112 protein-coding genes and 3 pseudogenes (2 of these 115 running past the window's edge) are annotated in these 112652 nt (G+C 55.3%); 53 read left to right on the top strand and 62 right to left on the bottom strand.

The genetic code is table 11. The annotated features are described in order from the left end of the window. From nhaB to K2184_RS01140, 3 genes are all read left to right on the top strand, one after another. Positions 1-748: the 3' portion of a sodium/proton antiporter NhaB gene (nhaB, locus tag K2184_RS01150; protein ID WP_049094619.1), read on the top strand. The gene continues 806 nt to the left of window position 1, outside the view; only the last 748 of its 1554 coding nucleotides appear in the window; its start codon lies beyond the left edge, outside the window; its stop codon occupies positions 746-748. Positions 749-878: 130 nt separating this feature from the next. Then, entirely contained in the window at positions 879-1409 is a 531-nt protein-coding gene (dsbB, locus tag K2184_RS01145) for a disulfide bond formation protein DsbB (protein ID WP_004103253.1), read from the top strand. Between the two features lie 116 nt (positions 1410-1525). After that, positions 1526-1870 carry a DUF1971 domain-containing protein gene (locus K2184_RS01140; RefSeq protein WP_163524896.1) on the top strand — a complete coding sequence of 115 codons (345 nt, stop codon included), beginning with the start codon at positions 1526-1528 and terminating at the stop codon, positions 1868-1870. A gap of 9 nt (positions 1871-1879) precedes the next feature. Here K2184_RS01140 and K2184_RS01135 read toward each other — a convergent pair whose 3' ends face one another. The 3 genes from K2184_RS01135 to K2184_RS01125 form a co-directional block, all read right to left on the bottom strand. Further along, positions 1880-2326 carry a YcgN family cysteine cluster protein gene (locus tag K2184_RS01135; protein ID WP_004103257.1) on the bottom strand — a complete coding sequence of 149 codons (447 nt, stop codon included), beginning with the start codon at positions 2324-2326 and terminating at the stop codon, positions 1880-1882. A 94-nt stretch (positions 2327-2420) separates the two neighbouring features. Further along, the gene (locus K2184_RS01130; protein WP_004113717.1) at positions 2421-3080 is read right to left on the bottom strand and encodes a fumarylacetoacetate hydrolase family protein; all 660 of its coding nucleotides are present in this window, start codon (positions 3078-3080) and stop codon (positions 2421-2423) included. 17 nt (positions 3081-3097) lie between these two features. Further along, on the bottom strand, positions 3098-3379 hold the full coding sequence (locus K2184_RS01125; protein ID WP_004103262.1) for a YcgL domain-containing protein: 282 nt from the start codon (positions 3377-3379) through the stop codon (positions 3098-3100). A gap of 126 nt (positions 3380-3505) precedes the next feature. On the opposite strand from K2184_RS01125, the gene minC reads away from it, so the two are divergent. The 3 genes from minC to minE are packed head-to-tail and all read left to right on the top strand — an operon-like array spanning position 3506 to position 5313. After that, positions 3506-4204, top strand: a complete 699-nt coding sequence (gene minC / locus K2184_RS01120; RefSeq protein ID WP_004103264.1) for a septum site-determining protein MinC — start codon at positions 3506-3508, stop codon at positions 4202-4204. A gap of 23 nt (positions 4205-4227) precedes the next feature. After that, positions 4228-5040, top strand: coding sequence for a septum site-determining protein MinD (gene minD / locus K2184_RS01115; protein ID WP_004103267.1), 813 nt, complete (start codon positions 4228-4230; stop codon positions 5038-5040). 3 nt (positions 5041-5043) lie between these two features. Beyond that, complete coding sequence (minE, locus tag K2184_RS01110; RefSeq protein ID WP_004103270.1) at positions 5044-5313, top strand: cell division topological specificity factor MinE; 270 nt, start codon at positions 5044-5046, stop codon at positions 5311-5313. Between the two features lie 64 nt (positions 5314-5377). On the opposite strand, the gene rnd is transcribed toward minE, so the two are convergent. The 5 genes from rnd to K2184_RS01085 form a co-directional block, all read right to left on the bottom strand. Further along, positions 5378-6493: a ribonuclease D gene (gene rnd, locus K2184_RS01105; protein WP_162098340.1), complete on the bottom strand. Its 1116-nt coding sequence runs from the start codon at positions 6491-6493 to the stop codon at positions 5378-5380. Between the two features lie 81 nt (positions 6494-6574). Beyond that, positions 6575-8260, bottom strand: a complete 1686-nt coding sequence (gene fadD / locus K2184_RS01100) for a long-chain-fatty-acid--CoA ligase FadD (RefSeq protein ID WP_085955773.1) — start codon at positions 8258-8260, stop codon at positions 6575-6577. A gap of 208 nt (positions 8261-8468) precedes the next feature. Continuing rightward, positions 8469-9053, bottom strand: a complete 585-nt coding sequence (locus K2184_RS01095) for a Slp family lipoprotein (RefSeq protein WP_004103275.1) — start codon at positions 9051-9053, stop codon at positions 8469-8471. Positions 9054-9096: 43 nt separating this feature from the next. Beyond that, complete coding sequence (tsaB, locus tag K2184_RS01090; protein ID WP_004103277.1) at positions 9097-9792, bottom strand: tRNA (adenosine(37)-N6)-threonylcarbamoyltransferase complex dimerization subunit type 1 TsaB; 696 nt, start codon at positions 9790-9792, stop codon at positions 9097-9099. Between the two features lie 67 nt (positions 9793-9859). Further along, positions 9860-11770, bottom strand: a complete 1911-nt coding sequence (locus K2184_RS01085; protein ID WP_016808280.1) for an ATP-dependent DNA helicase — start codon at positions 11768-11770, stop codon at positions 9860-9862. A 132-nt stretch (positions 11771-11902) separates the two neighbouring features. On the opposite strand from K2184_RS01085, the gene K2184_RS01080 reads away from it, so the two are divergent. Then, positions 11903-12247: a RidA family protein gene (locus K2184_RS01080; protein WP_004113724.1), complete on the top strand. Its 345-nt coding sequence runs from the start codon at positions 11903-11905 to the stop codon at positions 12245-12247. Positions 12248-12417: 170 nt separating this feature from the next. Here K2184_RS01080 and K2184_RS01075 read toward each other — a convergent pair whose 3' ends face one another. The 5 genes from K2184_RS01075 to K2184_RS01055 are packed head-to-tail and all read right to left on the bottom strand — an operon-like array spanning position 12418 to position 17761. Further along, on the bottom strand, positions 12418-13557 hold the full coding sequence (locus tag K2184_RS01075; protein ID WP_163524894.1) for an alginate lyase family protein: 1140 nt from the start codon (positions 13555-13557) through the stop codon (positions 12418-12420). Positions 13558-13564: 7 nt separating this feature from the next. Beyond that, positions 13565-14659: an ABC transporter ATP-binding protein gene (locus K2184_RS01070; protein ID WP_004113726.1), complete on the bottom strand. Its 1095-nt coding sequence runs from the start codon at positions 14657-14659 to the stop codon at positions 13565-13567. Positions 14660-14669: 10 nt separating this feature from the next. Beyond that, positions 14670-15509 carry a carbohydrate ABC transporter permease gene (locus K2184_RS01065; RefSeq protein WP_004103286.1) on the bottom strand — a complete coding sequence of 280 codons (840 nt, stop codon included), beginning with the start codon at positions 15507-15509 and terminating at the stop codon, positions 14670-14672. 9 nt (positions 15510-15518) lie between these two features. Further along, entirely contained in the window at positions 15519-16460 is a 942-nt protein-coding gene (locus K2184_RS01060; RefSeq protein WP_004103287.1) for a carbohydrate ABC transporter permease, read from the bottom strand. An 11-nt stretch (positions 16461-16471) separates the two neighbouring features. Further along, the gene (locus K2184_RS01055; RefSeq protein WP_163524852.1) at positions 16472-17761 is read right to left on the bottom strand and encodes an ABC transporter substrate-binding protein; all 1290 of its coding nucleotides are present in this window, start codon (positions 17759-17761) and stop codon (positions 16472-16474) included. 526 nt (positions 17762-18287) lie between these two features. Between K2184_RS01055 and K2184_RS01050 the strand changes: the two genes are divergently transcribed. Continuing rightward, positions 18288-19526, top strand: a complete 1239-nt coding sequence (locus K2184_RS01050; protein ID WP_004103289.1) for an alginate lyase family protein — start codon at positions 18288-18290, stop codon at positions 19524-19526. Then, the gene (locus K2184_RS01045; RefSeq protein WP_004103290.1) at positions 19526-21538 is read left to right on the top strand and encodes a heparinase II/III domain-containing protein; all 2013 of its coding nucleotides are present in this window, start codon (positions 19526-19528) and stop codon (positions 21536-21538) included. The genes K2184_RS01050 and K2184_RS01045 overlap by 1 nt, the downstream gene beginning before the upstream one ends. Before the next feature lie 17 nt (positions 21539-21555). On the opposite strand, the gene K2184_RS01040 is transcribed toward K2184_RS01045, so the two are convergent. After that, a complete protein-coding gene (locus K2184_RS01040) occupies positions 21556-21735 on the bottom strand; it encodes a YoaH family protein (protein ID WP_004103292.1) in 180 nt (59 codons plus the stop codon). Positions 21736-21825: 90 nt separating this feature from the next. Between K2184_RS01040 and pabB the strand changes: the two genes are divergently transcribed. The 4 genes from pabB (at position 21826) to K2184_RS01020 (ending at position 27042) form a co-directional block, all read left to right on the top strand. Continuing rightward, entirely contained in the window at positions 21826-23181 is a 1356-nt protein-coding gene (gene pabB, locus K2184_RS01035; RefSeq protein ID WP_163524850.1) for an aminodeoxychorismate synthase component 1, read from the top strand. Between the two features lie 3 nt (positions 23182-23184). Beyond that, positions 23185-23763 carry a CoA pyrophosphatase gene (locus K2184_RS01030; protein WP_004103295.1) on the top strand — a complete coding sequence of 193 codons (579 nt, stop codon included), beginning with the start codon at positions 23185-23187 and terminating at the stop codon, positions 23761-23763. Between the two features lie 223 nt (positions 23764-23986). Then, positions 23987-25351: an L-serine ammonia-lyase gene (gene sdaA / locus K2184_RS01025; RefSeq protein WP_004103297.1), complete on the top strand. Its 1365-nt coding sequence runs from the start codon at positions 23987-23989 to the stop codon at positions 25349-25351. 128 nt (positions 25352-25479) lie between these two features. Next, complete coding sequence (locus K2184_RS01020; RefSeq protein ID WP_004113734.1) at positions 25480-27042, top strand: EAL domain-containing protein; 1563 nt, start codon at positions 25480-25482, stop codon at positions 27040-27042. Positions 27043-27080: 38 nt separating this feature from the next. On the opposite strand, the gene yoaE is transcribed toward K2184_RS01020, so the two are convergent. After that, the gene (gene yoaE, locus K2184_RS01015) at positions 27081-28640 is read right to left on the bottom strand and encodes a CNNM family cation transport protein YoaE (RefSeq protein ID WP_017145648.1); all 1560 of its coding nucleotides are present in this window, start codon (positions 28638-28640) and stop codon (positions 27081-27083) included. A gap of 446 nt (positions 28641-29086) precedes the next feature. Here yoaE and manX point away from each other — a divergent pair, with 446 nt between their 5' ends. From manX to mntP, 5 genes are all read left to right on the top strand, one after another. Continuing rightward, complete coding sequence (gene manX, locus K2184_RS01010) at positions 29087-30055, top strand: PTS mannose transporter subunit IIAB (RefSeq protein ID WP_004103303.1); 969 nt, start codon at positions 29087-29089, stop codon at positions 30053-30055. 60 nt (positions 30056-30115) lie between these two features. After that, complete coding sequence (gene manY, locus K2184_RS01005; RefSeq protein ID WP_004103305.1) at positions 30116-30916, top strand: PTS mannose transporter subunit IIC; 801 nt, start codon at positions 30116-30118, stop codon at positions 30914-30916. A gap of 12 nt (positions 30917-30928) precedes the next feature. Then, a complete protein-coding gene (locus K2184_RS01000; protein WP_004103307.1) occupies positions 30929-31780 on the top strand; it encodes a PTS mannose transporter subunit IID in 852 nt (283 codons plus the stop codon). A gap of 53 nt (positions 31781-31833) precedes the next feature. After that, positions 31834-32292: a DUF986 family protein gene (locus K2184_RS00995; protein WP_016808290.1), complete on the top strand. Its 459-nt coding sequence runs from the start codon at positions 31834-31836 to the stop codon at positions 32290-32292. Positions 32293-32716: 424 nt separating this feature from the next. Further along, complete coding sequence (gene mntP / locus K2184_RS00990) at positions 32717-33283, top strand: manganese efflux pump MntP (RefSeq protein WP_024274395.1); 567 nt, start codon at positions 32717-32719, stop codon at positions 33281-33283. Here mntP and rlmA read toward each other — a convergent pair. The 6 genes and pseudogenes from rlmA to mgrB form a co-directional block, all read right to left on the bottom strand. Next, the gene (gene rlmA, locus K2184_RS00985; RefSeq protein ID WP_004103310.1) at positions 33280-34080 is read right to left on the bottom strand and encodes a 23S rRNA (guanine(745)-N(1))-methyltransferase; all 801 of its coding nucleotides are present in this window, start codon (positions 34078-34080) and stop codon (positions 33280-33282) included. The two genes, mntP and rlmA, sit on opposite strands and share 4 nt — an antisense overlap. A 60-nt stretch (positions 34081-34140) precedes the next feature. After that, complete coding sequence (gene ftsI / locus K2184_RS00980) at positions 34141-35886, bottom strand: peptidoglycan glycosyltransferase FtsI (RefSeq protein ID WP_163524846.1); 1746 nt, start codon at positions 35884-35886, stop codon at positions 34141-34143. Positions 35887-36076: 190 nt separating this feature from the next. Then, complete coding sequence (cspE, locus tag K2184_RS00975) at positions 36077-36286, bottom strand: transcription antiterminator/RNA stability regulator CspE (RefSeq protein ID WP_001062678.1); 210 nt, start codon at positions 36284-36286, stop codon at positions 36077-36079. A 12-nt stretch (positions 36287-36298) separates the two neighbouring features. After that, a pseudogene (locus K2184_RS00970) lies at positions 36299-36443 on the bottom strand (DUF2627 domain-containing protein). Positions 36444-37055: 612 nt separating this feature from the next. Then, entirely contained in the window at positions 37056-37346 is a 291-nt protein-coding gene (locus K2184_RS00965; RefSeq protein WP_004103312.1) for a YebO family protein, read from the bottom strand. Positions 37347-37420: 74 nt separating this feature from the next. Then, entirely contained in the window at positions 37421-37564 is a 144-nt protein-coding gene (gene mgrB, locus K2184_RS00960) for a PhoP/PhoQ regulator MgrB (protein WP_041146201.1), read from the bottom strand. 159 nt (positions 37565-37723) lie between these two features. Between mgrB and K2184_RS00955 the strand changes: the two genes are divergently transcribed. Next, on the top strand, positions 37724-37963 hold the full coding sequence (locus K2184_RS00955; protein ID WP_004103313.1) for a YobH family protein: 240 nt from the start codon (positions 37724-37726) through the stop codon (positions 37961-37963). 45 nt (positions 37964-38008) lie between these two features. On the opposite strand, the gene kdgR is transcribed toward K2184_RS00955, so the two are convergent. Continuing rightward, the gene (kdgR, locus tag K2184_RS00950; protein ID WP_004103314.1) at positions 38009-38800 is read right to left on the bottom strand and encodes a DNA-binding transcriptional regulator KdgR; all 792 of its coding nucleotides are present in this window, start codon (positions 38798-38800) and stop codon (positions 38009-38011) included. 177 nt (positions 38801-38977) lie between these two features. Here kdgR and K2184_RS00945 point away from each other — a divergent pair, with 177 nt between their 5' ends. Further along, on the top strand, positions 38978-40351 hold the full coding sequence (locus K2184_RS00945; RefSeq protein ID WP_004103315.1) for an MFS transporter: 1374 nt from the start codon (positions 38978-38980) through the stop codon (positions 40349-40351). A 72-nt stretch (positions 40352-40423) separates the two neighbouring features. Here K2184_RS00945 and htpX read toward each other — a convergent pair whose 3' ends face one another. The 4 genes and pseudogenes from htpX to K2184_RS00925 all read right to left on the bottom strand — a co-directional run bounded on the left by htpX (position 40424) and on the right by K2184_RS00925 (position 44889). Next, entirely contained in the window at positions 40424-41305 is an 882-nt protein-coding gene (gene htpX / locus K2184_RS00940; protein WP_004103316.1) for a protease HtpX, read from the bottom strand. Between the two features lie 237 nt (positions 41306-41542). Next, the gene (gene prc / locus K2184_RS00935; RefSeq protein WP_004113745.1) at positions 41543-43591 is read right to left on the bottom strand and encodes a carboxy terminal-processing peptidase; all 2049 of its coding nucleotides are present in this window, start codon (positions 43589-43591) and stop codon (positions 41543-41545) included. A 19-nt stretch (positions 43592-43610) separates the two neighbouring features. Further along, the gene (gene proQ, locus K2184_RS00930) at positions 43611-44294 is read right to left on the bottom strand and encodes an RNA chaperone ProQ (protein WP_004103320.1); all 684 of its coding nucleotides are present in this window, start codon (positions 44292-44294) and stop codon (positions 43611-43613) included. Between the two features lie 81 nt (positions 44295-44375). Next, positions 44376-44889: pseudogene (locus K2184_RS00925) on the bottom strand (GAF domain-containing protein). Positions 44890-45021: 132 nt separating this feature from the next. On the opposite strand from K2184_RS00925, the gene yebS reads away from it, so the two are divergent. The 5 genes from yebS to K2184_RS00900 all read left to right on the top strand — a co-directional run bounded on the left by yebS (position 45022) and on the right by K2184_RS00900 (position 51064). Beyond that, positions 45022-46305: a membrane integrity lipid transport subunit YebS gene (gene yebS / locus K2184_RS00920; RefSeq protein WP_163524844.1), complete on the top strand. Its 1284-nt coding sequence runs from the start codon at positions 45022-45024 to the stop codon at positions 46303-46305. After that, a complete protein-coding gene (locus tag K2184_RS00915; protein ID WP_016808295.1) occupies positions 46274-48907 on the top strand; it encodes a PqiB family protein in 2634 nt (877 codons plus the stop codon). The genes yebS and K2184_RS00915 overlap by 32 nt, the downstream gene beginning before the upstream one ends. Positions 48908-48985: 78 nt before the next feature. Continuing rightward, entirely contained in the window at positions 48986-50419 is a 1434-nt protein-coding gene (gene rsmF, locus K2184_RS00910) for a 16S rRNA (cytosine(1407)-C(5))-methyltransferase RsmF (RefSeq protein ID WP_049128349.1), read from the top strand. Between the two features lie 115 nt (positions 50420-50534). Beyond that, complete coding sequence (locus K2184_RS00905) at positions 50535-50774, top strand: YebV family protein (RefSeq protein ID WP_004103329.1); 240 nt, start codon at positions 50535-50537, stop codon at positions 50772-50774. A 98-nt stretch (positions 50775-50872) separates the two neighbouring features. Continuing rightward, a complete protein-coding gene (locus tag K2184_RS00900) occupies positions 50873-51064 on the top strand; it encodes a YebW family protein (protein ID WP_004103330.1) in 192 nt (63 codons plus the stop codon). Here the strand turns inward: K2184_RS00900 and pphA are convergent. Then, positions 51061-51714, bottom strand: coding sequence for a protein-serine/threonine phosphatase (gene pphA / locus K2184_RS00895; protein WP_105890446.1), 654 nt, complete (start codon positions 51712-51714; stop codon positions 51061-51063). The genes K2184_RS00900 and pphA overlap by 4 nt on opposite strands. 165 nt (positions 51715-51879) lie before the next feature. Here pphA and K2184_RS00890 point away from each other — a divergent pair, with 165 nt between their 5' ends. The 7 genes from K2184_RS00890 (at position 51880) to K2184_RS00860 (ending at position 58839) form a co-directional block, all read left to right on the top strand. Next, positions 51880-52824, top strand: a complete 945-nt coding sequence (locus K2184_RS00890; protein ID WP_064344536.1) for a VirK/YbjX family protein — start codon at positions 51880-51882, stop codon at positions 52822-52824. A 111-nt stretch (positions 52825-52935) separates the two neighbouring features. Then, complete coding sequence (locus tag K2184_RS00885) at positions 52936-53079, top strand: Ecr family regulatory small membrane protein (protein ID WP_142447463.1); 144 nt, start codon at positions 52936-52938, stop codon at positions 53077-53079. Positions 53080-53657: 578 nt separating this feature from the next. Next, the gene (locus K2184_RS00880) at positions 53658-54209 is read left to right on the top strand and encodes a Csu type fimbrial protein (RefSeq protein ID WP_004103335.1); all 552 of its coding nucleotides are present in this window, start codon (positions 53658-53660) and stop codon (positions 54207-54209) included. Between the two features lie 22 nt (positions 54210-54231). Next, positions 54232-54750: a Csu type fimbrial protein gene (locus K2184_RS00875; RefSeq protein ID WP_032692328.1), complete on the top strand. Its 519-nt coding sequence runs from the start codon at positions 54232-54234 to the stop codon at positions 54748-54750. A 17-nt stretch (positions 54751-54767) separates the two neighbouring features. Continuing rightward, positions 54768-55532, top strand: coding sequence for a fimbrial biogenesis chaperone (locus K2184_RS00870; protein WP_004113760.1), 765 nt, complete (start codon positions 54768-54770; stop codon positions 55530-55532). A gap of 2 nt (positions 55533-55534) precedes the next feature. Then, positions 55535-57868 (top strand): fimbria/pilus outer membrane usher protein, encoded by a 2334-nt coding sequence (locus tag K2184_RS00865; protein ID WP_047720986.1) that lies wholly within the window; start codon positions 55535-55537, stop codon positions 57866-57868. Positions 57869-57879: 11 nt separating this feature from the next. Continuing rightward, on the top strand, positions 57880-58839 hold the full coding sequence (locus K2184_RS00860; protein WP_163524839.1) for a Csu type fimbrial protein: 960 nt from the start codon (positions 57880-57882) through the stop codon (positions 58837-58839). Between the two features lie 385 nt (positions 58840-59224). Here the strand turns inward: K2184_RS00860 and K2184_RS00855 are convergent, their stop codons facing one another. From K2184_RS00855 to yobA, 3 genes are read right to left on the bottom strand one after another with little or no spacing between them, the layout of a single operon-like run. After that, positions 59225-59563, bottom strand: a complete 339-nt coding sequence (locus K2184_RS00855; protein ID WP_439237686.1) for a YebY family protein — start codon at positions 59561-59563, stop codon at positions 59225-59227. A gap of 16 nt (positions 59564-59579) precedes the next feature. After that, a complete protein-coding gene (gene copD, locus K2184_RS00850; RefSeq protein ID WP_004103346.1) occupies positions 59580-60449 on the bottom strand; it encodes a copper homeostasis membrane protein CopD in 870 nt (289 codons plus the stop codon). A 4-nt stretch (positions 60450-60453) separates the two neighbouring features. Next, entirely contained in the window at positions 60454-60828 is a 375-nt protein-coding gene (gene yobA / locus K2184_RS00845; protein ID WP_024274401.1) for a CopC domain-containing protein YobA, read from the bottom strand. A 135-nt stretch (positions 60829-60963) separates the two neighbouring features. Here yobA and K2184_RS00840 point away from each other — a divergent pair, with 135 nt between their 5' ends. Then, positions 60964-61194, top strand: a complete 231-nt coding sequence (locus tag K2184_RS00840; RefSeq protein WP_004103351.1) for a DNA polymerase III subunit theta — start codon at positions 60964-60966, stop codon at positions 61192-61194. A 78-nt stretch (positions 61195-61272) separates the two neighbouring features. Then, complete coding sequence (gene exoX, locus K2184_RS00835) at positions 61273-61932, top strand: exodeoxyribonuclease X (protein ID WP_004103360.1); 660 nt, start codon at positions 61273-61275, stop codon at positions 61930-61932. Positions 61933-61938: 6 nt separating this feature from the next. Here exoX and ptrB read toward each other — a convergent pair whose 3' ends face one another. The 3 genes from ptrB to K2184_RS00820 form a co-directional block, all read right to left on the bottom strand. Further along, a complete protein-coding gene (gene ptrB / locus K2184_RS00830) occupies positions 61939-63999 on the bottom strand; it encodes an oligopeptidase B (protein WP_016808307.1) in 2061 nt (686 codons plus the stop codon). Positions 64000-64131: 132 nt separating this feature from the next. Continuing rightward, a complete protein-coding gene (locus tag K2184_RS00825; RefSeq protein ID WP_004103363.1) occupies positions 64132-64812 on the bottom strand; it encodes a tellurite resistance TerB family protein in 681 nt (226 codons plus the stop codon). 148 nt (positions 64813-64960) lie between these two features. Further along, positions 64961-65323, bottom strand: a complete 363-nt coding sequence (locus K2184_RS00820) for a YebG family protein (protein WP_004103364.1) — start codon at positions 65321-65323, stop codon at positions 64961-64963. Between the two features lie 135 nt (positions 65324-65458). Here K2184_RS00820 and purT point away from each other — a divergent pair, with 135 nt between their 5' ends. Continuing rightward, on the top strand, positions 65459-66637 hold the full coding sequence (gene purT, locus K2184_RS00815; protein ID WP_004103366.1) for a formate-dependent phosphoribosylglycinamide formyltransferase: 1179 nt from the start codon (positions 65459-65461) through the stop codon (positions 66635-66637). A 53-nt stretch (positions 66638-66690) separates the two neighbouring features. Here the strand turns inward: purT and K2184_RS00810 are convergent, their stop codons facing one another. The 3 genes from K2184_RS00810 to zwf form a co-directional block, all read right to left on the bottom strand. Next, on the bottom strand, positions 66691-67332 hold the full coding sequence (locus K2184_RS00810) for a bifunctional 4-hydroxy-2-oxoglutarate aldolase/2-dehydro-3-deoxy-phosphogluconate aldolase (RefSeq protein WP_004103368.1): 642 nt from the start codon (positions 67330-67332) through the stop codon (positions 66691-66693). Positions 67333-67369: 37 nt separating this feature from the next. Next, positions 67370-69181 carry a phosphogluconate dehydratase gene (edd, locus tag K2184_RS00805; protein ID WP_004103369.1) on the bottom strand — a complete coding sequence of 604 codons (1812 nt, stop codon included), beginning with the start codon at positions 69179-69181 and terminating at the stop codon, positions 67370-67372. 220 nt (positions 69182-69401) lie between these two features. Next, complete coding sequence (gene zwf / locus K2184_RS00800; protein ID WP_004103371.1) at positions 69402-70877, bottom strand: glucose-6-phosphate dehydrogenase; 1476 nt, start codon at positions 70875-70877, stop codon at positions 69402-69404. A 361-nt stretch (positions 70878-71238) separates the two neighbouring features. On the opposite strand from zwf, the gene K2184_RS00795 reads away from it, so the two are divergent. Beyond that, complete coding sequence (locus tag K2184_RS00795) at positions 71239-72108, top strand: MurR/RpiR family transcriptional regulator (protein ID WP_004103378.1); 870 nt, start codon at positions 71239-71241, stop codon at positions 72106-72108. 125 nt (positions 72109-72233) lie between these two features. Beyond that, positions 72234-73676 carry a pyruvate kinase gene (pyk, locus tag K2184_RS00790; protein WP_004103379.1) on the top strand — a complete coding sequence of 481 codons (1443 nt, stop codon included), beginning with the start codon at positions 72234-72236 and terminating at the stop codon, positions 73674-73676. A 71-nt stretch (positions 73677-73747) separates the two neighbouring features. On the opposite strand, the gene lpxM is transcribed toward pyk, so the two are convergent. The 3 genes from lpxM to znuA all read right to left on the bottom strand — a co-directional run bounded on the left by lpxM (position 73748) and on the right by znuA (position 77122). After that, entirely contained in the window at positions 73748-74722 is a 975-nt protein-coding gene (lpxM, locus tag K2184_RS00785) for a lauroyl-Kdo(2)-lipid IV(A) myristoyltransferase (RefSeq protein ID WP_004103380.1), read from the bottom strand. A gap of 117 nt (positions 74723-74839) precedes the next feature. Continuing rightward, entirely contained in the window at positions 74840-76162 is a 1323-nt protein-coding gene (gene mepM / locus K2184_RS00780) for a murein DD-endopeptidase MepM (RefSeq protein WP_004103381.1), read from the bottom strand. A 15-nt stretch (positions 76163-76177) separates the two neighbouring features. Next, positions 76178-77122, bottom strand: a complete 945-nt coding sequence (gene znuA, locus K2184_RS00775; protein ID WP_016808309.1) for a zinc ABC transporter substrate-binding protein ZnuA — start codon at positions 77120-77122, stop codon at positions 76178-76180. Between the two features lie 78 nt (positions 77123-77200). On the opposite strand from znuA, the gene znuC reads away from it, so the two are divergent. Beyond that, the gene (gene znuC, locus K2184_RS00770; RefSeq protein ID WP_004103383.1) at positions 77201-77953 is read left to right on the top strand and encodes a zinc ABC transporter ATP-binding protein ZnuC; all 753 of its coding nucleotides are present in this window, start codon (positions 77201-77203) and stop codon (positions 77951-77953) included. Continuing rightward, positions 77953-78738: a zinc ABC transporter permease subunit ZnuB gene (gene znuB, locus K2184_RS00765; protein ID WP_004103384.1), complete on the top strand. Its 786-nt coding sequence runs from the start codon at positions 77953-77955 to the stop codon at positions 78736-78738. The genes znuC and znuB overlap by 1 nt, the downstream gene beginning before the upstream one ends. Before the next feature lie 207 nt (positions 78739-78945). Here znuB and ruvB read toward each other — a convergent pair whose 3' ends face one another. The 7 genes from ruvB to aspS form a co-directional block, all read right to left on the bottom strand. Further along, positions 78946-79956: a Holliday junction branch migration DNA helicase RuvB gene (gene ruvB / locus K2184_RS00760; protein ID WP_004103386.1), complete on the bottom strand. Its 1011-nt coding sequence runs from the start codon at positions 79954-79956 to the stop codon at positions 78946-78948. 8 nt (positions 79957-79964) lie between these two features. Further along, positions 79965-80576: a Holliday junction branch migration protein RuvA gene (gene ruvA, locus K2184_RS00755; protein WP_004103390.1), complete on the bottom strand. Its 612-nt coding sequence runs from the start codon at positions 80574-80576 to the stop codon at positions 79965-79967. Positions 80577-80699: 123 nt separating this feature from the next. Further along, complete coding sequence (locus K2184_RS00750) at positions 80700-81362, bottom strand: hypothetical protein (protein ID WP_004103392.1); 663 nt, start codon at positions 81360-81362, stop codon at positions 80700-80702. A 113-nt stretch (positions 81363-81475) separates the two neighbouring features. Further along, entirely contained in the window at positions 81476-81997 is a 522-nt protein-coding gene (ruvC, locus tag K2184_RS00745) for a crossover junction endodeoxyribonuclease RuvC (protein ID WP_004113791.1), read from the bottom strand. 154 nt (positions 81998-82151) lie between these two features. After that, positions 82152-82892 (bottom strand): YebC/PmpR family DNA-binding transcriptional regulator, encoded by a 741-nt coding sequence (locus K2184_RS00740; protein WP_004103396.1) that lies wholly within the window; start codon positions 82890-82892, stop codon positions 82152-82154. Positions 82893-83041: 149 nt separating this feature from the next. Beyond that, positions 83042-83485 carry a dihydroneopterin triphosphate diphosphatase gene (gene nudB, locus K2184_RS00735; RefSeq protein WP_004103398.1) on the bottom strand — a complete coding sequence of 148 codons (444 nt, stop codon included), beginning with the start codon at positions 83483-83485 and terminating at the stop codon, positions 83042-83044. Position 83486: 1 nt separating this feature from the next. Next, a complete protein-coding gene (gene aspS, locus K2184_RS00730; RefSeq protein ID WP_004113793.1) occupies positions 83487-85274 on the bottom strand; it encodes an aspartate--tRNA ligase in 1788 nt (595 codons plus the stop codon). A gap of 269 nt (positions 85275-85543) precedes the next feature. On the opposite strand from aspS, the gene K2184_RS00725 reads away from it, so the two are divergent. Genes K2184_RS00725 through cmoB form a run of 5 tightly spaced genes read left to right on the top strand, consistent with a single transcriptional unit; the run spans position 85544 to position 89176 of the window. Further along, a complete protein-coding gene (locus K2184_RS00725) occupies positions 85544-86110 on the top strand; it encodes a hydrolase (RefSeq protein WP_004103401.1) in 567 nt (188 codons plus the stop codon). Next, on the top strand, positions 86107-86925 hold the full coding sequence (locus K2184_RS00720) for a DUF72 domain-containing protein (protein ID WP_064371976.1): 819 nt from the start codon (positions 86107-86109) through the stop codon (positions 86923-86925). Before K2184_RS00725 ends, K2184_RS00720 begins: the two co-directional genes overlap by 4 nt. A gap of 53 nt (positions 86926-86978) precedes the next feature. Further along, positions 86979-87374: an MAPEG family protein gene (locus K2184_RS00715; protein ID WP_004103403.1), complete on the top strand. Its 396-nt coding sequence runs from the start codon at positions 86979-86981 to the stop codon at positions 87372-87374. Between the two features lie 39 nt (positions 87375-87413). Further along, entirely contained in the window at positions 87414-88157 is a 744-nt protein-coding gene (gene cmoA, locus K2184_RS00710; protein WP_004103405.1) for a carboxy-S-adenosyl-L-methionine synthase CmoA, read from the top strand. Then, on the top strand, positions 88154-89176 hold the full coding sequence (cmoB, locus tag K2184_RS00705; protein ID WP_163524837.1) for a tRNA 5-methoxyuridine(34)/uridine 5-oxyacetic acid(34) synthase CmoB: 1023 nt from the start codon (positions 88154-88156) through the stop codon (positions 89174-89176). The genes cmoA and cmoB overlap by 4 nt, the downstream gene beginning before the upstream one ends. 298 nt (positions 89177-89474) lie before the next feature. Here the strand turns inward: cmoB and cutC are convergent, their stop codons facing one another. After that, positions 89475-90218, bottom strand: a complete 744-nt coding sequence (gene cutC / locus K2184_RS00700; RefSeq protein WP_023321229.1) for a copper homeostasis protein CutC — start codon at positions 90216-90218, stop codon at positions 89475-89477. A 76-nt stretch (positions 90219-90294) separates the two neighbouring features. Then, positions 90295-90864 (bottom strand): VOC family protein, encoded by a 570-nt coding sequence (locus K2184_RS00695; RefSeq protein ID WP_023321230.1) that lies wholly within the window; start codon positions 90862-90864, stop codon positions 90295-90297. 229 nt (positions 90865-91093) lie between these two features. On the opposite strand from K2184_RS00695, the gene argS reads away from it, so the two are divergent. After that, on the top strand, positions 91094-92827 hold the full coding sequence (argS, locus tag K2184_RS00690) for an arginine--tRNA ligase (protein ID WP_024274406.1): 1734 nt from the start codon (positions 91094-91096) through the stop codon (positions 92825-92827). Positions 92828-92903: 76 nt separating this feature from the next. Here the strand turns inward: argS and bglB are convergent, their stop codons facing one another. Together bglB and K2184_RS00680 are read right to left on the bottom strand one after the other, a co-directional pair. Further along, the gene (gene bglB / locus K2184_RS00685) at positions 92904-94043 is read right to left on the bottom strand and encodes a beta-galactosidase BglB (protein ID WP_016808314.1); all 1140 of its coding nucleotides are present in this window, start codon (positions 94041-94043) and stop codon (positions 92904-92906) included. 4 nt (positions 94044-94047) lie between these two features. Next, complete coding sequence (locus K2184_RS00680) at positions 94048-95631, bottom strand: MFS transporter (protein ID WP_004103413.1); 1584 nt, start codon at positions 95629-95631, stop codon at positions 94048-94050. Positions 95632-95707: 76 nt separating this feature from the next. Here K2184_RS00680 and K2184_RS00675 point away from each other — a divergent pair, with 76 nt between their 5' ends. Continuing rightward, positions 95708-95893, top strand: a complete 186-nt coding sequence (locus tag K2184_RS00675; RefSeq protein WP_156529725.1) for a hypothetical protein — start codon at positions 95708-95710, stop codon at positions 95891-95893. A 103-nt stretch (positions 95894-95996) separates the two neighbouring features. Continuing rightward, on the top strand, positions 95997-96425 hold the full coding sequence (uspC, locus tag K2184_RS00670; protein ID WP_004103417.1) for a universal stress protein UspC: 429 nt from the start codon (positions 95997-95999) through the stop codon (positions 96423-96425). Positions 96426-96453: 28 nt separating this feature from the next. Here the strand turns inward: uspC and otsA are convergent, their stop codons facing one another. From otsA to K2184_RS00640, 6 genes are all read right to left on the bottom strand, one after another. Beyond that, positions 96454-97878 (bottom strand): alpha,alpha-trehalose-phosphate synthase, encoded by a 1425-nt coding sequence (otsA, locus tag K2184_RS00665; protein WP_004103421.1) that lies wholly within the window; start codon positions 97876-97878, stop codon positions 96454-96456. Further along, the gene (otsB, locus tag K2184_RS00660; RefSeq protein ID WP_016808315.1) at positions 97853-98656 is read right to left on the bottom strand and encodes a trehalose-phosphatase; all 804 of its coding nucleotides are present in this window, start codon (positions 98654-98656) and stop codon (positions 97853-97855) included. Before otsB ends, otsA begins: the two co-directional genes overlap by 26 nt. A gap of 158 nt (positions 98657-98814) precedes the next feature. After that, complete coding sequence (gene araH, locus K2184_RS00655; RefSeq protein ID WP_004103425.1) at positions 98815-99795, bottom strand: L-arabinose ABC transporter permease AraH; 981 nt, start codon at positions 99793-99795, stop codon at positions 98815-98817. A 14-nt stretch (positions 99796-99809) separates the two neighbouring features. Further along, positions 99810-101324 carry an L-arabinose ABC transporter ATP-binding protein AraG gene (gene araG / locus K2184_RS00650; RefSeq protein WP_004103427.1) on the bottom strand — a complete coding sequence of 505 codons (1515 nt, stop codon included), beginning with the start codon at positions 101322-101324 and terminating at the stop codon, positions 99810-99812. A 61-nt stretch (positions 101325-101385) separates the two neighbouring features. Next, entirely contained in the window at positions 101386-102366 is a 981-nt protein-coding gene (locus K2184_RS00645) for an arabinose ABC transporter substrate-binding protein (RefSeq protein ID WP_004113815.1), read from the bottom strand. Positions 102367-102654: 288 nt separating this feature from the next. Further along, entirely contained in the window at positions 102655-103212 is a 558-nt protein-coding gene (locus K2184_RS00640; RefSeq protein WP_126489286.1) for a DJ-1/PfpI family protein, read from the bottom strand. 548 nt (positions 103213-103760) lie between these two features. Here K2184_RS00640 and K2184_RS00635 point away from each other — a divergent pair. Then, the gene (locus K2184_RS00635) at positions 103761-104303 is read left to right on the top strand and encodes a non-heme ferritin-like protein (protein ID WP_023321233.1); all 543 of its coding nucleotides are present in this window, start codon (positions 103761-103763) and stop codon (positions 104301-104303) included. Between the two features lie 283 nt (positions 104304-104586). Next, a complete protein-coding gene (locus K2184_RS00630) occupies positions 104587-106098 on the top strand; it encodes an MFS transporter (protein WP_024274409.1) in 1512 nt (503 codons plus the stop codon). A 46-nt stretch (positions 106099-106144) separates the two neighbouring features. Here the strand turns inward: K2184_RS00630 and K2184_RS00625 are convergent, their stop codons facing one another. After that, positions 106145-106396: a DUF2766 family protein gene (locus K2184_RS00625; RefSeq protein ID WP_004103438.1), complete on the bottom strand. Its 252-nt coding sequence runs from the start codon at positions 106394-106396 to the stop codon at positions 106145-106147. 79 nt (positions 106397-106475) lie between these two features. Then, positions 106476-106559: a stress response protein AzuC gene (gene azuC / locus K2184_RS00620; RefSeq protein ID WP_014229869.1), complete on the bottom strand. Its 84-nt coding sequence runs from the start codon at positions 106557-106559 to the stop codon at positions 106476-106478. Between the two features lie 208 nt (positions 106560-106767). On the opposite strand from azuC, the gene K2184_RS00615 reads away from it, so the two are divergent. After that, complete coding sequence (locus K2184_RS00615) at positions 106768-108189, top strand: MFS transporter (RefSeq protein WP_017145628.1); 1422 nt, start codon at positions 106768-106770, stop codon at positions 108187-108189. Between the two features lie 49 nt (positions 108190-108238). Here the strand turns inward: K2184_RS00615 and K2184_RS00610 are convergent, their stop codons facing one another. Beyond that, a complete protein-coding gene (locus tag K2184_RS00610; protein WP_004103442.1) occupies positions 108239-108877 on the bottom strand; it encodes an RpiB/LacA/LacB family sugar-phosphate isomerase in 639 nt (212 codons plus the stop codon). Between the two features lie 281 nt (positions 108878-109158). Here K2184_RS00610 and K2184_RS00605 point away from each other — a divergent pair. Both K2184_RS00605 and ftnA read left to right on the top strand, forming a co-directional pair. Next, positions 109159-109234 (top strand): annotated as a pseudogene (locus tag K2184_RS00605) (hypothetical protein); the annotation flags it as partial. A gap of 62 nt (positions 109235-109296) precedes the next feature. Beyond that, positions 109297-109794, top strand: a complete 498-nt coding sequence (gene ftnA, locus K2184_RS00600; RefSeq protein ID WP_163524835.1) for a non-heme ferritin — start codon at positions 109297-109299, stop codon at positions 109792-109794. 37 nt (positions 109795-109831) lie between these two features. Here the strand turns inward: ftnA and K2184_RS00595 are convergent, their stop codons facing one another. After that, complete coding sequence (locus K2184_RS00595; RefSeq protein ID WP_163524832.1) at positions 109832-110071, bottom strand: YecH family metal-binding protein; 240 nt, start codon at positions 110069-110071, stop codon at positions 109832-109834. A gap of 195 nt (positions 110072-110266) precedes the next feature. Here K2184_RS00595 and tyrP point away from each other — a divergent pair, with 195 nt between their 5' ends. Continuing rightward, a complete protein-coding gene (tyrP, locus tag K2184_RS00590) occupies positions 110267-111478 on the top strand; it encodes a tyrosine transporter TyrP (RefSeq protein WP_004103448.1) in 1212 nt (403 codons plus the stop codon). A gap of 26 nt (positions 111479-111504) precedes the next feature. Here tyrP and K2184_RS00585 read toward each other — a convergent pair whose 3' ends face one another. After that, a complete protein-coding gene (locus tag K2184_RS00585) occupies positions 111505-112173 on the bottom strand; it encodes a YecA/YgfB family protein (RefSeq protein ID WP_017145626.1) in 669 nt (222 codons plus the stop codon). Positions 112174-112239: 66 nt separating this feature from the next. Continuing rightward, on the bottom strand, positions 112240-112652 hold the end of the coding sequence (locus K2184_RS00580) for a dihydrodipicolinate synthase family protein (RefSeq protein ID WP_163524830.1). The gene runs 475 nt beyond the window's last position; only the last 413 of its 888 coding nucleotides appear in the window; the start codon falls outside the window, past its right edge; it ends in the stop codon at positions 112240-112242.

Below are 112652 nucleotides of genomic sequence, written 5' to 3'. Positions count from 1 at the left end.
CGAACCGCTGCCGCCAACCGTGCGCAAAGTGCTACAGGATTTTGACGATCGCAGCCGCCAGAGCCGCAGTCGTCAGGATCGCCTGCGTCTTATCGCTCAGGGACTTATCGGCATCTGGCTGATTATCGCCCTTGCGATGCATCTTGCGGAAGTCGGCCTGATCGGCCTGTCGGTGATTGTGCTGGCGACAACGTTCTCCGGCATCACCGATGAACACGCTATCGGCAAAGCCTTCACCGAAGCCCTGCCGTTTACCGCCCTACTGACGGTCTTCTTTGCCGTGGTGGCGGTTATTATTGACCAGCACCTTTTTGCCCCGGTGATCGAGTTCGTTCTTCAGGCATCGCCGCACGCCCAGCTATCGTTGTTTTATCTGTTTAACGGTCTGCTGTCGTCGATTTCTGATAACGTCTTCGTCGGAACCGTCTATATCAACGAGGTTAAGTCCGCGCTGGAGCAGGGTACCATCAGTTTGCCGCAGTTCGAGCTGCTGGCGGTGGCGATCAATACCGGCACCAACCTGCCATCGGTCGCTACGCCGAACGGCCAGGCTGCTTTTTTGTTCCTGCTGACTTCCGCGCTGGCCCCGCTGATTCGCCTCTCCTATGGCCGGATGGTGTGGATGGCGCTGCCCTATACTCTCGTCCTGACCCTCGTCGGCCTGGCCTGCGTCGAGTTTACCCTGATGCCGGCCACCCAGTGGATGCTGGAGCACGGTTGGCTGGTGACGCCACAACTGCTGAAATAAAATCATCCATGCCCGGCTCAAAACGCCGGGCATTCCATATTCGTTTACGTAATATTTTCAGACTAGCTGCTGGCGTCGCTACGGTTTTCGTTTACACTGCCATGATTTAGCATGTTCCAGGGAAATGATTATGTTGCGATATTTAAACCAGTGCTCAAGGGGACGCGGTGCCTGGCTCCTGATGGCGCTAACCGCGTTTATTCTTGAATTGGTGGCGTTATGGTTCCAGCACGTGATGCTGCTGCAGCCGTGCGTACTGTGTATTTACGAGCGCTGCGCGCTATTTGGCGTGATGGGCGCCGGTATCGTCGGCGCCATTGCGCCAAAAACCCCTCTGCGCTACGTCGCGATTGTGATTTGGCTCTACAGCGCCCTGCGCGGGCTGCAGCTGTCATGGGAACACACCATGATTCAGCTTCACCCTTCCCCCTTCCAGACCTGCGATTTCGCCGCTCGTTTCCCAACGTGGCTGCCGCTGGATAAATGGCTGCCTCAGGTGTTTGTCGCTACCGGCGACTGCTCCGTACGCCAGTGGGAATTCCTGACGCTGGAAATGCCGCAGTGGCTGGTCGGCATCTTCGCAGCCTATCTGGTGGTCGGTGTACTGGTGCTTATCGCTCAGCCGTTTAAACCTAAAAAGCGCGATCTGTTTGGTCGCTAAGACCGATTGCTCATAAAGCGCTCCTCCGGGAGCGTTTTTTTTGCCTGCGCGTTGACGTTGCCGCCATAAAGTTGCATATTAAATACATCTTATAAATGTTAACTAAGGAGCACATGATGTCTCATTTGCGTATTCCCGCTAGCTGGAAGGTAAAACGCTCCACCCCATTCTTTACCAAACAGAACGTACCCGCCGCTTTGCTGACGCACCACAACACCGCAGCGGGTGTTTTCGGCCAGCTTTGCGTAATAGAAGGGACGGTAACCTACTATGGTTTCGCCGATGAACAGGCGACAGAGCCTGAGGCAAAAGTCGTTATCAATGCTGGCCAGTTCGCAACCAGCCCGCCGCAGTACTGGCACCGCATTGAGCTAAGCGACGACGCGCAGTTCAATATTAACTTTTGGGTTGCAGATGACGCCGACGGTGAAAGCGGGCTATTCCACGCGAAGAAAGGCTAACTGCGCGCCTTACTGCGCCCAGTCTGGTTTATTTAAAATATGATCCTGCCAGTCAACCACGGTGGATTCTTTCACCGCAATATGGCGAACGGAGATGCGTTCGCCATGCATCGCCGCCTTCGAACCGGTTAACAGCGGATGCCAGTGCGGCAGCGGCTGGCCTTCCGCCAGCAGACGATAGGCGCAGGTCGGCGGCAGCCATTCAAACGTAGGCAGATTGTCGCGAGTTAACTTGATGCAATCCGGCTCATACTCGAAGCGGCGCTCATAGTTACGGCACTGGCAGGTTTTGATATTGAGCTGACGGCAGGCGACGTTGGTAAAGTAGATTTCGTCGGTATCTTCATCCATCAGCTTATGCAGGCAGCACTGACCGCAGCCATCGCAAAGTGATTCCCACTCCGCATCGCTCATTTCATCCAGTGTTTTTTGTTGCCAGAAAGGTTGTTCGCTCATTGGGATGTCCGTCATTGCAGTTCAGGGTGCACCTTATAACCACTCTGGCACGCCGATGCAAGTTTTGCCGCCCGGAGAAGGCGGCAAGCGGACGTTACAGCACGCGGGTAGTCAGCGAAAAGCCGTTAAAACCGACTTCCAGCTCGTCTCCGCTGCTCAGCGGCCCTACGCCTTCCGGCGTACCGGTCAGCACCACATCCCCGGCTTTCAGGGTAAAAAAGCGCGACATATAGGCGATGAGCGGCACAATCTTATGGATCATGTCGGCGGTCGAACCCTGCTGGCGCACTTCGCCGTTCACCTTCAGACTCAGCGGAGTACTCTGCGCGTCGCCGTGAAACTCGGCGGCGGGAATAAAGCCTGAAACAGGACAGGAGTTATCAAAGCCTTTGGCCTTCTCCCACGGCTGACCGGCCTTTTTCAGTTTTCCCTGCAGATCGCGCAGGGTAAGGTCCAGCGCCACGCCATAGCCGGCAATGGCTTTCAGCACATGATCTTCCGTCGCCTGGCGCAGCGTACCGCCGATCAGTACCGCCAGCTCAACTTCATGGTGCACCGACCCCAGCCCCTCAGGCAGCACCAACGGCTGGCGGATGTCGCATAGCGCCGTCTCAGGTTTAATAAACAGCACCGGCTCTTCCGGCGTCGCACTGCCCATCTCTTTGATGTGTTTTGCATAGTTGCTGCCAACGCAAACCACTTTGCTTACCGGATAATCCAGTAGCGCACCCTGCCAGTTATGATGTTGGTACATTATATTCCCTCTGTGGGTTAATCAGATTTATTCCCCTGTTCCGCCAGGTGTTTCTTGAGTAAATTTTCAGACGGAGGAGGCAGCTGAAGGTAATAGCCCTGATCGGTGAGCGCCTGTTTCACTTTCTCCAAATCGGCGTGAATGAGTTTTTTTCGTCCATCGAGCGGTAGAATCATTGCCAGTTTGGGCGTACCGAAGCTATACATTAATTCGTCAGGAACGCGGGAGAAATCGTCCTTTTTTTCGACATATAAATAGGTTTGCTCGCGTTTAGTACTTCGATAGATCACACAAAACATAGTTTTACTCGGAATTAGACCTGTGGTCACTTGCCTCAATATATGAGTGACTATAACATGCCTTTTAGTCTTCGGAATATCACCGCACTTCAGCGAGTGATAAACAGCAAATTGAGTAAGGCCAGGATGTCAAATACGCCAATCGAACTTAAGGGCAGTAGCTTCACCTTATCTGTGGTTCATTTGCACGATGCAAATCCCGAGGTTATTCGTCAGGCGTTAGAAGACAAAATCGCCCAGGCTCCCGCCTTTTTACGGCACGCTCCCGTGGTGGTGAATATCAGCAGCATTGAAGATGACGTCGACTGGCGCCCTCTGCATGAGGCGATCGCGGCTACCGGCCTGCGTATTATGGGCGTAAGCGGATGTAAACTTCCCCGGCTGAAAACGGAAATTGACCGCGCCGGGATCCCTTTATTAACCGAAGGGAAAGAAAAAGTGACTCGCCAGGCCGCGCCTGAACCCGTTGCCCCACCTCCAGCTGTTAATCAGATCACAAAAACGCGTTTGATTGATCAGCCGGTACGTTCCGGTCAGCGTATTTATGCGCCACACTGTGATCTAATTGTTACAAACCATGTGAGTGCCGGAGCTGAACTTATCGCCGATGGTAACATCCATGTATATGGCATGATGCGGGGACGCGCGCTTGCTGGCGCAGGCGGCGACAGAGACGCCCAAATATTTTGTACCAACCTCTCGGCGGAACTGGTTTCCATCGCGGGGGAATACTGGCTGAGTGATAACATTCCGGCCGAATTTTATGGCAAAGCGGCCCGTCTACGTTTAGACGACAGCGCTTTGACGATTCAATCGTTGAATTAATCCCTTTTTAACAAGGAATTTCTATGGCACGCATTATTGTTGTGACTTCGGGTAAAGGAGGCGTTGGCAAGACCACCTCCAGCGCGGCCATCGCTACTGGTTTGGCCCAGAAGGGAAAGAAAACGGTCGTTATCGACTTCGACATCGGCCTGCGTAACCTTGACCTGATCATGGGCTGTGAACGCCGGGTCGTTTATGATTTCGTCAACGTCATCCAGGGCGATGCCACGTTGAACCAGGCGCTTATCAAAGATAAGCGTACGGAGAATCTCTATATTCTCCCGGCCTCCCAGACGCGTGACAAAGACGCCCTGACCCGCGAAGGCGTAGACAAAGTTCTCGAAGAACTGAAAAAAATGGATTTTGATTTTATCGTCTGTGACTCCCCTGCAGGCATCGAAACCGGTGCGCTGATGGCGCTGTATTTTGCTGATGAAGCCATCATCACCACCAACCCGGAAGTCTCCTCCGTTCGCGACTCCGACCGTATCCTTGGTATCCTGGCCTCCAAATCCCGTCGTGCGGAAAGGGGCGAAGATCCAATTAAAGAGCACCTGCTGCTGACGCGCTATAACCCAGGCCGCGTAAACAAGGGTGACATGCTGAGCATGGAAGACGTGCTGGAAATTCTGCGCATCAATCTGGTGGGCGTGATTCCGGAAGATCAGTCCGTGCTGCGCGCGTCAAACCAGGGCGAGCCAGTGATTCTGGATGACGCCTCGGACGCGGGTAAAGCCTATGCCGATACGGTTGAACGTCTGCTCGGAGAAGAACGCCCTTTCCGCTTCGTAGAAGAAGAGAAGAAAGGTTTCCTCAAACGCCTGTTCGGAGGATAAATTATGGCATTACTCGACTTTTTTCTCTCGCGGAAAAAGAACACGGCCAATATTGCGAAAGAGCGCCTGCAAATTATCGTCGCGGAGCGCCGTCGCGGCGACGCTGAACCGCACTATCTTCCGCAGTTGCGTAAAGACATTCTTGAGGTGATTTGCAAATACGTGCAAATCGACCCGGAGATGGTCAGCGTACAGCTGGAGCAGAGAGACGGTGATATTTCGATTCTGGAGCTGAACGTGACCCTGCCGGAAACTGAAGAGTCGAAGCCCTGAGCCTGAGGTATAAAAAAACCGGCAACGCTGTGCGCAGCCGGTTTTTTCACTATGCCGATCGGCGCTAGCGCGGGTAGTCGCTTAATAGCGCATTCAGGCGATCGGCCATCAATTCACCGCGCCAGCCGGAAACCAGTTCAGGCTGCCCGTTGCCGTTTTTTAGCCCCCAGTGCCAGTTCAGCAGCTGATTAATCTGTCTTCTTGAAGCCAGCAGCTCCGCGCTCACGCCCTTCTCGGCGCTTACGGTCTGAACTAACGCTTTGATATCCTTAAACAGCTTGCGGTAACCGGGCATGTCGATCAGATTTTGCAGCGGCTCTGGCAGCGCCTCTTCCGGCAGCGCCTGCGCCTTCTCGACGAGGGCGATCAGCGTCTTACCGTGGAAACGAATCTCGCTGCCCGAGAGTCCGAGGCTGTCAAGTTCCCCCAGGCTGGTGGGCATATAGCGCGCCACGTTCCATAAATGCTCTTCACGGATAACAAAGTTGACCGCCAGGTCGCGTTCGCGCGCTTTACGCAGCCGCCACTCCGCCAACAGCTGCAGGCAGCCCAGCTGACGAGTACGCAGCTGCCAGGCATTGCCAATGTCGCGCCACGCCTCGGCAGGATCCTGAATCTCCTGACGACGCTGCTGCATCAGCTGGCATTCATCCAGGGCAGCGGAAAGCCAGCCCGCGCTGTCGGTTTCAGCCATCAGCTTTCCGGCAATCGGCAGCAGGTACCAGACGTCGGCAGCGGCATAAACGCACTGGCGTTCGGTCAGCGGGCGCGCCAGCCAGTCGGTACGAGATTCGCTCTTGTCCAGCGCCACGCCGGTATACTCTTCTACCATCGACGCAAAGCCCCAGGACATCGGACGACCGCAAAAAGCGGCAAGAATTTGCGTGTCGATCAGCGGCTGAGGCATCAAATGAAAGGCATTAAGAAATACTTCCAGATCTTCACTGCCAGCGTGCAAAAATTTGGTCACATCTTTATTCAGCAGCAGTTCACGCATCGGTTCCCAGTCGGTGATAACCAGAGGGTCAATCAGCGAGACCTGGTTGCCGTCGAACAGCTGGAGCAGACCGAGCTGCGGGTAGTAGGTACGAGTACGGACAAATTCCGTATCCAGCGCGATGGCAGAAACCGCGCTTGCCGCTTCACAGACGGCGCGAAGGCCATCGTTGGTGGTGATCATCTGATAGTTCAAATCATACTCTCTTAACTTGCGCCCATAAAAAACGCCGGCTTAGCCGGCGTCTGGCGATTCACTCTTAGCTCAGGCTTTATTGTCTACTTTAGCACGGGCTTCGTCACGCAGTTCTCGACGTAAAATTTTTCCGACGTTGGATTTCGGCAGCTCATCGCGAAACTCAACCAACTTCGGAACCTTGTAGCCGGTCAGCTGGCGACGGCAGAAAGCGATCAGCATCTCTTCCGTCAGCGTCGGCTCTTTCTTCACCACGAAAATTTTCACCGCCTCACCGCTGCTTCCGGACGGTACGCCAACCGCAGCAACCTCCTGAACCCCGGAATGTTGCATTACCACATCCTCGATTTCATTCGGATAGACGTTGAAGCCCGAGACAAGGATCATATCTTTTTTGCGATCGACGATACGCAGGAAGCCCTCGTCATCCATCACCGCGATATCGCCGGTATGCAGCCAGCCGTCCTTAATGATTTCAGCGGTAGCATCAGGGCGCTGCCAGTAGCCCAGCATCACCTGCGGCCCTTTCACGCACAGCTCCCCCGGCTCTCCCGGCGCAACTTCATTATCGTCATCATCCACCAGCTTCGCTTCGGTGGACGGCACTGGCAGGCCAATACTGCCGCTGTGATAGTCGATATCGTGCGGATTGACGCTCACCAACGGCGCGCACTCCGTCAGGCCATAGCCTTCCAGAAGATACTGCCCGGTCAGCTTAACCCAGCGCTCCGCAACGACCTGCTGTACCGGCATTCCGCCGCCGGCGGAGAGATGCAGTGAAGAGAAGTCGAGCTGCTGAAACTCTTTGTTGTTAAGCAGCGCGTTAAACAGGGTATTGACTCCGGTCATCGCGGTGAAGGGATATTTCGCCAGCTCTTTGACCAGGCCTGGGATGTCGCGCGGGTTGGTGATCAGCAGGTTTTGCCCGCCCAGTTCAATGAACAACAGGCAGTTCATGGTCAGCGCAAAGATGTGATACAACGGTAGCGCGGTAACAACCAGCTCTTTGCCGCGATGCAACAGCGGCCCGTAGGTACCGTTCACCTGCTCAAGGTTCGCCAGCATATTGCGATGGGTCAGCATTGCCCCTTTCGCCACGCCGGTTGTGCCGCCGGTATATTGAAGAAAAGCGAGATCCTGAGAGACGATTTCCGGCTTAATGTACTGCATGCGGTAACCGTGCTGCAGCGCGCTGCGAAACGAGATGGCGTCCGGCAGATGGTATTTTGGCACCAGCCGTTTAATGTACTTCACCACAAAGTTAACCAGCGTCCCTTTCGCCGTGGAAAGCTGATCGCCCATGCGGGTTAAAATCACGTGCTTGACCTGGGTTTTATCAACCACCTTTTCCAGGGTATGCGCAAAGTTGGAAACGATCACAATGGCGGCGGCGCCGCTGTCGTTAAGCTGATGTTCCAGTTCGCGCGGGGTATAAAGCGGATTGACGTTCACGACAATCATGCCAGCGCGCAGGATACCAAACAGCGCCACCGGATACTGCAGCAGATTAGGCATCATCAGCGCGACACGGTCGCCTTTTTGCAGGCCTAACCCTTCCTGAAGATAAGCGGCGAACGCGCGGCTGCGCTCCTCCAGCTTGCGGTAGGTCATCACCTCGCCCATGTTAATAAAGGCCGGCTGGTCGGCATAGCGGCGGACGGCGTGTTCAAACAGTTCAACCAGGGATTGATAGCGGTCAGGGTTTATCTCCGCAGGAACGTCTGCGGGATAACGGTTTAGCCAAACCTTTTTCACTGCATCACCTCTGAAATAGTTATTCGTCGTCATCACAGCCCCTGATCAACAAACATTTTGTTAACATTATATTAACTCAGCGTACCAGTTTATTAATTAGGCGTTTTACAGGTTGCGAAGCGCGTCACTATTTATTTTTCTTATTTGACTGAAAACGAAGAAACAGCGGACCAGCCGCTGTTTCTTTGAACTTACAAAAACTACAAAATCATTCAGTTACAACGTTTCTGACTTCGGCAGGACCGGGATTATACCAGCCCCAGCCGCCGTATCCGTAGCCCCACGGGCGCGGGCCGAACATCCACGGGTCCATCATCGGCTGCGGCGGCATGACCACCTGCTGGACAACGTTCCAGCGCTTGTAGCCTGTAGCGTTCATCAGCATGAATTTATACGGCGTATTGCCGACTTTACCGTCGACGACGCCGACGATCGGGCCAACCACGGTGACCAGCTGCCCGCGAAAATCCACCGGGTCGATAAAACCGTTTACGTCGGCAAAGATACGACCTCGCGACGGCTCGCCCAGCTCCGGACGCGCGGCGCCGTCAAGCTGAACGGTGGCAATTTCCAGGCGGGTTTTACCCTGCTGATTCTGCACGCTGACGACCTTCCCGCCAAAGCGCGCTTCCTGACCGACATACAGCTGCGGCGCGTTCATCACGCGAACTAAATCCTGCTGCGGCGTCGGGGTGGTGCCCTTAATGGCATCCGGTACCGAAGCGCACCCGCTCAGCGCAGCAACCACTGCTGCCGCGACTAACCAACGCACTACCGTTTTTTGACCCGCCATGACGCGACTCCTTCCTTCTTCTCAGACATATAGTTACTGAGATTCACTCGCGGCCAGGAAGTTTCTTCCACGCCACTTCATTGCGTAAATAAACTGGTTCAGCGTGTTCAACGGCCACGGTTTTTCCCACCGTAAACAGATGGCAAGCCAGCGGCAGCATATCCTGCGCGTCAGGAAGCTCAATTTCGCCGTCGGCAAGCGTTAAGCCGCAGCCGGTAGCCATATCCGGCCACGCCTGCCAGCCGGTGCCGACGGTAGCCCACTCGCCCTCCAGCTGCTGCAGACGCTCGCGAACCGCTTCCGGCTTCAGCACCGCTTCACTCTCTTCGCCGTGCCAGACGCCCTGTTCATCGCGCTGATATTCCGCCCAGTAAACTTCGCCCATTCTGGCGTCGATGGCGGCCAGCACGCGGGTGGCGCCGGTTTTTCGCCATGCGCCCTGCGCCATGGTTGCCAGCGTGGACACGCCGATCATCGGCAGCTCGGCCCCCAGCGCCAGGCCCTGTGCAATTCCGATACCAATGCGCACGCCGGTGAAGCTGCCCGGCCCACGGCCAAAGGCCAGCGCGTCAAGCTCGGTTAATAGCGTGCCGCTTTCATTGAGGACATCCTGCACCAGAGGCAGGATACGTTGGGTATGTTCGCGGGGGCAGATTTCAAAATGAGCACTGAGGGTGCCATCATTCCACAGCGCCGCGGAGCAGGCCTCCGTGGCGGTATCGATAGCTAAAATTCGCATGGGTTGTCGCGCTCTCGCTCTAGCAGATTGACAAAATGGCGCGCAGCTTACCACATTTTGCGCCGGATTACCTCGCCGACGGTACCGCAAGAAAACGCACCGCCCGACGGATATCGCGCGTGCGCGGCGCAGGCGGAAGGCTCGCGAGGAAGACCGCGCCGTAGGGGCGCATAACCAAACGGTTGTCGCAGATAACCAGGACCCCGCGATCGTCGATGTCGCGAATCAGACGCCCCACGCCCTGTTTGAGGGTGATGACGGCGTCCGGTAGCTGGACCTCATCAAAAGGATCGCCGCCGCGCAGGCGACAATCCTCCATCCGCGCTTTCAGCAGCGGATCGTCCGGCGAGGTGAACGGCAGCTTGTCGATAATCACCAGAGAAAGCGCATCGCCGCGCACGTCCACCCCTTCCCAGAAGCTGCTGGTCGCCACCAGCAGCGCATTTCCGGCGCTGACGAATTGCTGTAAAAGCTGGCCTTTGCTGGTTTCTCCCTGCAGGAGAACCGGCAGCGTCATGGTGGCGCGAAACTGTTCCGCCAGGTCGCGCATCATGGCGTGCGAAGTGCAGAGCATAAAGCAGCGCCCGTCGTTGGCTTCAATCAGCGGTTTGAGCATCGCCGCCAGATGTCGCGCGGCGCCGGGCTGGTTCGGTAACGGCAAATTGCGCGGCACGCACAGCAGCGCCTGATGGGCATAATCGAAGGGGCTGGGGAGCAGCAGCGTTTGCGCGTCGCCTATGCCCAGACGATCGGTAAAGTGGTGCAAATCGTCATTGACCGATAGCGTCGCCGAGGTGAAGATCCAGCTCCCGGACTTTTGCGCCATCACCTCTTTAAACTTATCCGCCACCGTCAGCGGGGTCAGCGCCAGGGTGAAGTTGCGGGAAGTACACTCATACCAGTAGCTAAAGCCGGGCTGATTGGTCTCTTTTAACCGCTTCAGGCGGCCTCGGTATACGGTGGCCCGCTCAAAAGCGGCATCGAGCAGCGCCGAGCGGCCCAGCGACAGCTTTGCCACGTCGTAACAGAGTTCGAGCGCATCATCAAGCAGCAGCAGCGCGCGCTGAATATTGTTATCCGCCAGCAGCTCGCGCAGGTTGCCGCGATAGCCGGGCTCCCCCAGCTGCAGACGAAAATCCTGCGTGCTCTGGGCCAGGCGGTCGGCGCACTTCTGCAGCTGCTGGGTGTCTTTTAGTTCAGTGCGATAAGCAATAGTGATATCTTTCGCCAGGTCCATCAGCTGGCGGCTGGAGAGCGACTGGCCGAAGTACTGGCTGGCAATATCCGGCAGCTGATGCGCTTCATCGAAGATCATCACTTCCGCTTCCGGAATCAGTTCGGCAAAGCCGCTCTCTTTGACCACCATATCGGCGAGGAACAGATGATGATTGACGACGACCACGTCAGCATCCATCGCCTTTTTCCGCGCTTTCACCACAAAACAGTCTTTATATAAGGGGCAGTCGCTGCCGAGGCAGTTATCGTTGGTACTGGTGACCAGCGGCCAGGCCTGGGAATCTTCGGCCACGCTAACGCAGGTGCTGATATCGCCATCGACGGTCTGGTTAGACCACGAGCGCAGCAGAATGACATCGCTGAGGGTTTGCACCGGCAGGTCGCCACCGGCGAGCGCCTGCTGTTCCAGACGCTCCAGGCACAGGTAGTTCGAACGCCCTTTCAGCAGGGCCAGTTTACCGGTGAAGTTCAGCGCTTTAGCGACAGTGGGTAAATCCCGACTGTAGAGCTGATCCTGTAACGCTTTCGAGCCGGTGGAAATAATGACTTTCTTGTTGGCGCGTAGCGCAGGCGCCAGGTAGGCGTAGGTTTTCCCGGTCCCGGTGCCCGCCTCCACCACCAGCGGGCGAGTTTCTTCAATTGCACTGGCGACGGCGAAAGCCATCTGGCGCTGCGGCTCGCGCGGCTTAAATCCGGCAATCGCGCTGGCCAGCTGGCCATCTGCTGCAAAATCGTCGATCACATTACCCCCTGGTTATTTGGACAGTGATTATGTCAGGGTGGAGGGGTTTTCGCCAGTGCAGGTAGTGACGCAGGTGAAACATTATGGCAGTCTTGCCGCAGCTTAATGAACCGGAACAGAGAGGAAATAAACATGACCATTACGCGTATTGATGCCGAAGCCCGCTGGTCTGATGTGGTGATTCATAACCAGACGCTGTACTACACCGGCGTACCGTCCAACCTCGATGCCGATGCCTGCGCGCAAACCGCTGATACTCTGGCGCAGATCGATGCGGTGCTGGAGAAACAGGGCAGCAGCAAATCACGTATTCTTGATGCGACTATTTTCCTCGCCGACGGTGCAGACTTTGCGGCGATGAATCAGGCCTGGGATGCATGGGTCGTCGCCGGTCATGCGCCGGTACGCTGTACCGTACAGGCGAAACTGATGAATCCGAAGTATAAAGTCGAGATTAAAATCATCGCCGCAGTGTAAGACAGCCGAGGCCCCGTAGCCCGGGCAAGCGTAGCGCCGCCCGGGAAGAAGCCGCGCCAAAGCCGCTCTCCGGCGCATTCCCCGGATAGCGGCGTAAACGCCTTATCGGGCTACATATCAGCCAGGCCGACCAGGCACAGCGCCGTCGGGAGGCAAGAAGCATTGTTCTATCAACCCGGACACCACATCAGTTGCTCCTTTAACTGTAAGGTCTCCTGGGGCACACACTTCAGCGCATCACGATAGCTGGCAGACTGCTTTGCATAACCCCGCACTGACTGCAGCAGTACGCGCAGCGCGCTATCCCACACGATCCCCTGCAGATCGCTGTACGGCCAGAGCTCCGGCTCGCGAATAAACGGCACCAGATAGTCGATGCCCTGCTTCACCCCTCGCCCGTCGCAGATGGTGTTCCAGCGATCGAACTCAACGTGTTCGGCGTAGCGGTTGAGCAGCAGATGCGCCTCCAGGTTAAATAGCGAATAGTGGAACGGGATGGTGCGTTCCAGCTCCATCGTTTGTCGGCCATCCTGGTCAATCTGCGCCGCCATACGCTGGGTAATTCCCTGCTCAATGATCCGCGCCGCCAGCCCTTTATCGCCATAGAATAACGCGTTAACCGTCCGCTGGGCGTCGTACCAGGTGCCGTGGTTATTGTGCCAGACGTACTCTGAGTGGCCGATTTCGCTGTAGTACATCCAGTGGTTAAAGTCGCGGAACCACTGGTGCAGGCCGATAATATCATCGGTATCAAGCACGCTCGCCGTGTTGATCAGGCCGATGGTATCCACCACCATCCACATTAAGCGAGTATCGATAAGCCCGGTGCCGCGACCGGATACAATCCCCGGGATCGCCTGGCCGTAGTTCAGATGCGGATTCATCCGCGTGTCGGCATCCAGGAACCAGCAGCGTATTTGCGTAGCCGCGGCCTGCGCATACTGCCGCTGGCCGGTAAAGTACCATGCCAGCCCCAGGGTCAGGCACCGTTCGCACATGCGGATAATGCGCGAGGTGTCCGTATCGTTGTTTTCACATTGCGGATTGATATGCCCGTCGCGACGAATATAGGGCAGCCCGTTGGGCCGCCGCGGATTCGGCCACCAGTAGGTGCCCAGACTGTAGTAATCGTGCGCGTCGCCGCTGGCCGGGCGCAGCTTTTTATGCACCACGCTTTCCGGCGCCTCTCGACGCAGGATGTCGGCCTCCGACACCAGCTTGCTTAACGCCAGCTGCAGCGGCGAGAACGGCTGCTTTAAGCCCGCCCGGGCGTTTTCCAGGCAGGTTTCGTCAAGGGTGTACAGCTTCATCGCCACCTTAGTTTTCCTCCCGGCACGCTATGCGCTGGCCGCTTTGTCCATCGAACAGGTGCACGCCGGAGAGCTTCGGCTGCAGCCAGATCTTATCGCCCTCTTTTACAGCCAGACGCTGTTTGAACACCGAGGTAAACGCTCCGCCGCCGGTATCGCAGAAGAGCTGCATATCCGAGCCGGTATTCTCCACCGCCGTCACCTTCGCCGCCAGCGCATCGTCGCGCGCTTCGTGGACGACGTTGACCTGCTCAGGGCGAATGGCGTACACCACCTGCTGACCGTCGGCCACCTGAAGGCCAGCGGGCAAAGCCAGCAGCGAGCCATCTTTCAGACGCAGGCTGGTGGCGCTGCCGTTCAAAACCACGACGCCCGACAGCTGGTTAATCTCCGGCGAACCGATAAAACCAGCGACGAACAGATTCGCCGGCCGGTCGTACAACTCCAGCGGCGTCCCCGCCTGCTCAATGCGCCCATCGCGCAGCACCACGATCATCTGCCCCATGGTCATGGCTTCAATCTGATCGTGGGTGACGTACACCGAGGTGGTTTTCAGCCGGCGATGCAGCTCGCGAATTTCGCCGCGCACCTGGGTTCGCAGCTTGGCGTCGAGGTTGGAGAGCGGTTCGTCAAACAAAAACACCTGCGGCTTACGCACGATCGCCCGCCCCATCGCCACCCGCTGGCGCTGGCCGCCCGAGAGATCCTTCGGCAAGCGCTCCAGTAGCGGTTCGAGCCCCAGCAGCGCAGCGGCTTCATTAACCTTCTGATTAATCTCCGCTTTCGGCAGGCGCGCCATCTTCAGGGCAAAACCCATATTTTCACGCACCGTCATCTGCGGGTAGAGCGCATAGCTCTGAAACACCATCGCAATATCGCGCAGCTTCGGTTCTACCTCGGTAACGTTGCGCTCGTTAATATGCACCTCGCCGCCAGAGATCTCCTCCAGGCCGGCGATCATGCGCAGCAGGGTTGATTTCCCACAGCCGCTGGGGCCAACGAGAACGCAGAATTCACCGTCCGGGATAGTCAGCGACACGTCTTTAATGACGTGCGCATCACCATACGATTTACGCACGCTATTCAGTACAACAGATCCCATTGGTCACTCCTTATCCTTTGACTGCGCCGGACATAATCCCGCGGTTGAAATGTTTTTGCAGACCCAGATAGACGATGATGCTGGGCAGCATCGCCAGCAGCGTAATAGCGATAAAAATGTTCGGCGTGATGCTCTCATCGGTACGCAGCGTGCCGAGGATCACCGGAATAGTATTCAGGCTGTCCTGGTTAACCACAATCAGCGGCAGCAGGTACTGGTCCCAAATCATAATGAAGCCGAACGTCACTACCGTACCGAGCGCCGGTTTCACCAGCGGCAGAATCACATGGAAGAAAATCTGCCATTCGTTGGCGCCGTCTATCCGCGCCGCCTCTTCCAGCTCTTTCGGTATCGCCGACATAAATTCGGTCAGGACAAAGATGGAGAAAGCCCAGCCAACCACCGGCAAAATCATCCCGAGGTAGCTGTTGTAGAGCGAGGCATCGATCAGCGGCAGTCGCCAGTTAATAATCATGTACAGCGGAATGGCGATGACCTCTTCCGGCAGCATCATGGTGGACAAAATCACCAGGCTCACCAGCGCCACGCCGCGAAACTTTTTCCGCGCCAGGGCATACGCCGCCAGCGCGCTGACCGACACCTGTAGAACGGTGCCGAAGAACACCACCAGGATAGAGTTCAGCAGGTACTGCCAGACGCCGATATCCATCCACGCAAAGATGAAGTTTTCCAGCGAGAACTGATTCGGCCAGGCCAGCAGCTCGCCCGGCTTCACCGGCGCACCGCTGAAGGCCGTGGCCACGATGCCCCAGAACGGCCCGACGAAGACAATCAGCAGCAGCGCGTAAATGCACCAGCGCCCTGCTGTATCCCAACGTTTACTTAACATCGCGGCTCCTTAGTAACGTGCGATACGTTTTTTCAGCGTCAGATGACAGAGGGTTAATACAACCGTGAAGGTGAACAGCAGAAACGACACCGCCGAGGCGTAGCCATAATCAAACTGCTCAAAACCCAGTTTGTAGATGTGGGTCATCACCATTTCCGTGGCGTTAGACGGCCCTCCGCCGGTGGTGGCGTACACCTCGGCAAACACGCGGAAGCCGCGGATAAAGGAGAGCATCAGCACCACCGAGAGCGCCGGGATCATGCCGGGCAGCGTGACGTAGCGCAGACGATTCCACCAGCTGGCGCCGTCGACGTTCGCCGCATCGTATAAATCGCGGCTGATCCCCGCCAGACCGGCAATAAAAATCACCATGTTGTAGGGCACCGCTTTCCAGATATGCAGCAGCATGATGACCCCCAGCGCCTGATCGGAGCTGGCAAGGAAGCCCTGATCGGCGACGCCAAACCAGCTGAGGATGTGGTTAACCACTCCATTGGGCGTCGGGTTGAACAAAATGCGCCACATTTCAGCGACGATTGCCGCACTGGTGACCGCGGGTAAAAAGATGGCGGTTCGAATAAAGCGCAGATGGCGCGCCGGGCCTTCCAGCAGCATGGCGAGGAAGAAGGCCAGGATAGCCGCGGCGAACATCGTTACCACCACGTACAGCAAAGTGTTCACCACCGCCGCATGCAGCTCTGCGTCGGCAAAAGCGCGGGTGAAGTTATCGAGTCCTACCCACTCGTTCGGCTGATTAAAATTGACCTTGTAAAAGCTCATCACCAGACCCTGAATCATCGGGATAAACTTAAACCAGCTGAAAATAATCAGCGCAGGCGCCAAAAATAGCCACGGGATCAGCGCCCGCTTACGCTTTGCGCTCAGCCATCCGGTTGAGTCAGGCGAAGCGGCCTGCTTTATCGGCGAGGACTTCGTCTCATGCAGCGTCATCACTTGTGTCCTCAGTTAGCCAGCACGTTTTGTTTTTTCAGCTCAGCGTTCACCTTGCCGTCGATAGTTTTCAGCTCAGCGGCGATATCGCTGCTGCAGTCGGCAAAAATTCGGTTAAAACCGTCGGCAGCCACCTGGCGCACCGGCGTCCAGTTAGGAATTTGCGGCACGTAGCGTCCCTGCTCGTTATAGAGCCGGGCGAAGGTTTCCCAGCGCGCATCCTGATAAACGTCCTTAACGTCGACGTTCTTATTCACCGGCAGGCGCACCACCGGTATATGCTGGCTGCCTTTACCCATGCCGATCTCCTGGCCTTCCGGCGAGATCATGAATTCGATAAATTTACGCGCCGCCTCTTTCTGTTTACTGCTCTTCATCATAAAGACCGTGGTGCCCTCCGCGAGAGTCGCTTCACCTTTTGGCCCCACCACCGGAACCACTTCAAAATTGTCTTTACCGGGATCTTTATCGAACAGCGCGATATGGTACGGGCCGCTAAAGAACATGCCGCTTTGCCCTGAGCGGAAGGATGGAATAACGTCGGCGGTGGTGGCGTTAATCGCCCCCGGCTGGGTGACTTTTTCGCACATCATGGTGCGCATAAAGGTCATCGCCTGAGCCACTTCCGGCGTATTGAGCGAGGCGCTGAACTTTCCGCTCTCTTCTTTAACGAAATCACCGCCCGCCTGCCAGATAAAGCTGCTCATAAACCAGCTGGCGTAGCCGCGTGTCGTGGAGGCGGGAACGATAAAGCCGTAGGTATCATTTCTGCCGTTGCCGTCGGGATCCTGGGTAGTGAAGGCTTTCGCCAGGGTCTGGATATCATCCCAGCTCTTAGGCTGCGGCAGCCCCAGTTTTTCACGCCAGTCTTTGCGTACGAACAGCGCGAAGGTTTGCGCTGAAGTCGGTACGCCGTAGTATTTGCCGTCGATATAGCGGGTACTTTTCCAGGCCGTCGGGAATAGCTGGTCGCCGCCGGCGATCGCTTGCGGGTCAATTTCTTCGGCAATACCCAGCTGGATAAACTGCCCCAGCGAAGCCGCATCGTTAAAAATCAGATCGGGTAAGGCGTTGCCCGCCGTGGCGCGCGCCAGCCGCTGTTCAAAGTCGGTAGTGGCGTTGAAATACGCGATTTTGATACCGGTTGATTCTTCAAATTTTTCCGCTTCTTGTTTGTAGATATTTTTCGAGTCGTTGCTGGCGCGGATCCAAACGTTGAGGGTGGTAGCCGCATAGCTTTGGCTAAGGCCGAGCCCGAGTGCGGTGAGAAGTAATAGTGAACGTAATTTATTGGCAGACATGATGGCATATCCTTTATTGTAGGGCACAAAGGTAATTAAATTCTTAATTAATACACAGCAAGGTATTTGAATATCGCTAAGACGTTAATAAAGCAGACGTAAGAAATATTTCCCTTCATTAGATAGAAATGTATTTCCCAATACAACCACACAAAAAAGAAATCGCGTTTCAAAAATCAAAAAATAGAAGCAGATCACATCAAGAAGTGACAAAAAAGGTGACACAAATAAAATATAGAATAATATCAATAAATTATAAATTTACTGATTTTGTTAAAACATTCAAAAAATCTGGAAAAAGGCGAAATTGTGTGACGGAGGCAGCATTAAAAACGCCATTATTTATCCATGACAATAAGTTTGATGGATATCACAAAAAAAATCACTTTGTCTTTTACACTGCACGCCATCGAATATTCAAATAGTTCGCCTTTAATTAAACCGCCTGTTTTATGCGTCATTAAAATACGCGACAGGTATAATTCTGTTGTTATCTTTTCTCATATTATGCAGAAGGGTTATCACTATGATCTCAATACCTCGCCGAGGTTTGTTAGGCATTGCGCTGTTTTGTTCCGGCCTTAGCGCCTCCTCATATGCCGCTGAGCCGTACACGCTCGACGGAAAGGATTTAACCTTTAGCCGCCAGCAGATTGCCGCGAAAGATCCGCTATTCGTGCAGGCGCAAGCGGCTTTGCAAAAAAAAGCCGATCTGGCGCTCAAGCATCCGCTGTTCTCGGTGATGGATAAAACCCTGGTCGCCGCCAGCGGCGATAAGCACGACTACTATAGTTTCCCTCCCTACTGGTGGCCGAACCCTGATACGAAAGACGGACTGCCCTATATTCGTAAGGATGGGCAAACCAACCCGGATGCCAATAGCGATGCCACCGATAAAAACCGCCTGGTGAAGATGAGTAACGACGTATCAACCCTTGCGCTGGCATGGTACTTCACCCAGGACAATCGCTACGCGCAGAAGGCGGCGGCCCAGTTGAAGAGCTGGTTTATCGATCCACAAACGCGCATGAATCCCAACCTGCAATATGCCCAGGCCATTCCCGGCATTAATACCGGACGCGGTATCGGCATTATTGATAGCCGCGCGCTGGTAGAGGTGGTGGATGCTATCGCCCTGCTGCAATCCTCAGAGGCGCTGAACGAAAACGACGTTAGCGCATTAAAGCAGTGGTTTGGCGAGTATTACCAGTGGATGACCACCAGCCAGAACGGTTTCGAAGAAGATAACTGGCACAACAACCACGGCAGCTATTTTGATATGCAGGCCGCGACCTTCGCCCTGTTTAGCGGTAAAACTGACGAGGCGAAACAGCGCCTGTACATTACCCAGCTACGACGCATTGCCGGGCAATTCGACATTGAAGGCCGCCAGATGGGCGAGCTGGAGCGCACGCGTCCGTGGCACTACAGCAATTTCAACCTTGAAGCCTATAACCGACTGGGTCGTCTGGGCGAGAAGGCGGGCGTCGATATCTGGAACTTCACCCTCGACGACCATAGCCTGCGCAAAGGCTATCAATACATCGCCGGGTTTATTAACAGCGATACGCCATGGCCCTGGAAAGACCTTGATAAGATGGACGACAAGAAAGCGCTGCGCAATATGGCCACCGCCGCGCATGCCTGGCCGGAAGATCCCCTGTTCCGCGCCAAAGCGCAATGGTTAAGAGCGAAATATCCCGACGATATCACCACGCTCATTGTTCCGCTTTCCCCATCGTCAGAGGTCAGGGATAACCGCTAATGAAACAATTTTCTGGACTCTGGCCCGACATTGCCAGACGTGCAGCCGGCGATAGCGGTCTGCTTGAACGGCTGGTGCAGGAAGCGCAACCGCAGCTTGACGCGACGGCGCTCATTCCACAAACGGGGATCGCCAGCTGGAACCTCTACTATTTTTGCCCCCATCACGGCGTGCGGCTGACGTGGCGGGCGGATATGCCTCATCGCCACGCCTGCCCGGTTGATGGCGAAATTTTCAGCGGTGAGCCGTGGGACGGCGCATGGTGGCGAGAAATGAACGGTCGTAACGCCAGCGCCTGTCAGCAGCTTGGTCTGATATGGCGGCTGACCGGCGAAACGGCGTATCGCGATAAAGTTCGCACGCTGCTGATGGGTTACGCTGACGTCTATCCCGGCTATCAAATTCACGGTGATATTCCCAACAACGGACCGGGGAAGATGAACGCCCAGACGCTGTGTGAAGCCAACTGTATTCTGGAGATGGCGCTGGGTTATGACTTTATTCGCGACGGCTTAACCTCCGCCGAAGAGCGGCATATTCGCGACAACCTGCTGCGCTGCGCGGCAACGTTTCTACGCGAGCACCGCACTGCGCAGATTCATAATCACGAAGTCAAAATTAGCGCGGCGCTTGGCGTTCTCGGTTTCGTTCTCGAAGATGAGAGCCTGCTGGAATTCGCCGTTAACCAGCCTTACGGCCTGCGCTGGCAGCTGGAAAAGGGCCTGCTGGCGGAGGGGCTATGGTTTGAAGGTTCGATTCACTACCACTACTACGCGCTGCAGGGCTTTTTTGCCTTTGAAAAACTGGCGCGCGGCACTCGCTGGAGCCTGCTGGATGGCCCCTGGTATCAGCCGATGCTGAAGTTCCCGCTGTCGCTGCTGCTGCCGGACGGAACCTTCCCTCGCCTCAACGACTGCCTCGCCGGACAAGAAAAGCTGCGACACCGGGATCTGTACGAATTCGCCTGGTTTATCTGGCGTGACCCGCTCTACGCCGCCGTGCTGCAGTTTATTGAAACGGAACCTGATGTCCGCGAGACCTTGCTGTGGCGCAACCAGCCGCTGCCTGAAACGACGCAGGAGCTCATTCCTCAGCAATCGCTGTTTGCGCCAGGCGCGGGGCTCACTCTCTGGCGGCGCCCGCAGCAGGCGCTGCTGATAAAGCACAGTCCCTGGGGCGGCGAACACGATCATTACGACAGGCTGGGGCTGATGCTCTGGCATCACGACGGCTGGCTGCTCCCGGATATGGGCACAACCGGCTACGGCGCGAAAATGCACTACGACTACTACAAAAACAGCGCCACCCATAATACGCTTTCCGTCAATCAGACCAACCAGCCTCCGGCCAATCCGCAGGTATCAGGCTGGCATATGGATAGCGACGCTCTGTGGCTGGACAGCGAGGTTGACTGGGGCAAGCCGCCGCCGGAGCTAGACAGTCATAGCCGCGTCGAGTGGGACGCGACGGCCTGGCGAGATGTGCGCTTTCGCCGTCGCCTGCTATGGCTTGAAGAGGTGCTGATCGATCTCTCTACCGTAGAGAACCCACATCGCCAGCAGCTCGACTGGACTTTGCACCTGGCGGCGCAGGCGCTGGATCAGAGCGGCACGCCGCAGCCCTTTTCGCTCAGCGGACCGCTGCGGCATATGGCCAATGCAACCATGGCGCCGCTGAACGGCTGCCAGCCGCGCCACTTTGCGCGCGACGGCGATACCGTTGCGCTCTGGCTTTCCGGTGATGGTGAACTCTGGCAGGGAGTGGCGCCCGATAACCCGGCGACTCACGATCTCAGCTATCTGGTCATACGCAGTCACCTGCCGCAGGCGCGTTTTGTCTGCCTGTGGGATTTTGCCAACAGCGCACCGCTGACGGAAGTGCAAGTGAATCATACGCCAGTCGGGACGCAAATTACCTTCTGGCGCGGCGAGCGCGTGACGCACGTGACGCTTTACGACGCCCCCGGGAAACGACCCGATGCGATCTTTCCGTTCGCGGAAAGCGGCACCTGATCTCAACTGGAGGGAGTTTACTCGTCTTCATCCTCAAAGCGCGCCACAATCCGATCGCCGGTATGGGAGGCGCGCAGTTCATCGGCCACTAAAGCAATAGCCTGGCCGCTGCTCATGCCCTGGGACATCAGCTCCTGAATTCTTTCCACTGCTTTTTGCTGTTGCTCGTGGCTCAGCGAAGGTAAACCTGCAAACATGACTGACTCCTGCTACATTGTGGGGCGTAATTATTTCACGCCGTCCTCTTGTATACCAGCGGGCGGTAACGATCAGGATTGAAGAAGACGATGTTGTCCCCCGCTATGATTTCCCTGCCCTGGCGTCCGGATGCCGCTGAATACTATTTTAGCTCCTTAAGTTCCCGGCCCTGGGCGATGCTGCTGCATTCCGGCTTTGCCGAACATCCGCATAATCGTTTTGATATTGTTGTCGCCCAGCCGCGAGCCACGCTGGTAACGCGTGGTCAAACGACCATCATCAACGAGGGGGAAACCGTCATCACCTCTGACGCCGATCCGCTCACGCTCGTGCATCAGCAGCTGGCGCGCTTCAACCTGCATCCGCAGCCTCATCCGCATCTGCCGTTTCTCGGCGGCGCGCTGGGGCTGTTCGGCTACGATCTGGGCCGCCGCTTTGAATCTCTGCCGTCACGAGCGGATGCGGATATCGCGCTGCCGGATATGGCGGTGGGGATCTACGACTGGGCATTGATCGTCGATCACCAGCGTCGGGAGGTGTCGTTATTCAGCTATGACGATCCGCAGGCGCGCCTGGCGTGGCTGGAAGCACAGGCAGAGCCTGTCGCCGAAACCTTTACCCTGACCTCAGCGTGGCGCTCAAATATGAGCCGCGAAGAGTATGGCGAGAAGTTTCGCCAGATCCAGGCCTGGCTGCACAGCGGCGACTGCTATCAGGTCAACCTGGCGCAGCGGTTTACGGCAAGCTATCGTGGGGATGAGTGGCAGGCCTTCCGTCAGCTTAACCGCGCCAATCGCGCGCCGTTCAGCGCCTTTATTCGCCTGGATGAAGGGGCAGTATTAAGCCTGTCGCCCGAGCGCTTTATTCAGCTCCGGCAAGGCGAAATTCAAACCAGGCCGATTAAGGGGACGCTACCCCGGCTGACCGACCCTGAGCAGGACGCGCTGCAGGCGCAAAAGCTGGCGAACTCGCCAAAAGACCGCGCCGAAAACCTGATGATCGTCGATTTAATGCGCAACGATATTGGCCGGGTTGCCGCTCCCGGTAGCGTCCGGGTGCCCGAACTGTTTGTGGTGGAGCCCTTCCCTGCCGTGCATCACCTGGTGAGCACCGTGACCGCCAGATTGCCTACCCATCTGCACGCCGCCGACCTGCTGCGCGCGGCCTTTCCCGGCGGCTCAATTACCGGCGCGCCGAAGGTCAGAGCGATGGAGATCATTGATGAGCTGGAGCCGCAGCGGCGCAATGCGTGGTGCGGCAGCATCGGATATCTCAGCTTCTGCGGCAATATGGATACCAGCATTACCATCCGTACGCTGACGGCCTGGCAGGGGCAGCTTTACTGCTCCGCCGGAGGCGGGATTGTCGCCGATAGCGATGAAGCAGCGGAATATCAGGAAACTTTTGATAAAGTTAATCGTATCCTGCAGCAACTGGAGAGCTAGCACATGGCGGACAGCGCCCTCGAACTTGACGATTTCCTTTCGCGTTTTCAGCTTCTGCGCCCGCAGCCCACGCGCAGCGCGCTTAACCAGCGTCAGGCTGCGGTACTGGTCCCGATTGTACGTCGCCCGCAGCCTGGGCTGCTGCTAACCCAGCGTTCGCCGCTGATGCGCAAGCACGCGGGTCAGGTCGCTTTTCCCGGCGGCGCGGTAGATAACAGCGATGCGACGCTGATCGCCGCCGCGCTGCGCGAGGCGCAGGAAGAGGTCGCGATCCCGCCAGAGTCGGTTGAGGTCATCGGCGTTCTGCCGCCGGTGGATAGCGTCACCGGCTTTCAGGTCACCCCGGTGGTAGGGATTATTCCACCTGACCTGCACTATCATGCCAGCCAGGATGAAGTCGCTGCGGTCTTCGAAATGCCGCTGGCCGAAGCGCTGCGGCTGGGACGCTATCACCCGCTGGATATCCATCGCCGCGGCAATTCGCATCGCGTCTGGCTATCCTGGTACCAGCATTATTTTGTCTGGGGAATGACCGCCGGTATTATTCGCGAGCTGGCGCTGCAGATAGGCGCTCGTCCTTAGCGCTACCCGCCATACTTCAGGTTGCGTGTAAGCTAGCTTTTCTGCAACTCGAATTCTCCAGGGTATATACTTAATAGCGCGGGTTCACAGCATTAGTAAATCCGCGGTTATCCATTAGTTTAATTCATGTGAATACATAAGCTGATGACCCGGTTCCCTCTTACACTATGCGCAGTGATTACATCGTTGTCGCACTCGCGACAACCCTGTCAGGAGTGTTAGCGTGATTAGTATATTCGACATGTTCAAGGTGGGGATCGGCCCCTCATCTTCCCACACTGTAGGGCCGATGAAGGCCGGTAAACAGTTCGTCGATGACCTGGTCGAAAAGGGATTGCTTAATACAGTGACGCGCGTGGCGGTTGACGTCTACGGCTCACTGTCATTAACCGGCAAAGGCCACCATACGGATATCGCTATTATTATGGGACTGGCGGGCAATCAGCCCGATACGGTCGATATTGACGCGATACCGGCATTTATTCGCGACGTTGAAACGCGCGGACGCCTGCTGCTGGCGCAGGGGCAGCATGAGGTCGATTTCCCGCAGAATGACGGCATGCGTTTTCGTAGCGACAACCTGCCGCTGCATGAAAACGGGATGACCATTCATGCCTGGGCTGGCGAGAAAGAAATCTACAGCAAAACCTATTACTCCATCGGCGGCGGTTTTATCGTCGATGAAGAGCATTTCGGCAAAGAGAGCGCCAGCGAACTTTCCGTACCCTATCCGTTCAAATCCGCCCAGGAGATGCTGGGCTACTGCAAAGAGACCGGCATGTCGCTGTCCGGCATGGTGATGCAGAACGAGCTGGCTCTGCACAGCAAAAAAGAGATTGAAGACTATTTTGCTAATATCTGGCAGACCATGCGCGCCTGCATCGACCGCGGCATGAACACCGAAGGCGTACTGCCTGGCCCGCTGCGCGTGCCTCGTCGCGCCTCGGCGCTGCGGCGGATGCTGGTTGCCAGCGATAAACTCTCCAGCGACCCGATGAACGTGGTGGACTGGGTCAATATGTTCGCGCTGGCGGTGAATGAAGAGAACGCCGCCGGTGGCCGCGTGGTCACGGCACCGACTAACGGCGCCTGCGGCATCGTGCCGGCGGTACTGGCTTACTATGACCACTTTATCGAGTCCGTCAGCCCGGATATCTATATTCGTTACTTCCTTGCATCTGGCGCTATCGGTACGTTGTATAAAATGAACGCTTCCATTTCCGGCGCTGAGGTCGGCTGCCAGGGCGAAGTCGGCGTGGCCTGCTCGATGGCCGCTGCAGGTCTGGCGGAAATCCTTGGCGCCAGCCCCGAGCAGGTCTGCGTGGCGGCGGAAATCGGCATGGAACACAACCTTGGTCTCACCTGCGATCCGGTGGCCGGCCAGGTGCAGGTACCGTGCATTGAACGTAACGCCATCGCTTCCGTCAAAGCCATCAATGCCAGTCGGATGGCTATGCGCCGCACCAGCGAACCGCGCGTGTCGCTGGATAAAGTCATTGAGACGATGTATGAGACCGGTAAGGACATGAACGCCAAATACCGGGAAACGTCGCGCGGCGGCCTGGCAATCAAAGTTCAGTGCGACTAATCATTGCTCAACAGAATGCGCCCACGGGCGCATTCTTCTTTTTCCTCTCGATATTATCTGCGCCCACTACACTTGCTCTATAACGGCTGTTACTCTCATTAACACTTTTAGCCGACAGGGCGTCGCGCATGCAGACTGCACAAAAAGTTATCACAACCTATCGCAGGAAACGCATTCTGGTTTGCTTGCTGGTCGCGCTACTTACGCTAACGACGACATTAGTAATACGATTTATTTCGCAGCGTAGCCTAAATCAGCAGCGCGTCCAGATCAGCACCAATAAAATGGTGACCGCCATGGATAATATCCTGCGGCCTCTGGCGGCACAGCACGCCCCCCTGCTGCACCTGGTAAACCAGCCCTGTCAGGAAATTCATCTCACGTTACGTAAGCTGGCGGCGTCGCTACAGACGGTGCGATCCATCGCCCTGGTGCAGTCGAAACAACTGTACTGCTCCAGTATTTTTGGTCAACGAAATATTCCGGTGCACCAGTTACAGCCCGCCTTGCCGACCAGTCACCCGCTGCTTACTTTCAGCTACGACTCTTCGTTGCTCAAGGGAACGCCGGTTCTCATCCAGTGGTATCCCGCTTCGCTTAGCGGTGACGACGGCGTGCTGCTGGTGATTAATATCGAGCTGCTGGGCGAGTTAATTTTCAATGCAAAATCGGCGTTAATTACCGGAATTGGCCTCAGCGTCGGTGAAAAAAGCTTTATTAGCGGCACCGGGCTGGTCGATCACGAAGCGCTGCCAGGCGAGCAAATCATCTATCGCCAGCATTCGACGGAATTTCCTTTCACGATTAGCGTCAGCGGGCCGGGCGCCTCAGCGGTCGCCTTCAATGAGCTACCGGGCGAACTGCCCCTGGCGCTGATAATCAGCCTGTTGATGACCGGTATTGCGTGGCTGGCGACCGCGGGAAGAATGAGCTTTTCCCGGGAAATTAACCTTGGAATCGCCGCCCACGAGTTCACGCTTTGGTGCCAGCCCCTGCAGGACTTACGCACCCGGCAATGCTGCGGCGTGGAGATTTTGCTGCGCTGGAATAACCCGCGCAGAGGCGCTATTTCGCCGGATGTCTTTATCCCCATCGCCGAAGGTTATAACCTGATACTGCCCCTGACCCGCTACGTTATTTCGCAAACGGCCCATAAATTAGCCCTCTTTCCGCAGGATAAACAGTTTCACATCAGCATTAACGTCGCCGCCCGCCATTTCGCGAATGGCGAACTGCTGCGCGATCTGCATCATTACTGGTTTAGCGCCCATCCGGTACAGCAGTTGGTGGTTGAACTCACCGAACGCGACGTGCTCCAGGATGGCGATCACCATATGGCCGAACATCTCCATTTTAAGGGAGTAAAGCTGGCCATCGACGATTTCGGCACCGGCAACAGCTCTCTTTCCTGGCTGGAAAAACTGCGTCCTGATGTGTTGAAGATTGATAAGTCTTTCATCGGCGCAATTGGTGTCGATAGCGTCAACGCAACGGTGACCGACATGATCATCGCTCTCGCCCATCGGCTGAAGATAGTGATGGTGGCGGAAGGCGTCGAGACCCAGGAGCAGGAAGCCTATCTGCGCGACAACGGCGTCGATTTATTGCAGGGATATTATTATGCCCGACCTATGCCGGTAGAGGACTTTCCGCAGTGGCTGGCGGCGGAAAAGCGTCGGGAAATGCGGTAATAAACAGCCCATCGGCATGAAACCGACGGGCACAAAGGTTACTCTTCTTCGTCGTTATACTGGCGCTGCTTGACGACGCGTACCAGATCGACGCGATAGTCGTTGGCTTCCACGATGGTGAACTGCAAGGGCAGCAGTTCCAGCACGTCGCCAGGACGGGGAATATGGCCGTTGACGGCAATGACCAGCCCGGCAACCGTCGCAATATCTTCGTCCTCATCGACCAGATCGTCGACGCCTACCGCCTGCTGCAAGGCATGCACATCGGTTGAACCTTTCACCAGCCAGCCGTCGCCATCAATGATAATTTCCGGCGTTTCGTCGGCGTCCGGGAACTCACCGGCAATCGCTTCCAGTACGTCCAGCGGCGTCACCAGGCCCTGCACCACGCCAAACTCGTTGGTGACGATGACAAAGCTACCGCGAGCCCGGCGCAGGACGCCCAGCAGGTTAATCGGGTCGAGGGTTTCCGGGACCACGATCGCCGGCGAAGCCGACGCCAGTGCGGCAACATTTTCACCGGCTTCCAGCGCCACCAGCATCTCTTTCGCGCGCACGATACCAATGATTTCATCCAGCTCGCCGCGACATACCGGGAACAGGCTGTGCGGCGAAGAGAGCAGCTGACGGCGAATTTCTTCTTCACTTTGCTCGGCGTTCACCCAGCTTATTTCCCCACGCGGGGTCATAATGCTGCGCAACGAACGCTGGGCCAGGGTCAGCACGCCGTTAATCATATAGCGTTCTTCTTCCGCAAACGCACCTTCCGGTACCGGCACCACTGAGGCGTTATCGCTATCGTGTGCCGCAGCGCTCTGTTTGCGGCCGCCCATCAGACGCAGAATCGCATCGGCGGTACGCGCGCGCAGAGGCAGCGTCGACTGGTGGCGAATAAAGTTACGACGCGCAATCTGGTTAAAGAACTCGATGGTAATCGAGAAGCCAATCGCGGCGTACAGGTAGCCCTTCGGTATATGGAAACCAAAACCTTCCGCGACCAGGCTCAGACCGATCATCAGCAGGAAGCTCAGGCAGAGCACCACCACTGTCGGATGCTGGTTGACGAAATTAGTCAACGGCTTCGAGGCCAGCAGCATCACCGCCATCGCAATCACCACCGCCGCCATCATTACCGGCAGATGGTTAACCATCCCGACCGCGGTAATCACGGCATCCAGCGAGAACACGGCGTCCAGTACCACGATTTGCAGTACGACCACCCAGAAGCTGGCATAACCTTTACCATGACCGGAGTCATGCTGGCGGTTCTCCAGCCGTTCATGAAGTTCAGTGGTCGCCTTAAACAGCAGGAATATCCCGCCGAGCAGCATGATCAGGTCGCGTCCGGAAAACGAGAAATCGGCAACGCTGAAAAGCGGTTTAGTGAGCGTCACCATCCACGAAATGACCGACAGCAGACCCAGGCGCATAAACAACGCCAGCGAAAGGCCGATCAGGCGCGCCTTATCCCGCTGCTTTGGCGGCAGCTTGTCGGCAAGGATGGCGATAAATACCAGGTTGTCGATACCCAATACGATTTCAAGGACGACAAGCGTCAGCAAACCGGCCCAAATAGAGGGATCCATTAAGAATTCCATGAGCAGCTCCAGTTAACGACAGGCGTAGTCATCGCTGTGTCATGCACAGACGAGACACTTGTTGCTGGTGAAAAAACGTAGCAGGTGATGGCGGCAGACGAGTGCCGGAAGGTGAAAAGGCGTCGGTGACGATCCATATAGCGGGCTATGCCCTATACTCCTGAGTGATTAAACGGAACGTAAACATAGCAAAATATAGAGCAATATTGGAAAAAATTTACCTGTCTTTGCAATAGCTAAGACTATTTTTTGCGCTGCAAAATAATTACCAACCGATGCAAAATTAGCGGAGCTTCATCACATTAATTATTTTTTCACTGTCTAAAATAATTCGCTGTAGTAATTACTTTATATCTTACACCCTTACTGAATCGATTTTGTTCGCAAGAGTGATTCAGGATGTATCACAACAGATGATGCATTCACGATTATAAAGGAGGTAGCAAGTGACGATTGCTATTGTAATAGGCACACATGGTTGGGCTGCAGAACAGCTGTTAAAAACGGCAGAAATGCTGCTGGGCGAACAGGAAAACGTTGGCTGGATCGATTTCGTTCCTGGCGAAAACGCAGAAACGTTGATCGAGAAGTACAACGCTCAGTTGGCAAAGCTGGATACAGCAAAAGGCGTGTTATTTCTCGTCGATACATGGGGAGGCAGCCCGTTTAACGCTGCCAGCCGCATTGTCGTCGATAAAGAACATTATGAAGTCATCGCGGGCGTTAATATTCCGATGCTGGTCGAAACGCTGATGGCGCGCGATGATAACCCGTCGTTCGATGAGCTGGTTGCCCTGGCGGTGGAAACCGGTCGCGAAGGCGTGAAGGCCCTGAAAGCGAAGCCGGTGGAAAAGGCCGCCCCTGCTCCGGTTCAGGCTGCTGCACCGAAAGCGGCTGCGCCGCTGAAACCAATGGGTCCAAACGACTACATGGTTATCGGGCTTGCGCGTATCGATGACCGTTTAATCCACGGTCAGGTCGCCACTCGCTGGACTAAAGAAACCAACGTTTCCCGCATTATCGTCGTTAGCGACGAAGTTGCGGCGGATACGGTACGTAAAACGCTGCTGACTCAGGTTGCTCCTCCGGGCGTTACCGCCCACGTTGTAGACGTCGCGAAAATGATCCGCGTCTATAACAACCCCAAATACGCAGGCGAGCGCATTATGCTGCTGTTCACTAACCCAACGGACGTTGAGCGCGTGGTTGAAGGCGGCGTGAAAATCACCAGCGTCAACATCGGCGGTATGGCTTTCCGTCAGGGCAAAACGCAGGTGAACAACGCCATTTCGGTCGATGAAAAAGATATCGAAGCGTTCAAAAAGCTGAACGCCCGCGGTATCGAACTGGAAGCCCGCAAAGTTTCCACCGACCAGAAACTGAAAATGATGGATCTGATCGCCAAGGTGAAATAAGTCACCCCGCAGATCGCAACGCAATTTTCAACTTAAGACTTAATCAACAGGAGAAGTGCAATGGAGATTACCTTTCTTCAGATTGTGCTGGTGTTCATCGTCGCGTGTATTGCGGGTATGGAGTCGGTACTTGATGAATTTCAGTTCCACCGTCCTCTGGTGGCCTGTACGCTGATTGGCGCCGTTCTCGGGGATATGAAAACCGGTATTATTATCGGTGGTACCCTGGAAATGATCGCCCTGGGCTGGATGAACATCGGTGCGGCCGTTGCGCCGGATGCCGCCCTTGCATCTATTATCTCTACCGTTCTGGTTATCGCCGGCCATCAAAGCATCGGTGCCGGTATCGCGCTGGCCATCCCGCTGGCTGCGGCAGGCCAGGTTCTGACCATTATCGTTCGTACCATCACCGTTGCCTTCCAGCACGCGGCGGATAAGGCCGCGGAGAACGGAAACCTGACGGCCATATCCTGGCTACACGTTTCCTCTCTGTTCCTGCAGGCCATGCGTATCGCTATTCCGGCGGTTATCGTGGCGATTTCCGTGGGCACCAGCGAAGTGCAGGGCATGCTGAACGCCATTCCAGAAGTGGTCACCGGCGGTCTGAACATCGCGGGCGGCATGATCGTGGTTGTCGGTTATGCGATGGTCATCAACATGATGCGCGCAGGCTACCTGATGCCGTTCTTCTATCTGGGCTTTGTTACCGCCGCGTTCACCGATTTCAACCTGGTCGCTCTGGGTGTCATTGGTACCGTGATGGCGGTGCTCTACATCCAGCTGAGCCCGAAATATAACCGCGTAGCGGGTGCGCCTGTGCAGGCTGCTGGTAATAACGATCTCGACAACGAACTGGACTAACAGGTGAGCGAAATGGTTGATATGACTAAAAATACCACCGAGAAAAAACTGACTCAGAGTGATATTCGTGGCGTGTTCATTCGTTCTAACCTGTTCCAGGGTTCATGGAACTTCGAACGTATGCAGGCGCTGGGCTTCTGCTTCTCCATGGTACCGGCTATTCGTCGCCTGTATCCGGAGAACAACGATGCGCGTAAACAGGCGATTAAACGTCACCTTGAGTTCTTTAACACCCATCCGTACGTTGCAGCGCCGGTTCTCGGCGTTACGCTGGCGATGGAAGAGCAGCGTGCTAACGGCGCAGAGATTGACGATGGTGCTATAAACGGTATCAAAGTTGGCCTGATGGGCCCGCTGGCTGGCGTAGGCGACCCAATCTTCTGGGGTACCGTTCGTCCGGTATTCGCCGCACTCGGCGCCGGTATCGCGATGAGCGGCAGCCTGCTCGGGCCTCTGCTGTTCTTTATCCTGTTTAACGCGGTGCGTCTGCTGACCCGTTATTACGGCGTAGCGTACGGTTACCGTAAAGGTATCGACATCGTTAAAGATATGGGCGGCGGCTTCCTGCAGAAACTGACCGAGGGGGCGTCTATTCTCGGCCTGTTTGTCATGGGGGCGCTGGTTAACAAATGGACGCACGTCAACATTCCGCTGGTGGTCTCCACCATCACCGGTCAGGATGGCCAGACGCGCGTGACCACCGTGCAAACTATCCTTGACCAGCTGATGCCGGGACTGGTGCCGCTGCTGCTGACCTTCGCCTGTATGTGGCTGCTGCGTAAGAAAGTTAACGCCCTGTGGATCATCGTTGGCTTCTTCGTCATCGGTATTGCAGGCTACGCAGTCGGCCTGCTGGGCCAGTAATCAATACGTTGTGCGCCGGGGGCTTGCCCCCGGCTTTTTTATTTGGAGGATGGATGACAATCACGGACCTGGTGTTAATCCTGTTTATTCTTGTACTGTTCGCGTTTGCGGTTTACGACCAGTTCATCATGCCGCGCCGCAATGGCCCCGTTTTGCTGGCAATCCCCCTGCTCCGCCGCAATCGCGTCGATGGCATTATCTTCGTCGGTCTTATTGCCATTCTGATTTATAACAACATCGCTAATCATGGCGAACTTATCACCACCTGGTTATTATCTGCCCTGGCCTTAATGGGGTTATATCTTTTCTGGATCCGCTCGCCCAAAATCATCTTCAAAAAGCAGGGCTTTTTTTTCGCCAATATCTGGATTGAATATAAGCGTATTACAGAGATGAATTTATCAGAAGACGGGGTGCTGGTGATGCAATTAGAACAACGTCGCCTGCTGATCCGCGTACGAAATATCGATGACCTGGAAAAGATATACAAACTTCTCGTTTCCACTCAATGAGTTAATAATATAGCTTACGCTATATTTAATCATTTCCCGGCGGCTGAAACATAGCCATAGCTATATTTCAGCCGCTTAATTCAACGATATTTATTAACGAATCATTCACCTCTAAATTCAAATGAAAATCGTTATCATTTGGTTATTAAAATAACGCGATTCTGTTATTGTTTTATATTCTAAAATTATGTTAAGGTTGCGCCCGTCGTTGGGGAGTAGCCAATTTTCTGCCTGTCGGAAAATGTACGTGTCAACATACTCGTTGCAAAACGTGGCACGTGCGGGTTGAAGAAGAACGTCTTCAATCAGGCGAGACCATAGACGCATCGCTGCTGTACGCGGCGCCTCATCTTCAGGATGGGCTGCGTATTTTTACTGGGGGCGGCGATGTGTCATATGGATTATCCCCGGTCAGGACGCTCTCATGAATGTATCCGCTACAATTCTTCTTGCCTTCGGCATGTCCATGGACGCCTTCGCGGCCTCTATTGGTAAAGGCGCGACTCTCCATAAACCTAAATTTTCCGAAGCTCTGCGCACCGGTCTCATCTTTGGCGCTATCGAAACGCTCACTCCGCTGTTCGGGTGGGGAATGGGGATGCTCGCCAGCCAGTTCGTGCTCGAGTGGAACCACTGGATAGCCTTTATATTGCTGGTATTTCTCGGCGGCCGAATGGTTATCGAAGGGGTTCGCGGCGGCGATGGCGAGGAGTGTGAAGCTCCGCGCCGTCACGGTTTCTGGCTGCTGGTCACCACCGCTTTCGCCACCAGCCTTGACGCTATGGCCGTCGGCGTTGGCCTGGCGTTTTTGCAGGTCAACATTATCGCCACCGCGCTGGCTATCGGCTGCGCGACGCTGATAATGTCAACGCTGGGCATTATGGTAGGACGTTTTATCGGCCCGCTGCTCGGCAAACGGGCGGAAATCCTCGGCGGTATCGTGCTGATCGGCATCGGCGCCCAAATACTCTGGAGCCATTTTGCCGGCTAACCCTCAGCGTCGCGCTGCCAGCAGTGAATCATGAAATCGGTCTGGCAGCTGAATAGCGCCTGCTGGCGCAGCGTTTCCCGAACCGGCGGTTTTGCCCGCCACGCAAACGGCGTCATTTGCAGTAAAGCTTCCGCCTCGCTGCCTTTGAGGCGCATCGGATAGGCCAGCTGCTGCTGATGACGTAGCGTGAAACCCTCAAGCGCTTCCGTGTTTTGCTCGTGCAAACGCACTTCGTCGTAGATCAACCCTTTTAGTTCCATCAGGTGACGAGGTCCCGGCGTCGCGGTGATGACCCAGCCGCCGGTACGGACAACGCGCGCCAGTTCAAGCGCGTTACAGGGGGCATAAATACGCACTATCGCATCCAGGCTTGCATCCTCAAACGGTAATCGCTGGCTGGAGGCGACGCAAAAGCTGACCTGCGGATAGCGCTTTGCCGCCGCGCGAATCGCCGATTTCGACACGTCCAGTCCCCAACAGCGGCCGACGATAGCGGCGAAGGCATGAGTGTAGTAGCCTTCCCCACAGCCTATATCCAGTAAATCCGTTGGCGCGAAGGTGTGCAGATAAGCGCTGACCGCCTCACGAAGCGGCTGGTAATGACCCGCATCGAGAAACTCTCGCCGCGCCTGCATCATTTCGGCGCTGTCGCCCGGATCGCGGGAGCGCTTAAACTGTACCGGCAGCAAATTGACGTACCCTTCCTTCGCCAGATCGAACTGATGCCGCTGCGGGCAGATAAAGCTATTATCGCGGCGCGCAAGCGGCGCGTGGCAAAGAGGGCAACTGTAAGACATGGCAACTCCGGTGTGCTGAAAGGGCGAAAGTGTAGCGCTATTCGCCCTTCCAGGCCACCGTTACAGCGCAGGCGGCAGAACGCCGTCGTGATGCATGACGATCAGGTTTTCCGAGCCCTCCGGCATTCCATCGGGCATGACGTTTTCCAGGCGCAGCACATCGCCCATAATTTGACTGAATACCGGCGCCGCCACCGCTCCGCCGTAATATGAACCGTTGCTGGGGTCGTTCATCACCACCACCAGGGCGAATTTCGGATTGCTGGCCGGCGCGACGCCTGCGGTATAGGCAACGTATTTGTCGATATATTTCCCGTCAGGGCCGATTTTCTTGGCGGTACCGGTTTTTACCGCCACCCGATAGTCGCGCACCGCCGCTTTGGTCCCCCCGCCGCCCGGCAAGGCAACGCTCTCCATCATATGCTCGACTTCATGCACTATCTGCTCCGGCATCACTCGGGTCCCCATGACCGGCGGATCGATACGCGTGATCGATAGCGGACGTTCAATACCGTAGCTGCCGATGGTAGCGTATACGTGCGCCAGCTGCAGCGGCGTGACCATCAGACCATAGCCGAAGGCGAAGGTCGCCCGGTCGAGCTGTCCCCAATAGCGGCGCTGCGGCATCAGCCCGGCGCTTTCACCGGTTAATCCCAGGCCGGTAGAATCGCCGAAACCGAACGCTTTATAGGTATCGATGAGATGCTGAATGGGCATCGCCAGCGACAGATGTGAAACGCCGGTATCGCTGGATTTTTGCAGGATGCCGGTGAGGGTTAATTCTGGATAGTAACCCACGTCGCGAATGCGATGGCCGTCGAGCATAAACGGATGGGTATCCACCACGCTATCCGGCTGAACAATGCCTTGCTGGAGGGCAGTCATCAGCACCAGCGGTTTAACCGTCGACCCCGGCTCGAAAGTATCGCTAATCGCGCGATTGCGGAAATCATCCAGCTTTGCATCATCGCGATTGTTAGGGTTGAAATCAGGGTAGCTGGCCATCGACAGAATTTCCCCGGTATCAATTTTAATTAATACCGCCGCCCCCGACTCCGCTTTGTTCCAGCGCACGGCGTTATCCAACGCGTCTTCGGTCACCGTTTGTAGACGCTCGTCGATACTGAGCTGCAAATTATGGGCCGGGACTGCCGGAACTTCCGTGATATTTTCGATGACGTTGCCGTGACGATCTTTGCGCACCAGCCGACGCCCGGGTTGACCGGTCAGCTGAGCATTAAAGCTTTTCTCGACTCCCTCGATCCCCTGATTATCGATGTTGGTAAAGCCCAGCAGGTTAGCGGCAACGTGTCCAGCGGGATAAAAGCGACGCGACTCATCGCGCAGATTGATACCCGGCAGGCGCAGCTTGTCGATCCACTCTGCCTGCTCAGGATTTATCTGGCGCGCGAGATAGAGAAAGCGCGCGTGAGGATGCGCCTGCACGCGATGAGCCAGCTCGCTAAGGTTGAGATGTAAAGCTTGCGCCATGGCCTGCCAGCGCGGGCCATATCCGACGCCGCCTTTTGCGAGCGTTGTTTGCGGATCGACCCAGATGGCGCTCACCGGAACGCTAACCGCCAGCGGGCGGCCCTCGCGATCGCTAATCATGCCGCGCTGCACGTCGATAGGCTCTTCGCGCAAGGAGCGCATATCTTCTTGTTTCACCAAATTGTCAGGAGAGACAATTTGCAGCCAGCCTACCCGGACCAGCAGCAGCCCCATACAGCAAAGAATGGCCACGCATAGCAACCCGAACCGCAAAGGGGTAAAGTTGGCGGCTGACTTAAGTTTGTTCTTTTGCACCTTAGCTCCATCATTATTTTGCAACCACCTGATTTAACAGATATATACAAAACAGATTGCTAAACAGTGCTAATAAGGATGTTGTTTTGCAACAAAGCGCAACGGTGGGAGGATAATTGACATGATTTGCAATAAAACCTAAAAAGCCCCGCGGTCGCGAGGCTTTCTTACAAGATTCAGTGGTCTTGAATCAGATAGCAGTTACGTTAACTGCAGCTGGACCTTTCTGGCCGTCCTGAATTTCGAACTCAACGTTCTGGCCTTCAGCCAGAGTTTTGAAGCCGTTACCCTGGATAGCGGAGAAGTGTACGAACACATCTTTGCTGCCATCAGCCGGAGTAATGAAGCCAAAACCTTTAGACTCGTTGAACCACTTAACTTGACCTTTAATCTTTGCCATTTGCAAAATTCCTTAGACTGTTTTCTTCGCCCGTGGGCACTTACATAGATAAAACTGACACATGACTGCATGAGGCACTAATATAAGGTTCGGCAGAGAAGCGGTATTCAACGACAACGTGTTTACTCAGGACTTCTTTACTGAAAATGCCACACATAAACAGAACTGTACCTCGTTTAACCCGAAACGTGTTATCACATACTACGTTAATAATGGCAAGCCATTTTTAGATGGGTCTCGATCGCTCGCACAAATTATAAGGGAATCATTTGATCACCTGCACATTTATGCGACTTTGCTCCCTCTGACTTATCCTTTCCGCCCCGCGTCTGTGCCGTAGAGACTGGCTCCGGAAAGAGAGTTTATCCGCCATTCCTCAACAACTTCGGCGTACCCCGCCCCGCTCAAAGCTAAACTGCCAATTTTAGGGGGCAACAAAAAGTATTGCATAAAGATGCATTTAAAAGCTCATATCGATAGCTGAAAAATTGCTTTGCAGGACCATTGCATAATATCGAAGCGCGTAAATGGAATAACTTAAAATATTGTCTATACTGCACGGCAATAATGAAGACCTGATGACAGTCAGGCCGTTTCTGTCCTTTTATTTGATTAATTAAACAAACTAATTAAAGAGGCGCGATTAACGCACAGCGTCCGCTTGCCGGCACGCCGGATAATCGTCAGCAGAAGATTTATTGATAAGGATAGGTTATAGACCGGGGTGAGATACAGGCGCACACCCTACGATGCACGCCTGACAATCAGATTAGCGCTCTGCGACCAGACGAATGAAGTCGTCGTCGCCTTTCCCCTTCTCGGCTATGGAAGGTTCTGCTGCACTCTCCTTCTCAGGCTCATTGGCCTCGCAGAGACGGCGCAGCAGCGCGTTTTGCCGCTTTTGCTGATCCAGAAGCGCCTGCAGTAGCGCGATCTGCTCATTTGCGCGCGAACTGGCGCGATTAACAAAAAACCATAATAACAGGCCGACAAGCAACAGCACGACAGACAGCGCCACGGATGCCAGGCTTACAATCCCGGGATTTAGTAACTCACTCATTTCACCACCTCAAAGAGAAGGCGTTCATTCTACCACCCGCGCGGCAGAAGAAAATCAGTCATATAAAAAATGTCTTACCAGGGAATAAACTTATTGATAGTGCAGATGCCGCTGAAGAACTGTACATCCTGATCGCACATTACGTTAAGCATCTGAGTCCATAGCAGTAAACATCCTGCAATAACGACTATCAGCAAAACCCACCGTAATTTTTTCACTCCACACTCCGCATCAGTATCAAATGTCGCCAGGATAACATGACCATCTTAAACCGCGGCTAACTGTAATACGAAAGGCAAGTTTAGGAATCATAGACTTGTTTCAACTCGTGTGCATGACAGAATAGACGCAGGGATAATACAAATATTGAGGCAACAATGCGATTGATCATTCGTACCATTGTGGTGCTGGCTATCTTATGGATTGGCGTATTATTAAGCGGCTACGGCGTGTTAATAGGCAGCAGTGAGAATGCCGGTGGGTTAGGATTGCAGTGCAAATATCTCACCGCTCGCGGCATCAGCACCGCACAATATGTTCACTCCAGCAGCGGTATTATCGGCATTACCGATTGCCCTGTTCTGCGAAAAAGCGTCACGGTAGTGGATAACGGCTAGTCATGGTTCGGGCTACAGCAACGGTAGCCCGAATAGGATAGTGAATCAGAACGGATAATCGTTGTAGCCCATCTGCTCAGAAATTTTACGCGCCGCCGTGTGCAGCATCGCAACATACTCGTTCAGGCGCTCTTCGGAGAAACGTAGCGTCGGGAAAGAGATACTCAGGCCGGCGATAACCACGCCGAAGCGGTCGAAAACCGGCACCCCGATGCAGCGCAGCCCTTCTTCCTGTTCTTCGTTATCTTCGCCGTAGCCCTGCTCGCGGACCTTATCCAGAACCGCCAGCAGCTCTTCGGTGCTGGTGATGGTCCGGTCGGTACTGCGTTTGTACTCAACGCCTTCCAGAATCTGCTCTACTTCCGCGCGATCGCGCCATGCCAGCAGCACCTTACCGATCGCGGTGCTGTACAGCGGGTTACGGCGTCCGATGCGCGAATACATGCGCAAATTGTACATTGAGTCGATTTTATGGATGTAAACAATGCTGTCTTCATCCAGGGCGCCCAGGTGGACGGTCTCTTTCGTCAGGCGTGATAGCTCGCGCATCTGAATGTCGGCGCTGCGCACCAGATCGACGTTCTGCAAAGCCCGCGCGCCGAGTTCGAAGAGTTTCAGGGTTAAAGAATACTTCTCAGATTCCCCTTCCTGCGCTACGTACCCCAGCGATTTCATGGTCTGCAAAAAGCGATAAACGGTGCTTTTTGACATCATGACGCGCTGGGACAGTTCGGTAATGCCAATTTCACGCTCTTCGCCAAGCGCCTGCAGGATGCCAAAAACCTTCAATACCGAAGAGACAGAATCTGGCTGTTTATCCAAATCTGCAACTGCCATTTATCACCTCATCGCAACTGTTTTATAAAAATTAGAACCGGTTTTTATTATAAATTCGCATCCCGTTACCCGCAATCGTTCTTCTGCCCATTCGTTACAAATCTGCGACATGCCGCTGAATATTCAATGCTAAAATCATTATCCAGTTAATAGTTCCCGATAAGACATACACTTTATATGGATAAAAACCTCCCCGATGGGCTGCCAGCACCGCAGCGTTACGGCGCCATCCTGACCATTGTATTAGGCCTGACGATGGCCGTGCTGGACGGCGCTATCGCCAACGTAGCGCTTCCGACGATCGCCAGCGATTTAAACGCGTCACCGGCATCCTCAATCTGGATAGTAAACGCCTATCAAATTGCCATTGTTATTGCGCTTCTGCCGCTCTCTTTCCTCGGCGATATGGTCGGTTATCGGCGCATTTATAAAATCGGCCTGGTCGTATTCACCTTCACCTCTTTAGCCTGCGCGCTCTCCCGCAGCCTGGAAATGTTGACGCTGGCGCGCGTTGCGCAGGGTCTTGGCGGCGCGGCGCTAATGAGCGTTAATACCGCGCTGATTCGCCTGATTTATCCCCGCCGCTTTCTCGGCCGCGGAATGGGGATCAACTCTTTTGTTGTCGCCGTCTCATCCGCTGCGGGCCCGACCATTGCCGCCGCTATCCTGTCGATGGCTTCATGGCAATGGCTGTTTCTCATTAACGTTCCGCTGGGCGTTATCTCACTGGTTCTCGCGATGCGCTACCTGCCCGCCAATGTCGGCGGGAGCAAGGTCACCCGCTTCGATCTGCCCAGCGCCATCATGAATGCTCTCACTTTCGGCTTATTAATTACCGCTCTCGGCGGGTTCGCTCAGGGCCAATCCGGCGAGCTGGTGCTGGCGGAGGTTATTGCGATGCTGGTCGTTGGATTCTTTTTTGTCCGCCGTCAGCTCAGAATGCCGGTTCCCCTGCTACCCGTCGATCTGCTGCGCATTCCGATTTTTTCCCTGTCCATCTGCACCTCGATATGCTCCTTCTGCGCCCAGATGCTGGCCATGGTTTCGCTACCATTCTTCCTGCAGTCGATGCTTGGACGCAGCGAGGTGGAAACCGGTCTGCTCCTGACGCCGTGGCCGCTGGCAACCATGGTAATGGCGCCGCTGGCAGGCTATTTGATAGAGAAATTTCACGCCGGTCTGCTGGGGGCGATTGGTCTGCTGGTAATGGCCTGTGGCCTGTTCGGTCTGGCGATGCTCCCCTCCACACCCACGGATCTGGATATTATCTGGCGAATGGCGCTCTGCGGCGCGGGCTTTGGCCTGTTCCAGTCACCCAACAACCATACGATCGTCTCTTCAGCGCCGGCTCACCGCAGCGGCGGAGCAAGCGGCATGTTGGGTACCGCCCGTCTGCTTGGCCAGAGTACAGGCGCCGCGCTGGTGGCGCTGCTGTTTAACCTGCTGGGCAATAGCGGAACTCATACCGCACTTCTGCTGGCCGGGATCCTAGCCGTCGTCGCCGCTGCCGTCAGCGGGCTACGCGTCACGCAGCCGCGCGCCAGGCTGTAGGCAAAGAATCGACATAAAAAAATCCGCAGCCCGAAGGTTGCGGATTTTTGTTTTCAGGGCCGGGAGCGGCGTTTACTTCAGATATTCGCCGCTGCGCAGGGCTTCAATGCGCTTATCCAGAGGCGGGTGAGTCATAAACAGCTCGCTCATGGATTTCGCTTTACCGTTAATGCAGAATGCCATCATGCTGCTGGCCTCCTGCGGCTCATAGCTGGTTTTCAGACGCTGCAGCGCAGCGATCATTTTCTCACGCCCCACCAGTTTCGCTGAGCCAGCGTCCGCATGGAATTCGCGGTAGCGGGAGAACCACATGGTGATGATGCTGGCCAGAATACCAAACACCAGCTCCAGTACCGTAGCAACCGCAAAGTAGATCAGCGGGTTGCCGTTGCTGCTTTCACCTTCATCGCGGTTGCCGCCGAGGAAGCCCGCCGCAATCTGCGCGATAACGCGCGAGATAAAGATAACGAAGGTGTTCACCACCCCCTGAATCAGCGTCATGGTGACCATATCGCCGTTAGCGATGTGGCTAATCTCATGGGCGATAACCGCTTCCGCTTCATCACGGCTCATGTTCTGCAACAGCCCGGTGCTGACCGCAACCAGCGACGCATCGCGGCGCGCGCCGGTCGCGAAGGCGTTAATATCCGGCGCATGGTAGACCGCGACCTGCGGCATGGCAATTCCCGCCTGGCGCGCCTGCTGCGCGACGGTATTCACCAACCAGCGCTCGGTTTCGTTACGCGGCTGCTCAATGACTTCCCCACCCACCGATTTCAACGCCATCCATTTCGACATCAGCAGCGAAACGATTGAACCGCCGAAGCCAAACAACAGCGCCATGATCAGCAGCCCGGTCATGCTGCTTGACTGAATTCCCGTCAGGCTTAGCACCAGCCCGAACACCACCATCACTGCCAGGTTGGTCAGCAGGAAAAGCGCGATTCGCATCATAATTTTCTTTTTACCTCGATTTAACAAAACGCACTATGCGATTACCCACATGGTATGGGTAGAACGCTAATTTTCAACCATCAGCCCCCGCTAAGTCACGAGAAAGACACAACTTTACATTTTGTAGCATATTGCTGACGCTGGGCAAAAGCGTTGACATTTTGTTGAAATCAGGCAATGAACGTTGGGAAAGAAGCGAAAGAAAACGGGCACAAATCATTGTGCCCGTTGGGGGGATTATTTACTGGCCGGGGGCTCTACCGCTGGCCGATCCTTTTCCTCATGGGCCAGGTCGAGCGCAATATGAACCGTTTCATCAAGATACGGATCGGGCTCCTGGTAATCCTTCGGCAGATCTTCCAGTTTTTTCAGTAACGGCTTACCTTCGCGTTTCAGGCGATCGTTAACGCGGGCCAGACGAATCGCATCATCTTCTTCGTTCTCCTTTTCACGCTGCGCGTAGTTCAGGGAAACGATGTTGCGTTTGTCTTTCATCGCGTTATAGCGAGCAATATCCTTCATGATGTACTGGAACTCAGGATCTTTGGCAATACGCGCATCGTGACGCTTCAGCAGTTCCGGTCCAAACGGCGTCAAATCGCCATATTTCACGAAGGTTGCCGCATTGACGCTATCCCACGGCAGCGCGTTGTCTTCATACTGCTCGCCGGTCTCACGCTCTTCGGTTCCGGTCGGCATCATGATATCCGGCGTTACACCCTTGCGCTGAGTACTACCGCCGTTGATGCGATAGAATTTCTGGATAGTGTACTGTACGGAACCCAGCGCCGGCCAGTCAGGACGCAGCATCTGATCGTAGATACGGTTCAGCGAACGATACTGCTGGACGGTCCCTTTACCGAAGGTCGGCTCTCCGACGATCAGCGCGCGGCCATAATCCTGCATCGCAGCGGCGAAAATTTCGGAAGCCGAGGCGCTGAAACGATCGACCAGGACGACCAGCGGACCTTTGTAGTACACCACGCCATCGGTATCGCTGTCTTCACGGACTTTACCGTTATTATCGCGAACCTGGACAACCGGGCCGGAGGGGATAAACAGGCCAGAAAGCGAAACCGCTTCGGTCAGCGCCCCGCCGCCGTTGCTGCGCAGATCGATGACGATACTGCTAACGTTTTGTTTCTCCAGCTTTTGCAGCTGAACCTTAACGTCATCCGTCAGGCCAACATAGAAGCCAGGAATATCCAGCACGCCAACTTTTTCTTTGCCAACGGTTTTGACTGACATCTTAACCGCACGGTCTTCCAGACGAATGCGTTCACGCGTGAGGGTCACAATACGCGTTTTCGCGCCTTTACCCGCCGGGAGAATCTCCAGGCGAACCTTGCTGCCCTTGGGACCTTTAATCAGCGCGACGACATCATCAAGACGCCAGCCGATCACATCGACCATGCCTTTACCAGGCTGGCCGACGCCAACGATGCGATCGCCCACGCTGATGGCTTTACTCTTCGCCGCCGGACCGCCCGCGACCAGAGAATTGATCACCGTGTAGTCGTCGTCCATCTGCAGCACCGCGCCGATACCTTCCAGAGACAGGCTCATTTCAGTATTGAACTGCTCGGTGTTGCGCGGTGAGAGATAGTTTGTATGCGGGTCGATTTCACGCGCAAAGGCGGTCATCGCCAGTGAGAAAACGTCTTCGCTATTGGTTTGCGCCAGACGGCGGATAGCAAACTTGTAGCGGCGGGTTAAGGTTTCGCGAATCTCTTTATCATCTTTGCCAGCCAGCTTCAGGCTTAGCTGGTCAAACTTCACCTTGGCATCCCACAGCGCGTTCAGCTCGGCTTCATCTTTCGGCCAGGGCGACTTGCTACGGTCAAGGTTGAAATTATCGTGGCCGGTAAAATCCATCGGCCGTTCCAGCACTTTCAGCGCATATTGATAGCGCTCAAAGCGACGCTTCTGCGCCAGGTTATACAGGTCGTAAAATACGTCCAGCTTCCCACTGCGCAGTTCATCGCCGATTTGATTCTTTTTCGCGGCAAACTGGTTGACGTCGCTGGCTAACAGTACGTTATGGCTGTAATCCAGCAGGTTCAGGTAGCGATCGAAAATTTTCGCCGAAAAGGCATTGTCGAGATCGAACTGGCGGTAGTGAGAGCGGGTAAAGCGCGATGTTACGCGCTCGCTCACCGTCGCGTGCTGCGGCTCTTCTTTCAGCACGGGGATTTGATCGACCCGGGTTATATCGTCCACGGCGAACGACTGGCCTGCTATTACCAGCAGGCCCGCCAACGCGGTGAGCTTAAAGAATTTGTTCATGCCTGGCCCGGCCTCCGTTTCAGAACACCAGGTGTTCTGCGCGTACAATCATTGACATACCAGAAGTCAGCTGTACACGAACGCCATCTTTGGTGATTTCCAGGACGGTGGCGTCCATTGCATTATTGCCTGCTTTCACCTTCAGTGCCTGGCCAACGGTCAATACAGACACATCTGATACAGGGGTATGACGCTCTTCGCGCGGCGCTTTGGCTGCTGCTGCCGGGCGTGGTTTACGCTGCTCAGCGCCTTCTTTGCGACGAGCCTGAGGCTGAGGACGCGGTTTACGCTCGCGACGTGCTCCCTCTTCCGGCTGGCCTGCTGCGGCAGCGGCTTCACGTTTTTTGGCCTGCTGCGCTTCGCGCTGCGCCTGAACGCGGGCTTTTGCTTCTTCAAGCTGCTGGCGGGCATGAGCGACATGCTGCTCTTCCAGTTCGCCGCACGGGTTGCCGTCAAGGTCAACGCGGACAGCGCCTGGCTTAACGCCGTACAGATAGCGCCAGCTCGAAGTATAAAGACGCAAAGCAGCGCGAAGTTGGGTTTTGCTGAGATTCATCTCTCCGCCAACGCGCTCAACGAGATCCTGAAAAATACCGACTTTCAGGGGGCGAGCTTCGCCTTCAGCGCTAAAGCACTGAGGGAAACGTTCGGCCAGAAACGCAATGACTTCTTTACTGCTATTCAACTTAGGTTGATTTTCCATGAAATTTCCTGATTACAACGGACGTAGCCAACAAGCCGCAGGCATGAACAGGCGTCATTATAATGACGTCCTCGGTAAATGCTACGTTATCCGTTGATTATCCTGCGACGCGGGTGAATATTTTTTGATAATCCGTGGCAGAAATGAGTTTTTCCAGATGCGAGACCAGTTCTGCCAGACCCCGCTCGTCTTCAACGGTGAAGCGGGAATGCGCCGTGCTATCGATGTCCAGGACGCCGATGGTTTGATTGTTCACCCGTAGCGGGAAGACAATTTCCGAATTGCTGGCGGCATCGCAGGCGATGTGGCCATCAAAGGCGTGAACATCCTCGACCCGCTGCACGCGATTCTGCGCGACGGCAGTCCCGCATACGCCGCGTCCTACCGGAATACGCACGCAGGCCAGCTTGCCCTGGAACGGCCCGAGGATGAGAGTATCGCCTTCCAGCAGATAGAAACCGGCCCAGTTCACTTCCGCCAGTCGTTCAAATAACAGCGCGCTGGTATTTGAGATCATCGCCAGGAAGCTGGTTTCGCCTGCCATTAACGCCTGAAAATCGCGGTTTAAATCCGCGTAGAATTCTGATTTGTTCATTATATGATCGCTTAGTTGTCTTACTGCCTTACACTTACAGCCTAATAAAATAAGCTTTAAATGCATTCATGCTCAAGATGAATTCATTCCTGAGTTAAGATAGAGAGATACATTCATTTCTGTAAGTTATAAATGCCACTAAAAACACCCAGGATTACGCCAGCAAAAAAGATGATCGTCTACTCGGTCAGCGCCCCTGTTGCGCACGCTCACTATCAGCGCTGCCCGCAGTGCGACCTGCTGTTTAGTTTACCGGTCCTCAAAAAGAATCAAAGCGCCTGGTGCCCTCGCTGCAACGCCAAAGTTCGCGATGGCCGCGACTGGTCGCTTACCCGGCTGGGCAGCATGGCGATCGCTATGCTGCTGCTGATGCCTTTTGCGTGGAGCGAACCGCTGCTACGTTTGCATCTGCTGGGCGTGCGTATCGACGCTAACGTCCTTCAGGGCATCTGGCAAATGACCGGCCAGGGCGATCCGCTCACGGCGGCGATGGTGCTCTTTTGCGCGGTCGTCGCGCCGGTGCTGCTGGTGGTGTCAATCGCCTACCTGTGGTTGGGCAACGTGCTGGGCATGAATCTGCGACCGATACTGCTGATGCTGGAGCGGCTCAAGGAGTGGGTAATGCTGGATATTTACCTGGTTGGCATCGGCGTCGCCTCCATTAAAGTGCAGGATTACGCCTTCCTGCAGCCGGGTATCGGGCTTGTCGCCTATATTTCCCTCACGCTGCTCAGTATCCTGACGCTTATCCATATGAACGTTGAAGAGCTCTGGGAGCGTTTTTATCCCCAGCGCCCGGCGCTGCGCCCGGATGAAAATCTTCAGGTCTGTCTGGGCTGCCATTATACCGGACATCGCGATGCGCGTGGGCGCTGCCGCCGCTGCCACACGCCTTTGCGCCATCGACGCCGGCAAAGCCTGCAAAAGAGCTGGGCTGCGCTGATTGCATCACTGGTTTTCCTGCTTCCTGCCAACCTGCTGCCGATCTCGATCATCTATGTCAACGGCGCGCGTCAGGAAGACACCATCCTTTCCGGCATTATGTCGCTGGCCAGCAGCAACATCGCCATCGCCGGGGTGGTGTTCATCGCCAGTATTCTGGTCCCATTCACCAAAGTTATTGTATTGTTTACCCTGCTGGTCAGCATACAATTCAAGTGTGAACAGGGGCTACGTACCCGCATCCTGCTGCTGCGGCTGATTACCTGGATCGGCCGCTGGTCTATGTTGGATCTTTTTGTCATCGCATTAACCATGTCGCTGATCAACCGCGATCAGCTCCTCGCGTTTACGATGGGGCCCGCCGCGGTCTATTTTGGCGCCGCGGTAATTTTAACTATCCTTGCTGTTGAATGGCTGGACAGCCGCTTACTTTGGGACGCACATGAGTCAGGAAACGCCCGCTTCGCCGACTGAAGCCAAGATTAAAACTAAACGCCGCATTTCACCGTTCTGGCTGCTGCCGGTCATCGCGCTGCTGATTGCCGGTTGGCTGATTTGGACCAGCTATCAGGATCGCGGTACGACGATCGTCATCGACTTCCAGTCGGCCAACGGCATCGTTCCGGGACGGACGCCTATCCGCTATCAGGGGGTAGAAGTCGGTACGGTCGAGAACATCTCGCTAAGCAAAGATCTGAGTAAAATCGAGGTTTCTGCCAGCGTCAAAGGCGATATGAAAGATGCGCTGCGCAAGGAGACCCAGTTCTGGCTGGTGACGCCGAAAGCCTCGCTTGCCGGCGTGTCCGGCCTGGATGCGCTGGTTGGCGGTAACTATATCGGCATGATGCCAGGCCAGGGCGAGCCCGAGGATCACTTTGTCGCCCTCGATACCCAGCCGAAGTACCACATTAATAACGGCGAGCTGATGATCCATCTCAAGTCAGCGGATTTAGGCTCGTTAACCAGCGGCTCGCTGGTCTACTTCCGTAAGATTCCGGTCGGCCGGGTGTATGACTACGCCATTAATCCGAACAATCAGGGCGTCACGATTGATGTGCTGATCGAGCGGCGTTTCACCAATCTGGTGAAAAAAGAGAGCCGCTTCTGGAACGTATCCGGCGTAAAGGCGGACGTCAGCCTGAGCGGAGCTAAAGTTCAGCTGGACAGCCTCTCCGCGCTGGTGAACGGCGCTATCGCCTTTGATTCCCCCGATGATTCTCCGCAGGCTCAGCAGAATACCGATTATCACTTATACGAAGACCTGGCGCACAGCCAGCGCGGAGTGGTGGTTAAACTGGACCTTCCGGACGGCGCAGGGTTAAAAGCGGGCTCTACGCCGCTGATGTATCAGGGTCTGGAGGTCGGCCAGCTCAGTAAACTGAATCTCAATGCTGACGGGAAAGTCACCGGCGAAATGACCGTCGATCCCAGCGTCGTCAGCTTGCTGCGCGAGAAGACGCTGATTCAGATGAAGAAGCCGAAAATCTCGCTGGATAATCCCAGCGTCAGCGCCCTGCTGACCGGTACCACCTTTGAGCTGGTCCCCGGCGAGGGTGAACCGCGCAACCAGTTTGCGGTGCTGCCTGCCGATAAATCCATCCTGGAAGAGCCGGATGTCGCAACCGTCACGCTCACCGCGCCAGAAAGCTACGGTATTGATGCCGGGCAGCCGCTGATCCTGCACGGCGTTCAGATTGGCCAGGTTCTGGAGCGCAAGCTAAACGCCGACGGCGTCACTTTCCAGGTCGCAGTCATGCCCGAGTACCGTTCACTGGTGCGCGGCGACAGCAAATTCGTGGTCAATAGCCGTATCGACGTCAAAGTCGGTATTGATGGCGTGGAGTTCCTCGGCGCCAGCGCCAGCGAATGGGTCAACGGCGGGATCCGCATTATTCCGGGCGACAAAGGGGCGATGCAAAGCCGCTATCCGCTGTACGCCAACCAGGAAAAAGCGCTGGAAAACAGCATGAGCGATCTGCCGACCACCACTCTCACGCTCTCAGCTGAGACGCTGCCGGACGTCCAGGCAGGATCCGTGGTGCTGTATCGTAAATTCGCAGTCGGGGAAATCATCACCGTTCAGCCGCGCAAGAACGCTTTTGAGATCAACATCCATATCAAACCGGAATATCGCCATCTGCTCACCAGTAACAGCGTGTTCTGGGCCGAAGGCGGCGCGAAAGTGCAGCTTAACGGCAGCGGCCTGACGGTACAGGCATCCCCCCTCTCCCGCGCGCTGAAAGGCGCGATAAGCTTTGATAATCTGAGCGGCGCCAGCGCCAGCGCGCGTATCGATAATAAACGCGTGCTGTATGCGTCGGAAACCGCCGCCCGCGCGGTGGGTGGCCAGATAACCCTGCACGCCTTTGACGCCGGTAAAATCGCCGAAGGTATGCCGATCCGCTACCTGGGGATTGATATTGGGCAGATCCAATCGCTGAATTTAATTACCGCGAAAAACGAAGTGCAGGCGAAAGCGGTTCTCTATCCGGAATACGTCAACACCTTCGCCCGCGCCGGCACGCGTTTCTCGGTGATTACTCCGCAGATTTCCGCAGCGGGCGTCGAGCATCTGGATACGCTCTTCCAGGCCTATATTAACGTGGAGCCGGGACGCGGTGCGCCGCGCCGTGATTTTGAAATTCAGGAAACCACGATTAGCGACTCACGTTATATCGACGGCCTGAGCATTATCGTCGAAGTACCCGAAGCCGGTTCGCTGGGTATCGGCACGCCGGTGCTGTTCCGCGGGCTTGAAGTCGGTACGGTTACCGGCCTGATGCTCGGTTCGATGTCGGATCGCGTCATGGTACAGCTGCGTATCAGTAAACGTTATCAGTATCTGGTGCGCAACAACTCGGTGTTCTGGCTGGCTTCCGGCTATAGCCTCGACTTTGGCCTGATCGGCGGCGTGGTGAAAACCGGTACCTTCAATCAGTTCATTCGCGGCGGCATCGCTTTTGCGACGCCTCCGGGTACGCCGCTGGCGCCGAAAGCGCAGGATGGTAAACACTTCCTGCTGCTGGAGAGTGAACCGAAAGAGTGGCGCGAATGGGGTACCGCCCTGCCGCGCTAAGCATAACAGGCTCCGGTGTCCGTCGCCGGAGCCTTTATGGTAAACTACGCCCCCTTTTTTCGTTGTGGTGCGCTCCCCGTGGCTCAAAACGCTGTCTATCTTCCTGAAGAATTCCTCGCTCAAATGCGTACGGCAATGCCGACGCATCTCTCTTTCGCTGACTTTATCGCCGCCTGCCAGCGCCCCCTGCGCCGAAGCCTTCGCGTAAATACGCTAAAAATCAGCGTGGCTGACTTTTTGCAGCTGGTCGCCCCCTACGGCTGGCAGCTAACGCCGGTACCCTGGTGTGAGGAGGGTTTTTGGATCGATCGCGAGGAAGACGACGCCCTGCCGCTGGGCAGCACCGCTGAACATCTCAGCGGGCTGTTTTACATCCAGGAAGCGAGCTCCATGCTGCCGGTCGCCGCGCTGTTTGCCGACGGAAATATGCCGAACCGGGTGATGGACGTCGCCGCCGCGCCGGGGTCAAAAACCACCCAGATCGCCGCGCGCATGGGCAATAAAGGCGGGATCCTGGCCAACGAATATTCCGCCAGCCGGGTTAAAGTGCTGCACGCCAATATCAGCCGCTGCGGGATCGGCAACGTGGCGCTGACCCATTTTGATGGGCGCGTATTCGGCGCCGCGCTGCCGGAGTGTTTTGATGCGATTCTCCTCGACGCCCCCTGCTCCGGCGAAGGCGTGGTACGGAAAGACCCCGATGCGTTAAAAAACTGGTCGCCGGAAAGCAACGCCAGTATCGCCGAGACCCAGCGCGAGCTTATCGACAGCGCGTTTCATGCGCTTCGCCCCGGCGGCACGCTGGTCTACTCTACCTGTACCCTGAACCGGCAAGAAAACGAAGACGTGGTCAACGGACTACTGGCGCGCTATCCGCAGGCGGCAGAGGTACTGCCGCTCGGTTCGCTGTTCCCGCAGGCCAGCGAGGCGCTAACCGAAGAGGGTTTCCTGCACGTGTTCCCGCAGATTTTCGATTGCGAAGGCTTCTTCGTCGCCCGTCTGCGTAAAACCGCCGCCATCGCACCGCTGCCGGCGCCGGGTTATAAGGTCGGTAAATTCCCCTTTATCCCGCTTAAAAGCCGCGAATCGGCCGCCATTGCGACCGCCGCTGCCGCCGTTGGTCTGCATTGGGGCGCTGACCATACGCTCTGGCAGCGGGATAAAGAAATCTGGCTATTCCCTCAGGCGCTCGAGTCGCTATTCGGCAAAGTGCGCTTTTCCCGCATCGGTATCCGTCTGGCCGAAACCCACAACAAAGGCTATCGCTGGCAGCACGAAGCGGTCATTGCGCTTGCCGCGCCTGATGCCCCCTTTGAGCTGACCCAGGCCGAAGCGGAAGAGTGGTACCGCGGTCGTGACGTCTATCCTGCAGTACCGCCGCAGCAGGATGATGTTATTGTCACGTTTCAGGGCGCGCCGCTGGGACTGGCGAAAAAAATCGGCTCGCGTTTAAAAAACAGCTATCCCCGTGAACTGGTGCGCGACGGAAAGCTTTTTAGCACTAAAGCGTGATGACGAACGGAAAAACAGCATTTTTTCACTGGCGCTTTGCGCACCTTTGTCTACGCTGAAAAATGGCGGCCTTAACTGGTCGTACCACAAATCAGCAGATCAACGGGGTGAATTTATGAGTAAAACCAGCGTACGTATCGGCGCGTTTGAAATAGACGACGCCGAACTGCACGGCGAACAGCAGGGAGAGCGAACGTTAAGCATACCCTGCAAATCCGATCCGGATTTATGTATGCAGCTAGATGCATGGGACGCGGACACCAGCGTACCCGCCATACTTGATGGTGAACATTCCGTCCTCTACCGTAAGCACTACGATCGTCAGTCCGATGCCTGGATCATGCGTCTCGCCTGATTCAAAGGAACCCGTCGCCTGAGACGGGTTATTTATTCCCCCTGCTTTCCCGACATCTCCTACACTTATAACTATGTTTTTCAGGATATGAGACCGGGATGTTTGCCTTAGTGCTGTTTATTTGTTACCTCGACGGAGGCTGTGAAGATATCGTTGTGGATGTGTACGATAACGAACGGCAGTGCACCGCAGCGATGGACGATCAGCGAATACGTCACGGCGGCTGCTTTCCGGTAGAGGATTTTATCGATAGTTTCTGGCTGCCCGCCCAGGAGTACAGTGACTTTTAGCCCGTCCTCTGTAGCGCCGCCAGGGTTAACTCCCCGCCAAATACCGCCCCGGTATCAATATAGTGCTGATTATCGTAGTCGTAACGCCGTTTAAGCGGCGTATGGCCGAACCAGAAGTGGTCAGCACCGGCAATCGCGCCGTGACGCCCGGAGAGATGATCGGTAAGACGCTGTCGGCTCCACAGCACCTGATGCTCATCCACCGCCTGCTGCCAGCGATAAAGCGTCGCCGGATAATCCGCATGGGCGATAACATGGACTTGCTCAGCGCTGTGGAGCTCAATAATCAGCGGCAGATGACGGCAGCGGGCGATAAGCGGCGCGAGGCGCTCTTTCTGCTGTTCTGAGCGTTGCGTATACCAGCCGCCGCCGTTCATTTCCCAGAGCATCGGTTCGCCATCGGCAAGCGCATCCAGCGCCATCTGTTCATGGTTGCCGCGCACCGCGAAAAACCAGCGATAGCGCAGTAAATCCAGACACTCCGCGCTTTGCGGCCCACGATCGATCAGATCGCCCACGGAAAGAAGCAGGTCCTGGTAAGGATCGAACCTGCGCTCGCGAAGGGCTTCCATCAGCCGCGCAAAGCAGCCGTGCAGGTCGCCAACCAGCCAGATATTACGCCAGGCGGAACCGTTAATACGCTGATACATATTTCGTCCTCCTGACCTAATTATAGGAAAATTCTCCCGCTGCCGCGGGCGTAATATTGCCACCTCAATCGAGTTTAAACGAAAGCCAAATATAGTCCGCCAGGGCATTAAGCTCCTCACGATATATCCCTAGAATAGAGGCTAAATAACAACGAGGTATTCATCGTGACGGATAACAGCCTGCATTCAGCCGGGGTCGTTGAACGACGCCCCAATCTTATTGCCGACCTGGTGATGGGGCGACTCACCCCTGCACCCATCTGGCAAAAACGTAATTACCGGCTGAAGTTTTTACTGCGCACGGCATTATTTTATGCGCCAACGCGCAGCATGCTGGAGAGCCTGTCGGCGCGCGCGGACTTCAATCAGCTGCTGACCGCTCAGGTGACTCTGCCGGGCAAGGTTCATCGTCAGTATTTAACCCGCGGGCTCAACGCCAGCCAGCGCGCGCACGCGATTATCAGCCACTACCAGTTTGTCGACTCGCTGGGCGGATCGCGCCTGGCTGATGCCATGACCGCAGCGAATGAGCTGCCGCTGCTTGAGCTGGCAGGCAAGGACGACAGCCGGTTTTCGCTTTCCGCCTCCTCGGCGGGCAAAGCTGAACGCGAGGGTGAAACGACCCTATGGCTGCGCGATGGCGATGGGATCGTGCTCGCCAGCGCGACTTTTAGCGTTTCCCGTCAGCAGGATCGCTGGCAGTTAACTATTGGCGGCCTGCAGGGGCCGCGTAGCAATATTTCGCATGAAGTGATTAAACGAGCAACCCGCGCCTGCTACGGTCTGTTCCCGAAACGCCTGCTGATGGAGTTTATCTGGCTAATGGCGGCGCGTTGCGGCATTCAACATATTTACGGAGTCAGCGATAACGGTCACGTCTTCCGCGCGCTGCGCTATCGTCTGAGCAAAGGGCGCCATTTCCACGCCAGCTATGATGAATTCTGGCAATCTATCGAAGGGGTAGCCGACGGTGCATGGCGCTGGCGCTTACCACTGAAGCTGGAAAGAAAGACGCTTGAGAGCATTGCCAGTAAGAAGCGCGCTGAATATCGTCGCCGCTTCCAGCTGCTGGATGATATGGCTGCGCAGATGACAATTCTCATGGATTAACGCTGCAAACGTTTCATCAACGCCGTTTAGCACAGCGGCGTTTGCATCTTCTACGCCGCTTTAGTTACTATCATAACTTCGTTGTACTCCTTGCGGACGGCTAGTGAAGTTATGAGCAAAACAGAAATACTCCTGCTGGCTATCCTGTTGATTATTTTGTCCGCTGCTCTCTGGTTTATTTTTAGTGACGAAATATGGTTCATTGTTAGCTACCTTGAAACAACGCTGTACCCCTCTTTTGTGACGCCAGAATAATGCCCTGGGCGTTATTTCTTTGTCGCCTCTAAGCTGCCTATCCTTTCTTTGCAATACCTCGGACAAGCGCCGTTAAAATAATAGGCAAAAAATTTAAGGCGTTTTCTTATCTATTATTCTATTTGTCATACAAATGTGTATACTGGGTCACTTCCGATGTAGGCCCGTAAAATTCACCTGCACTATGGGCCTGATTTCGTGCAGGTGTTTTCTCCTCGTTGTCGCTCAACCGCACGGTAAGTGTCTACACACGCCTTTTTGTCCAGATTTTTTGTTTCAAACTTTGCGCCCGATTGTGATTTTAAAAAAATCGCGTTCTCTTTTCGCTCCTTCAAAAAACAAAGAAAACACATAAAACCAACAAAATATTAACATAAGGAATTTTATTTCAACAAAATAGCAATAAGTCAGACTAAAAAACTATTTCACAACCAAAATGCAGTCATAAACGCAAAGTTACCCATATCCCACAGAAGTAGCTATACGTTAACCAACAAAACCGTGGTTGTTAAACGGTAACTCACGACTATCGCTACATTGTTGTTTTTCTTCAGCGGCTTTCCACTAAGAGGTTTTCGATGAACGTGAAAACGATATCGCGCAGTATCCTGGGCGGCTTACTGAGCGCCATAGTTCTTACGCAACCGGCTTCCGCAGCGGGAACATTAAGCGGCCAGATTAGTGTTCAGGTCACACTTGGCAGCGGCTGCAGCGTATCGAACGTCCGAAATGGAGAAAACAACCGCTGGGGCACGATTAATTTCGGCGCCTACGGTGATTTAGCCAACTCCATTGATGCAAGCGTCACCGGAAGCGGCGGAGGTAACGCGCTTACCGTGACCTGTACCGAAGATCTTGACTCAACGCTGACGCTGGACGGCGGCCAGTATGGCGATGCTGCTCTGCGTTACATGAAAAACGCGGCAGGCAACCAGCAGATTGCTTATCGGCTCTATGCGGATGCCGCCCGCAGTCAGGAAATTTTACCCGGCGGAACAATCGCTATCGTAGGCACAGGCAACCCGCAGGCTATCCCCGTTTTTGCCCGTATTCGCCCCGAGGACCAGAGCGTCAACGCGCCGACAGCCGATGTGTATGACGACATCGTAACCGCAACGTTAACCTGGTAATCGCATAAGGAAAATGGGCGTCATGCTTCGACCAGAGTGGCTTACATTAATTCTGCTTTTTACCTCGGGCGCCCACGCCGCTACTGTCCAGAAGACCTTCAAAGTCTCCGCGCAGATAACCGCTGGCTGCGCGCTTGGCGCGGGGGATGGCTCCCAAACGACGGATTTCGGCACCTTGAGTTTTGGCACTCTGTCATCGCTTTATAACAATGTTGATGTCGCCAGTACTTCCGGCGCCGGCTCAATCATCGTGACCTGTACCCCCGGCACCGCTATCTCAATCGCTCTCGACTATGGCGTAAACGGCGGTTCGGCCACCCGGCGCTATATGTCGAACGGCGGCGGCAACACGCTGGCCTATCAGCTTTATCAGGATGCCAACCGCGCTAACGTTTGGGGCAACAGTACGCTGGCCCTGAGCGTTGCATCATTTCCGAGCTCCACGCAAACCTATACGGTTTATGGCCGCCTTTTTGCCACGAATGGCTTCCCGGCGGTGGGCTCCTATACCGACACGGTCACCGTCACGCTGACCTATTAAATCATCACAGGTTAACTATGATTCGCTGTAGATTTGCGCTGTTTACATTCGCTTTATCTCTCCCCTGCTCCGTTATGGCCGCAAGCTCCGTCCTCGTTTGGCCCATCTTCCAGACTATCGAAAGCCACGAAAAGGGGTCAGAGCTGTGGCTGGAAAACCGCGGCGCTACCCCGGTTAATTTACAGCTGCGCGTTTTTTCCTGGGACCAAAAAGGGTCGTCCGATGCCTATGCCGATCAGCGTGACGTCGTCGCCAGCCCACCTTTTACCACCGTCGCGCCCGGCCAGCGTCAGCTGGTACGGTTGATGCGCATCGCCCCCGTCACGGCTGGCAAAGAACAATCCTACCGTATTGTTATCGATGAGATTCCTGCCGCTGAACCGACGGCGCAGAAGGAACAGAATTCCGCCGGACTGAAAATGCGCATGCGCTATGTCCTGCCGTTGTTTACCTACGGACAGGGCATCAACCCGCTGAAGAACAATGGATCCGTGGAAGCGGTAAGAACCACGCTGCGCTGGTCGCTCTCGCGGCAAAATAGCCGCCAGACGCTGTGCATCGACAATACCGGTAATCAGCATGCCCGGCTCAGCGCGGTTTACTGGGCCAATGCCGGTGGTAAGGGCCAGATAGCTCAGGCTAATGGCCTGCTCGGCTACGTGCTGGCGCAGAAAAAGAGCTGTTTCCCGCTGGTGGGAAACGCTTCAGTCCCCTCAGGCATGCACCTGTTCGCGAAATTAACGGATAACGGCCAGGCGGTGGAAATTCCGGCGGATCGTTGATAATGCGCGATCTGAAAAGGGCAGCGACCGGAGGGCTGTTGGCACTAGCGTCGGTAACGGCCTGCGCTGCGACCTATGATTCGTTGCCTGCGCCAGCAGCTTCATACAGCGATAAGCAGGAGTATGAGCTGTATCTCAGCGTATCGGTCAACGGGAATCTCCTGGCGAGCGCCGCTCCTGTAAAGGTTATTGCGGGTCGCTATTGGATCGCCGCCGAGGTTTTGCGCCAGGCGCATATTCCCTTACAGACCCAAGATGCGCTGGTTGACGTGACGACGATCCCCTCGGTTAAAGTGGAATACGATCGGCCGGGGCAAATGCTCAATCTCCGGGTGCCGGACAATTGGCTTCCCGAGCAGCGCATCGGGGAGACGACGGGACAAAACTACCAGGCCGCGATAAGCAGTCCCGGCATGTTATTTAACTATGACGCTTACAGCCTCTTCTCGTCCGGCGGAACGCAAACCACCAGCACCTATACCGAGACGCGCCTCTTCGGGCCGCCAGGCGTTCTTTCTAACAATGCCGTCATCCGGCAAAACTGGTCTTCGACGGGCTACGAGCAGCAGGGCTTTATGCGTTACGACACCCTGTGGAAATACAGCGACAGCGAACAGATGATTAGCTACCAGGCCGGGGATGTGGTCAGTAACGCCCTGACCTGGAGCAGTTCAGTACGAATGGGAGGACTCCGGCTGAGCCGTAACTTCAGCGTTCGCCCGGATCTGGTGACGTATCCGCTGCTCAATTTATCCGGCAGCGCGGCGGTTCCTTCAAGCGTCGATCTGTTTATTAACGGCTATAAAACCAGCTCCGCGCAAATCAATGGTGGCCCCTATACGCTGACCAACGTTCCCTGGATCAGCGGCGCCGGCGAAGCTACCGTGGTGACCACCGATGCCCTGGGTCGTCAGGTGTCCACCAGCATTCCTTTTTATGTCTCCAACACCCTGCTGCGCGAAGGCCTGAGTGATTTTGATTTCACCCTTGGGGCCCTGCGCAACAACTACGGTATCAAGAGTGCCGATTATGGCGCCGGCGCGCTGAGCGCAATTTATCGCTATGGAGTCAACAACTGGCTCACGCTGTCGACGCATACGGAAGACCGCAAAGGATTAACCAATGCCGGAATAGGCAGCGATATCGGCGTGGGGAACCTGGGCACCCTCAGCCTGTCGACCAGCGCCAGCCGGGGCGACGGCAGCGGCAATCAACTCACCGCCGGATACTCTTATTACGCCAGCAGCTGGGGAGTGAACTATCAGCATATTCGCCGCAGCGCCGACTACAACAACCTCAGCACCTACGGTTCTGTCGCCGCATTAAGCCGTCAGTCAGATCAGGCGACGCTGAGCCTGAGCCCATGGGACAGAGCGCTCGGATCTTTCAGCATTGGCTATTTTGATATCAAAGCCGAGGATAATTCACATACCCGGCTCATGAACCTCTCCTGGAGCCGCAGCCTGTGGCAAAGCAGCAGCCTCAACCTGAGCGTAAACCGCGATCTGCAGGACAATAGCTACGCCAGCATGTTGCAAATCATTATCCCTTTCGATTCGCAAAGCTCCGTGCAGCTAAGCGGTCAACGATCCAGCTCAGGCCAATGGGGGGAAAATATCAACGTTAGTCGCTCTGCCCCGGCGGAAGGCGGGCTGGGCTGGAACCTCGCCCATTCGATCGGCGGCAATAACTATAGTCAGGCGGATCTGACCTGGATTAATCGCGTGTCCACGCTGAGCGGTGGCTATTACGGGTCGCGTGACGATCATCACAGCTGGTTTGAGGCCGCAGGCTCGGTCGTGCTGATGGATAACAGTCTGTTTTTCGCCCGGCAAATTAACGACGCCTTTATCGTCGTTTCTACCGGCAACTATCCAAACATTGCGGTGAATTATGAAAACCGCAAAGTCGGCGTGACCGATAAAAATGGTCATCTGCTGATCCCCTGGGCTTCGGCCTGGTATCCGGGAAAGGTCACCCTAGATACGCTGCCGTTGCCCACGGATACCGAAGCCGTCACGGTGGAAAAACGCATCGCCGTACGCGAAGGCAGCGGCGCGCTGGTTGATTTCCCGGTTAACCGCGTGCGCTCGGCAACGCTCATCTTCGTCGATGCTCAGGGACAACCGCTACCGGTCGGTACGCCGGTGGAGGAAGTTAATAGTCAACAGCGCGCCCTGGTGGGCTACGACGGCGTGGTCTGGTTCTCGCACCTCGGGCGCATTAACGAAGTCAAAATAAATGCCGGAGAGCTTCGATGCAGCATCCCGTTCGAGCTTCCGGAGACCACGCCGGTTCCGCAGCGGATAGGCCCGGTCAGCTGTCCCTCTTCATAGCGGAGATAAGATTGAAAAATATTATCCGGGTATTCGTGATGCTTTTAGCGCTTGGGCAAGCCAGCAACGCGCTGGCCGCCTGCAGCATCAAAACCAGTGCGCCAGCGATCGGCCCTGTCGATTCCTTTACGCTCTACAGCGCGCCTCAGGGCGTGATGGCGGGCGCGGGGTTTTACTGCACCCCGGAACTGGTGGCGCTGAACTCGACCAACACGCTAAGCGCTACCCTGGCGTCGGCTAACCAGAGCAACAGAGTGCCCCGGCTGCTTAACGGCGCCGGCGATGCCATCCCTTACAGCATCTGTTCTGACGCATCCTGCTCGCCGGCCTATCAGGATGGCGGCGTAATAAGCTGGTCCAGGACAACGCTGCTTGAGCTGCTGGGGCTATTTAACTCGAGCGATGGCACCATGCCGCTCTACTTAAGAACCACCCCGGGAGCCAACGTGCCCGCCGGAACCTATAGCGATGTCTTAACCATTACCTGGGTGTATCGTTTTTGCTACGTCGGGCTCGATCTACTGGGCATTAAGATATGTATTCCGAATAACGGCACCCTGGTCTCTACGGTCAACGTATCGGTGAGGGTGACCAATTTTTGCTATATCGACAGCGCGCCGGACGTCGAGTTTGCCCCTGCCGCCCTCCCGTCCGGTTTTAGTTCCTACAGCGGCCAGCTTGCCATTCGCTGCACAAAAAACGCGGCCTACACCGTCAATCTCGCCAGTACTAACGCCAGCGTCGGCGACTGGCGGCAGATGAGCCAGCCCATCGCTAACCAACCGACTGCCTTTTTGCAGTATCAATTTTACCAGCCCAACGGCAGCGCCTGGACGGAAAATAACAATCTCAGCGTGACCGGCTCCGGCGCCGCGCAATCTGCAAGCTACACCCTGAAGATTAACCCGAACCAGAGCAACCAGCCTGCGGGAACCTACAGCGATACCGTCCTGGTGACGGTGAGCTATTAAAAGGTTAGCAGGCGATTTTTTTGTAAAAGAAATGTTTAGGAAATTATTGTTGTGGTATAAGAAAAAAGCCCCGAAAAAAGCTGCTGGGGTTTTTAGAAGGGAATCTGCGATTGCTGAAAAAAGATAAAAAAAGACCGAACACGATTCCTGTATTCGGTCCAGGGAAATGGCTCTTGGGAGAGAGCCGTGCGCTAAAAGTTGGCATTAATGCAGGCTAAGTCGCCTTGCCTTATAAGAATAGTTTACCGTGTCAGGTTTTCCAGTCCGTGACAAAAGGGAACCAATAATTCCTCTCAGGATTGCGTATGCCTACAAAAAACCGCCGCTCCCGGAATGGGGAGATGGCGGTTATTTTTATGTAAAAACAGTAGGATGAAAATATCGATCAGCAGAGTTTCTGCGCGCGCTCAATAAATGGCGCCAGGCTCATTTTTTGTCCCGGCTGCTGCGGATCGTCAATCTGGATCACAGAAATCGGCTGCGCCTTGGTCTTACCGTCTTTCATCTGCTGCTCGGCGATGTCGTTTAACGGGTACTGCACCAGCGTGCTCGGATTGATGGCAAACAGCGCGTTGCCCGGACGGCAGGTCAGCATCACCTCTTCCCGATTAAACGCCCAGCTCTCCTTACCCACTTCAAAGCGGCTCACGGTAATCACCTGCGGCGCCGCCAGCGCAGCGCCAGAACTTGCCAATAACAACATTGTCAGAACGATTTTTTTCATGATTTAACCAGTTTATTCAGAAAGGTTCCCAGGTGGCAAACAGGCTGACGGCAAATAGCGCCAGCGCCCCCAGCGCAATTTCTATCTGCGTGGTCCGCACGATAAGCTGCTCCGCTCGCGTTCCGCCTGCCGACATGCGTGGCACCAGAACATACCGGTTCACCAGCGCAATTACCACCATTGCCGCCACCAGCGCACATTTGAGCAACAGCATACGCCCCCAGGGCGAGGCGCTGATGAGCCCGCCCTGGATCAACAGCGCATTCACTGCGCCGCTGGCGATAGCGCCAGCAACCGCCAGATGCCCGTAGCGTGAAAAACGCATCATGGTGGCAATCGCCGCCTGCCGCCAGCGACCGTGCGCCAGGCGAAGACAGTAGATAAACGGCAGCAGACCGCCAACCCAGCTGGCAACACAAAACAGATGAATAGCATGGTTTGTCCGCTGCACTATCCCCAGCCAGCCGTCGTTCATCGCGGCATGACCGACGCCGGCCAACAGCAGCAGCTGTGCGCAAAACAGGACCAGCAGCAAACGTCCCGATCGTCGGGGCTTCAGCCAGACCACCGCCAGCGCCACAAGGGCGAGTAAAATCTGCCATATCCACACGCTACCGAACTGCGTTCCGGCAACCGCCTGCCAGATAGCCGGCTGCCAGACGTCCGGCCAGCCGCTGCCCATCAGCCCACCCTGCGCCATCAGCATCAGCAGCGCCGACAGCGCGCTCGCCAGCAATAAATGGCGCATTAGCGGGTAGAAACGCTGCATCATTAAGCGGCGCAAGGTTACCGGCGCCCACCATGTCCCATAGAGGACACAGCCGAAAGCGACGATCAGCGAGATAAAATGGATAAAGCGTAAGCTGACATAGACTCCACTCAGCATCGGCTTACTTCACGATAAAGGTGTATTGTCCTTTCGTCTTATGGCCATCAACGGAGACCACGTGCCAGTCAACGGTATATTCGCCCGGCGTCAGCGCCTGCTCAACCGGTACCGTCAGCTCGGCCTTATTGCTGTCGCTGCGGACAGGTTTACCAAGGGTGATGGTCTTCTGCTGCGGCCCGGTGAGGGTCACCCCGCTAAACTGCGTTTCGATGCCTTCAGAGAAGTTGAGGGTCAGCGCCTGGGGTGAAGCCGCCACCACCGCGCCGGCGGCCGGAAGCTGCTGTTGCAAATGGGCGTGGGCGAATGCGCCTGCTGCGCTGAGGCAACCGGCGAGAAACAGAGACAGACGCAGCGCGCGTCCGGCGATGATTGGCATAGTTGTCATTCCTTTTTGTTATGTATGTAGCACAGAGAATAACCCTGTATAATGGCGCAGTCGAGCTAAGCGTCTGAGACTTGCCTTTTTGCCGCGTGCTTAGTACTTTGTGCGGCGTTATCAGAGGAGAAACCGATGGAAAAGAACCTGGCTAAACTATCCCAGGAGGAGATGGACAAAGTGAATGTCGATCTCGCCGCGGCGGGCGTTGCGTTTAAAGAACGCTACAATATGCCAGTGGTTGCCGATTTAGTCGAAAGAGAACAGCCCGAACATCTGCGCGGCTGGTTTCGCGAACGTCTGATTGCCCATCGACTGGCCTCCGTTTCGCTCTCTCGCCTGCCCTATGAACCGAAACAGAAATAATTCCCGTCCCCTGCGGACATCCGAGTTGGCAAGACCCGCGTGTTGCATTACGCTGGTTTCTTTGGCCTGGAGCGAGCCATGCTGCGCGTAATCGATACAGAAACCTGCGGATTGCAGGGAGGCATTGTTGAAATCGCCTCGGTTGATATTGTCGACGGACAAATTACCAATCCCATGAGCCATCTGGTTCGCCCCGACCGCCCCATCAGTCCGCAGGCGATGGCGATTCACCGTATCACCGAAGAGATGGTCGCCGATAAGCCGTGGATCGAGGAGATTGTGCCGCTGTATATGGGCAGTCCGTGGTATGTCGCCCATAACGCCAGCTTTGACCGTCGGGTGTTGCCAGAGATGCAGGGCGAATGGATCTGCACGATGAAGCTGGCGCGCCGCCTGTGGCCAGGCATCAAGTACAGCAATATGGGGCTATATAAGTCGCGCAAGCTCAGCGTCACGACGCCACCGGGACTGCATCATCACCGGGCGCTTTATGATTGCTATATCACCGCCGCCCTGCTGCTCGATATTATCAACACCTCCGGCTGGACGCCTGAGGAAATGGCGACCATTACCGGCCGGCCGGCGCTACTATCCACCTTTACCTTCGGCAAATATCGCGGCAAGCCGGTTTCCGAGGTTGCGGAAAACGATCCCGGCTATTTACGCTGGCTGTTTAATAACCTGGAGCGCATGAGCCCCGAGCTGCGCCTGACGCTGAAGCACTATCTCGGGGAGTAACCGGCGCTATACCTCCGCCTGGCCCGGCAGCGTCCCCTGCGCCAGGCCAATCAGAAACGCAAACTCCAGCGCCACGCCTTCATAGCTTTTGAAGCGTCCGGATTTACCGCCGTGGCCGGAATCCATATCGGTACAGAGCAGCAGCAGGTTATCGTCCGTTTTTAGCTCGCGCAGTTTTGCCACCCATTTTGCCGGCTCCCAGTATTGAACCTGCGAATCATGCAGGCCCGTGGTAACCAGCAGATGCGGATACGCCTGAGCCTGCACGCCGTCGTACGGGCTGTAGCTTTTCATATAGCGGTAATACTCTTCATCCTGCGGATTCCCCCATTCCTCAAACTCACCGGTGGTTAGCGGAATCGACTCATCGAGCATGGTGGTGAGGACATCGACAAAGGGAACCTGGGCTACCACGCCGTGGAAAAGCTCCGGCCGCTGGTTCACCGCCACGCCCATCAGCATGCCGCCGGCGCTGCCGCCCATGCCGTAGCAAAAGCGCGGATCGCCATAGCCCTGAGCCAGCAGCGCATCGCAGACGTCGAGATAATCGTTGAAGGTGTTCTTCTTGCACAAAAACTTTCCGTCTTCATACCACTGCTGGCCCAGTTCGCCGCCGCCGCGAATATGGGCGATAGCGAACACAAAACCGCGGTCGAGCAAGCTCAGGCGGCTGGCGCTGAAATCCGCATCCATGCTTGCGCCATAGGAGCCGTAGCCGTACACCAGCAGTGGACTGGCGCCTTTACGGAAATGTTCATGACGGTAGACCAGCGAGACCGGGACTTCGACGCCGTCGCGGGCTTTAATCCACAAATGCTCGCTGCGATAATGGCTGGCATCAAACCCTTTGACTTCCTGCTGTTTTAGTACCCGCCGCTCGCCGGTATTCATATCCAGTTCAAATAGCGTATCCGGCGTCGTCATGGAGGAGTAGCCGTAGCGCAGACGAGCGGTTTCCGGCTCTGGATTATAGGCAAGCCAGGTCACATAGGCCGGATCGTCAAAGGCAATGCCCTGGGACTCTCTTGTTTTACGATTGATCTGCCGCAGGCTGGTCAGCCCCCGCTGGCGCTCTTCCACAACCAGCCAGTCGGTAAACAGAGTAAATCCTTCCAGCATCACTTCCTGACGCGGCGCGATCAGGGTCTCCCACTGCTGCTCATCGCGCAGGGTAGTGCGATAAAGGCCGAAGTTTTTCCCTTCACGGTTGGATCGCAGATAAAAAGCGTGCTGATAGTGATCGAGGCTATATTCATGGTCTTTGCGCCGCGGTAGAAAACAGACCGGCTCGGCGTCGGTCATTTCCGCGTTAAGCAGCAGCACTTCGCTGGTGGTCGCGCTGGCCAGATAAATCACCACAAACTGCTGGGAAGTCGTCTTGTGTACGCTGACGTAAAATGTATCGTCCTGCTCTTCATACACCAGAACATCCGCACTGGCCGGTGTGCCCAGGCGATGGCGCCAGACCTGATACGGCAGCAGCGTGGTAGGATGCTTACGCACGTACCACAGGGTCTGCGAATCATTACTCCAGGCAAAATCAGGCGAGACGTTCTCAAGAACTTCCGCAAATTCATCGCCGTCGTTTAAAGGGTAGAAGCGCAGGCTATATTGCCGGCGGGAGAGATAGTCTTCCGCCACCGCCATCATGTTGTTGTCAGGAGAAACCCCTAACCCCCCGAGGGTGTAGAATTCGCTGCCGGCCGCGCGCTGGTTACCGTCAAGCAGGACCTCCCATTCATCCCACTCTTCTTTTACGACCGGCTGGCGTTGATAAATCGCATACTCGCAGCCAGGCTCATAGACCTGACGGTAACGATAGCCATTTTTGCTATAGGGGGCCGACACTTCGCGCTGCGGAATACGGTCGATAATCTCCTTGAGTACCCTGTCCTGCAGGCTACTTTGCGAAGACATCACTTTTTTACCGTACTCATTTTCCTGGCGCAGATAATCAAGCACTTCCGGCTGTGCGCGATCGTCATCGCGCAGCCAGTAGTAATTATCGATTCGCGTGTCGCCATGTAATGTCATGGCATGGGGGATCCGTTTCGCTTTTGGTGGCATCTGCTTATTCTTCTGCGGCTTGTATTGAGTACTAAAATTTTCAGGCTGCTCACAGCAGCCTGAAGGGTGACGTGACTACACAATATATAAGGGTGGCAAAAGTCGCCAGCGATGCAAGCGAAACGTGCGGATTTAGAGCGTTACGGCCTGTTTTTGCGCCTGGATATCCCGTTCGATATCTTCACGCACTTCCTGCGGGAGCTTCAGCGCTTCGCCGAGGGCGTTCAGATAGCTGCGTTCCATAAAGTGGTCAATATCAATGACCGCGCAGCTGATATAGTAAACTTCCAGCGCCTCTTGCTCGCTGCTGATACCCTGCGCCAGGCTCTGCGGGTCGAGGGGCTGCGCCAGCGCCTGGTCAATTAACACACGCCCCTGCACGTCAACGTTCGCCGCGCGCAGCTGCGCTTCAATATTTGCCCGCTCGCGTTCGTCAATATGCCCATCGCTTTTAGCAGCGAAAACCAGCGCCATAATCAGCCTTTCGCTGCGGGCATCAAGTTCGGCTGGCGCGGAGGACGCCGCAGTTGCGGGCGTGGGCGCCGCCGATGTCTGCTGCCCGCTGGTACGCAATTTCTGCTGATATTTATTCCACAATACGCTGCCTGCAACCGCGCCGCCGCCGACCAGCAGCGCACCGGTGCCGTATTTGGCTAACAGCTTGCGCGATGATTTGCTGGCAACCAGCAGCCCGGCCAGGCCGCCAAGCGCGCCCGGCAGCAGGAAGTCTTTGCCGTGTGACCGATCGTCAGATGAAGAAGATTGCCCTTGCTGACCCAGCAAAGACTGCAGTTGATTAAGCCAGTTAGCCATACATTTCCTCGTTGCGCGATAAGCGATACCACCAGCCTAAACGACGCGGCGTCAGGAAACGTTATCGTCAGCTAAAGATGAGCAAATGTCGCGCCGGGCGCGCGGCGCGGGAGCCAACCGCCAGAACGAGTGTCGGCGGCAGCATGGCTCAGGCGGCTTTCGCTTTGCGCGGCCTGGCCGGTGCCGAGGCTGCCGATTCGACGACCTCTTCGGGTTTGTCACCCTCTTCTGCTTCTTCTGCGCGCGCGGCTGGCGCATCGGCGCTGCCCTCAGCTTCCGGCAGCTTACCGGAACGCAGAATATGGTTGAGGGTGTCTTTGCGCTCGGCAAGCCACATCGCCATGCTATCGCGCTGCTCTTCATCGAGCGTAAGCGGGCACTCAACCAGCCAGCCGTTCAGTACTTCCGCCAGATCGAGCATTTTGTCGTAAGCATCGGCCTCTTTTTTGCTGGCAAAAGACATTTTTTCCTCACCTTCACGAATCACTACATATTTAATTTCAACCGCCATGATGCAGCCTCTCAGTACTGTGTTTTTATACAGTATATCAAATTTCTTCCGCGAACTCAAATGATGCACATAAAGACATGCGCAAACGTTTTCGTTTATAATGCGGCGCATGTTTTTTTACTGCGGAAGAGAGTTATGACTGTATTAGGTACGGCGCTGCGCCCTGCGGCAACAAAGGTTATGCTGTTAGGTTCCGGCGAGCTGGGTAAAGAAGTGGCCATCGAATGCCAGCGCCTGGGAATTGAGACCATCGCCGTCGATCGTTACCCTGATGCGCCGGCCATGCAGGTCGCGCACCGCTCACACGTCATTAATATGCTGCACGGCGAAGCCTTACAAGCGCTGATTGAGCAGGAAAAGCCTGACTTTATCGTGCCGGAAATCGAGGCCATCGCCACCGATACCCTGGTGGCGCTGGAACAGGCCGGGCAAAAAGTCGTCCCTACCGCGCGCGCGGCGAAGCTCACCATGAACCGTGAAGGGATCCGCCGCCTGGCCGCTGAGGAACTGAAGCTGCCGACCTCCGCCTACCGTTTTGCCGACAGCGAATCCGCCTTCCGCGAGGCCGTCGCCGAGACAGGACTGCCGTGCATCGTCAAGCCGGTAATGAGCTCATCGGGAAAGGGCCAGAGCTTTATTCGTACCCACGAACAGCTGGCTGAGGCCTGGCAGTATGCGCAGCAGGGCGGCCGTGCCGGGGCCGGTCGCGTTATCGTTGAAGGCGTGGTGAATTTTGATTTTGAAATTACCCTTCTCACCGTCAGCGCCGTGGACGGCGTGCACTTCTGCGCGCCGGTCGGCCACCGCCAGGAAGATGGCGACTATCGTGAATCCTGGCAGCCGCAGCAGATGAGCGCGCTGGCGCAGGAACGCGCGCAGGACATCGCCCGTCAGGTGGTGCTGGCGCTGGGCGGTTACGGCCTGTTCGGCGTTGAGCTATTCGTCTGCGGCGATGAGGTGATTTTTAGCGAAGTCTCGCCGCGCCCGCACGATACCGGTATGGTCACACTGATTTCGCAGGATTTATCCGAGTTCGCCCTGCACGTCCGCGCCTTTCTCGGCCTGCCGATTGGCGCGATTCGCCAGTACGGCCCGGCGGCCTCTGCGGTCATTCTGCCGCAGATGAGCAGCCAGAACGTCACCTTCAGCAACCTCCAGGCAGCGGTCGGCGCGGGTCTGCAGCTGCGTCTGTTCGGTAAGCCGGAAATTGACGGCTCACGTCGCCTGGGCGTAACACTGGCGATAGCCGATAACGTCGAAGAAGCGGTTGCGCGGGCTAAAGCGGCGGCTTCAGCGGTCGTCGTCGAAGGATAAAAAAAGCCCGGTCGCATGGACTGCAGACCGGGCCTCGGGTAAGCGCGCGAAGATTACTTCGCGCCTTCTACCGCTTCACGAGCCAGTTTGGTGATACGGTCGTAATCACCGGCTTCCAGCGCATCCGCCGGAACCAGCCAGGAACCGCCGATGCACAGTACGCTGTTCAGCGCCAGATAATCGCGATAGTTTGCCGGAGAGATGCCGCCAGTCGGGCAGAAACGAATGTGCGCGAACGGACCACCAATCGCCTGCAGCGCTTTCACGCCGCCGTTCGCTTCAGCCGGGAAGAATTTGAACTCTTTCAGGCCATACTGCATACCCAGCATCAGCTCGGATACGGTGCTGATCCCCGGGATCAGCGGAATGGTGCCTTCACCGGTCGCCGCTTTCAGCAGAGATTCGGTCAGGCCCGGGCTGATAGCAAACTGCGCGCCCGCTTCGGTCACTTCTTTCAACTGCTCAACGTTGGTGACGGTCCCGGCACCGACGATCGCTTCCGGGACTTCTTTGGCGATTGCGCGGATAGCGTCCATCGCACACTCGGTACGCAGGGTGACTTCCAGTACGCGTACGCCGCCTGCAACCAGCGCTTTCGCCATTGGCACAGCGTGTTCCAGCTTTTTCACCACGATTACCGGTACAACCGGGCCGGAGGTGAGGATTGCTTCTGCAGTTGTTTTCCAGTTTTTCATCAGATTTTCTCTCGCCAGATCTATAAATCGAATCGTCTTAAAAATTGATGCAGGTTGCGCCCTGTTCAGCTCCGGAGAGTTTCTCACGCAGCGCACCGAACATTTCCCGGCCGGTTCCCACACGCGAACCGCTCAGGTCAGGAATATGGGGCTGACGCGCGGCCAGCTCAGCGTCATCGACCATCAGCGTTAGCTCGCCCGTCTGACCATTGACGCGGATGATATCGCCATCGCGTACCTTCGCCAGCAGGCCACCATCGTACGCCTCAGGCGTCACGTGGATTGCCGATGGTACTTTGCCTGACGCGCCGGAGAGTCGACCATCGGTCACCAGCGCGATTTTGAAACGGCGGTCCAATAATACACCAAGTGGCGGCATAAGTTTATGTAATTCTGGCATGCCGTTCGCTTTTGGCCCCTGATGGCGGACGACAACCACGCAATCTTTGTCGAGCAGGCCCGCTTCAAAGGCAGGCAGCACATCATGCTGGCTCTCGAAGACGACCGCCGGGGCTTCTATAATCTGGTTTTCAACCGGCACGGCGGAAGTTTTCATCACCGCGCGGCCGAGATTGCCGCTCAGGACTTTGGTGCCGCCGTGGCGAGAGAACGGTTTGTCAAAGGTGGCGATAACCTGTTCGTCCAGCGGAGCGGTCGCCCCTTCGCGCCAGTCAAGTTCGCCGTTATTAAGCCAGGGCTCCAGGGTGTAGCGAGAGAGGCCGAAGCCGGCCACGGTGTGAACATCTTCATGCAGCAGTCCGCCTTTCAGCAGTTCGCGAACCAGCACCGGTACCCCGCCAGCCGCCTGGAAGTGGTTAATATCCGCCGGGCCGTTCGGGTAGAGACGCGCCAGCAGCGGCACCACGTCAGAGAGATCGGAGAAATCATCCCAATTGATGATGATCCCCGCCGCCCGCGCCATGGCCACCAGGTGCATGGTGTGGTTGGTGGAGCCGCCGGTTGCCAGCAGCGCGACAATCCCGTTAACCACCACTTTTTCATCAAACATTTTGCCCAGCGGCATCCACTCATTACCGTTGCCGGTCAGACGAGTCACCTGGCGGGCGGCGGCGGCGGTCAGCGCTTCGCGCAGCGGCGCATCCGGATGCACAAATGACGATCCGGGCAGCTGCATCCCCATAAACTCAACCACCATCTGGTTGGTATTGGCGGTGCCGTAGAAGGTGCAGGTGCCAGGCGCATGGTAAGACGCAGCTTCGGACTCCAGCAGCGCCATACGATCCACTTTGCCTTCCGCATACAGCTGGCGAATGCGCACTTTTTCTTTATTTGCCAGGCCACTGGCCATCGGACCGGAAGGAATAAAGATAGACGGCAGATGGCCGAAGGAGAGCGCAGCCATCGCCAGGCCGGGAACAATTTTATCGCAGACCCCGAGATAGAGCGCGCCGTCAAACATGTTGTGCGACAGACCAATCGCCGCGGACATGGCAATCACTTCGCGGCTGAGCAGCGACAGCTCCATTCCGTCTTGTCCCTGCGTAACGCCATCACACATCGCCGGAACGCCCCCTGCGACCTGGCCTACCGCGTTCGCGGAGTGCAGCGCTTTGCGAATAATCTCCGGATAGCGCTCATAGGGCTGGTGGGCGGAAAGCATATCGTTGTAGGAGGTGATGATAGCGATGTTATTGCGCAGCATGCTTTTCAACGAGGCTTTGTCATCCGCCTGGCAGGCGGCGAAACCGTGGGCCAGGTTACCGCATGCCAGCTGGGCGCGATGAACGGTGTCAGTTTTGGCCTGGTTAATCCGCGCGAGGTAGGCTTCGCGGGTAGCGCGCGAACGTTCGATGATGCGATTTGTTACCCGTAACATTTCAGAATTCATAAAGGCTCCTCAAATTTCATCTGTCCGGCCGCAGCGCTTTAGCGGTACTTTTTGGGACTCAAGGCACAAGTACTGGGGCTCAGGGGCAAAATATCTGCAGCCAGTGTAATAAAAAAAGCCCCGGGGGTGAATCCTCCGGGGCTTAAAAGATTAAAAATTACGCGACTTGCTGCGTCAGATCATGTTACCGGTAAAATAACCCTGACGGAGGAGCTGGCGATTACTCAAATTCATTCCACGAACGACCATCGCGGGTGATCATCGCCACGGAGGCAACCGGCCCCCAGGTGCCCGCCTGATAAGGTTTCGGCGAATCGCGATCGGCAGCCCAGGCTTCGGTGATAGAATCGACCCACTTCCACGCCTCTTCCACTTCGTCGCGACGGACGAACAGCGCCTGGATACCGCGCATGGTCTCCAGCAGCAGACGCTCATAGGCATCCGCCAGATGGGTTTGATTAAAGGTTTCTGAGTAGCTCAGATCCAGCTTGGTGATTTGCAGATTGTGCTTATGGTCAAGGCCAGGAACTTTATTAAGTACCTGAATATCCACCCCTTCATCCGGCTGCAGACGAATGGTCAGCTTATTCTGCGGCAGCTCTTGCCAGGTCTCTTTGAACAGGTTGAGTTCCGGCGTTTTAAAGTACACCACAACTTCAGAACACTTGGTCGGCAGACGTTTACCGGTGCGCAGGTAGAACGGTACGCCCGCCCAGCGCCAGTTGTCGATATCGACGCGGATGGCCACGAAAGTTTCCGTATGGCTGGATTTATTCGCCCCCTCTTCTTCGAGGTAGCCAGGCACTTTTTTGCCCTGCGCGAAGCCGGCGGTGTACTGACCACGCACCGTTTTTTCACGCACGTTGGTGCGGTCGATGCGGCGCAGAGATTTCAGCACCTTCACTTTTTCATCGCGGATGCTGTCGGCGCTCAGATCCGACGGCGGGGACATGGCGATCATGCACAGGATCTGCAGCAGGTGGTTCTGGATCATGTCGCGCATCTGCCCGGCCTGATCGAAGTAGCCCCAGCGACCTTCAATGCCTACCTCTTCCGCTACGGTGATCTCAACGTGATCGATGGTGCGGCTATCCCAGTTATTGACGAACAGCGAGTTAGCAAAGCGCAGCGCCAGCAGGTTCAGCACCGTCTCTTTACCCAGATAATGGTCGATGCGATAGACCTGGCACTCCTCGAAGAACTCGCCCACCCGATCGTTAATCTCGCGGGACGTTTCAAGCGAGGTACCCAGCGGTTTTTCCATCACCACGCGGGCCGGCTTGGCGTTCAGCTTCGCTTCGCCCAGGCCTTTACAAATCGCGCCGAAGGTACTTGGCGGCATGGCGAAATAGTTGATCGTCACCCGCTCTTTCTGATCGAGCATTTTGCCCAGACGAGTAAACGCTTTGGTATCGTTGACATCCAGGTTACAAAAATCCAGACGCCCGCTCAGGGTCTCCCACAAACCTTCATCAATTTTCTCCTTCATGAAGGTTTCCATCGCTTCACGCACTACCTTGGTGTAAGCGTCTTTATCCCAGTCGGCACGCCCGACGCCGATGATGCGGGTATCAGGGTGGATCTGGCCAGCTTTTTCAAGCTGATACAGGGAAGGCAGCAATTTACGTCGCGCCAGGTCACCCTTCGCGCCGAAAATGACCAGATCGCATGCCTGGGCCGTTTGCGTTACCGCCATGTCATTCTCCTTAGTTGATAGCCCGGTGCTTATGCCAGGCTATAGTTGTATTTGTAATTTTCTTTCACTGCATCGTACTGTGTTTACGAATTTCCCGAAACCCTCCGCTCCCGTTCCCGCGGCTAAATCGCACAGGGAGGAAAATATGGGCTGAGTTTTTGGGCATGCGGCTAGTATTGTTCGTTGTTTCGACCGATTATCAGTTAGTAAAATACGACTCTGATCATGTAATGAAAAAAAACAACATATTTTAAAGTCATTCCTCACCGTTTCCGACTACGGAGGGGTATATTCTTGCTAAAACGCCTGATGATTTCACCCATTAATGAAATCGTTTCCATTGATGAGCGCCTGATTACCCATGAATATGCTGGAAAAAATCCAGTCCCGACTGGAACACCTTAGCAAATCTGAACGCAAAGTGGCGGAAGTCATTCTTGCAACCCCCGCGCAGGCCATTCATTCAAGTATTGCTGCCCTGGCGCTGGAAGCCGGCGTCAGCGAGCCTACGGTCAACCGTTTCTGCCGCAGTCTGGAAACCCGCGGTTTCCCGGATTTCAAACTGCATCTGGCGCAAAGCCTGGCGCACGGTACCCTCTATGTTAACCGCAACGTCGATGAAGACGACAGCGTTGAGTCCTATACGGGTAAGATATTTGAATCGGCTATGGCCAGTTTAGATCAGGTCCATCATTCTCTCGATATGTCAGCGATCAACCGGGCAGTGGACCTTCTCACTCAGGCCAAGAAAATCGCCTTCTTCGGCCTGGGCTCATCGGCAGCCGTCGCCCACGATGCGATGAACAAATTTTTCCGCTTTAATGTGCCGGTGATTTATTCCGACGACATCGTCCTGCAACGCATGAGCTGTATGAACTGTAATGACGATGACGTGGTGGTGATTATTTCGCATACCGGCAGGACCAAAAGCCTGGTAGAGCTGGCGCAGCTGGCGCGCGAAAATGATGCGATGGTGATCGCCATTACTTCGCCGGGCACCCCGCTTTCCCGCGAGTCGACGCTGGCCATTACGCTGGATGTCCCGGAAGATACCGATATCTATATGCCAATGGTTTCCCGCTTAGCGCAGCTGACGGTGATTGACGTACTGGCAACCGGCTTTACCCTTCGTCGGGGAGCGAAATTCAGAGATAACTTGAAGAGGGTCAAGGAAGCGCTGAAGGAATCGCGCTTTGATAAAGAGCTCAGCTTACACAGTAATGACCAATAAAAGTAGAAACAAAGCAGTATCCTATTACAACGTCGGTAATGTTCCGGTATAGCGACTTTGCTCGCTGGCGCTACCGAATCCATGTTCACGCAACACCAAAGTTGTTTCAGTCAACGGAGTATTACATGTCCAGAAGGCTTCGCAGAACCAAAATCGTTACCACCTTAGGCCCGGCTACCGATCGCGATAACAACCTTGAAAAGGTTATCGCCGCAGGCGCTAACGTGGTACGTATGAACTTCTCTCACGGCACCGCGGAAGATCACCAGCTCCGTGCGGATAAAGTCCGTGAGATTGCGGCAAAACTGGGCCGTCATGTCGCTATTCTCGGTGACCTTCAGGGGCCGAAAATTCGCGTCTCTACCTTCAAAGAAGGCAAAATTTTCCTCAATATCGGTGATAAATTCCTGCTCGATGCGAACCTGGGTAAAGGCGAAGGCGATAAAGAAAAAGTCGGCATCGATTATAAAGGCCTGCCGGCTGACGTGGTTCCTGGCGATATCCTGCTGCTGGACGACGGGCGCGTGCAGCTGAAAGTCCTGGAAGTTCAGGGCATGAAAGTGTTCACCGAAGTCACCGTCGGCGGACCATTGTCTAACAACAAAGGTATCAACAAGCTGGGCGGTGGCCTCTCTGCCGAAGCGCTGACTGAAAAAGACAAAGCAGACATCATCACCGCCGCCAAAATCGGCGTCGACTATCTGGCCGTCTCCTTCCCGCGCTGCGGCGAAGACCTGAACTACGCGCGTCGTCTGGCGCGCGATGCGGGCTGCGATGCAAAAATCGTGGCCAAAGTAGAGCGTGCGGAAGCGGTATGCGATCAGGACGCGATGGATGACGTGATCCTGGCCTCCGACGTTGTCATGGTAGCCCGCGGCGACCTCGGCGTAGAAATTGGCGACCCGGAGTTGGTCGGCATCCAGAAAGCATTAATCCGCCGCGCTCGTCAGCTCAACCGCTCGGTCATTACCGCGACGCAGATGATGGAGTCGATGATCACCAACCCGATGCCAACCCGCGCCGAAGTGATGGACGTGGCGAACGCCGTGCTGGATGGTACCGACGCCGTCATGCTGTCTGCAGAAACCGCCGCGGGCCAGTATCCGTCTGAGACCGTTGCCGCGATGGCGCGCGTTTGCCTGGGCGCGGAAAAAATCCCCAGCCTCAACGTCTCCAAACACCGTCTGGACGTTCAGTTCGATAATGTTGAAGAAGCCATTGCGATGTCGGCTATGTACGCGGCGAACCACCTCAAGGGCGTCACCGCTATCATAACCATGACGGAATCCGGGCGTACCGCGCTGATGACTTCCCGTATCAGCTCCGGCCTGCCGATTTTCGCGCTGTCTCGCCACGAGCGTACGCTGAACCTGACTGCGCTGTATCGCGGCGTGACTCCGGTTTATTTCGATAGCGCAAGCGACGGCGTCGCCGCCGCGCACGATGCGGTAACGCTGCTGCGTGATAAAGGCTATCTGGTGACCGGTGACCTGGTTATCGTCACTCAGGGCGACGTAATGAGCACCATAGGCAGCACCAACACCACCCGTATTCTGACCGTCGAGTAATTTGCTGCGCCATAAAAAAACCTGCCGGCAGTTGTCGGCAGGTTTTTTTTTGCCCGCAGCGTCTACGCGGACTATTTCTTCTTCGGATACAGCTCTTTGCGCTTGTACGGTTCGATTTCGCCGGGTTTGCGCGTTTTGAGTAGTTTAAGGATCCACGTATACTGCTCGGTATGCGGCTTAACGAAAATCTCTACCTCTTCATTCATCCGTCGGGCAATGGTATTGTCGTCCGCTTCCAGCAGATCGTCCATCGGCGGGCGCACCAGCACCGTCAGGCGATGCGTTTCGCCATCGTAAACCGGGAACAGCGGGACAACCCGGGCGCGACATACTTTCATTAAACGACCAATTGCCGGGAGCGTCGCCTTGTAGGTGGCAAAGAAATCAACAAATTCACTGTGTTCGGCCCCGTGATCCTGATCCGGCAGATAGTAGCCCCAGTATCCCTGACGTACCGACTGAATAAAGGGTTTGATGCCGTCGTTGCGCGCGTGCATACGACCGCCGAAACGACGACGCACGGTATTCCAGACGTAATCGAATACCGGGTTGCCCTGGTTATGAAACATCGCCGCCATTTTTTGCCCGCCGGACGCCATCAGCATCGCCGGGATGTCCACTCCCCAGGCATGAGGAACCAGGAAGATAACTTTCTCGTTGTTGCGCTGCATCTCATCGATAATTTCTTTGCCCTGCCAGTCGACGCGGGAAAGAATCCGCTGCGGATCGCGTAGGCCTAACTCGGCCATCATCACCATCGCCTGCGGCGCGGAGGCATACATGGCATCAATTATTTCTTCACGTTCCTGCTCGCTTTTTTCCGGAAAGCAGTACAGCAGGTTAATTTGCGCCCGGCGGCGCGAACTCTTTGCCAGACGACCAACAAAACGCCCCAGTTTACCCAGGATCGGATCGCGGAAAGACGCGGGCGTCAGGGCAATGGCGCCGAAGGCAAAAACGCCGAACCACGCGCCCCAGTAGCGCGGCAGTAAAAAGGATTTTTCAAATTTTGGAATAAACTCAATATTATTTTTTTTCGTTTCCATGCCCAATCCGCAGAATTTCCGCTCAGTAAAGATAATGGGTTAGTTTAGCGATACGTGGAGTAACGTACAAAAGAAAAAGCCGGCGCGCAGAAGGCACCGGCTTTAACTGGCGTGAGGTTAATCAAACCGCAGCTGCGGAATCACCTGTTTGGCCTGCGCCAGGAAATCGGTACGGTCAGAACCGCTGAGCCCTTCCGTACGCGGCAGTTTCGCCGTCAGCGGGTTAACCGCCTGCTGGTTGATCCACACTTCATAATGCAGATGCGGACCGGTCGAACGGCCGGTATTGCCCGACAGCGCGATGCGATCGCCGCGTTTCACCTTCTGCCCGGGTTTGACCAGCAGCTTACGCAGGTGCATATAGCGGGTGGTATAGGTACGACCGTGGCGGACGGCAACGTAATAACCTGCCGCACCGCTACGTTTAGCCACTACCACTTCGCCATCGCCAACCGAGAGCACTGGGGTGCCCTGCGGCATCGCAAAATCGACGCCACGATGCGGAGCGACGCGGCCGGTGACCGGGTTCAGACGACGCGGGTTAAAGTTTGATGAGACGCGGAACTGGCGGGCGGTCGGGAAACGCAGGAAGCCCTTCGCAAGGCCTGTACCGTTGCGATCGTAGAATTTGCCATCCTCAGCGCGGATCGCGTAATAGTCTTTGCCATCCGAACGCAGGCGTACGCCAAGCAGCTGGCTTTGCTCACGCTTACCGTCCAGCATTTCACGCGACATCAGTACGGAAAACTCATCGCCTTTTTTCAGCTTACGGAAGTCCATCTGCCACTGCATGGCTTTGATCACCGCGCTAATTTCGGTGCTGGTCAGGCCGGCATCGCGAGCGCTGGCGACAAAGCTTCCGCCCACGGTACCTTTCAGTACGTTATTGACCCAGTCGCCTTTTTGCAGCTCGCTGCTCATTTTGAAACCGTTGGCCACCCGGTCGTAGGTACGGGTTTCGCGGCGCGACATCTCCCAGGTCAGGCTTTGTAAATCGCCATCCGCCGTCAGCGTCCAGGAGAGCTGTTGGCCGATTTTCAGATTACGCAGCTCTTTATCCACCGAGGAGAGCCGGGCGATATCGCCCATATCAATACCGTACTGATTAAGAATGCTGCTGAGCGTATCCCCGGTCGACACCACATATTCATGGCCGCCGGAATCGCTGTCCGCTTTATCATCCAGCTCATCCTGAGGGATGGCTTCTTCTTCCTGAGGCGCCTGATCGATAGGTTCCGAGGCCTCTGGCAGCAGAGAACGAATTTCGCTTTGTTCCAGCTCGATGGTTCTGGAGATGGGAGCCGTTTCGGGATGGTGGTAAATGTAGGGTCGCCAGACGGCGACCGCTAAGGTAAGAACGCTAAGCGACCCCAGCATAACGCGGTGAGGTCGTGGCAGATTGTTAAATGCCTGAGTGACAGCGCGGGCTATCTGTTGCACGTATTCACTTCCTCGTTATTCTCCTTTCAGGCAGCTTGAATACTGATTTGCCATCTGGCTCAGGAATTGCGGATAACTCTCTTTACCCAGCTTAATTCCGATTCCAAGTGGATCCAGGGTTCCCATGCGCACGGACGTCCCCCTGGCAACAGCTTCTATAACCGCTGGCCTGAACTGTGGCTCAGCAAAAACGCAAGTTGCTTTTTGCTCAACCAGCTGTGTTCTGATTTCGTGTAAACGCTGCGCACCAGGCTGGATTTCAGGGTTGACAGTAAAATGACCTAAGGAGGTCAAACCGTAGTGTTTTTCAAAGTAGCCGTAGGCGTCATGAAAAACGAAATACCCCTTCCCTTTCAGCGGTGCCAGCTCGGTCCCAACCTGCTTGTCGGTTGCGGCTAATTTTGCCTCAAAATCCTTCAGGTTGGCGTCAAGTTTGGCTCGACTCTGCGGCATAAGTTCCAATAATTTATCGTGGATTGCAACCGCCGAAAGGCGCGCTATCTCTGGGGAAAGCCATAGATGCATGTTATAGATGCCGTGATGGTGATCGTCGTCACTATTTTCCCCGGCGCCATGATCGTGACCGTGATGGTCATCGTCGTCGTCGACGCCTTTCATGAGTAACGGTTTCACGCCGTCAAGCTCGGCAATCGTCACCTTTTTGTTCGGCGCAATGCTTTGCGTTGACTTATCCATAAACGCCTCCATCTCTGGACCAATCCAGACCACTAAGTCTGCGTTCTGTAAGCGTTTTGCATCCGATGGACGCAGTGAATAATCATGCTCCGATGCCCCGTCAGGCAGCAGTACCTGGGTCTCTGTTACCCCATCAGCAATGGCTGATGCTATAAAGCCCAGCGGTTTAAGCGAGGTGACGACCGCGGCGCTTGCCAGCGGTGCATGAGCGAACAAAAAAGCGGCGCTAAGTCCAGCGCAAAGAAGCGTATTTTTATGTAACATAATGCGTCTAATCATCGTAATGAATGAGAAAGATGTGATATTATAACATTCACTGGCTTGTGCAACCTCTAATTTGATATGACAAATCTTGTAACTCTGGAAAACGTCGCGGTCGTCTATGGCCAAAGGCGCGTGCTGTCTGACATTTCGCTCACGCTTAAGCCGGGCAAAATTTTAACTCTGCTGGGCCCCAACGGCGCCGGTAAATCGACCCTCGTCAGAGTCGTTCTTGGGCTGGTAGCACCTACAGAAGGGGTTATCAAACGCGAGGGACATCTGCGGATAGGCTATGTCCCGCAAAAGCTGCACCTTGATGCCACGATGCCGCTCACCGTCAGCCGCTTTATGCTGTTGCGGCCGGGAACGCACAAGCGCGACATACTGCCGGCGCTGAAGCGCGTGCAGGCCGGTCATCTGATTGACGCGCCTATGCAAAAGCTTTCTGGCGGCGAGACTCAGCGGGTACTTCTGGCGCGCGCGCTGCTCAATCAACCGCAGCTGCTGGTGCTCGACGAGCCAACGCAGGGCGTTGACGTGAATGGTCAGGTGGCGCTGTACGATCTGATTAATCAGCTGCGCCAGGAGCTTGATTGTGCCGTGCTGATGGTTTCCCACGACCTGCACCTGGTGATGGCGAAAACCGATGAAGTACTGTGTCTCAATCAGCATATCTGCTGCTCCGGCGCGCCGGAAGTGGTCTCCATGCATCCGGAATTTATCTCAATGTTCGGCCAGCGCGGCGCGGAACAGCTGGGTATTTATCGCCATCATCATAATCACCGCCACGACCTGCAGGGGCGGATTGTACTGCGTCGGGGAAATGACCGTTAATGATTGAATTACTGCTCCCCGGCTGGCTGGCCGGGATGATGCTCGCCTGTGCGGCGGGTCCGCTGGGGTCGTTTGTCGTCTGGCGCCGCATGTCCTACTTTGGCGATACCCTGGCCCATGCCTCTCTGCTCGGCGTCGCTTTTGGTTTGCTGCTGAACGTTAATCCTTTTTATGCGGTCATCGTGGTGACGTTGCTGCTGGCGGGCGGGCTGGTATGGCTGGAAAAACGTCCTCATCTGGCGGTAGATACGCTACTCGGTATCATGGCCCACAGCGCGCTGTCTTTGGGCCTGGTGGTAGTCAGTCTGATGTCGAACGTGCGCGTCGATCTGATGGCCTATCTGTTTGGCGACCTGTTGGCGGTTACACCGGAGGATTTAATATCCATCGCGATTGGCGTAGCGATCGTGCTGGCGATCCTGCTCTGGCAGTGGCGTAATCTGCTATCGATGACCATTAGTCCGGATCTGGCCTTCGTTGACGGCGTTAAGCTACAAAGGGTTAAACTGCTGTTGATGCTGGTCACCGCGCTGACCATCGGCGTGGCGATGAAGTTCGTCGGGGCGCTGATCATTACGTCTTTGCTGATTATTCCCGCAGCCACGGCGCGTCGCTTTGCCCGTACGCCGGAGCAAATGGCGGGTATTGCGGTAGGAATGGGGATGATTGCCGTCACCGGCGGACTGACCTTTTCAGCGTTTTACGACACGCCAGCCGGGCCTTCCGTGGTGCTGTGCGCTGCGGTGCTGTTTATCATCAGCATGAGCAAGAAGCGGGCCGCCTGACGCTTATGCGCCCGCCTCAACCGCCATCAAAACTCGGCAGATTGCTATGGGGTCACAGCTGTCTGCGGACTTTGTCGCCCGGCTGAGGCGTTCACGCCGCAAGCCGGGTCATCAACCGCAATACCCCTCCAACAATTTCCCCGGCTTGCGCTGCGCTTAGCCGGGCTACCGACCCTTGCGGTCTGTTGTTTTAAACACCGACAAGGATTAAGGCATTTCAGGCGGCGTAATGCCAAAGTGGGTCCAGGCCCGTACCGTCGCCATACGTCCGCGCGGGGTGCGTTGTAGAAAACCTTGCTGAATCAGATACGGTTCCAGCACGTCCTCGATGGTTTCACGCTCTTCACCTATTGCCGCCGCCAGGTTATCCAGCCCAACCGGCCCGCCAAAGAATTTATCGATGACCGCCAGCAGCAGCTTACGGTCCATATAGTCAAATCCTTCGGCATCCACGTTGAGCATATCCAGCGCCTGAGCGGCAATATCCTCTGAGATACGTCCATCGTAGCGGACTTCGGCAAAATCGCGCACCCTGCGCAGCAGGCGGTTAGCGATTCGCGGCGTACCGCGCGCGCGACGTGCAACTTCCAGCGCTCCCTCTTCGCTCATCTCCAGCCCCATATAGCGGGCGCTGCGGCTGACGATATGCTGCAGGTCAGGGATCTGGTAGAACTCCAGGCGCTGGACGATACCGAAGCGGTCGCGCAGCGGCGAAGTCAGCGAGCCGGCGCGAGTGGTCGCGCCAATCAGGGTAAACGGCGGAAGATCGATTTTGATTGAACGCGCCGCAGGCCCTTCACCAATCATGATATCCAGCTGGTAATCTTCCATTGCCGGATACAGGACTTCTTCGACAACCGGTGAAAGGCGATGAATCTCGTCGATAAACAGAACGTCGTGTGGTTCAAGGTTGGTCAACATCGCCGCCAGATCGCCCGCTTTCTCCAGCACCGGGCCGGAGGTCGTGCGCAGGTTAACGCCCATTTCGTTAGCGACGATGTTCGCCAGCGTGGTTTTTCCCAGCCCTGGAGGACCAAAAATCAGCAGGTGATCGAGCGCGTCGCCGCGCAGTTTCGCCGCCTGGATAAAGATCTCCATTTGCGAACGGACGTGCGGCTGGCCTACATACTCTTCCAGCAGTTTGGGGCGGATTGCGCGGTCCGCCGCCTCTTCAAAGCCGCTGCTGTCTGCCGATACCAGCCTGTCTGCTTCTATCATCCCTTACCTCACAACGCGGCGCGGAGCGCTTCGCGAATTAGCGTTTCACTGTTGGCATCCGGACGCACGATTTTGCTGACCATCCGGCTGGCTTCCTGAGGTTTATAGCCCAGCGCCACCAGCGCAGCAACCGCTTCCTGTTCAGCATCATCGTCAGACGGCCCGGCCGGCGACGTCAGAACCAGATCGGCTGCCGGAGTGAACAGATCGCCATGCAGTCCTTTGAAGCGGTCTTTCATCTCGACAATCAGGCGTTCCGCGGTTTTCTTACCGATCCCCGGCAGTTTGACCAGCGCCGCCAGCTCTTCACGCTCAACGGCATTGACAAACTGCTGCGCGGACATGCCGGAAAGGATTGCCAGCGCCAGTTTTGGACCGACGCCGTTAGTTTTAATCAGCTCTTTAAACAGCGTGCGCTCCTGCTTATTGTTAAAGCCATACAGCAGCTGCGCATCTTCACGAACGATAAAGTGGGTGAAAATGATCGCCTCTTTGCCCACGTCCGGCAGCTCATAGAAGCAGGTCATCGGCAGATGAACCTCATAGCCTACGCCTCCCGTTTCGAGTAAAACCAGCGGGGGTTGTTTTTCGAGAATAATGCCTCTGAGTCTGCCTATCACATGGAGCTCCTGGATTAAGGGCCGAAAGTCTAATGCGGTATCATAAAAAAAGGCTGGATAGATATCCAGATGAAAAACACGTAATTCCCGTACATCGGTGGGGCGCGAGCCTGGCTTGCGCTTTTATGCGCTCTTTTTACCCCGTACAAGGTAGATGATGTAGTGAATGACGCGTCTTTGACGACCCGACCCAACGACTTTCTGATGGTGGAAAGTTTCGCTTATTCGATAACCGCTGTTGATGAACTTTAGCGCTTCTTGTTCATCCGGGGTTTCCAGCATCAGCCTGTGCCTGCGGTGATAAATCCGATAAAGCGTCTGCGCAGGCCACTGACGAGAAATAGCGTAACGCTTACGGTATAAAAATAGCGTCAAAGTAATAAAAGCCACGATAACCCAGATTGCTATCAGACCCGGGAGCCGGCTGACGTTAAAAAAGAGAGCGTCACATGGTTTGGCAATAGCGGGTTTTCCCTGCACGATATTCATACAAAGTCTGTCTGCGGGCGGAGACCAGGCCTTTGCAACGTGATAGCGGTAGGAGTGACCGCCTGACAGCCAGGTAATATCATACTCAAAGAGCGCGGAACAATCTTCGCGTCCGCGAAATGTGGTGCAGGCGTCGGCCAGGCGCCGCTCTGCGCTGCTGACAGTGCGGGTATTGACGACTGTGCCGAAAACCGTCGAACTCTGATGGTAATACTGATATTCGGTCAGTAAATAATATCCACTGACGATAATTAGCAGCATAAAAAAGAGAGATTTCACCACCCGGATTTTCATCATTCAACTGACTATCCAACGCTATGCCGAATAATCTGCATCCTTACTCTTTTTAGTTAACGATGTCAGTGAGGAAAGTAAAACGCCCCGGGCAACAAGCGCCGGGGCGGTGTAGATTAGCGGAGGCGTCCGCGCGCCAGGTTCAGGCGACTTTCACTGATCTGAGCTGCGTTCTGGCTGACGTGGCAATGAGTGATGGCGATAGCTAAAGCATCCGCCGCATCCGCCTGTGGGTTGGCCGGAAGCTTGAGCAACGTGCGCACCATATGCTGCACCTGGCTCTTTTCCGCGCTGCCAATCCCGACAACGGTCTGCTTCACCTGCCTGGCGGCGTACTCAAAGACCGGCAGGTCCTGATTCGTCGCCGCGACGATGGCCACTCCGCGCGCCTGGCCGAGCTTCAGCGCCGAGTCGGCGTTTTTGGCCATAAAAACTTGTTCGATGGCGAAGTAGTCCGGCTGGAACTGGGTGATAATTTCCGTAACACCGGCATAGATAAGCTTCAGGCGGGACGGTAAATCATCCACTTTCGTGCGTATACAGCCGCTGCCGAGGTAGCTCAACTGGCGTCCAACCTGACGGATAACGCCATAACCAGTGACGCGCGACCCCGGGTCAATACCGAGAATAATAGCCATCACGCGCCCCCGGTCATAACTAACTCGTGAGACCCTAAAGATTTCAGTTCACAGCCAGGCGGCCACGCAGCGCATCCCCGGTCACGTAGATTCACTACGTGACCGGGGTAAGCGAGGAGCGCCAACACCGCTGTGGGCTGAAAGTGTACGGGTATCACAGGGTTGCGGCGACCTCATCAGAGATCTCGCCGTTATGATAAACTTCCTGCACGTCGTCGCAATCTTCCAGCATATCGATCAGACGTAGCAGTTTCGGCGCAGTTTCCGCGTCCATATCCGCTTTGGTTGACGGGATCATGGAGACTTCAGCGGCGTCCGCTTTCAGACCGGCAGCTTCCAGCGCATCGCGTACCGCACCCATCTCTTCCCAGGCGGTGTAGACGTCAATTGCGCCGTCGTCATAGGTCACCACGTCTTCCGCGCCCGCTTCCAGCGCCGCTTCCATGATCGCATCTTCATCGCCTTGCTCGAAGGAGATGACGCCTTTTTTGCTGAACAGGTAGGAAACGGAGCCGTCGGTGCCCAGGTTACCGCCGGTTTTGCTGAACGCGTGACGTACTTCAGCAACGGTACGGTTGCGGTTGTCGGACAGACATTCAACCATTACCGCCGTACCGCCAGGACCGTAACCTTCATAAATGATGGTTTCCATGTTCGCATCATCATCGCCGCCGACGCCGCGGGCAATAGCGCGGTTCAGGGTGTCACGGGTCATGTTGTTGCTCAGCGCTTTGTCGATCGCTGCGCGCAGACGCGGGTTTGAGCCCGCATCGCCGCCGCCAAGACGGGCCGCGGTGACCAGCTCGCGAATAATTTTCGTAAAGATCTTACCGCGTTTGGCATCCTGTGCCGCTTTGCGGTGTTTGGTGTTGGCCCATTTACTATGACCTGCCATAAAATAATATCTCCAAAAAAGCCTTTTCCCGGCGCCTTTTAGCTCTCAGGAGCACTGGCTGCGTTGTTTCACACCCATTACCTACGCAAGTAAGCTCCGGGTGATATCCCAACTGGCCGCCTTCCTGATAACTAAAATTCTGGGGGAAATTAGTTGGCGTTAATTACAAATTCTTCAATCGCCTGCCGGTTGCTCCAGGACTTGGTCAACGTGGCGGCTTCCGTCGCATCAACCCAGCGATAGTCCAGATGTTCCGTAAAGACAATCTGGCGTTCATGGGGGAGCGCAAGACGGAACCAAAACTCCGTATTGCGCTCAACGCCCGGCGCATAGCGATGACGTAAATGAGAAAATATCTCGAACTCTACCGTTCGCTGACAATCAACCAAAGCCAGCTGCTCACAGGCAACGTCAATGGCGACCTCTTCCATTACTTCACGCGCGGCAGCTTGCGGCGCGGTTTCCCCCTCCTCCAGGCTGCCGGTAACCGACTGCCAGAAGGCGGGATCGTCGCGACGCTGCAACATCAGCACCCGCTTCGTATCTTCGGCATAAATCACCACCAGAACGGAAACGGGGAGCTTGAATGACATCTTACTTATTCTCCGGAGACTCTTTTGCCTCTTTCGCCACCACCTGAATACCGAGCTCGCTCAGCGATGCTGGATTTGCATAGCTCGGGGCTTCGGTCATCAGGCAGGCCGCCGCCGTCGTTTTCGGGAAGGCGATAACGTCACGGATATTATCGGTGCCGGTCAGCAGCATGGTCAAACGGTCAAGGCCAAAAGCCAGACCCGCATGCGGTGGAGTACCGTATTTTAGCGCATCCAGCAGGAAGCCAAACTTCTCGCGCTGCTCCTGCTCGTTAATTCCCAGAATACCGAATACGGTCTGCTGCATCTCACCGCTGTGAATACGCACGGAACCGCCGCCAACTTCATAGCCGTTAATCACCATGTCGTAAGCGTTAGCTACCGCATCTTCCGGCGCGGCTTTTAGCTCTGCGGCGGTCATATCTTTCGGCGAGGTAAACGGATGGTGCATCGCGGTCAGGCCGCCTTCTCCGTCGTCTTCAAACATCGGGAAGTCGATCACCCACAGCGGCGCCCATTTCTCTTCATCGGTCAGGTTCAGATCTTTACCCAGCTTCAGACGCAGCGCGCCCAGCGCATCGGCAACCACTTTTTTGTTATCCGCGCCGAAGAAGATCATATCGCCATCCTGCGCGCCGGTGCGCTCAAGGATCGCTTCAACGATGTCGGCGTTGAGGAATTTAGCCACCGGGCTGTTGATACCTTCAAGGCCTTTCGCCCGTTCGTTGACTTTAATGTATGCCAGACCTTTGGCGCCGTAGATTTGGACAAACTTACCGTATTCGTCGATTTGCTTACGGCTCAGCGCAGCGCCGCCAGGCACGCGCAGCGCGGCAACGCGGCCTTTGGCGTCGTTAGCCGGGCCCGCAAAGACGGCGAATTCCACCGCTTTCACCAGATCGGCGACGTCCACCAGCTCCATCGGGTTACGCAGGTCCGGTTTGTCAGAACCATAGCGGCGCTCGGCTTCGGCAAAGGTCATGATCGGAAAATCCCCCAGATCCACGCCCTTCACTTCCTGCCACAGATTACGCACCAGCGCTTCCATCACTTCGCGCACCTGCGGGGCGGTCATAAAGGAAGTCTCGACGTCGATCTGGGTGAATTCCGGCTGGCGGTCAGCGCGCAGATCTTCGTCGCGGAAGCATTTAACAATCTGATAGTAGCGGTCAAAACCGGACATCATCAGCAGCTGTTTAAACAGCTGCGGAGACTGCGGGAGCGCGTAGAATTTGCCTTTATGCACACGAGAAGGCACGAGATAGTCGCGCGCGCCTTCCGGGGTCGCTTTGGTCAGCATCGGGGTTTCGATATCGAGGAAACCGTGGTCGTCCATAAAACGGCGAACGAGGCTGGTAATCTTCGCACGGGTTTTCAGGCGCTGCGCCATTTCCGGACGACGCAGGTCCAGGTAACGGTATTTCAGACGCGCTTCTTCGGTGTTGACGTGGTTGGAATCCAGCGGCAGCGCTTCAGCACGGTTGATGATCGTCAGGTCGGTTGCCAGCACTTCAATGGCGCCGGTGGCCATATCATTATTGACGTTCTTTTCGTCACGCGCGCGCACGGTACCGGTGACCTGAATGCAGAACTCATTACGCAGTTCGGAGGCCAGCTTTAATGCATCCGCGCGATCCGGATCGAAAAACACCTGTACGATGCCTTCGCGGTCGCGCATATCAATAAAGATAAGGCTACCAAGATCACGACGACGGTTGACCCAACCACACAGAGTCACTTGCTGCCCTACGTGGGACAGACCGAGCTGTCCGCAATATTCTGTACGCATGAGATATCCCTTAACTTAGCCGCAGGCGGATTGTTGCCTGCCTTGCAGGCGACGAGGTCGCAGCTTTAGCTGATGTCACTACTGAATGAAAAAAGGCGGCTATTATACTGGAAATTATGCCGCACGATAAGCCCGGCGCAGCGCGCAGCGTTGCTTTGCTGTGCGCTTAGTGCCTGCACTCACAAAAATTAACAAAAATTGTTACCCTTGGGCAGAATCGGCAACGGTATTGTAGCGACCTGACCACCTGGAGAAGATACGGGGATATTATGTTAGAACTCAATGCAAAAAACACCGCGCTGGTCATTATTGACCTGCAGGAAGGTATTTTACCGTTTGCCGGCGGCCCTCATCGCGCTGATGAAGTGGTTGAGCGGGCCGCGAAGCTGGCGAAAAAGTGTCGCCAGCAGGGCTCCCCCGTAGTGATGGTTCGCGTCGGCTGGTCAGCGGATTTCGCCGAAGCGCTGAAACAGCCGGTCGATGCCGAGGCTGGCGCCCATACGCTACCGGAAAACTGGTGGACCTACCCGCTCGCGCTGGAAAAACAGGAAAGCGATATCGAAGTTACTAAACGTCAGTGGGGCGCTTTTTACGGCACTGACCTCGAGCTGCAGCTTCGCCGTCGCGGCATCGACACCATCATTCTGTGCGGAATATCCACCAACATCGGCGTCGAATCCACGGCGCGCAACGCCTGGGAGCTGGGATTTAATCTGATTCTGGTTGAAGATGCCTGCAGCGCGGCGTCGGCCGAACAGCATCAGGGCAGCATGACGCACATCTTCCCGCGTATTGCCCGCGTGCGCAGTACCGAGGAGGTACTTGCCGCCTTATGATCTATATTGGGCTTCCCCAATGGGCGCACCCGAAGTGGGTGCGCCTGGGTATCACCAGCCTTGAAGAGTATGCCCGCCACTTTAATTGCGTGGAGGGCAACACCACCCTGTACGCGTTACCAAAAGCGGAGATTGTCAGCCGATGGTATGAACAGACCCACGACGATTTTCGCTTCTGCTTCAAGTTTCCGGCCACCATTTCGCACCAGGCGGCGCTGCGCAACTGCGACGACTTAAGCCAGGAGTTTTTTACTCGTCTGGCGCCGCTGTCTTCGCGCATCGGCCAATACTGGCTACAGCTGCCGGCGACGTTTGGCCCCCGAGACCTTCCCGCCCTCTGGCACTTTCTTGATAGTCTGCCGCGTGAATTCAGCTACGGCGTCGAAGTAAGGCATGCGGAATTTTTCGCCAAGGGGGAAGCGGAACAGCAGCTTAATCGCGGCTTGCATCAGCGAAACGTCAACCGCGTTATCCTCGATAGCCGCCCGGTTCACAGCGCCATCGCCCGCAGTCAGGCAATGATCGAAGCACAAAACAAAAAGCCCAAAGTCCCCGTCCATGCGCTGGTGACGGCCCGGCACCCGATGGTGCGCTTTATTGGCAGCGACGATATGGCGCAAAATCGCGAGCTTTTTCGCGTGTGGATAAGGACGCTGCCAAAATGGGCGCAAACCACAACGCCCTACCTGTTCCTCCACACACCGGATATCGCCCAGGCTCCGCAGCTGGTCGACATCCTGTGGAGCGATCTGCGCGCCGCCCTACCGGAAATAGGTGATGCGCCGTCAATTCCGCAGCAAACCTCTCTTTTCTGATATCCTGCTATCCTCAACTGAGCCACCGGATGGAATAAAAGGGAGTTTTGAGTATGGTCAGCGCGCTGTATGCGGTTTTAGGTGCGTTATTGCTAATAAAGTTTTCTTACGATGTCGTACGCCTGAGGACGCAATATCGCGTTGGCTACGGCGACGGTGGTTTTAGCGAGCTGCAGGTTGCTATTCGCGTGCACGGCAACGCGGTGGAATACGTTCCCATTGGCCTGATTCTGCTGCTGTTTATGGAAATGAACGGCGCGCAGACCTGGATGGTCCACGTCTGCGGTATTTTGCTGATTGTCGGGCGCCTGATGCACTCTTATGGTTTCCATCATCGCCTGTATCGCTGGCGCCGCTCCGGCATGAGCGCGACGTGGTGTTCATTGTTGCTGATGGTGCTGGCGAACTTCTGGTATATGCCCTGGGAGTTGGTTTTCTCCGTCCGTTAGCGCACAATACGCCGTTTTCGATTTTTCGGGTTTAACGTTATGTCTCACCGCGATACGCTTTTTTCCGCGCCGATTGCCAGTCTCGGCGACTGGACCTTTGATGAACGGGTTGCTGAAGTCTTCCCGGATATGATCCAGCGCTCTGTTCCCGGCTATTCCAACATTATTTCAATGATCGGCATGCTGGCGGAACGTTTCGTTCAGCCGGATACCCAGGTTTACGATCTCGGCTGCTCGCTTGGCGCAGCCACGCTGTCCGTGCGCCGCAACATTGCCCATGCCGGCTGTAAAATTATCGCCGTTGATAACTCACCGGCGATGGTCGAACGCTGCCGTCGCCATATTGACGCCTATAAAGCGCCGACGCCGGTCGAAGTTATTGAAGGCGATATCCGTCACGTCACTATCGAAAATGCTTCGATGGTGGTGCTGAATTTCACCATTCAGTTTCTCGAGCCGGGCGAACGCCAGGCCATTCTTGATAAGGTTTATCAGGGGCTGAATCCGGGCGGTGCGCTGGTGCTATCAGAAAAATTCAGCTTCGAGGATGACAACGTCGGCGAACTTCTGTTCAACATGCATCACGACTTCAAGCGCGCCAACGGCTACAGCGAGCTGGAAATCAGCCAGAAGCGCAGCATGCTGGAAAACGTCATGCTCACCGATTCCGTGGAAACCCACAAAGCCCGCCTGCGCAAGGCCGGTTTCGAACATGCCGAATTGTGGTTCCAGTGCTTTAACTTCGGATCGTTAATCGCCGTAAAATCCGGGGAACCGGCATGATTGATTTCAGCAACTTTTATCAATTGATTGCCAAAAGCCCGCTGTCACACTGGCTGGAGACGCTACCCGCTCAGGTCGCGGCCTGGCAACGTGAAGCGCTGCACGGCAAATACCGGGAGTGGGAACGGGCCGTCGAGTTTCTGCCCGAGTTTGCGCCCAACCGCCTCGACCTGCTGCATAGCGTCACCGCTGAGAGCGAAACGCCGCTCGGTGAAGGCCAGCGCCTGCGCATTGAAAACCTGCTGAAGAATCTGATGCCCTGGCGTAAAGGGCCCTTCTCCCTTTACGGCGTGAATATCGATACCGAATGGCGTTCCGACTGGAAGTGGGAGCGCGTACTGCCGCACCTTTCCGACCTGACCGGACGGACTATTCTTGATGTCGGCTGCGGCAGCGGATATCACATGTGGCGGATGATTGGCGCCGGCGCTCATCTGGCGGTAGGCATCGATCCCACCCAACTGTTCCTTTGCCAGTTTGAAGCCGTACGTAAACTGCTGGGCAACGACCAGCGGGCGCATCTGCTGCCGCTGGGAATTGAACAGCTTCCGGCGCTGAACGCCTTTGATACCGTTTTTTCGATGGGCGTGCTGTACCATCGTCGTTCCCCGCTCGATCACCTGTGGCAGCTAAAAGATCAGCTGGTTCCCGGCGGCGAGCTGGTGCTGGAGACGCTGGTCGTTGAAGGCGACGAAAATACCGTGCTGGTGCCGGGCGATCGCTATGCGCAGATGCGCAACGTCTACTTTATTCCCTCTGCCGCCGCGCTGAAGCAGTGGCTGGAGAAGTGCGGATTTGTCGATGTACGCATCGTCGATGCGTGCGTGACCTCGACCGAAGAGCAGCGCCGCACCGAGTGGATGACCACCGAGTCGCTGGCCGACTTCCTCGATCCAGAGGACAGTAGCAAAACCCGCGAAGGCTATCCCGCCCCGCTGCGCGCGGTGATTATTGCCACCAAACCGGAAACGGAACAGTCTCTGGCAGCGAAAAAACGTGCCGACAAGCGGGCCGGTTGACGCGTTTTTAGCATAAAAAAAGGCCCCTGTTTAATGGGCAGGGGCCTGGTACGGGCAATCATCATATTGGGCGACATGATGTGCAGCAAAAAACGGTTTATCCCCGTCATACTTCAAGTTGCATGTGCGCTGGCTTTGTTACTCGGCTCATCCATGAGCCTCGCCCTTACGGGCCGCCGGGATACGGCGTTCAAATCTGTTCCAGACAGATTTGTCGCTCACCCCAGTCACTTACTTGAGTAAGCTCCTGGGGATTCCCTGCGTCGCCGCCTTCTCGCAACTCGAATTATTTAGGGTTTTAATCTCTCTGTGCGGAAATAATCTTCTTCATTTCCGCTACCGCTTCGCCATTGACGGCGTAGCGTAAGTATTCATCAGCATCGGCATCCGTAGACATCGACAACCCGGGATTACGAAAGCGCATCGGGGACGGTAGCCACTGGCCTGCCGAGCTGTGGACCTCTTTTACCCCAGCCTGCAAAAACAGCGGCAGGTTGGCGGCACGCACTCCTGCGCCGGCCATAATAATAGGAGTGTCGCTTTGGGAAATAAGTTCCCTGATTAATGAAATTCCTTTTTCGGCAGACGGCTGCTGGCCCGAAGTCAGGATCCGCTGAACGCCGAGCTCAGCCAGCTCAACGCTGGCCTGGCGCGGGTTGGCGCACATATCAAAGGCACGGTGAAAGGTGACGGCCATCGTTCCCGCCGCCGCCATTATTTTTTTCATTCGCGCCCTATCTACCTGACCGTCGGCGTCCAGGATGCCGATCACCATGCCGGGAAAGCCGAGATCTCTCACCGCAGCCACATCATCAAGCATTGCGGCAAATTCGCCAGCGGTATAGCAAAAGTCACCGCCGCGCGGACGAATAATTGGATGAACGGGGATGGTCACCGACTCACGCACCGTTTTAAGGACGCCCGAGGAAGGCGTCAGCCCCCCCTCCTGCGGCGCGGCGCATAGCTCGATGCGGTCGGCGCCGCAGCGCTGGGCCTCCAGCGCGCACTCCATGCTGTAACAACAGACTTCCAGTAAGCTCATTCTTCTCTCCGTCGATATGGCAGGCACGACAGAATGTCACGATTTCTTCCGACAGACGCCGCGTAGCTTCACACTGTTATCGTTCTGATTGTTCGCTGGCGACAATTTGCTCAATCGACCACGGGTGAAATTTGATCGTCACTTTGCCATCAGTAACCGCCAGGGTTGGATTCGGCAAGCGCTCATGCTCTCCTTTTGGCGCGCTGGTCTTTACAAAAATGCCCGGTTGGCTCAATCCATCATCGGAAAGCAGCGCCAGGGCGCGGGTATTGAGCGTTTCGGGCTCGCCAGGCAGAACGATTTCAATATGCTCCCAGCCTTCATGCGGATAGCGCTTTTCGCCCGGCCACGGCAGTTCAACAATGCTAAAACGCCAGTGCGCCACGACCACCGGCTCATCCAGCCTGAACAGGCAGATGGGGCGGCCGTTAATGACATTTTCCGACAGCAGCGTGCCGCATTGCTCAAAGCCGCGACGCCAGCGCTCCGCCGTGGCGTTCTGGTGACAGCGCAGGGAAATATGGTCGGCATCAAGTGGCGTAATATCGAGACCAAGCCGATGAGCAAGCGCGTTTAGCGCCTCGGTAAAGCGCGGCAGGTCCGCGGAAATATCGTTTAATTCATTAATCTGCTGCCAGTTCGCCATCGTAAGCCTCGGTACGCACTAAAAAGCGCTAATCTATCGCGTTTTCCGCAGCCGACCAACCGGCAATCGTCGGCGACGTCCGGCGAACGGCTATTCGTTGAGCGCGAGGCTAAGCAACCTCCGTGCGGTGCTGACGCGTGGGTGCAAATGCAGTATACTCCTGCCCTAATTTGTCCACATTCCCGCGCCGCCCCATCAGGGTGACGGCGTGTTAACGTAAGGTGTTTCGGTGAATATTCAGGCTCTTCTCTCAGAAAAAGTCAGTCAGGCCCTGATCGCAGCAGGCGCGTCTGCCGATTGCGAACCTCAGGTCCGCCAGTCAGCAAAAGTCCAGTTCGGCGACTATCAGGCCAACGGCGTGATGGCCGTTGCCAAAAAACTGGGCATGGCGCCGCGACAACTTGCAGAGCAGGTACTGTCTCATCTCGATCTGAGCGGGATTGCCAATAAGGTAGAGATCGCCGGCCCTGGCTTTATTAATATTTTCCTCGATCCGGCCTTCCTCGCGGAAAATGTCAGCAGCGCGCTGAAATCGGAACGTCTGGGCGTGGCTCAGCCGCCGGCACAAACCGTGGTGGTCGATTACTCTGCGCCGAACGTGGCGAAAGAGATGCACGTAGGCCACCTGCGCTCCACCATCATTGGCGATGCCGCGGTGCGTACGCTGGAGTTTCTCGGGCATAAAGTGATCCGCGCTAACCACGTGGGCGACTGGGGTACCCAGTTCGGCATGCTTATCGCGTACCTGGAAAAACAGCAGCAGGAGAACGCCGGTGAAATGGCGCTGGCCGACCTCGAAGGTTTCTATCGTGAAGCGAAAAAACACTACGATGAAGATGAAGCCTTCGCCGAGCGCGCGCGCAGCTACGTCGTTAAGCTGCAGGGCGGCGACGAATATTTCCGCGAAATGTGGCGCAAGCTGGTCGACATCACCATGTCGCAAAACCAGTTAACCTATAACCGCCTGAACGTCACCCTGACCCGCGATGATGTTATGGGCGAAAGCCTTTATAACCCGATGCTGCCGGGTATCGTGGCCGACCTGAAGGCCAAAGGGCTGGCGGTAGAAAGCGAAGGCGCGACGGTGGTATTCCTTGATGAGTACAAAAACAAGGAAGGTGAACCGATGGGCGTCATCATCCAGAAGAAGGATGGCGGCTACCTTTACACCACTACCGATATCGCCTGCGCAAAATACCGCTACGAGAATCTGCATGCGGATCGCGTGCTTTACTACATCGACTCTCGCCAGCATCAGCACCTGATGCAGGCGTGGACTATCGTACGTAAAGCCGGCTACGTGCCGGAGTCCGTACCGCTGGAGCACCACATGTTCGGCATGATGCTCGGCAAGGACGGCAAACCGTTCAAAACCCGCGCCGGCGGTACCGTGAAGCTCGCCGACCTGCTGGACGAAGCGCTGGAACGCGCCCGCCGTCTGGTGGCGGAGAAAAACCCGGATATGCCCGCCGATGAACTGGAAAAACTGGCGAACGCGGTCGGGATTGGCGCGGTTAAGTATGCCGACTTGTCAAAAAACCGCACCACTGACTATATCTTCGACTGGGATAACATGCTGGCCTTTGAGGGCAATACCGCGCCTTATATGCAGTATGCCTATACCCGCGTGCTCTCCGTGTTCCGCAAAGCGGATATTGATGAAAGCGCGCTGGTGGCGGCGCCGGTGGTCATCATCGAAGACCGCGAAGCCCAGCTGGCGGCCCGTCTGCTGCAGTTTGAAGAAACCCTTACGGTCGTTGCCCGTGAAGGCACGCCGCACGTTATGTGTTCTTACCTGTACGATCTGGCGGGTCTGTTCTCCGGTTTCTACGAGCACTGCCCGATCCTGAGCGCTGAAAGCGAAGAGACGCGCAACAGCCGCCTGAAACTGGCTCTGCTGACGGCGAAAACGCTGAAGCTGGGTCTTGATACCCTGGGTATCGAAACCGTAGAACGGATGTAATGTGTCGAAAGAACCCGGCTTAACGCCGGGTTTGCCGGGCGGCGGCTGACGCCACACCCGGCTGTTCTCACCTGATTCAAAAATACTTCCGCAGATACTCCGTCAGACACAGGATCGCCATCGCCTGGCCATACGGCATCGACGTCAGCGGGATGTCGCGATAAAAATCGAGATCCGACCCCATCCCGGTACCGAAGGACGTTTGCAGCAGTTCCCCTTGCGCAGAGATATTCGCCACAATGCCGCGAATCGCTTTTTCCGCAACCTCCGTATACGCCTGACTCACGTAGCGCTTGCGCACCGCCTTGAGGATCCCATACGCAAAACCGGCGGTCGCCGACGCTTCCAGATAGGAGTCAGGGTCATCAAGTAGCGTATGCCACAGGCCGCTATCGTCCTGACAGCGGGCCAGCGCAGCAATCTGCGTATCCAACACCTGCACCAGGTAACGTCGCACCGCGCTGTTTTCGGGTAAATCCACCAGCTCCAGGAAATCCGGGATCACGATCGTCAGCCAGCTATTGCCGCGCGCCCAGCGGGCGCGAGCGAAATTATGTCGCCCCTCGTAGTTCCAGCCGTGAAACCACAGACCGGACTCGCGGTCCATCAGATTCTGCACGTGCAGCAGAAACTGATACACCGCCTCCTCTACGTATTCGGGGCGATTAAGCAGCTTACCAATTTTCGCCAGCGGCAGAACGGTCATCATCAGCGTGTCGTCCCACATTTGCTGATGATTTTCTTCCGCCAGCGTGATGTGCTGCATGCCGCCAGACTCCGTGCGCGGCATCTCGTTCATCGCCCACTCGGCCCAGCTATCGAGCCAGGGCAGATACGCGGCGTTGCCCGTCTCTTCATAGCGATAAGCGAGGGTGAGAAACGGCGCCATGGTGTTGACGTTTTTGGTGGTCGCCCCCTCGGCAAAGCGATCGGCAAACCAGCTATCGATAATATCGCGCATTGCGGTATCGCCGGTCTGCTGGTAATACTGCCAGATGCCGTACAGGCCGACGCCGTGAGTCCACTCCCAGCCGTTCCACCCTTTCGTATCAATGATGCGCCCGTCGTCCAGCCGCAGTAAAAATTGCCCGCTTTCATCTTTAATGTTGACCAGATTTTGCGTGACCTTCTGAATCAGCGCCTGCAGTTCATTGCGGGCGATAAAGCGCTCAGGCTGGCGCAGTAGTGGGCTATGTTTGACAGGCCAAACTTTCATATCCTTAACCTCTGTTATATGTCGAATTCATGGCAGAACGCTGCTTCAGCGATGGCGCGGCGGGTTTATTACGATTCAGATAACCAATATTGTTGTTTCCCCACAGGGAGTCGTACGGCATCCCGGCCAGCATCTCGACTACTTCACGATCCTGGGCGCTGGCCAGTTCCGGCTGAGCGCGTCCGGATTCACGCATTTTGAGCGTTTCCGCACGCAGGACGCTGTGGGTTTGCAGATTGAGCTTAAAGCGCAGGGAAACGAGGAAGCCGCAGGCCAGCACCAGCAAAGTGCCGACGCTGAGGATCAGCAGAATGGTATGGCTCACTTCATAAGGCTGCGTTTTCTGCCCGGAGACAAAGCCGGACATCTGCATGATGATCCCTACCAGCATCACCGCCCCGGCCTGGGAAGCCTTACGCGTCAGAGTCATAATCCCGGCAAAGATGCCTTCGCGACGCTGGCCGGTGATCACTTCGTCCACGTCGGCAATATACGTATAGGTGTTCCACGGAACATAGTTGATGCCGCCGCGGCCCAGACCCGCCACTGCGGAAATCAGCAGCAGCAGCGAATAAACATCGCTGAGGCCAGCGTAGTACAGCACCGCGTAAGAGAGCGAACTCAGCCCGAACAGCACTACCACCATGCGGTACGATGGCGCCGGACCGAAGCGAATACACAGCGGGATCATCGCAATAACCGCAATAAACTGGAAGATCGCCATGGTCCCCAGCAGGTTGGAGGCCATTGAGGCTTCCTGCATCAGGACAAACACCACATAGTAAGTAAAGACCGCATTGAAGACATCCTGGGCGATATAGCCCCCCAGATACATCCCCAAATGCTGACGGAAAATTTTAATGCGCAGGGTCGAACTTAATTCAATAAACAGGCGATTAAGACTCTGAGACAAGCTCAGGTTCTGTTTCTCCTCTTCGGCGCGCAGCGCAGCCTCGGTCCACTCTTCACGCGGGCGCTCCCAGGTAAAGAACCAGACAAAAGTTAACATCATTGCGCACAGCACCGAGAACACCAGGCTGGCGTAGAAGAAAGAGACGGCGTTGTCTTTGCCGAAGATGGTCAGCAGAATGCCCGGCAGGAAAGAAGCCAGGATCGCCGACATCTGCGCCATAGAAATACGCGCGCCGGAGAATTTGGTTTTCTGTTTAAAATCGTCGGTCATTTCCGGCACCAGCGTTTCATACGGCACCAGAATCATGGTATAGACGATGTCAAACAGCAGATAGGTCAGCAGGTAGTACCAGAACCCCATATCCCCTACCCACATAATGGAGTAGCTAAACACGCAAGGGATGCCGAGCAGGATAAAAAACTTACGCCTGCCAAAACGTTTTCCCAGCCAGGTCGAGCCAAAGTTATCCGTCAGAAAGCCCATCAGCGGGCTGATTACCGCATCCAGAACTCTGGCAGTGGCAAAAATGAGCGTCGCCTCGATAGGCGAAAGTCCGCAAAAGGTGGTGTAGAAGTAGAGCAGCCAGGCTGCCGTGAGTGCAGTTGTTCCCGCACCAAGAAAATCGCCCGATCCATAGGCAAGGTAGTTAACCAAACCGATTTTACGTGTTTTCATCGCCGTAAATCCTGTGTCTTTTTTTTGAGAACTCCGAACCGCTTTTTGGCTCATTCCGCCAAAAGGGGGTTGATACATGGCTACAGTAAGAACATGGGAACGGCGTTACCTTTTCATTTTTGCCAGCCAAAAGCGTTCAATGGCAAAAACACAAAGAGTCGATGAACACGCTTCACTGATTTATAAAACAGCGTTTCTTTTAATACAAAAGATCGGACCAAAAACTGAGATATGGCCACCGAAACGGCGCGTCGTGGAATGAAATTTGGGCGATGTATTTCGCTGCGGATAAACCTTGCGAATGCTAAGGAATGGGAGTAAAGACAATAAGAAAAGGGTTGTTTCGCGTATATCAAGGAGGCTTGATGCCCTACTCACATCTGCTGGTCGCCGTGGCGCCAACCCCGGAAAGCCGGGTCCTCATTCAAAAAGCCGTCTCCATCGCACGTCCGGTCAATGCAAAAGTCAGCCTGATTACGCTGGCGACGGATCCGGAGCTGTATAATCAGTTTGCGGCGCCCATGATGGAAAACTTACGCGAAGTGATGCAGGAGGAGACGCGCGGATTTCTGGCCGAGCTGGCCCGCCACGCCGACTATCCTATAGAGAAAATGACCATCGCCAGCGGCGGAATTGCTCACCACGTGCAGGATTTTTGCCGACAGCATCGCGTTGACCTGGTGATTTGCGGTAACCACAACCAGAGTCTGTTTTCTCGCGCCACCTGTTCGGCAAAAGATATTGTTGGCAGTAGCGGCGTCGATGTGCTGCTGGTTTGTCTGGAAAAAGGCTAGCGCCGGGGAGGCGCTAACCGTCTTGGCCTCAGGCGAGTTTAGGGAAAGTGGCGACCTTGCGCTCTAAGTGGCTCTCCTCGCTCCCTGGCTCAATCTCCTTTAGATCGGCAATAAACCGCTCCTGCCAGCGATGAATATCGTTTTCCTTAATCACCGCCAGCATGGCCGAATGGCGGGCAATACGCTCGGCCAGAGGCATGGTTAATGCCTTATCCAGCGCCGCAGCGACCTCATCGCGATCGTAAGGATTAACGATTAAGGCCGTCGGGAGCTCGTTGGCCGCGCCGGCAAACTGCGACAGCACCAGCACGCCCGGATTTTGCGGGTCCTGCGCGGCAACATACTCTTTCGCCACCAGGTTCATACCATCGCGCAGCGGGGTAACCAGACCAACGTCGGAGTAGCGGAAGATTTTCATCAGCAGCTTGCGTTCAAAGTGCTGGTTAAGGTAGTAAAGCGGCGTCCAGCCCAGCTGGCCATACTGGCCATTGATACGGCCGGCTGCGTTTTCCAGCTGATGACGAATATCCTGATAGGCCTGAACGTCCCCGCGTGAAGTCGGCGCAATCTGGGTATAGCGAATCTTGCCGTGATGCTGCGGATAGTTCTCCAGCAGGGCTTCATAAGCAAGAAAACGCTCCGGCAGCCCTTTCGAATAGTCCAGCCGTTCAACGGAAAAGATATTTTGGACGCTTTTGAGCTCGCTCTTCAGCTGCGCCAGCTTCGGCGGCAGCGGCCCTTTAGCACTGCGCGCAATCTCTTCCGGATCGATACCGATCGGATAGACTTCGGTCTGGAAAGGTTTTCCCCAGGCCACATGCTTTTTGCCGTCGCGCGTCGTCAGGCGGGTTTGCATCGATACGCAATCCAGAAACGCCAGTCGGTCGCTTTCGGTCTGGAAACCCAATAAATCGTAATCGCAAAGCTGTTCAAGCAGTTCCGCATGCGGCGGTAACGCATTAAACACTTCCGGCGTCGGGAACGGAATATGCAAAAAGAAGCCGATACGATTATTGACGCCGCGCTGGCGCAGTTCGCTGGCCAACGGCAGCAGGTGGTAATCGTGGATCCAGACGATATCGTCAGGTTCAATCAGCGGCAGCAGTTTATCCGCCAGGGTCGCATTAACGCGCTGATAGCCCTCCCAGGCTTCACGCTGAAAATCAACCAGGTCAAGACGATAGTGGAATGCGGGCCATAAAACGGCATTGGAAAAGCGGTTGTAATATTCGTCGTGATCCTGCTCGCTAAGATTGAAAGAGGCCCAGGTGATATTGCCCTGAGTCACTTTTTTTAACGGCTGTTGGTCGTCACCGATTTCCCCACTCCAGCCGAACCACAAACCTCCGGCTGCTTTTAATGCCCCCATAATCCCCACGGCAAGGCCACCGGCGCTGGCCTTTTTGTCATCCGGCGGGGCAATACGATTAGATACTACGACTAAGCGACTCATAGCCATCTCTCCTGTCGGTTAGCGCATCTGGTTGTTGCCCATGATTCGCGATGTTACTAATCCAAAGATGGACGGCGGGCACGTCAGGCAAACGCCAACGCGCTTGCGTTTCGCCGCCGCCCACTTTGACCGATACGCCATTCAATTGATTCACGACGCTAAAACCAGCTTCATCGGTTAAGTCATCACCAACAAACACCGGCTTGCGTCCTTTGAATGGAGCTTCCTGCATAAAAGCGGCTATCGCTTCACCTTTATTCACTCCACGCGGTTTGATCTCCACCACGCACTTACCCGGCTGCAGGGCCAGAATGGGATGGCGCTGGACGATAGATTGCGCCAGCGCCAGCACCGCTTGCTGCTGCTCCGGCGCCTGTCGATAGTGCAAAGCAAAAGCCATCCCCTTACTTTCCAGTTCGCATCCCGGCAAAGCATCCAGTTCCGTCGTCAACTGCGCAGAGAGCGCCTTCAGAAGTGAATCCGGTAAAGAGACAATATGCGTTTTACCATTGATGTCACGGCGTTCAGCCCCGTGGACACCGGCAAGCGGTAGCCGGTAAGGACGGGTAAGCTCATCCAGCTCAACCATTGAGCGCCCTGAAATCAATGCCACCGCGCCGTTTTGCTGCTGCACAAGCTGGCGCAGCGACTGCAGAACATCGGCTGGAATGACCACCTGATCGGGATGGGGTTTGATACCGGCAAGGGTACCATCGAGGTCAAAGAAAAAAGCGTAGTTTCCGGTTAACGCAGGCGGTACATAAATCTGGTCAGCCACCCTGTTTCCTCCTTATCATGGCCAGCAATATGCTGGGTGTTAAATTATTGTAGCCATGTAAGTATAGACAGTGTGACCAGCATCGCCATTTTTGATAGTCATCGCCAGCGCAACGGGCGCTGGCGAGGGTTTAGGATTAAACTGAAAAGTTGGACGAATTAAACCGCACGCTTCGCTTTCTGTTTATAGCGGTCGAAGATCACCGCAGCCAGCAAAATCACGCCGCGCACAACGTACTGCGAGAACGGCGAAATGTTCAGCAGGTTCATCGCATTTTCCACCGTTCCCAGAATCAGGATCCCGGCTACCACGTAGGAGATCTTGCCGATCCCGCCCTTCAGCGATACGCCCCCGAGCACGCAGGCCGAAATGACAATCAGCTCATAGCCAATGGACGTCATCGGCTGACCACTGGTCATACGGGATGCCAGGATAATGCCCGCCGCCGCGGAAACCAGCCCTGAAAGGACGAAAATAATAATTTTTGTCCGCACAACCGGGACGCCGGCCAGACGAGCCGCTTCTTCATTACCCCCTATCGCCAGCGTGTTTCGGCCAAAGGTGGTTTTATTCAGCAGCAGACCGAATACAATCAGGCAGGCAACGGTTAACCAGATAGGCGCAGGCAGACCAAACCAGTTGGCGTAGCCGAGGGTAAAAAAGCGCTCATCTTCAATCCCTACCGCTTTACCGTCGGAGATGATATAGGCAAGACCGCGGACGATCTGCATCGTGGCGAGGGTGGTAATCAGAGCATTAATCTTTAAGCGGGCAATGACAAAACCGTTGACCAGGCCGCTCACTGCGCCAAGCAGCAGACCGGCGCCGATGCCAACCCACATGCTTTCAGTCAGATTAATCACCACCGCCGTGGTCACGCCAGCGCAGGCGATAACCGAGGCGACCGACAGATCGAAATCGCCGGACGCCAGGCAAAACAGCATCCCACAGGCGACCATTCCGGACATAGAAATAGCCAACCCCAGACCTTTCATATTAATAAACGAGGCAAAATTGGGCACAAAAATTACGCAGCCAATAAACAGCACCGCGAAAACAACCAGCATGCCGAACTGATCCCAGATACGGGAGAAACTAAAAGCCGACCGGGAAGTACCTGAAGTGGTAACTGATGACATCATAGACTCCTTACTCAGGCGACTGCCTGGCTCACTTTTGGCATGGCAAGGCTCAATGCCTGCTGTTCATTGGCATGTTCATGCAGCAGCTCTCCGGCAATCTCACCCTCGCGCATCACCACGATGCGATCGGCTACGCCGAGAACTTCCGGTAAATCGCTGGAGGCAAAGACCACCGCGACGCCCGATGCCGCTAATGCGTAAATAACGTTATAGATCTCATGCTTAGCGCCAACATCAATGCCGCGCGTGGGCTCGTCAAGCAGGATGACTTTCATTTCCTCCGACAGCCAGCGGCCGAGAATCGCCTTTTGCTGATTGCCACCGGAGAGATTCATAATCAGCTGCTCTGCGCCGGGCGTTTTGATATTCAACGATTTAATATGCTGGTCGGCGTTCTGCGCTTCCCAGGCATTATTGATGACGCAGCCCGCGAGAATGTGCTTGCGGCGGGCGCTGATATTGATGTTGTCGCGAACCGAGTGAACCGGAATAATCCCCTCTGCTTTGCGGTCTTCCGGGCAGAGCATCATCCCGGCCTGAATCGCCTGAGCCGGCTTGCGGATATCAATGGCCTCGCCGTCGATATAAACCTGACCGGCGGTTATTCTGCTGCCGCCGAACAGGCCTTTCATCAGTTCGCTGCGTCCGGCGCCAACCAGCCCAAACAGGCCGACGATTTCTCCGCTACGCACCGAAAGGCTAACGGGTTGCCGTACGCCAGGCGCCTTCACCCGATCGAGGCGCAAACGCTCTTTGCCATATTCACGGGGCTGCCAGCCGTAGATATCGCCCAGCTCGCGACCGACCATCGCCTGTACCAGAGCGTCGTGGTTAACCTCTTGCATATTGTCAAAGGTGCGCACGTAGCGACCATCTTTGAAGACCGTGATGGCGTCACTTAACGCAAAGATCTCTTCCATCCGGTGGGAAACGTAAATGATCACCCGCCCTTCCTGGCGCAGCTCGCGGATGACCCGAAACAGATTGTCGATTTCCCTGGCCGACAGTGAGCTGGTGGGCTCGTCAAAAGCGATGATTTTGGCGTTCCGCGCCAACGCCTTGGCGATCTCCACCATCTGCCACTGGCCAATCGACAAATACTTCAACGGCGTTTCCGGGTCGATATCCAGCCCCAGATGCTGCAGCTGCAGGCCGGCTTCATAATTCAGCAGCGACCGATTCACAATCCCGCCCTTGTGCGGCAATTGGCCGAGGTAGATATTTTCCGCCACGGTCATTTCCGGGATCAGATGCAGCTCCTGATAGATAATCGCCACCCCGGCGTTCAGCGCCTCGGTGGTGTGGGTAAAGGTCATCTGCTGGCCTTGGATCTGTAGGCTGCCAGCAGTGGGTACGTAGTTGCCGCTGAGGATTTTGAGCAACGTGGATTTCCCGGCGCCGTTTTCTCCCATCAGGGCGTGGACCTGTCCGGCATAGCAGTCAAAGCTAATATCGGACAGCGCTTTAACGCCCGGGAATGTCATGGTGATGCCGTGGAATGAGAGATAAGGGGTAGACTGTTGCATAACGACTCCGCTTTTCTGTACAGGGCCTCTCGCTCAAGGCAAGAGGCCCGGTCAACCGGCCTTACAGCCCTTTTTTAGCCAGCTCTTCTTTAAAATTGTCGCGGGTAATCAGCACCACGTCGGTCACCGCGGTGAATTTTGGCGGTTCGACATCTTTTGTCACCCAGTTATAAAGCATCTCGCTGGTTTTATAGCCGTGAATATCCGGGCTTGGCAGCAGAGAGCCGTAGAAACCGGTGGCCTGCGCTTTAGAGAGTTCGTTCACAGCATCAACACCGTTAATACCGATACCGATAACGTCAGGCGCTTTAAAGCCCTGGCCTTCGGTGGCGCGTACGCCGCCCAGAACGGTATTGTCGTTCATGCCGACGATCAGCCAGTGTTTGACGTTCGGATGCTGAACCAGCATAGAGTTGCCGGCATCAAAGGCGCCGGGAATGTCGTTAGATTTCGTTGGCACACGGTAGATTTGTTGCTCCGGGAAACCGGCTGATTTCAGGGCGTCCATCGATCCGGTAGTGCGACGACGGGCGGTGTCCAGCTCGTCGGAAGTGATGGCCATGACGGCGGTATCCTTCACGTCCCAGCCGCGTTTTTGCATCTCTTTATAGAGCTCCTGCCCCTGACGTGCGCCGATCTCACTGGCCGCCATCATCACCAGCGGTACGCTCTCCATCGGTTTGCCTTTGGCGTTAACGAACTGGTCATCGACGGTAATGACTTTCATATCATAGCCGCGCGCTTTGGCGACTATAGCCGCCCCGAGTTTGGGATCGGGCGTACAGATAACAAAGCCTTTGGCTCCGCTAGCCGCCAGGCTATCAATGGCGTTGAGGGTTTTCTCACCGTCGGGGACGGCAATTTTGATGACGTCGAAACCTAAATCTTTACCGGCCTTATCGGCAAATTTCCACTCTGTTTGAAACCATGGCTCTTCAGGCTGTTTGACCAGAAAACCCAGCTTAAGCGTCTCGGCCATAGCTGATTGTGACATAACTGCGGCGAGACCGATCGCCGCCAGCGCTTTAGTAAATTTGTGCATGGTAAACTCCAGCTTTAATTCGCTTTTATGTAGGGAAAATTAAGAGTTAATTTTTTTATCGGACGCAAAACAAGGCATTAGGAAAGTCTCAATCAAGACCGCCGTTGTTAAAATAGTATTAACCGGAAATTATTTCTCCATACGAGAGCGCAATCACATCGCGGAATTACAGTAATTGCGTACATAAAAACAGCGAAAAAAGACATAAAAAAAGCGCTAATTGTCAGACAATTAGCGCAGGCTGTAGCAATATTCTCTATATCATCAGCAGAGTTATCCTTGTCGATATTACCAGCGGCAATAAATATGCTCCGCATGCTTGCGTACCGGCACCTCATCCCCCAATAAACGAGCGGCAACGGTAAAAGAAAAATCAAAAACATGGCCTAACCCTTTACCGCTGATCAAATTACCGTCTTCCACTACGGGTTGATCAACATACTCCCCGTCCGCCACGTTCTGCCATAACTCCCCCGAACAGACGTAGCGTCGCCCCCTGAGCAGCCCATTGCCGCCGAGAACCCTTGCGGCTGCCGAACAGATCGGACAGATCAGCATTCCTGCTTTATCGTGGGCCGTAATAAACGCTACGACGTCCTGGCTGGCGGCGAGGTTGACGCTTCCCTGCGGACCGCCGGGCAGAACCACCGCGTCGTACAGCATCCCTGCGCGTTCGGCTAAAGTGCTATCCGCAACCATTGGGATATCGTGGTAGCTCACCACCGCGCGCGATTCGGCGCAGGAGAGAAGCTCCACATCCAGATGCAGACGGCGGAGGATATCAACCACCACAATCGCCTCTCCCTCTTCAAAACCCGACGCCAGTAGCACCGCAACTTTTTTCATTTCAGTCTCCTTTCGTTAGCGTGGTAGTCATAAGCCTTTTACAAAAAAACATCTTTTTTTAAATTATCATCATCTTTTCAGTTACCCAGGCGAAAAGATGAACCAGTGCAGCCTTCGCTTTGATGACGCACGATATCACAAAAAGGAATTTTGAATCGTTATTTTTAAAACACAATTTCAATAAAAAATATTAGAGATACTGCCTTTTAATCAGGAAGCCAATAAAAGAGGTGTTAAATCATAAAGTTAATATAAATAACAATGTACTACAGTAAGCGATTACTATTACATTTTCAGCCTGTATAAAGTTAAATCCAGATGTTGTAACATAATGTAAATAACCACCATTGAGAGTTTTCTTAATTCAGATATAGCGCTATTCTATCTTGGTTGAGACAAGAAATTTAATTCCATGGTTCGGGCTTAAGTTCTGAATAAAATTATTCTGAGCTTTTCATCTGCTGGTTTTAATTTCGCAAACTCCCTTGGTCACAATCGCGTCTGGATATGACGCAGGCGCTTCCCGCACAGTAAATAAGGATATTGTTATGGTCGTTCCAGGAATGGTGCAAAAGCTGAATAACCAATTGAATCTTGAGTTCCATACTTCCAACTTGTATCTGCAGTTAAGCGAGTGGTGTATTCAGCAGCGGTTGAACGGTACCGCCACTTTTCTGCGTAATCGAGCGCAATCCAGCATAACGCAGATGATGCGGGTCTTTGATTTTATGAAAAGTTCCGGCGCCTGGCCCGTGGTTAAAGCAGACGAAGCCTGCAGCGCGGAATGCGCCTCTCTTGAAGACCTGTTTAGCAAAACCGTTGCTGATTATCAGCAGCGCAGCAGCATGCTTTCCGGCCTGACGGCAGAGGCGAAGGCGCAAAGCGACGAATCCACCCTACGCTTCCTCGCGCTGCTGGCGAAAGAACAGCAGCTGGATGGCATGCTGCTGGAGACTATTCTGGATGAAGTCCGCTGCGCGGACCAGGCCGGGACCAGCGAACAGCAAACCGATCGTCACTTGCTTGAACTGGTCAGCCAACAGTACGCCAGCGTCATGTCGGCAAATACCGGAGCGCGCGATAAAGCGTAAAAAGAGGCGTGTTTCTGCCTTTAATGCCCTCATCGCCCCTCAGCGAACCAATCTTTTTCGGCGCTTCGGCGCCGTTTTTATTCCTGAAAGGCATTAAAAACTTTTAACCAGATCTCATTCCCGCTCAACCGGAGGAATTAGCAGGGTATTGGTGATCTGGATCACGTTTAAAACTCTGGGTTGATAATATAAAAACAGTGTTTCAAAAATTTAAAACACGGAGTTTATTTTAATGGCAAGATATACGGCTTCAGCCTCAAACGGGCTGCAGGGAAGACCGATTTTGTTACGCCATCAGTTAGCCTACGGCGGCGGAAATTTGCTGGGAAGCGGCGCACTGGCGATCAGCGGTGCCTGGCTGCTCTATTTTTATACAACCTTCTGTGGGCTGACGCTGATCGAAGCCTCCTTTATTTTCTCCGTCGCCAGCATTATCGACGCGATTAGTAACCCGCTGATGGGCTACCTCACCGATAACTTTGGCAAAACCCGGCTCGGTAAACGCTTTGGCCGCCGTCGCTTCTTTTTATTGATAGGCATTCCGCTAATGATGTTCTACCCGCTGCTGTGGGTAGAAGGTCTCGGTTTCTGGTACTACCTGTGCACCTACGTCGTCTTTGAAATCATTTATACCTCGATTATGGTCCCCTATGAAACATTGGCGACCGAAATGACTGATGATTTCTCACTTCGTTCGAAACTCACCGGTTATAAAGCGATATTCGGCAAACTGGCTAACTTCCTCGCGGCATTTATCCCCGGGCAGTTCATCCTGCTTTATGGCAAAGAATCCGCCACCCCGTTTTTCCTTACCGGACTGACCTACGGTGTCATTCTTATCGTGGCCATCTCCTGTTTGTGGTACTGCAGCTGGGAACGACCGCGCGAAGAGGAAAAAAGCTCGGGGGAGAAAAAGGGGCTACTCAATACGCTGCTTATGCTGGCCAAAGATATGCGCTCAACCTTTTATCTGCGCGTATTCCGTAAACACCTTGGTATGTATCTCTGCGGTTTCGGCGCCGAATGGCTGTTTGCGTCGATCTTCACTTACTTCGTCATCTTCGTGCTGCAACACGATCCGGCCATGGTGGCCGGGCTCAACAGCCTGAACTCAATTCTGCAGCTGGTATCAACGGCCCTGTTTATCGGCCTGTGCGTGAAGAAAGGCTTCAGTAAGCCGTATATTCTGGCGCTGAGCGTGGTCATCTTTGCCGTGCTGCTCTACACCTCGCTGTGGTTCTTCCACCTGCCTTCAAGCCTGGCCACCATACTGATGTTTGGCATCACGGTGCTGTTCGGTCTCGGCACCGGCGGCGTCTACTACATTCCCTGGACCGTTTACACCTTTTTGGCTGATGTCGATGAAATCTACACCGGCCGCCGTCGCGAGGGGATCTATGCAGGCGCCATGACCTTCTCAGGTAAAATTTTGCGCTCGATTATCGTCTTTACAATGGGAGCTATCCTCAGCTTCTACGGGTTCCAGTCAAAGGCGCATACGCAGCCGGAAAGTGCGGTCACCGCGATTGCGGTGGTATTCTGTGCAGGGGTGATTTTACTGGCGCTGGCAGCCATCGTGTTCAGTAAACAGATGAAGCTCGATCGCAAGGCGCACCTGGTGGTGCTACAGGAAGTCGCGCGCATTAAAGCGGGAGGCAAAATTGCCGACATCGCGCCGGACGTTCGCCTTATCGTGGAAGATTTAGTTGGCCATCGTTATGAAGAGTGCTGGGGCAACAGCAAACTGTTCAAGAATGCGCAGGAGAACGTCATTCAAACCGCCGTGTCCCATTAATCAGCAATAACGCCCCGCTATCGCGTTGATGGCGGGGCTCACGCCACTAGTGCGCTTCTTCCTGCGGGGTGAATTTCAGCTCAATCAGCGCGATGGCTTTTTGTACCGCCCGCAGCGTCACCGGGTCAGCCGAGGCCGGGTGGCTGGCAAAATCGATGGCTTTCAGCTGGGTAGTCATTTTTTCGCGCACCTCGACAGGGGCGATGATATCGATGACGTCGAGGATCTGCTTGATAACTAACTGGCAGGCAACAACGTCAGAGACCAGTTCGTCGTGTTCGGTAAGATGTTGAGACATTTTTCACTCCTTTTTTCAGGAGCGTAATAGTACCCTAATTCCTCGGATATAAAAAAACCTGCCGCAGCAGGTTTTTTTATCAGAACATAGCGCCAGGCGGTACGTCTTTAAAGGTTTTGCAGTAGTTTTCGAACATGCTCTTCAGAATTTTGCGCAGTTTCATGGTTGGCTCCATTTTTGTTATGCAGGTGTTAATATCTACACGGCTATAATATGACTTGCATCACAAAAATCAATCTCAACGTGCGATAAATCACGTTTTATTTACAAAATAAATTTAAACATTCAACAAGAGTGAGTTATTTCGGATAGTTAAGAGCCGCGGGCTCCAGGTGAATCCGGGATCGCTTAGCAATGGCAGTGATACAACGATGAGTACAAACATCTCTTCCAGGGACGACCGCTCTTTTTCAGCACCTGCTCTGCTGGTGGCTGGCGCGTTTTTTATGGAGTTCCTCGACGGCACAGTCATCGCCACCGCCCTGCCCGACATGGCGAAAGACTTCGGCGTAACGGCAGTGGATCTCAACATTGGAATTAGCGCCTACCTTATTACCCTTGCGGTGCTGATACCCGCCAGCGGCTGGATCGCCGATCGCTTCGGCGCGCGGAAAATCTTTAGCCTGGCGCTGGCGATTTTTACCCTCGCCTCGGTGTTTTGCGGGTTGTCGACCAATGTCGATGTGTTTGTCGCCATGCGTATTCTTCAGGGAATTGGCGGCGCGCTGATGGTGCCCGTGGGCCGCCTGGCGGTGTTGCGCACCACACCGAAGCATCAGCTGATTAAAGCGATTGCCACTCTGACCTGGCCGGCGCTGGTGGCGCCTATTATTGGCCCACCGTTGGGCGGATTTATCACCAGCTACGCCAGCTGGCACTGGATCTTCTTTATTAACGTGCCGCTTGGGCTTGTGGCGATTGCCCTGGCGCTGCGCATCATCCCGGATATTCGGGAAGAAGAGCGCCGCCCGTTCGATCTTTCCGGTTTTCTTGCGACCTCGGTGGCGATGGTTAGCCTGGTTGCCGCCATGGAGCTTCTCGGCGATCGTCAGCCTCTGGGCTGGCAGACCCTGGCGCTGCTGGCGTTAGGCCTGGGCTGCATGCTTTTCTCGTTACGGCACTTCCGCCGCGCTGAATGGCCGATGGTGCGCCTTGATGCGCTGGAGATCCCCACCTTCAGGGTCACCATGTACGGCGGTTCGCTGTTCCGCTCCTCCATCAGCGCCGTTCCGTTTCTGCTGCCGCTGCTTTTTCAGGTCGGCTTCGGCATGGATCCCTTCCACTCGGGGCTGCTGGTGCTGGCGGTGTTCGTCGGCAACTTCACCATCAAGCCCCTTACAACGCCGCTGATTCGCTGGCTGGGTTTTCGCCGTCTGCTGCTGATCAATGGCGCATTAAACGTATTATCGCTGCTGGCCTGCGCTTTTTTAACCCCGCATACGCCGGTTTGGCTCATCTTTGTAATTCTCTATCTCGGCGGGGTCTTCCGATCGATTCAATTTACCGGCATCAGCACCCTCGCTTTTGCCGATGTTCCTTCCGGACAAATGAGCTATGCCAATACGCTGTTCAGCACCGCATCCCAGCTGGCCGTTGGACTTGGGATAACGCTTGGAGCGATAGGTATTCGTATTGGGGAAGAGTTCAGCGAATGGCTTACCCTTTCTCACCTTCCGGGCATCAGCTTCCGCCTGTCGTTTATCTTTATTGCGCTGATTTGCCTGGTCGGCATGATTGATACTCTGCATCTGACAAAAGATGCGGGTAGCAGCGTATCGAACAAAAAGAAATAGATAAAGAAAAGGCCAGCAGCGCTGGCCTTGCATAGGATGTGTTAATCGATTAACCGATGATCTGGCGAACGAACGCTTCGATCTCTTTATCCTGGCAGTTCTCAAAGAAACACTGCTGGAAGCGAGGGCCGGAAACGGCAGTTTTCACCAGCTCCGGATCGATCGCACGCAGCGTATCCAGATAGTTTTCCTTAACCACCGCGGCTTTGACCGCGTTCAGGATGCCGGCGTTACGCACCTGAGGCTCTTTACGCTCCGGCGGATAGCCTTCGCCTTTGCGGCCGGTGAAGGCTTTTTCAAAGATAAAGCGTACGTTCAGCTCTGCACCCCAGCCAAATCCTTTCGCAAACGGCAGAGACAGCGCGTTACCGTTATTGATCTGCGCAAACAGGAAGGCGTCCGCAGGGTCGATGCAGTAGCCACAAACGACGCCCGGATGAATATTTAACGACATTAGCGCGCCCTGACCAGTGCCGCAGCCGGTAACCACAAAGTCGACCGCCTTCGAATTCAGCAGGATGCTGGCCATAATGCCCAGATGGATATAGGTCAGGTGATGGTCGTTTTCATCGCTCATCCCGACGTTGTAAACCGGGAAGCCCTTCTCGTCAGCAACGGCGTTTAATTCATTGAGGATGATGGCGTTTTTGTTCGCCTGGCTGTTTTCCATCATCAGTGCGATTTTCATGCTTTACTCTCCTGAATGCTGTGCGGGTTTTACCGCGATAGTTCGTTAGCGTTGCTATGACAATACTACCTTACGAACATACTTTCAAATTTTATGAAAAGTTGTTTTATAAATTGCATCTCGCCTCACACTTTTGCCTTCCGTCCTGCCAGGACGCCGCCTCATCCTGAGGCAAGTCGCGTCATCTCAGGCCAGGTCTGTGTGCGGGGGATCGGATTAACACGGCGAAATTTGGCCCAACGGCGAAGTGAACGAAATAAGGAATTAAAACCATTCTCATTATTTTAAAATTGCCAATGCGTGTTATTCCCATTTGCATTATTAATAAATGAATTTATTAATTTACTTTTTGCAAATAAATTAATAACAAATTATAGTGTGCGCACTAAAACTTATTTCTTTTTTCCCGGAGCAGCCAGATGCTAAAAACTGAAATGATCGATAAGCTTAATGCGCAGATGAATCTTGAACTTTATTCCTCTCTGCTTTATCAGCAAATGAGCGCCTGGTGTAGTTACCACAGCTTTGAAGGCGCGGCGGCGTTTCTTCGTCGCCACGCGCAGGAAGAGATGACCCATATGCAGCGCCTGTTCGACTACCTGACCGATACCGGTAGTCTGCCCTGCATCACGGCTATCGCGTCGCCGTATGCCGAGTATGCCTCTCTTGACGAGCTATTCCGTGCGACCTACGAACATGAACAGTTAATTACCCAAAAAATTAATGAACTGGCACATGCGGCAATGACCAGTCAGGATTATCCGACGTTTAATTTCCTGCAGTGGTACGTTGCTGAACAGCACGAAGAAGAGAAGCTGTTTAAATCGGTTATTGATAAATTAACCCTCGCAGGTAAAAGCGGCGAAGGTCTGTACTTTATTGATAAAGAGCTGGCAACGCTCGACACGCAAAATTAATTAGGCCTGCAGCGAGGCTCCAGCGCCCGCTGCCGTATTAATGGCGGCAAATTTTACTTTCGTGCGTATTAAACCCTTCTTCATCGGCAATAAACTTGCCTTTTTTCTGCAAAAACGCCACCAGTTCCGCCGCACTCAGATTTTCCGCCGAGCAGGTGTGGAATCGGGCTTCTTTACCGAAACGCGCGACGATGGCCGCTTCAAGCGTCGCCACGGTGTAAGTTTCGCCTGAGGCGATCATCATTTGAAGCACTTCGTGACCATGAATCGATTGCATATTCTCTCCCGTAAAGCCCGCAGAATATACCAGCCCGGGCGGCGAATTCTTGCGCCAGCGCAGCTTTGAAGCAAACCCTCTGCTACTGTAAAGTTCTCATTACAAAGCCTGTAACCCTCATTTGACGAAGCGACTGATTTCACATACTCTGCGCGGCATAATGAATTGTGAATGCCGTAATGGATAGTGAAAAGCGTGAAGAACCGCACTCTGGGTAGTATTTTAATCGTCGCCGGCACCACCATCGGCGCAGGGATGTTAGCCATGCCGTTGGCATCGGCGGGCGTAGGTTTCGGCGTAACGTTAGCTTTGCTGATAACGCTTTGGGCGCTAATGTGTTATACCGCTTTGCTGCTGCTGGAAGTCTATCAGCACGTGCCGGCCGACATGGGTCTGGGTTCGCTGGCGGCACGCTATCTGGGCCGATACGGGCAATGGGCAACCGGCTTTTGCATGCTGTTTCTGCTTTACGCGCTCACGGCAGCCTATATCAGCGGCGCCGGCGAACTGCTGGCCTCAAGCCTCAATCAGTGGCTGGACTGGACGCTGCCTCCTGCGGCAGGCGTTCTGATCTTTACCGCTATCGGTGGGACGGTCGTCTGCATCGGGACTTCGCTGGTCGATCTTTTTAACCGCTTTTTATTCAGCGCAAAGATTATTTTCCTCGCCATCATGCTCGCGCTTCTGCTGCCGCACATTCACCAGATAAACCTGCTGACTCTGCCGCTACAGCAGGGGCTGGCGCTGTCGGCCATTCCGGTGATTTTTACTTCCTTTGGTTTTCACGGCAGCATACCCAGTATTGTGAGCTACCTGGGCGGCGATATTCGCAAGCTGCGCCGGGTATTTATCATCGGAAGCTTTATTCCTCTGGTCGCCTATATTTTCTGGCAGCTGGCGACGCTGGGCAGCATTGACTCTCCTGCGTTTACCGCGCTGCTGGCGCAGAATGCCGGGCTCAATGGCCTGCTGGAGGCCATCCGTGAAGTGGTGGCATCGTCGCACGTTGAGCTGGCGGTCCATCTGTTCGCCGACCTGGCGCTGGCGACATCATTTCTCGGGGTGGCGCTTGGGTTGTTCGACTATCTGGCCGATCTGTTTCAACGCCAGAACAGCGCCGGTGGACGGCTACAGAGCGGTCTGATTACCTTTTTGCCTCCGCTGGCCTTCGCGCTATTTTATCCGCGTGGCTTCGTGATGGCGTTAGGCTATGCGGGCGTTGCGCTGGCCGTGCTCGCGCTCATGCTGCCTTCGCTGCTGGTAATGAAGAGCCGCCAACAGCACCCTGATGCCCCGTGGCGGGTCGCAGGCGGTTCAGCGGCGCTGTGGCTTGTCCTGCTCTGCGGGATCGCTATCGTAGTGATTCAGTTTGCGATAGTCGCAGGATTACTGCCGGCGGTGGGATAAAAAAGGGGCCAATTCGGCCCCTGATGTTATTTCGTTAAACAGCACTGCTTATATTTCTTACCGCTGCCGCACGGGCAAGGATCGTTGCGCCCAACCTTGCTCTCATTCCTGATGGGCTGCTGAACTTGTGCGGGCTGAGCGTGCTCAGTCCAGTAGTTGTAAAGCGCCAGGGCCGCAGGACGAATTCGCTCAACGCTGGCGATAAACTCTTCCGCGGATAGTTCATCCAGCGCCTCGAAGCGCTCTTCGGTACCGTGCAGAGCGATGGCGTCCAGCTCTGCCTGCAGCTCGGCAGGCAGACCTGACCAGTCGCTTAATCCCACGCCGCGCATATAGCCAAAGCACCACTCCTCAACAATGGTGAGCTCCTGCCCCTCCTCTTCCCGGCTGCCGAACATCGGTTCGAACTGATCGGGATAGTCGCTTAAACGCTCGGCAATATCGCTCATATGCTGCAGCGTCAGGTTGACGAAGCGATCCCGCTCGCGATCGTTGGCCCAGCGCGGCACATTATCCGCTCCGCCCCAGATAGCAATCAGCCACTGCGCGGGCTCAATCTCGGTCGGCCCGGAGAGTATGGCCGTCAGTAGGCCATCCAGTTCAGCAACATCCATGATGGTGCCTTCTACCGCGTATTTCGACAGGATATCATCCAGCCATTCCACTTCGCTTTCGTTCAGGGGTCCAGTTTTCATAAACAGGCTCATCGTCGTAAAAAATGGCGCTTACAGTAGCGGAAATAGCGAAAGAAAACTACCCGGCTACAGGAGCTTCAGCGTGCGAAGTGTTTCCGCAATTTCGCTAAAGGCATCCGACGAAAGCGGGAGCAGCGGTCGCGGTAAGCAATCCTCCCCGCACAGCCCGAGGATACTTGCCGCTGCGGCGGTCACTCGCAGGCTGCCACCATATTTACTGAATAACATCCACAGCGGCGCGAGCCTGGCGCTGATTGCCGTCGCCTGCTCAGCGTCCCCTCGCGCTGCCGCCGCGGTTAACTCTTTGGCGACCTGCGGGAAAAGGCCGCCGCACACCGAATACCAGACTTCGCAGCCGGCATTCAGGCCATCGGCCGCGCAGGCGTCCCCGCTAATGCCAATACTCACCCCTGCCGGTAGCTGGCGCCGCAGGCTCTGAATCCGGCGGACGGTTTCATTTTTCGCGGGGCCGGGGATTT

Source organism: Klebsiella sp. K5-306 (assembly GCF_051835185.1).
GTDB lineage: Bacteria > Pseudomonadota > Gammaproteobacteria > Enterobacterales > Enterobacteriaceae > Klebsiella > Klebsiella oxytoca.
The sequence above is the reverse complement of the archived record's forward strand: the minus strand, read 5'-3'. Positions and strand labels throughout refer to the sequence as shown.

What these genes read in the sequence shown, in the direction of transcription:
- K2184_RS01045 (WP_004103290.1), top strand. Translation starts at nt 19,526, where the DNA reads ATGAAACAATTTTCTGGACTCTGGCCCGACATTGCCAGACGTGCAGCC.
- ruvC (WP_004113791.1), bottom strand. Translation starts at nt 81,997, where the DNA reads ATGGCTATTATTCTCGGTATTGACCCGGGGTCGCGCGTCACTGGTTAT.
- K2184_RS00635 (WP_023321233.1), top strand. Translation starts at nt 103,761, where the DNA reads ATGGTCGTTCCAGGAATGGTGCAAAAGCTGAATAACCAATTGAATCTT.
- K2184_RS00720 (WP_064371976.1), top strand. Translation starts at nt 86,107, where the DNA reads ATGATCTATATTGGGCTTCCCCAATGGGCGCACCCGAAGTGGGTGCGC.
- uspC (WP_004103417.1), top strand. Translation starts at nt 95,997, where the DNA reads ATGCCCTACTCACATCTGCTGGTCGCCGTGGCGCCAACCCCGGAAAGC.
- pabB (WP_163524850.1), top strand. Translation starts at nt 21,826, where the DNA reads ATGTTGTCCCCCGCTATGATTTCCCTGCCCTGGCGTCCGGATGCCGCT.
- K2184_RS01065 (WP_004103286.1), bottom strand. Translation starts at nt 15,509, where the DNA reads ATGTTAAGTAAACGTTGGGATACAGCAGGGCGCTGGTGCATTTACGCG.
- K2184_RS01135 (WP_004103257.1), bottom strand. Translation starts at nt 2,326, where the DNA reads ATGAGCGAACAACCTTTCTGGCAACAAAAAACACTGGATGAAATGAGC.
- pyk (WP_004103379.1), top strand. Translation starts at nt 72,234, where the DNA reads ATGTCCAGAAGGCTTCGCAGAACCAAAATCGTTACCACCTTAGGCCCG.
- K2184_RS00880 (WP_004103335.1), top strand. Translation starts at nt 53,658, where the DNA reads ATGAACGTGAAAACGATATCGCGCAGTATCCTGGGCGGCTTACTGAGC.
- K2184_RS00840 (WP_004103351.1), top strand. Translation starts at nt 60,964, where the DNA reads ATGGAAAAGAACCTGGCTAAACTATCCCAGGAGGAGATGGACAAAGTG.
- K2184_RS01030 (WP_004103295.1), top strand. Translation starts at nt 23,185, where the DNA reads ATGGCGGACAGCGCCCTCGAACTTGACGATTTCCTTTCGCGTTTTCAG.
- K2184_RS00810 (WP_004103368.1), bottom strand. Translation starts at nt 67,332, where the DNA reads ATGAAAAACTGGAAAACAACTGCAGAAGCAATCCTCACCTCCGGCCCG.
- yoaE (WP_017145648.1), bottom strand. Translation starts at nt 28,640, where the DNA reads ATGGAATTCTTAATGGATCCCTCTATTTGGGCCGGTTTGCTGACGCTT.
- minE (WP_004103270.1), top strand. Translation starts at nt 5,044, where the DNA reads ATGGCATTACTCGACTTTTTTCTCTCGCGGAAAAAGAACACGGCCAAT.
- K2184_RS00680 (WP_004103413.1), bottom strand. Translation starts at nt 95,631, where the DNA reads ATGAAAACACGTAAAATCGGTTTGGTTAACTACCTTGCCTATGGATCG.
- otsA (WP_004103421.1), bottom strand. Translation starts at nt 97,878, where the DNA reads ATGAGTCGCTTAGTCGTAGTATCTAATCGTATTGCCCCGCCGGATGAC.
- K2184_RS01125 (WP_004103262.1), bottom strand. Translation starts at nt 3,379, where the DNA reads ATGTTTTGTGTGATCTATCGAAGTACTAAACGCGAGCAAACCTATTTA.
- lpxM (WP_004103380.1), bottom strand. Translation starts at nt 74,722, where the DNA reads ATGGAAACGAAAAAAAATAATATTGAGTTTATTCCAAAATTTGAAAAA.
- K2184_RS00645 (WP_004113815.1), bottom strand. Translation starts at nt 102,366, where the DNA reads ATGCACAAATTTACTAAAGCGCTGGCGGCGATCGGTCTCGCCGCAGTT.
- K2184_RS00715 (WP_004103403.1), top strand. Translation starts at nt 86,979, where the DNA reads ATGGTCAGCGCGCTGTATGCGGTTTTAGGTGCGTTATTGCTAATAAAG.
- K2184_RS01055 (WP_163524852.1), bottom strand. Translation starts at nt 17,761, where the DNA reads ATGTCTGCCAATAAATTACGTTCACTATTACTTCTCACCGCACTCGGG.
- K2184_RS00905 (WP_004103329.1), top strand. Translation starts at nt 50,535, where the DNA reads ATGAGTAAAACCAGCGTACGTATCGGCGCGTTTGAAATAGACGACGCC.
- yobA (WP_024274401.1), bottom strand. Translation starts at nt 60,828, where the DNA reads ATGCCAATCATCGCCGGACGCGCGCTGCGTCTGTCTCTGTTTCTCGCC.
- yebS (WP_163524844.1), top strand. Translation starts at nt 45,022, where the DNA reads ATGCCACTAAAAACACCCAGGATTACGCCAGCAAAAAAGATGATCGTC.
- K2184_RS01000 (WP_004103307.1), top strand. Translation starts at nt 30,929, where the DNA reads ATGGTTGATATGACTAAAAATACCACCGAGAAAAAACTGACTCAGAGT.
- cspE (WP_001062678.1), bottom strand. Translation starts at nt 36,286, where the DNA reads ATGGCAAAGATTAAAGGTCAAGTTAAGTGGTTCAACGAGTCTAAAGGT.
- K2184_RS00585 (WP_017145626.1), bottom strand. Translation starts at nt 112,173, where the DNA reads ATGAAAACTGGACCCCTGAACGAAAGCGAAGTGGAATGGCTGGATGAT.
- K2184_RS00675 (WP_156529725.1), top strand. Translation starts at nt 95,708, where the DNA reads ATGGCTACAGTAAGAACATGGGAACGGCGTTACCTTTTCATTTTTGCC.
- tsaB (WP_004103277.1), bottom strand. Translation starts at nt 9,792, where the DNA reads ATGCGAATTTTAGCTATCGATACCGCCACGGAGGCCTGCTCCGCGGCG.
- K2184_RS00725 (WP_004103401.1), top strand. Translation starts at nt 85,544, where the DNA reads ATGTTAGAACTCAATGCAAAAAACACCGCGCTGGTCATTATTGACCTG.
- K2184_RS00865 (WP_047720986.1), top strand. Translation starts at nt 55,535, where the DNA reads ATGCGCGATCTGAAAAGGGCAGCGACCGGAGGGCTGTTGGCACTAGCG.
- K2184_RS00995 (WP_016808290.1), top strand. Translation starts at nt 31,834, where the DNA reads ATGACAATCACGGACCTGGTGTTAATCCTGTTTATTCTTGTACTGTTC.
- K2184_RS00795 (WP_004103378.1), top strand. Translation starts at nt 71,239, where the DNA reads ATGAATATGCTGGAAAAAATCCAGTCCCGACTGGAACACCTTAGCAAA.
- K2184_RS00870 (WP_004113760.1), top strand. Translation starts at nt 54,768, where the DNA reads ATGATTCGCTGTAGATTTGCGCTGTTTACATTCGCTTTATCTCTCCCC.
- K2184_RS00885 (WP_142447463.1), top strand. Translation starts at nt 52,936, where the DNA reads ATGAGCAAAACAGAAATACTCCTGCTGGCTATCCTGTTGATTATTTTG.
- manY (WP_004103305.1), top strand. Translation starts at nt 30,116, where the DNA reads ATGGAGATTACCTTTCTTCAGATTGTGCTGGTGTTCATCGTCGCGTGT.
- znuA (WP_016808309.1), bottom strand. Translation starts at nt 77,122, where the DNA reads ATGTTACATAAAAATACGCTTCTTTGCGCTGGACTTAGCGCCGCTTTT.
- K2184_RS00900 (WP_004103330.1), top strand. Translation starts at nt 50,873, where the DNA reads ATGTTTGCCTTAGTGCTGTTTATTTGTTACCTCGACGGAGGCTGTGAA.
- K2184_RS01140 (WP_163524896.1), top strand. Translation starts at nt 1,526, where the DNA reads ATGTCTCATTTGCGTATTCCCGCTAGCTGGAAGGTAAAACGCTCCACC.
- K2184_RS00945 (WP_004103315.1), top strand. Translation starts at nt 38,978, where the DNA reads ATGGATAAAAACCTCCCCGATGGGCTGCCAGCACCGCAGCGTTACGGC.
- ftnA (WP_163524835.1), top strand. Translation starts at nt 109,297, where the DNA reads ATGCTAAAAACTGAAATGATCGATAAGCTTAATGCGCAGATGAATCTT.
- K2184_RS01020 (WP_004113734.1), top strand. Translation starts at nt 25,480, where the DNA reads ATGCAGACTGCACAAAAAGTTATCACAACCTATCGCAGGAAACGCATT.
- K2184_RS01040 (WP_004103292.1), bottom strand. Translation starts at nt 21,735, where the DNA reads ATGTTTGCAGGTTTACCTTCGCTGAGCCACGAGCAACAGCAAAAAGCA.
- K2184_RS00640 (WP_126489286.1), bottom strand. Translation starts at nt 103,212, where the DNA reads ATGAAAAAAGTTGCGGTGCTACTGGCGTCGGGTTTTGAAGAGGGAGAG.
- K2184_RS00625 (WP_004103438.1), bottom strand. Translation starts at nt 106,396, where the DNA reads ATGTCTCAACATCTTACCGAACACGACGAACTGGTCTCTGACGTTGTT.
- rnd (WP_162098340.1), bottom strand. Translation starts at nt 6,493, where the DNA reads ATGATCACCACCAACGATGGCCTTCGCGCCGTCTGTGAAGCGGCAAGC.
- znuB (WP_004103384.1), top strand. Translation starts at nt 77,953, where the DNA reads ATGATTGAATTACTGCTCCCCGGCTGGCTGGCCGGGATGATGCTCGCC.
- K2184_RS00915 (WP_016808295.1), top strand. Translation starts at nt 46,274, where the DNA reads ATGAGTCAGGAAACGCCCGCTTCGCCGACTGAAGCCAAGATTAAAACT.
- cmoB (WP_163524837.1), top strand. Translation starts at nt 88,154, where the DNA reads ATGATTGATTTCAGCAACTTTTATCAATTGATTGCCAAAAGCCCGCTG.
- araH (WP_004103425.1), bottom strand. Translation starts at nt 99,795, where the DNA reads ATGTCATCAGTTACCACTTCAGGTACTTCCCGGTCGGCTTTTAGTTTC.
- cmoA (WP_004103405.1), top strand. Translation starts at nt 87,414, where the DNA reads ATGTCTCACCGCGATACGCTTTTTTCCGCGCCGATTGCCAGTCTCGGC.
- K2184_RS00955 (WP_004103313.1), top strand. Translation starts at nt 37,724, where the DNA reads ATGCGATTGATCATTCGTACCATTGTGGTGCTGGCTATCTTATGGATT.
- K2184_RS00610 (WP_004103442.1), bottom strand. Translation starts at nt 108,877, where the DNA reads ATGAAAATCGCACTGATGATGGAAAACAGCCAGGCGAACAAAAACGCC.
- K2184_RS00615 (WP_017145628.1), top strand. Translation starts at nt 106,768, where the DNA reads ATGAGTACAAACATCTCTTCCAGGGACGACCGCTCTTTTTCAGCACCT.
- K2184_RS00740 (WP_004103396.1), bottom strand. Translation starts at nt 82,892, where the DNA reads ATGGCAGGTCATAGTAAATGGGCCAACACCAAACACCGCAAAGCGGCA.
- pphA (WP_105890446.1), bottom strand. Translation starts at nt 51,714, where the DNA reads ATGTATCAGCGTATTAACGGTTCCGCCTGGCGTAATATCTGGCTGGTT.
- araG (WP_004103427.1), bottom strand. Translation starts at nt 101,324, where the DNA reads ATGCAACAGTCTACCCCTTATCTCTCATTCCACGGCATCACCATGACA.
- kdgR (WP_004103314.1), bottom strand. Translation starts at nt 38,800, where the DNA reads ATGGCAGTTGCAGATTTGGATAAACAGCCAGATTCTGTCTCTTCGGTA.
- bglB (WP_016808314.1), bottom strand. Translation starts at nt 94,043, where the DNA reads ATGAAAGTTTGGCCTGTCAAACATAGCCCACTACTGCGCCAGCCTGAG.
- K2184_RS01075 (WP_163524894.1), bottom strand. Translation starts at nt 13,557, where the DNA reads ATGAAGCTGTACACCCTTGACGAAACCTGCCTGGAAAACGCCCGGGCG.
- dsbB (WP_004103253.1), top strand. Translation starts at nt 879, where the DNA reads ATGTTGCGATATTTAAACCAGTGCTCAAGGGGACGCGGTGCCTGGCTC.
- K2184_RS00855 (WP_439237686.1), bottom strand. Translation starts at nt 59,563, where the DNA reads ATGAAAAAAATCGTTCTGACAATGTTGTTATTGGCAAGTTCTGGCGCT.
- K2184_RS00825 (WP_004103363.1), bottom strand. Translation starts at nt 64,812, where the DNA reads ATGGCTAACTGGCTTAATCAACTGCAGTCTTTGCTGGGTCAGCAAGGG.
- mntP (WP_024274395.1), top strand. Translation starts at nt 32,717, where the DNA reads ATGAATGTATCCGCTACAATTCTTCTTGCCTTCGGCATGTCCATGGAC.
- K2184_RS00695 (WP_023321230.1), bottom strand. Translation starts at nt 90,864, where the DNA reads ATGGCGAACTGGCAGCAGATTAATGAATTAAACGATATTTCCGCGGAC.
- prc (WP_004113745.1), bottom strand. Translation starts at nt 43,591, where the DNA reads ATGAACAAATTCTTTAAGCTCACCGCGTTGGCGGGCCTGCTGGTAATA.
- htpX (WP_004103316.1), bottom strand. Translation starts at nt 41,305, where the DNA reads ATGATGCGAATCGCGCTTTTCCTGCTGACCAACCTGGCAGTGATGGTG.
- K2184_RS00750 (WP_004103392.1), bottom strand. Translation starts at nt 81,362, where the DNA reads ATGATGAAAATCCGGGTGGTGAAATCTCTCTTTTTTATGCTGCTAATT.
- minC (WP_004103264.1), top strand. Translation starts at nt 3,506, where the DNA reads ATGTCAAATACGCCAATCGAACTTAAGGGCAGTAGCTTCACCTTATCT.
- rlmA (WP_004103310.1), bottom strand. Translation starts at nt 34,080, where the DNA reads ATGTCTTACAGTTGCCCTCTTTGCCACGCGCCGCTTGCGCGCCGCGAT.
- K2184_RS00875 (WP_032692328.1), top strand. Translation starts at nt 54,232, where the DNA reads ATGCTTCGACCAGAGTGGCTTACATTAATTCTGCTTTTTACCTCGGGC.
- cutC (WP_023321229.1), bottom strand. Translation starts at nt 90,218, where the DNA reads ATGAGCTTACTGGAAGTCTGTTGTTACAGCATGGAGTGCGCGCTGGAG.
- purT (WP_004103366.1), top strand. Translation starts at nt 65,459, where the DNA reads ATGACTGTATTAGGTACGGCGCTGCGCCCTGCGGCAACAAAGGTTATG.
- K2184_RS00820 (WP_004103364.1), bottom strand. Translation starts at nt 65,323, where the DNA reads ATGGCGGTTGAAATTAAATATGTAGTGATTCGTGAAGGTGAGGAAAAA.
- exoX (WP_004103360.1), top strand. Translation starts at nt 61,273, where the DNA reads ATGCTGCGCGTAATCGATACAGAAACCTGCGGATTGCAGGGAGGCATT.
- proQ (WP_004103320.1), bottom strand. Translation starts at nt 44,294, where the DNA reads ATGGAAAATCAACCTAAGTTGAATAGCAGTAAAGAAGTCATTGCGTTT.
- aspS (WP_004113793.1), bottom strand. Translation starts at nt 85,274, where the DNA reads ATGCGTACAGAATATTGCGGACAGCTCGGTCTGTCCCACGTAGGGCAG.
- K2184_RS00965 (WP_004103312.1), bottom strand. Translation starts at nt 37,346, where the DNA reads ATGAGTGAGTTACTAAATCCCGGGATTGTAAGCCTGGCATCCGTGGCG.
- edd (WP_004103369.1), bottom strand. Translation starts at nt 69,181, where the DNA reads ATGAATTCTGAAATGTTACGGGTAACAAATCGCATCATCGAACGTTCG.
- zwf (WP_004103371.1), bottom strand. Translation starts at nt 70,877, where the DNA reads ATGGCGGTAACGCAAACGGCCCAGGCATGCGATCTGGTCATTTTCGGC.
- azuC (WP_014229869.1), bottom strand. Translation starts at nt 106,559, where the DNA reads ATGAAACTGCGCAAAATTCTGAAGAGCATGTTCGAAAACTACTGCAAA.
- K2184_RS00595 (WP_163524832.1), bottom strand. Translation starts at nt 110,071, where the DNA reads ATGCAATCGATTCATGGTCACGAAGTGCTTCAAATGATGATCGCCTCA.
- K2184_RS01080 (WP_004113724.1), top strand. Translation starts at nt 11,903, where the DNA reads ATGACCATTACGCGTATTGATGCCGAAGCCCGCTGGTCTGATGTGGTG.
- copD (WP_004103346.1), bottom strand. Translation starts at nt 60,449, where the DNA reads ATGCTGAGTGGAGTCTATGTCAGCTTACGCTTTATCCATTTTATCTCG.
- K2184_RS01060 (WP_004103287.1), bottom strand. Translation starts at nt 16,460, where the DNA reads ATGACGCTGCATGAGACGAAGTCCTCGCCGATAAAGCAGGCCGCTTCG.
- K2184_RS01070 (WP_004113726.1), bottom strand. Translation starts at nt 14,659, where the DNA reads ATGGGATCTGTTGTACTGAATAGCGTGCGTAAATCGTATGGTGATGCG.
- ptrB (WP_016808307.1), bottom strand. Translation starts at nt 63,999, where the DNA reads ATGCCACCAAAAGCGAAACGGATCCCCCATGCCATGACATTACATGGC.
- K2184_RS01130 (WP_004113717.1), bottom strand. Translation starts at nt 3,080, where the DNA reads ATGTACCAACATCATAACTGGCAGGGTGCGCTACTGGATTATCCGGTA.
- nudB (WP_004103398.1), bottom strand. Translation starts at nt 83,485, where the DNA reads ATGTCATTCAAGCTCCCCGTTTCCGTTCTGGTGGTGATTTATGCCGAA.
- K2184_RS01095 (WP_004103275.1), bottom strand. Translation starts at nt 9,053, where the DNA reads ATGGCGGGTCAAAAAACGGTAGTGCGTTGGTTAGTCGCGGCAGCAGTG.
- minD (WP_004103267.1), top strand. Translation starts at nt 4,228, where the DNA reads ATGGCACGCATTATTGTTGTGACTTCGGGTAAAGGAGGCGTTGGCAAG.
- ruvB (WP_004103386.1), bottom strand. Translation starts at nt 79,956, where the DNA reads ATGATAGAAGCAGACAGGCTGGTATCGGCAGACAGCAGCGGCTTTGAA.
- K2184_RS01050 (WP_004103289.1), top strand. Translation starts at nt 18,288, where the DNA reads ATGATCTCAATACCTCGCCGAGGTTTGTTAGGCATTGCGCTGTTTTGT.
- znuC (WP_004103383.1), top strand. Translation starts at nt 77,201, where the DNA reads ATGACAAATCTTGTAACTCTGGAAAACGTCGCGGTCGTCTATGGCCAA.